Annotated in this window: 104 protein-coding genes and 1 pseudogene (1 of these 105 running past the window's edge); 30 read left to right on the forward strand and 75 right to left on the reverse strand. The window is 60.3% G+C overall.

Going from position 1 to position 115343, the window contains the following annotated elements; genetic code table 11:
- Nucleotides 1-245, forward strand: a 245-nt coding sequence (locus HMPREF2875_RS02075) for an HNH endonuclease (protein WP_141754547.1), incomplete at its 5' end; no start/stop codon positions are given.
- Between the two features lie 187 nt (nt 246-432).
- On the opposite strand, the gene HMPREF2875_RS02080 is transcribed toward HMPREF2875_RS02075, so the two are convergent.
- From HMPREF2875_RS02080 to rimM, 4 genes are read right to left on the reverse strand one after another with little or no spacing between them, the layout of a single operon-like run.
- Complete coding sequence (locus tag HMPREF2875_RS02080) at nt 433-2742, reverse strand: Tex family protein (RefSeq protein WP_070669846.1); 2310 nt, start codon at nt 2740-2742, stop codon at nt 433-435.
- A gap of 42 nt (nt 2743-2784) precedes the next feature.
- Nucleotides 2785-3153 (reverse strand): hypothetical protein, encoded by a 369-nt coding sequence (locus HMPREF2875_RS02085; RefSeq protein WP_070669847.1) that lies wholly within the window; start codon nt 3151-3153, stop codon nt 2785-2787.
- A complete protein-coding gene (gene trmD / locus HMPREF2875_RS02090; RefSeq protein WP_070669848.1) occupies nt 3144-3998 on the reverse strand; it encodes a tRNA (guanosine(37)-N1)-methyltransferase TrmD in 855 nt (284 codons plus the stop codon). The genes HMPREF2875_RS02085 and trmD overlap by 10 nt, the downstream gene beginning before the upstream one ends.
- On the reverse strand, nt 3995-4495 hold the full coding sequence (rimM, locus tag HMPREF2875_RS02095) for a ribosome maturation factor RimM (protein ID WP_070669849.1): 501 nt from the start codon (nt 4493-4495) through the stop codon (nt 3995-3997). The genes trmD and rimM overlap by 4 nt, the downstream gene beginning before the upstream one ends.
- 33 nt (nt 4496-4528) lie before the next feature.
- Between rimM and HMPREF2875_RS02100 the strand changes: the two genes are divergently transcribed.
- Complete coding sequence (locus tag HMPREF2875_RS02100; RefSeq protein WP_070669850.1) at nt 4529-4927, forward strand: cupin domain-containing protein; 399 nt, start codon at nt 4529-4531, stop codon at nt 4925-4927.
- A gap of 23 nt (nt 4928-4950) precedes the next feature.
- A complete protein-coding gene (locus HMPREF2875_RS02105; protein WP_070669851.1) occupies nt 4951-5619 on the forward strand; it encodes a TetR/AcrR family transcriptional regulator in 669 nt (222 codons plus the stop codon).
- Between the two features lie 54 nt (nt 5620-5673).
- On the opposite strand, the gene rpsP is transcribed toward HMPREF2875_RS02105, so the two are convergent.
- A complete protein-coding gene (rpsP, locus tag HMPREF2875_RS02110) occupies nt 5674-6198 on the reverse strand; it encodes a 30S ribosomal protein S16 (RefSeq protein WP_070669852.1) in 525 nt (174 codons plus the stop codon).
- 294 nt (nt 6199-6492) lie between these two features.
- Between rpsP and HMPREF2875_RS02115 the strand changes: the two genes are divergently transcribed.
- The gene (locus HMPREF2875_RS02115; protein WP_070669853.1) at nt 6493-8751 is read left to right on the forward strand and encodes an acyltransferase family protein; all 2259 of its coding nucleotides are present in this window, start codon (nt 6493-6495) and stop codon (nt 8749-8751) included.
- Between the two features lie 83 nt (nt 8752-8834).
- Here HMPREF2875_RS02115 and ffh read toward each other — a convergent pair whose 3' ends face one another.
- The 16 genes from ffh to HMPREF2875_RS02195 form a co-directional block, all read right to left on the reverse strand.
- The gene (gene ffh / locus HMPREF2875_RS02120; RefSeq protein ID WP_070669854.1) at nt 8835-10442 is read right to left on the reverse strand and encodes a signal recognition particle protein; all 1608 of its coding nucleotides are present in this window, start codon (nt 10440-10442) and stop codon (nt 8835-8837) included.
- A gap of 48 nt (nt 10443-10490) precedes the next feature.
- Nucleotides 10491-12590: a [protein-PII] uridylyltransferase gene (locus HMPREF2875_RS02125; protein ID WP_070669855.1), complete on the reverse strand. Its 2100-nt coding sequence runs from the start codon at nt 12588-12590 to the stop codon at nt 10491-10493.
- 3 nt (nt 12591-12593) lie between these two features.
- Entirely contained in the window at nt 12594-12932 is a 339-nt protein-coding gene (locus tag HMPREF2875_RS02130) for a P-II family nitrogen regulator (RefSeq protein ID WP_070669856.1), read from the reverse strand.
- 19 nt (nt 12933-12951) lie between these two features.
- Complete coding sequence (locus tag HMPREF2875_RS02135; protein WP_070669857.1) at nt 12952-13320, reverse strand: Na+/H+ antiporter subunit G; 369 nt, start codon at nt 13318-13320, stop codon at nt 12952-12954.
- Nucleotides 13321-13323: 3 nt separating this feature from the next.
- A complete protein-coding gene (locus HMPREF2875_RS02140) occupies nt 13324-13614 on the reverse strand; it encodes a cation:proton antiporter (protein WP_070669858.1) in 291 nt (96 codons plus the stop codon).
- A complete protein-coding gene (locus HMPREF2875_RS02145) occupies nt 13611-14162 on the reverse strand; it encodes a monovalent cation/H+ antiporter subunit E (RefSeq protein ID WP_070669859.1) in 552 nt (183 codons plus the stop codon). The genes HMPREF2875_RS02140 and HMPREF2875_RS02145 overlap by 4 nt, the downstream gene beginning before the upstream one ends.
- Nucleotides 14163-15704 carry a monovalent cation/H+ antiporter subunit D family protein gene (locus HMPREF2875_RS02150; protein ID WP_070669860.1) on the reverse strand — a complete coding sequence of 514 codons (1542 nt, stop codon included), beginning with the start codon at nt 15702-15704 and terminating at the stop codon, nt 14163-14165.
- Nucleotides 15705-16142, reverse strand: coding sequence for a sodium:proton antiporter (locus HMPREF2875_RS02155; RefSeq protein WP_070669861.1), 438 nt, complete (start codon nt 16140-16142; stop codon nt 15705-15707).
- Nucleotides 16139-19120, reverse strand: a complete 2982-nt coding sequence (locus HMPREF2875_RS02160) for a DUF4040 family protein (protein WP_070669862.1) — start codon at nt 19118-19120, stop codon at nt 16139-16141. Before HMPREF2875_RS02160 ends, HMPREF2875_RS02155 begins: the two co-directional genes overlap by 4 nt.
- A 200-nt stretch (nt 19121-19320) precedes the next feature.
- The gene (ftsY, locus tag HMPREF2875_RS02165) at nt 19321-21198 is read right to left on the reverse strand and encodes a signal recognition particle-docking protein FtsY (RefSeq protein WP_070669863.1); all 1878 of its coding nucleotides are present in this window, start codon (nt 21196-21198) and stop codon (nt 19321-19323) included.
- Nucleotides 21199-21297: 99 nt separating this feature from the next.
- Complete coding sequence (smc, locus tag HMPREF2875_RS02170; RefSeq protein WP_070669864.1) at nt 21298-24828, reverse strand: chromosome segregation protein SMC; 3531 nt, start codon at nt 24826-24828, stop codon at nt 21298-21300.
- 10 nt (nt 24829-24838) lie between these two features.
- Nucleotides 24839-25123, reverse strand: a complete 285-nt coding sequence (locus tag HMPREF2875_RS02175) for an acylphosphatase (protein WP_039675989.1) — start codon at nt 25121-25123, stop codon at nt 24839-24841.
- Nucleotides 25124-26650, reverse strand: coding sequence for an alanine/glycine:cation symporter family protein (locus HMPREF2875_RS02180; RefSeq protein WP_070669865.1), 1527 nt, complete (start codon nt 26648-26650; stop codon nt 25124-25126).
- Nucleotides 26651-26699: 49 nt separating this feature from the next.
- Nucleotides 26700-27530 carry a bifunctional DNA-formamidopyrimidine glycosylase/DNA-(apurinic or apyrimidinic site) lyase gene (gene mutM, locus HMPREF2875_RS02185; protein WP_070669866.1) on the reverse strand — a complete coding sequence of 277 codons (831 nt, stop codon included), beginning with the start codon at nt 27528-27530 and terminating at the stop codon, nt 26700-26702.
- Nucleotides 27531-28301 (reverse strand): ribonuclease III, encoded by a 771-nt coding sequence (gene rnc / locus HMPREF2875_RS02190; RefSeq protein WP_070669867.1) that lies wholly within the window; start codon nt 28299-28301, stop codon nt 27531-27533.
- Complete coding sequence (locus HMPREF2875_RS02195) at nt 28298-28837, reverse strand: YceD family protein (protein ID WP_070669868.1); 540 nt, start codon at nt 28835-28837, stop codon at nt 28298-28300. The genes rnc and HMPREF2875_RS02195 overlap by 4 nt, the downstream gene beginning before the upstream one ends.
- Nucleotides 28838-29009: 172 nt before the next feature.
- Between HMPREF2875_RS02195 and HMPREF2875_RS02200 the strand changes: the two genes are divergently transcribed.
- The gene (locus HMPREF2875_RS02200; RefSeq protein ID WP_070669869.1) at nt 29010-29630 is read left to right on the forward strand and encodes a hypothetical protein; all 621 of its coding nucleotides are present in this window, start codon (nt 29010-29012) and stop codon (nt 29628-29630) included.
- Between the two features lie 67 nt (nt 29631-29697).
- Here HMPREF2875_RS02200 and HMPREF2875_RS02205 read toward each other — a convergent pair whose 3' ends face one another.
- On the reverse strand, nt 29698-30489 hold the full coding sequence (locus tag HMPREF2875_RS02205) for a DivIVA domain-containing protein (RefSeq protein WP_070669870.1): 792 nt from the start codon (nt 30487-30489) through the stop codon (nt 29698-29700).
- A gap of 136 nt (nt 30490-30625) precedes the next feature.
- Entirely contained in the window at nt 30626-31972 is a 1347-nt protein-coding gene (gene gdhA, locus HMPREF2875_RS02210; RefSeq protein WP_070669871.1) for an NADP-specific glutamate dehydrogenase, read from the reverse strand.
- Nucleotides 31973-32146: 174 nt separating this feature from the next.
- Between gdhA and HMPREF2875_RS02215 the strand changes: the two genes are divergently transcribed.
- The gene (locus tag HMPREF2875_RS02215) at nt 32147-33310 is read left to right on the forward strand and encodes a glycerate kinase (RefSeq protein WP_070669872.1); all 1164 of its coding nucleotides are present in this window, start codon (nt 32147-32149) and stop codon (nt 33308-33310) included.
- Here the strand turns inward: HMPREF2875_RS02215 and HMPREF2875_RS02220 are convergent.
- A complete protein-coding gene (locus HMPREF2875_RS02220) occupies nt 33300-33698 on the reverse strand; it encodes a hypothetical protein (RefSeq protein WP_070669873.1) in 399 nt (132 codons plus the stop codon). The genes HMPREF2875_RS02215 and HMPREF2875_RS02220 overlap by 11 nt on opposite strands.
- A 36-nt stretch (nt 33699-33734) precedes the next feature.
- Between HMPREF2875_RS02220 and HMPREF2875_RS02225 the strand changes: the two genes are divergently transcribed.
- Nucleotides 33735-34934 (forward strand): amidohydrolase, encoded by a 1200-nt coding sequence (locus tag HMPREF2875_RS02225; protein WP_070669874.1) that lies wholly within the window; start codon nt 33735-33737, stop codon nt 34932-34934.
- Nucleotides 34935-35060: 126 nt separating this feature from the next.
- Nucleotides 35061-37451 (forward strand): glycogen/starch/alpha-glucan phosphorylase, encoded by a 2391-nt coding sequence (locus HMPREF2875_RS02230; protein WP_070669875.1) that lies wholly within the window; start codon nt 35061-35063, stop codon nt 37449-37451.
- A gap of 109 nt (nt 37452-37560) precedes the next feature.
- Here the strand turns inward: HMPREF2875_RS02230 and pyk are convergent, their stop codons facing one another.
- The 14 genes and pseudogenes from pyk to hisD all read right to left on the reverse strand — a co-directional run bounded on the left by pyk (nt 37561) and on the right by hisD (nt 50048).
- On the reverse strand, nt 37561-38982 hold the full coding sequence (pyk, locus tag HMPREF2875_RS02235; RefSeq protein WP_070669954.1) for a pyruvate kinase: 1422 nt from the start codon (nt 38980-38982) through the stop codon (nt 37561-37563).
- A 249-nt stretch (nt 38983-39231) separates the two neighbouring features.
- Nucleotides 39232-40200: a prolipoprotein diacylglyceryl transferase gene (lgt, locus tag HMPREF2875_RS02240; protein WP_246817013.1), complete on the reverse strand. Its 969-nt coding sequence runs from the start codon at nt 40198-40200 to the stop codon at nt 39232-39234.
- A 52-nt stretch (nt 40201-40252) separates the two neighbouring features.
- On the reverse strand, nt 40253-41080 hold the full coding sequence (locus HMPREF2875_RS02245) for an indole-3-glycerol phosphate synthase TrpC (protein ID WP_070669876.1): 828 nt from the start codon (nt 41078-41080) through the stop codon (nt 40253-40255).
- Between the two features lie 107 nt (nt 41081-41187).
- A complete protein-coding gene (locus tag HMPREF2875_RS02250; RefSeq protein WP_070669877.1) occupies nt 41188-41820 on the reverse strand; it encodes a TIGR02234 family membrane protein in 633 nt (210 codons plus the stop codon).
- Nucleotides 41821-41890: 70 nt separating this feature from the next.
- Nucleotides 41891-42292, reverse strand: a pseudogene (hisI, locus tag HMPREF2875_RS13410) (phosphoribosyl-AMP cyclohydrolase); the annotation flags it as partial.
- Nucleotides 42289-43053 (reverse strand): imidazole glycerol phosphate synthase subunit HisF, encoded by a 765-nt coding sequence (gene hisF / locus HMPREF2875_RS02260; RefSeq protein ID WP_070669878.1) that lies wholly within the window; start codon nt 43051-43053, stop codon nt 42289-42291. The gene hisF and the pseudogene hisI, both read right to left, overlap by 4 nt.
- 97 nt (nt 43054-43150) lie before the next feature.
- Entirely contained in the window at nt 43151-43954 is an 804-nt protein-coding gene (locus HMPREF2875_RS02265) for an inositol monophosphatase family protein (RefSeq protein ID WP_070669879.1), read from the reverse strand.
- 5 nt (nt 43955-43959) lie between these two features.
- The gene (gene priA / locus HMPREF2875_RS02270) at nt 43960-44742 is read right to left on the reverse strand and encodes a bifunctional 1-(5-phosphoribosyl)-5-((5-phosphoribosylamino)methylideneamino)imidazole-4-carboxamide isomerase/phosphoribosylanthranilate isomerase PriA (protein WP_070669880.1); all 783 of its coding nucleotides are present in this window, start codon (nt 44740-44742) and stop codon (nt 43960-43962) included.
- 30 nt (nt 44743-44772) lie between these two features.
- Nucleotides 44773-45408, reverse strand: coding sequence for an imidazole glycerol phosphate synthase subunit HisH (gene hisH, locus HMPREF2875_RS02275; protein ID WP_070669881.1), 636 nt, complete (start codon nt 45406-45408; stop codon nt 44773-44775).
- On the reverse strand, nt 45405-46679 hold the full coding sequence (locus HMPREF2875_RS02280; protein WP_371327548.1) for an MFS transporter: 1275 nt from the start codon (nt 46677-46679) through the stop codon (nt 45405-45407). Before HMPREF2875_RS02280 ends, hisH begins: the two co-directional genes overlap by 4 nt.
- The gene (locus tag HMPREF2875_RS02285) at nt 46676-46858 is read right to left on the reverse strand and encodes a hypothetical protein (RefSeq protein ID WP_070669882.1); all 183 of its coding nucleotides are present in this window, start codon (nt 46856-46858) and stop codon (nt 46676-46678) included. The genes HMPREF2875_RS02280 and HMPREF2875_RS02285 overlap by 4 nt, the downstream gene beginning before the upstream one ends.
- A 6-nt stretch (nt 46859-46864) precedes the next feature.
- On the reverse strand, nt 46865-47497 hold the full coding sequence (gene hisB, locus HMPREF2875_RS02290; RefSeq protein ID WP_070669959.1) for an imidazoleglycerol-phosphate dehydratase HisB: 633 nt from the start codon (nt 47495-47497) through the stop codon (nt 46865-46867).
- Nucleotides 47498-47536: 39 nt separating this feature from the next.
- The gene (locus HMPREF2875_RS02295) at nt 47537-48643 is read right to left on the reverse strand and encodes a histidinol-phosphate transaminase (RefSeq protein WP_070669883.1); all 1107 of its coding nucleotides are present in this window, start codon (nt 48641-48643) and stop codon (nt 47537-47539) included.
- A gap of 73 nt (nt 48644-48716) precedes the next feature.
- Nucleotides 48717-50048: a histidinol dehydrogenase gene (gene hisD, locus HMPREF2875_RS02300; RefSeq protein ID WP_070669884.1), complete on the reverse strand. Its 1332-nt coding sequence runs from the start codon at nt 50046-50048 to the stop codon at nt 48717-48719.
- Nucleotides 50049-50210: 162 nt separating this feature from the next.
- Between hisD and HMPREF2875_RS02305 the strand changes: the two genes are divergently transcribed.
- The gene (locus tag HMPREF2875_RS02305) at nt 50211-51134 is read left to right on the forward strand and encodes a YbjN domain-containing protein (protein WP_070669885.1); all 924 of its coding nucleotides are present in this window, start codon (nt 50211-50213) and stop codon (nt 51132-51134) included.
- On the opposite strand, the gene HMPREF2875_RS02310 is transcribed toward HMPREF2875_RS02305, so the two are convergent.
- On the reverse strand, nt 51131-51652 hold the full coding sequence (locus HMPREF2875_RS02310; protein WP_246817014.1) for a hypothetical protein: 522 nt from the start codon (nt 51650-51652) through the stop codon (nt 51131-51133). The two genes, HMPREF2875_RS02305 and HMPREF2875_RS02310, sit on opposite strands and share 4 nt — an antisense overlap.
- An 8-nt stretch (nt 51653-51660) precedes the next feature.
- On the reverse strand, nt 51661-52401 hold the full coding sequence (locus tag HMPREF2875_RS02315) for a hypothetical protein (RefSeq protein WP_083311824.1): 741 nt from the start codon (nt 52399-52401) through the stop codon (nt 51661-51663).
- Nucleotides 52402-52586: 185 nt separating this feature from the next.
- Here HMPREF2875_RS02315 and HMPREF2875_RS02320 point away from each other — a divergent pair, with 185 nt between their 5' ends.
- From HMPREF2875_RS02320 to HMPREF2875_RS02340, 5 genes are all read left to right on the forward strand, one after another.
- Complete coding sequence (locus tag HMPREF2875_RS02320; protein ID WP_070669887.1) at nt 52587-53111, forward strand: TetR family transcriptional regulator; 525 nt, start codon at nt 52587-52589, stop codon at nt 53109-53111.
- A gap of 62 nt (nt 53112-53173) precedes the next feature.
- Entirely contained in the window at nt 53174-55402 is a 2229-nt protein-coding gene (glgX, locus tag HMPREF2875_RS02325) for a glycogen debranching protein GlgX (RefSeq protein ID WP_070669888.1), read from the forward strand.
- A 46-nt stretch (nt 55403-55448) separates the two neighbouring features.
- Nucleotides 55449-56822, forward strand: coding sequence for a 3'-5' exonuclease (locus tag HMPREF2875_RS02330; protein ID WP_070669889.1), 1374 nt, complete (start codon nt 55449-55451; stop codon nt 56820-56822).
- A gap of 128 nt (nt 56823-56950) precedes the next feature.
- Nucleotides 56951-57559 (forward strand): hypothetical protein, encoded by a 609-nt coding sequence (locus tag HMPREF2875_RS02335; protein ID WP_070669890.1) that lies wholly within the window; start codon nt 56951-56953, stop codon nt 57557-57559.
- A 54-nt stretch (nt 57560-57613) separates the two neighbouring features.
- Nucleotides 57614-58618 carry a GTP pyrophosphokinase gene (locus HMPREF2875_RS02340; RefSeq protein WP_070669891.1) on the forward strand — a complete coding sequence of 335 codons (1005 nt, stop codon included), beginning with the start codon at nt 57614-57616 and terminating at the stop codon, nt 58616-58618.
- Nucleotides 58619-58642: 24 nt separating this feature from the next.
- Here HMPREF2875_RS02340 and HMPREF2875_RS02345 read toward each other — a convergent pair whose 3' ends face one another.
- Genes HMPREF2875_RS02345 through ilvA form a run of 4 tightly spaced genes read right to left on the reverse strand, consistent with a single transcriptional unit; the run spans nt 58643 to nt 61254 of the window.
- Nucleotides 58643-59032: an RNA-binding S4 domain-containing protein gene (locus tag HMPREF2875_RS02345; RefSeq protein WP_070669892.1), complete on the reverse strand. Its 390-nt coding sequence runs from the start codon at nt 59030-59032 to the stop codon at nt 58643-58645.
- An 8-nt stretch (nt 59033-59040) separates the two neighbouring features.
- Entirely contained in the window at nt 59041-59277 is a 237-nt protein-coding gene (locus HMPREF2875_RS02350) for a hypothetical protein (protein ID WP_070669893.1), read from the reverse strand.
- 49 nt (nt 59278-59326) lie between these two features.
- Entirely contained in the window at nt 59327-59971 is a 645-nt protein-coding gene (locus tag HMPREF2875_RS02355; protein ID WP_070669894.1) for a YigZ family protein, read from the reverse strand.
- Nucleotides 59971-61254, reverse strand: coding sequence for a threonine ammonia-lyase IlvA (gene ilvA / locus HMPREF2875_RS02360; RefSeq protein WP_070669895.1), 1284 nt, complete (start codon nt 61252-61254; stop codon nt 59971-59973). Before ilvA ends, HMPREF2875_RS02355 begins: the two co-directional genes overlap by 1 nt.
- Nucleotides 61255-61429: 175 nt before the next feature.
- Between ilvA and HMPREF2875_RS02365 the strand changes: the two genes are divergently transcribed.
- Both HMPREF2875_RS02365 and HMPREF2875_RS02370 read left to right on the forward strand, forming a co-directional pair.
- Nucleotides 61430-63424: a choice-of-anchor I family protein gene (locus tag HMPREF2875_RS02365; protein ID WP_141754548.1), complete on the forward strand. Its 1995-nt coding sequence runs from the start codon at nt 61430-61432 to the stop codon at nt 63422-63424.
- Nucleotides 63425-63524: 100 nt separating this feature from the next.
- Nucleotides 63525-64259, forward strand: coding sequence for a hypothetical protein (locus HMPREF2875_RS02370; protein ID WP_070669896.1), 735 nt, complete (start codon nt 63525-63527; stop codon nt 64257-64259).
- Nucleotides 64260-64353: 94 nt separating this feature from the next.
- Here HMPREF2875_RS02370 and HMPREF2875_RS02375 read toward each other — a convergent pair whose 3' ends face one another.
- Together HMPREF2875_RS02375 and dnaE are read right to left on the reverse strand one after the other, a co-directional pair.
- Nucleotides 64354-65550: a cobalamin-independent methionine synthase II family protein gene (locus HMPREF2875_RS02375; RefSeq protein ID WP_070669897.1), complete on the reverse strand. Its 1197-nt coding sequence runs from the start codon at nt 65548-65550 to the stop codon at nt 64354-64356.
- A gap of 86 nt (nt 65551-65636) precedes the next feature.
- Nucleotides 65637-69212, reverse strand: coding sequence for a DNA polymerase III subunit alpha (dnaE, locus tag HMPREF2875_RS02380; RefSeq protein WP_070669898.1), 3576 nt, complete (start codon nt 69210-69212; stop codon nt 65637-65639).
- Between the two features lie 64 nt (nt 69213-69276).
- Here dnaE and rarD point away from each other — a divergent pair, with 64 nt between their 5' ends.
- Nucleotides 69277-70182: an EamA family transporter RarD gene (gene rarD / locus HMPREF2875_RS02385; protein WP_070669899.1), complete on the forward strand. Its 906-nt coding sequence runs from the start codon at nt 69277-69279 to the stop codon at nt 70180-70182.
- 15 nt (nt 70183-70197) lie between these two features.
- Here rarD and HMPREF2875_RS02390 read toward each other — a convergent pair whose 3' ends face one another.
- The 4 genes from HMPREF2875_RS02390 to lspA are packed head-to-tail and all read right to left on the reverse strand — an operon-like array spanning nt 70198 to nt 72501.
- Nucleotides 70198-70482: a permease gene (locus tag HMPREF2875_RS02390; protein WP_246817015.1), complete on the reverse strand. Its 285-nt coding sequence runs from the start codon at nt 70480-70482 to the stop codon at nt 70198-70200.
- Between the two features lie 6 nt (nt 70483-70488).
- Entirely contained in the window at nt 70489-71085 is a 597-nt protein-coding gene (locus HMPREF2875_RS02395) for a hypothetical protein (RefSeq protein WP_070669900.1), read from the reverse strand.
- Complete coding sequence (locus tag HMPREF2875_RS02400) at nt 71082-72005, reverse strand: RluA family pseudouridine synthase (RefSeq protein ID WP_070669901.1); 924 nt, start codon at nt 72003-72005, stop codon at nt 71082-71084. Before HMPREF2875_RS02400 ends, HMPREF2875_RS02395 begins: the two co-directional genes overlap by 4 nt.
- Complete coding sequence (gene lspA / locus HMPREF2875_RS02405; RefSeq protein ID WP_070669902.1) at nt 71998-72501, reverse strand: signal peptidase II; 504 nt, start codon at nt 72499-72501, stop codon at nt 71998-72000. The genes HMPREF2875_RS02400 and lspA overlap by 8 nt, the downstream gene beginning before the upstream one ends.
- Before the next feature lie 32 nt (nt 72502-72533).
- On the opposite strand from lspA, the gene HMPREF2875_RS02410 reads away from it, so the two are divergent.
- Complete coding sequence (locus HMPREF2875_RS02410) at nt 72534-73481, forward strand: DUF6263 family protein (protein WP_070669903.1); 948 nt, start codon at nt 72534-72536, stop codon at nt 73479-73481.
- A 123-nt stretch (nt 73482-73604) separates the two neighbouring features.
- On the opposite strand, the gene HMPREF2875_RS02415 is transcribed toward HMPREF2875_RS02410, so the two are convergent.
- Entirely contained in the window at nt 73605-74234 is a 630-nt protein-coding gene (locus HMPREF2875_RS02415; protein ID WP_070669904.1) for a WKL family lipoprotein, read from the reverse strand.
- Between the two features lie 105 nt (nt 74235-74339).
- On the opposite strand from HMPREF2875_RS02415, the gene HMPREF2875_RS02420 reads away from it, so the two are divergent.
- On the forward strand, nt 74340-75260 hold the full coding sequence (locus tag HMPREF2875_RS02420; RefSeq protein WP_070669905.1) for an asparaginase: 921 nt from the start codon (nt 74340-74342) through the stop codon (nt 75258-75260).
- On the opposite strand, the gene HMPREF2875_RS02425 is transcribed toward HMPREF2875_RS02420, so the two are convergent.
- Complete coding sequence (locus tag HMPREF2875_RS02425) at nt 75257-76714, reverse strand: DNA polymerase IV (RefSeq protein WP_070669967.1); 1458 nt, start codon at nt 76712-76714, stop codon at nt 75257-75259. The genes HMPREF2875_RS02420 and HMPREF2875_RS02425 overlap by 4 nt on opposite strands.
- A 111-nt stretch (nt 76715-76825) precedes the next feature.
- On the opposite strand from HMPREF2875_RS02425, the gene HMPREF2875_RS02430 reads away from it, so the two are divergent.
- The 6 genes from HMPREF2875_RS02430 (at nt 76826) to HMPREF2875_RS02455 (ending at nt 83303) form a co-directional block, all read left to right on the forward strand.
- A complete protein-coding gene (locus tag HMPREF2875_RS02430) occupies nt 76826-77818 on the forward strand; it encodes an ABC transporter ATP-binding protein (RefSeq protein ID WP_070669969.1) in 993 nt (330 codons plus the stop codon).
- A gap of 32 nt (nt 77819-77850) precedes the next feature.
- Nucleotides 77851-78927, forward strand: a complete 1077-nt coding sequence (locus HMPREF2875_RS02435; RefSeq protein ID WP_070669906.1) for an ABC transporter substrate-binding protein — start codon at nt 77851-77853, stop codon at nt 78925-78927.
- A gap of 34 nt (nt 78928-78961) precedes the next feature.
- A complete protein-coding gene (locus HMPREF2875_RS02440; RefSeq protein WP_070669907.1) occupies nt 78962-80623 on the forward strand; it encodes an ABC transporter permease in 1662 nt (553 codons plus the stop codon).
- The gene (locus HMPREF2875_RS02445) at nt 80616-81221 is read left to right on the forward strand and encodes a metallophosphoesterase family protein (RefSeq protein ID WP_070669908.1); all 606 of its coding nucleotides are present in this window, start codon (nt 80616-80618) and stop codon (nt 81219-81221) included. Before HMPREF2875_RS02440 ends, HMPREF2875_RS02445 begins: the two co-directional genes overlap by 8 nt.
- A 127-nt stretch (nt 81222-81348) precedes the next feature.
- Complete coding sequence (locus tag HMPREF2875_RS02450) at nt 81349-81990, forward strand: GntR family transcriptional regulator (RefSeq protein WP_070669909.1); 642 nt, start codon at nt 81349-81351, stop codon at nt 81988-81990.
- 128 nt (nt 81991-82118) lie between these two features.
- On the forward strand, nt 82119-83303 hold the full coding sequence (locus HMPREF2875_RS02455) for an MFS transporter (RefSeq protein WP_210388140.1): 1185 nt from the start codon (nt 82119-82121) through the stop codon (nt 83301-83303).
- Between the two features lie 99 nt (nt 83304-83402).
- Here HMPREF2875_RS02455 and ileS read toward each other — a convergent pair whose 3' ends face one another.
- Nucleotides 83403-86600 carry an isoleucine--tRNA ligase gene (gene ileS, locus HMPREF2875_RS02460; protein ID WP_070669911.1) on the reverse strand — a complete coding sequence of 1066 codons (3198 nt, stop codon included), beginning with the start codon at nt 86598-86600 and terminating at the stop codon, nt 83403-83405.
- Nucleotides 86601-86961: 361 nt separating this feature from the next.
- On the opposite strand from ileS, the gene HMPREF2875_RS02465 reads away from it, so the two are divergent.
- Nucleotides 86962-88038: an HNH endonuclease signature motif containing protein gene (locus HMPREF2875_RS02465; protein WP_070669912.1), complete on the forward strand. Its 1077-nt coding sequence runs from the start codon at nt 86962-86964 to the stop codon at nt 88036-88038.
- Between the two features lie 123 nt (nt 88039-88161).
- On the opposite strand, the gene HMPREF2875_RS13640 is transcribed toward HMPREF2875_RS02465, so the two are convergent.
- The 21 genes from HMPREF2875_RS13640 to HMPREF2875_RS02565 form a co-directional block, all read right to left on the reverse strand.
- Complete coding sequence (locus tag HMPREF2875_RS13640) at nt 88162-88332, reverse strand: hypothetical protein (RefSeq protein WP_168165556.1); 171 nt, start codon at nt 88330-88332, stop codon at nt 88162-88164.
- Between the two features lie 114 nt (nt 88333-88446).
- Nucleotides 88447-89565 (reverse strand): DivIVA domain-containing protein, encoded by a 1119-nt coding sequence (locus HMPREF2875_RS02470; protein WP_070669913.1) that lies wholly within the window; start codon nt 89563-89565, stop codon nt 88447-88449.
- Nucleotides 89566-89733: 168 nt separating this feature from the next.
- Nucleotides 89734-90045, reverse strand: a complete 312-nt coding sequence (locus HMPREF2875_RS02475) for a YggT family protein (RefSeq protein WP_070669914.1) — start codon at nt 90043-90045, stop codon at nt 89734-89736.
- 147 nt (nt 90046-90192) lie between these two features.
- A complete protein-coding gene (locus tag HMPREF2875_RS02480; protein WP_039676080.1) occupies nt 90193-90618 on the reverse strand; it encodes a cell division protein SepF in 426 nt (141 codons plus the stop codon).
- A gap of 68 nt (nt 90619-90686) precedes the next feature.
- On the reverse strand, nt 90687-91391 hold the full coding sequence (locus tag HMPREF2875_RS02485; RefSeq protein ID WP_070669915.1) for a YggS family pyridoxal phosphate-dependent enzyme: 705 nt from the start codon (nt 91389-91391) through the stop codon (nt 90687-90689).
- 2 nt (nt 91392-91393) lie between these two features.
- A complete protein-coding gene (gene pgeF, locus HMPREF2875_RS02490; RefSeq protein WP_070669916.1) occupies nt 91394-92134 on the reverse strand; it encodes a peptidoglycan editing factor PgeF in 741 nt (246 codons plus the stop codon).
- 24 nt (nt 92135-92158) lie between these two features.
- Nucleotides 92159-93511: a cell division protein FtsZ gene (gene ftsZ / locus HMPREF2875_RS02495; RefSeq protein ID WP_070669917.1), complete on the reverse strand. Its 1353-nt coding sequence runs from the start codon at nt 93509-93511 to the stop codon at nt 92159-92161.
- Between the two features lie 207 nt (nt 93512-93718).
- A complete protein-coding gene (locus HMPREF2875_RS02500) occupies nt 93719-94378 on the reverse strand; it encodes a cell division protein FtsQ/DivIB (RefSeq protein WP_070669918.1) in 660 nt (219 codons plus the stop codon).
- Nucleotides 94371-95867, reverse strand: coding sequence for a UDP-N-acetylmuramate--L-alanine ligase (gene murC / locus HMPREF2875_RS02505; RefSeq protein ID WP_070669919.1), 1497 nt, complete (start codon nt 95865-95867; stop codon nt 94371-94373). Before murC ends, HMPREF2875_RS02500 begins: the two co-directional genes overlap by 8 nt.
- 33 nt (nt 95868-95900) lie before the next feature.
- Nucleotides 95901-96974: an undecaprenyldiphospho-muramoylpentapeptide beta-N-acetylglucosaminyltransferase gene (gene murG, locus HMPREF2875_RS02510; protein WP_070669920.1), complete on the reverse strand. Its 1074-nt coding sequence runs from the start codon at nt 96972-96974 to the stop codon at nt 95901-95903.
- Nucleotides 96975-97003: 29 nt separating this feature from the next.
- Nucleotides 97004-98458 carry an FtsW/RodA/SpoVE family cell cycle protein gene (locus tag HMPREF2875_RS02515; protein ID WP_070669921.1) on the reverse strand — a complete coding sequence of 485 codons (1455 nt, stop codon included), beginning with the start codon at nt 98456-98458 and terminating at the stop codon, nt 97004-97006.
- Nucleotides 98459-98473: 15 nt separating this feature from the next.
- Entirely contained in the window at nt 98474-99871 is a 1398-nt protein-coding gene (murD, locus tag HMPREF2875_RS02520) for a UDP-N-acetylmuramoyl-L-alanine--D-glutamate ligase (RefSeq protein ID WP_070669922.1), read from the reverse strand.
- A complete protein-coding gene (gene mraY, locus HMPREF2875_RS02525) occupies nt 99868-100980 on the reverse strand; it encodes a phospho-N-acetylmuramoyl-pentapeptide-transferase (RefSeq protein ID WP_039676097.1) in 1113 nt (370 codons plus the stop codon). Before mraY ends, murD begins: the two co-directional genes overlap by 4 nt.
- A gap of 23 nt (nt 100981-101003) precedes the next feature.
- On the reverse strand, nt 101004-102536 hold the full coding sequence (gene murF / locus HMPREF2875_RS02530; RefSeq protein WP_070669923.1) for a UDP-N-acetylmuramoyl-tripeptide--D-alanyl-D-alanine ligase: 1533 nt from the start codon (nt 102534-102536) through the stop codon (nt 101004-101006).
- A complete protein-coding gene (locus tag HMPREF2875_RS02535; protein ID WP_070669924.1) occupies nt 102533-104101 on the reverse strand; it encodes a UDP-N-acetylmuramoyl-L-alanyl-D-glutamate--2,6-diaminopimelate ligase in 1569 nt (522 codons plus the stop codon). The genes murF and HMPREF2875_RS02535 overlap by 4 nt, the downstream gene beginning before the upstream one ends.
- A gap of 57 nt (nt 104102-104158) precedes the next feature.
- Complete coding sequence (locus HMPREF2875_RS02540) at nt 104159-106027, reverse strand: peptidoglycan D,D-transpeptidase FtsI family protein (protein ID WP_070669925.1); 1869 nt, start codon at nt 106025-106027, stop codon at nt 104159-104161.
- Between the two features lie 304 nt (nt 106028-106331).
- Nucleotides 106332-107108 carry a cell division protein FtsL gene (locus HMPREF2875_RS02545; RefSeq protein ID WP_246817016.1) on the reverse strand — a complete coding sequence of 259 codons (777 nt, stop codon included), beginning with the start codon at nt 107106-107108 and terminating at the stop codon, nt 106332-106334.
- 50 nt (nt 107109-107158) lie between these two features.
- The gene (gene rsmH / locus HMPREF2875_RS02550; RefSeq protein WP_141754549.1) at nt 107159-108202 is read right to left on the reverse strand and encodes a 16S rRNA (cytosine(1402)-N(4))-methyltransferase RsmH; all 1044 of its coding nucleotides are present in this window, start codon (nt 108200-108202) and stop codon (nt 107159-107161) included.
- A gap of 168 nt (nt 108203-108370) precedes the next feature.
- Nucleotides 108371-108805, reverse strand: coding sequence for a division/cell wall cluster transcriptional repressor MraZ (gene mraZ, locus HMPREF2875_RS02555; RefSeq protein ID WP_010190539.1), 435 nt, complete (start codon nt 108803-108805; stop codon nt 108371-108373).
- A 493-nt stretch (nt 108806-109298) separates the two neighbouring features.
- Entirely contained in the window at nt 109299-109700 is a 402-nt protein-coding gene (locus HMPREF2875_RS02560; RefSeq protein ID WP_070669927.1) for a DUF3040 domain-containing protein, read from the reverse strand.
- Between the two features lie 167 nt (nt 109701-109867).
- Nucleotides 109868-110311, reverse strand: a complete 444-nt coding sequence (locus HMPREF2875_RS02565) for an SAV_6107 family HEPN domain-containing protein (RefSeq protein ID WP_070669928.1) — start codon at nt 110309-110311, stop codon at nt 109868-109870.
- A 258-nt stretch (nt 110312-110569) separates the two neighbouring features.
- Between HMPREF2875_RS02565 and HMPREF2875_RS02570 the strand changes: the two genes are divergently transcribed.
- From HMPREF2875_RS02570 to HMPREF2875_RS02580, 3 genes are read left to right on the forward strand one after another with little or no spacing between them, the layout of a single operon-like run.
- Nucleotides 110570-111154: a GNAT family N-acetyltransferase gene (locus HMPREF2875_RS02570; protein WP_070669929.1), complete on the forward strand. Its 585-nt coding sequence runs from the start codon at nt 110570-110572 to the stop codon at nt 111152-111154.
- A gap of 32 nt (nt 111155-111186) precedes the next feature.
- Nucleotides 111187-112278: a polyprenyl synthetase family protein gene (locus HMPREF2875_RS02575; RefSeq protein WP_070669931.1), complete on the forward strand. Its 1092-nt coding sequence runs from the start codon at nt 111187-111189 to the stop codon at nt 112276-112278.
- Between the two features lies 1 nt (nt 112279).
- Nucleotides 112280-113812: an alpha-(1->6)-mannopyranosyltransferase A gene (locus HMPREF2875_RS02580; protein WP_070669933.1), complete on the forward strand. Its 1533-nt coding sequence runs from the start codon at nt 112280-112282 to the stop codon at nt 113810-113812.
- Here HMPREF2875_RS02580 and HMPREF2875_RS02585 read toward each other — a convergent pair.
- The gene (locus HMPREF2875_RS02585; protein WP_371327549.1) at nt 113781-114173 is read right to left on the reverse strand and encodes an Rv2175c family DNA-binding protein; all 393 of its coding nucleotides are present in this window, start codon (nt 114171-114173) and stop codon (nt 113781-113783) included. The genes HMPREF2875_RS02580 and HMPREF2875_RS02585 overlap by 32 nt on opposite strands.
- A 56-nt stretch (nt 114174-114229) precedes the next feature.
- On the opposite strand from HMPREF2875_RS02585, the gene HMPREF2875_RS02590 reads away from it, so the two are divergent.
- Nucleotides 114230-115343 carry the 5' portion of a protein kinase domain-containing protein gene (locus tag HMPREF2875_RS02590; RefSeq protein WP_070669937.1) on the forward strand. 125 nt of this gene lie beyond the right edge of the window, so only the first 1114 of its 1239 coding nucleotides appear in the window; the start codon lies at nt 114230-114232; its stop codon lies off the right edge, out of view.

The following is a 115343-nucleotide window of genomic DNA, read 5'->3' on the forward strand; positions in this document are numbered from 1 at the left end:
AGGTGCATCACCTGGTGCCGTGGAAGGCCGGTGGTACCACCGATCCGCCGAATCTGACCATGTTGTGCGCTTATCACAACGGGGTTAATGATGATGACCCGGAGAAACCCACCGGTGCTGGCTACGTCTTCCGATTACGCGGCGACGTCACCTACGTCCCACCGTGGGCAGAACCAATCACCGCCCAGGCGGCCTACCAACAAGCACAGCAAGCTACAGCACGGGGACCAGACAAACCCGGTTAAACCGCCACGCACTACCGGACACGCATCACCGGTCGTGCAGGCGCCCAAACGGGCCGCCCGGCGGGTAAATCGCCACGCGGACGCCCACCACAGGGCCTCCGCGACATCGGCGATCCCAGCTGCCGGTTGGACGCTGAAACGGGTGAACTCCCGACCGTTTGATCGATAGGGGGGTGGTTAAGCCTGTTTAGAAGCCAGCCTTCTTCAGAGCGTCAGCCATCGAGCTGCCACCACGGTCGGCGCGGCCGCGATCGGAGCGCCCACCGCTACGAGCGAAAGTGCGGCGAGGGTTCTTTCCATCCGAGCGGCCACCACCGTTATTCCCGTTTCGGCGCTTGGGGGCGGGCTGGCCGGGTTCGTCGTCGAGCCGCAGCGACAAGCCAATGCGCTGGCGCTCCACGTCGACTTCCATGACCTTCACCTTGACCACCTGGCCCGAGCGAACCACATCGTGCGGGTCGGAGACAAACTTATGGCTCATGGCGGAGACGTGGACGAGGCCATCCTGGTGCACGCCCACATCGATAAACGCGCCAAAAGCCGCAACGTTCGTCACGGTGCCCTCCAGAATCATCCCCGGCTTCAAGTCTGAGACCTTGTCCACGCCTTCCTTGAACGTGGCGGTCTTAAACTCCGGGCGCGGGTCGCGGCCGGGCTTGTCCAGCTCCGCGATGATGTCCGTAACGGTCGGGACGCCAAAGGTCTCGTCAGCGAAGTCGGACGGGCTAAGCTTTGTCAGCACCCGTGAATTACCAATGAGCTCCGACACTCCCAGGCCGGTTTTCTCCGCAATGCGCGCCACCACCGGGTAGGCCTCCGGGTGTACGGCCGAGGCGTCGAGCGGATCCTTACCACCGCTGATGCGCAAAAAGCCTGCCGCCTGCTCGAATGCCTTCGGCCCCAAGCGCGGCACCTTCTTCAGCTCCTTGCGCGAGGCAAACGTGCCATTCTCATCGCGATACGCCACGATGTTGGCGGCAATCGTGGAGTTCACGCCGGCCACGCGCTCCAGCAACGGAGCTGAGGCTGTATTGAGGTCCACGCCAACGCCATTCACGGCATCCTCCACCACGCCGTCGAGGGTGCGGGCAAGCGCCACCTGGTTGACGTCGTGCTGGTACTGCCCCACGCCGATGGCCTTCGGGTCGATCTTCACCAGCTCCGCCAGGGGGTCCTGCAGGCGGCGTGCGATGGAGACCGCGCCGCGCAAAGAGACGTCCATATCGGGGAATTCATCGGCCGCCAACTGCGAGGCCGAGTAGACGGAGGCGCCGGCCTCGGATACCACCACCGGCGTGGGGCGAGCACCTCCTGCTTGCGCGATGAGGTCAGCAACCTCGCCGGCCAGTTTCTCCGTCTCACGCGAGGCGGTACCGTTGCCAATCGCCATGAGGTCCACCGAATGGGCAGCGCTTAGCGACGCCAACTCCCTCACCGCCTCCGCCCACTTCTGCTGTGGCTGGTGCGGGTAGACAATCGTGGTGGCAAGCACCTTGCCCGTTGGGTCGACAACCGCGCACTTGACGCCATTGCGGTAACCGGGGTCCAAGCCCAAGGTGGCGCGCTGGCCAGCTGGGGCGGCCAAGAGCACGTCGCGCAGGTTGGTGGCGAAGACCTTGAGCGCCCCTTCTTCAGCCTTTTCCTTGAGCCGCATGCGCACGTCCAGACCGGAGGAGATGGAGAGTTTGGTGCGCCAGCCCCAGTGGACGGCGTCGGCAAGCCAGCGCGAGGTGGCAACATCAAGGTCGAAGCGGTCGGCAATAAGCCCCTCGTACACGGCGTCGTCCCCGGCATCGAGGTTGAGCTGCAGCACGCCCTCGTTCTCACCGCGCAACAGCGCCAGGATGCGGTGCGAGGGCAATTTTTCAAAGGGCTCAGAGAATTCGAAGTAGTCTTTGAACTTCGCTCCCTCGGCTTCCTTACCTTCCACCACGCCGGAGTTCATGGAACCACTAGAGTACATGCGCTCACGGACCTCACCGACGAGGTCGGCATCCAGCGCGAAACGGTCGATGAGGATGGAACGTGCGCCATCGAGGGCCTTCTTAGTGTCCTCAAACCCCTCGGTGAGGTACTCCCCCGCCAGCTCCGCCGGGTCCGCAGTGGGATTGTCAATGAGCTTATCCGTGAGCGGTTCGAGGCCTGCCTCGCGCGCGATATCCGCCTTAGTCTTGCGTCGCTTCTTGTACGGCAAGTAAAGGTCTTCCAGGCGCGCCTTTGTCTCACACGCCACGATGAGCGCGCGCAGCTCCTCGGTCATCTTGCCCTGCTCCTCAATCGCGGACAAGACGGTCTCCTTGCGCTCCTCCAGCTCGCGCAGGTAGGTGGAGCGTTCCTCGATGATGCGCAGCTGGGAATCATCCAACCCGCCCGTGGCTTCCTTGCGGTAACGAGCGATGAACGGAACGGTATTACCCTCCGCCATGAGCGTGAGGGCGGCGTCGACGAACTGTTCTTTCACGCCCAGCTCGCCGGCGATGGTGGCTGCGATATTCACAAAACCTCTTTGTATGGGTCGGGGACTTAAGACCTTCCCACCCTATACCCCGCCCTGCCACGCGCAGGAAGTGCCTAACCCAAACTCGGTATGCCCAATTTCTGAGGTGCCGTACCACAAGGTATGCGGCGGCAGGCAATCCGCAACTACCGTGGTCACCTTCGTCAGTGGCAGATCGGAAGAAGCATTGACGATGACGCGCCACACGTGTTCGCTCACCGGAGGGTGGCCGTGGTTGTTCATATACTCATTGACTAGGATGTTGTCCGGCTCGCAGGTAAAAGACACGATCTCAGCATTGATGTCTCGCGGCTCGACGCCGCCCTCGCGTAGGCGCTGCGGCATGTCCGCTAGGACCTGGTTCCATTCAGCTTCAGTCATCAAGATTGACAGGTCAGTGCTCACGTCCATGACGTATCCTCCTTCAGAGCTTCAAGGTATGCGCGGTCAGCAGCATCCAATTCAGCTGTCTCGAGCAGCTCGGGACGGCGCTCCAGTGTCCGCTTTAGCGACTGCTCGCGGCGCCAGCGGTCCACCTTGGCGTGGTCACCGGATGTAAGAACGTCTGGTACGGGAAGGCCACGCCACTCGCGGGGCTTGGTGTAGCTTGGCCCTTCCAAAAGACCGTCAGAAAAAGAATCCTCCTCATGGGAACGCCGATTTCCCAGCACGCCCGGGATAAGGCGCACCACGGCCTCCGCGATGACAAGCGCCGCCACCTCACCGCCGATGAGCACGTAGTCCCCGATCGAGACTTCCCGCACGCGGTAGCGCTTAGCGGCATCCTCCACAACGCGCTGGTCAATCCCCTCATAGCGCCCACAAGCGAACACGATGTGCTCCTCAGCCGACCACGCCTGTGCATCTTCCTGTCTAAAAGGTTGTCCCGCCGGGGTCGGCACAATAAGCAGAGGTTTTTCTTCGGCGCTGGGCTCGGCGTAAGCGCGGGATTCCACGCCGTGGATATCGTCGTGCCGCGGCTTTGACAGGTGCGGAAGGGCACTGTCGAGATCGGTTGCGGAGGCGGTGCCGGAGGAGACGTCGTCAAGCGCAGGGCCCCACACCTCAGGTTTCATCACCATCCCGGGCCCACCCCCATACGGGGAATCATCGACGGACTTGTGCACGTCCGTAGCCCATTGGCGCAGGTCATGAACACCCACGGCGAGCTTTCCTTGCTCAATCGCCTTGCCCAGCAGCGCGTGACGCAACGGGTCGAGGTACTCGGGAAAAATAGTAACAACGTCGATTCTCATAGCTCGAGCAGCCCCTCTGGCGGGGTAATCGTGCAGGTGCCGGTATCAAGGTCTACGTCGGGGACAATCTCCTCCACGAAGGGAACCAGCGCTTCCTTACCGCTCGTCAGCTCGACTTCGAGCAGTGACTGCGTGGGACCATGCGTAACTCCGGTCACTTCCCCAATGTCCTGGCCGTCCAGTAATACGCGCAGCCCCTCCAACTCGTGGTCATAGAAGCCGTCGTCGTCCGGATCCTCGATGGGTTCCGCAAAGAACTGGGTTCCGCGTAGCGAGTCCGCCGCGGTACGGTCGGGTATTTCCTTAAAGCTAATAAGCAGACGCCCCTTATGTGCGCGGAGCGTGGCGATAGTGAGCTCGTGTTCCTTCTTTCCTTGTTTGCCGTGAAGGACCTCGCCCACAACGTAGCGTTCCTCGGGGGAATCCGTAGTTACCTCAACGGCAACCTCGCCTTTGATGCCGTGGGACTTCACCACGCGACCAATAAGTAGTTCCATACCCTAAAGCTTAACGGGCTAACCTGGAAAAGTATGACTGACCTTCCCATCAATGATGTCACCACGTTCGGCGATGCGACCCACGACGGTTCTGTGCTCACTACTCTGAACCTGCTCGACGAAGCTCCAACTCCCGACTCCACGCGCCCACGACCAGTGGTCAAACGTGTGCTTAGTGCCGACGGCGCGAACCTGATTCTCTTTTCATTCACGCCTGGCCAGGATCTTCCTGATCACAAGGCAGCACACCCGATTACGGTCCAGGTACTGCTGGGTGCGGTGACCTTTAGCTGCGGGGAACAAGAAGAAACCCTCACTCCTGGGTACATCGTGCACCTCCCGGCATATGTTCCCCATGCGGTATCTTGTCGCGATGAACCGGCGCTCATGCTGCTCACGATGTTGACACCGAACACTAGCACGAATGTATAGACACGTAGTAGCATCGTTTTATCGTGAACAGTTCTAAGCCTTACCACCACGGAAATTTGCATGAGGCGATCCTCCACGAGGCGATCGCCCTTGGCCGCGAAGGTGGCCCCCAAGCCGTCACGATTCGCGCAGCCACTCGCGCAGTTGGGGTCTCCCCCACTGCGGCATACCGCCACTTTAAAGACCAAGCCGAGCTTCTCGACGCCGTCTCTGACGTCGCCACCACTGAGCTCATTAATCGCCTCAGCGCTGCTTTTCAGGACACCGAGGGCACCATCGTGGACAAGATGATGGCGGCCGGGTTTGCCTACTACCACTACGCCCTCGATGAGCCAGGCTTTTTCGAATGCATGATGGCCTCACGAGGCTACGACATTCCCGGCGGCTTGGCAGCCGCGACCGACGGGCCTGGCGAGGACCCGCGTGTGCAAGCCACGTATAACTTTTATGACTACATGGAGCAATACGCTCGTGAAAGTGGGCAGACCCCGGACCGGAAGCACATGATGCGCAACTGCTTGGCGGGGTGGTCCACGGTGCATGGCTTTACCGTCCTGTGCACGAGCGGCCACTTGGCGTCGCTATCGGATGAAGAGAGAGAAGAGATGGCGAAGGCCGTCTTTGCCGCCGCAATTCGTGGCTTGGACTTTGAGAATTCCTCGGATCCTCATCGCTATCACAACAAAGCATAAAATAATCCCCGCTGGCCAACACAGGCAAGCGGGGATTAAGTATTTCGAGTGCGATTACTCTGCGGACTCTTCAGTCTCAGCAGACTCGGACTCCTCGGCCTCAGCGGCCTCTTCCTCAGCCTTAGCAGCCTCAGCAGCAGCGGCCTCCTCGGCAGCCTTCTCAGCGGCAGCCTTAGCCTCGGCCTCTTCCTTGGCCTTACGCTTCTTCTCGGTGATGGCCTCGATGGTCGGACCGTTGTTTGCCTCAGCCAGAGCAGCGTTGAAGAGATCCAGCTTGGACGGCTTCTCTTCAGCAACCTTCAGGGTGCCTTCTGCGCCCGGCAGGCCCTTGAACTTCTGCCAGTCACCGGTCACCTTAAGCAGGGCGAGAACCGGCTCGGTCGGCTGAGCGCCGACGCCCAGCCAGTACTGTGCGCGCTCGGAATCGATCTTGATGAGGGACGGCTCCTGCTTCGGCTGGTAGATACCAATGTTCTCGATAGCCTTGCCGGAACGGCGGGTGCGAGCGTCAGCAACAATGACGCGGTACTCAGCGTTGCGGATCTTGCCGATACGCTGAAGCTTGATCTTTACAGCCATGATTGGCTCCTTTTCTAGTCACCGGGCAGTGCAGTCACGCGCCTGGAATGGCGCGCCGGTTCAACCCTTGGATTTATCCTGCGCGTGACGTGCCGGCCGTCCGTAGGCGGTTGCGGCGTTACGCAGAAATGAAGTTATCAGTGTTATCCACGCACGGTACGCGGACAACCTCACTAACTTTAGCGATATAGGTGGAAAATAGGAAATCCACCCTTTCGCCGCAGTTTTATGCCCCTCCCCGTGAAAGGGGTAGTCTGTAATGCGGTCAATTCGCTGCCACACATAGATCTTTTTATGACTCAACAAGCCCCATCCAGATTCCGCTACCGCTACGACCTTGACGGCCTGCGTGGCATCGCGATCGCTTTGGTCGTGATTTACCACGTCTTCGTCGGCCGTGTCTCGGGTGGCGTGGACGTCTTCCTGTTGCTGTCCGGTTACTTCTTCCTGGGTTCCCAGCTTCGCTACGCCGCACGCCCGAATGCCTCCCTCAACCCGTGGTGGCCCATCTGGCGAACGATTCGCCGCCTCGTGCCCGCCCTAGTGCTGGTTATCGGCGCAAGCTATATTCTCGTGTGGCTGTTCGCCCCAGAGCTCATGAACACCGAGCTCACCAAGCAGATTACGGCGACGGTCTTTTACTACCAGAACTGGGAGCTAGCGCGTCAAAATGCCGACTATGCGGCGGCATCAGCGACGACATCACCGCTGCAGCACATGTGGTCCATGGCAGTACAGGGCCAGTTCTATCTCATCGGCATCCTGTTCGCCCTTGGCTTGGCGGCGTTTATGCGGCTGCGCCCGAAGCACACGGGCCTTACTCCCCAGCGCTTCCCCACCGTCAATTCGATTGCTGGCCCCATTCTAATTGTGGTCACCATCGCGTCCTTCGCCTACGCTAGCCGCGACGGCCTCTTCGGCACCCCGGAGAACTACTACTCCACGTGGTCGCGCGCGTGGGAGCTCACTTTAGGTGCTGTGCTGGTGATTTATGGCTCGCGCCTGCAGATGCCGCAGCGTCTGTCTAACATCGCCGTTGCCGTGGGTTTGGCTGCTCTGGCCTGCACGGGCCTTGTCATTTCCGATACTTTGGCATTCCCCGGCCCACTGTCGCTACTGCCGATTGGCGGCGCTGTACTCATCATCATCGGCTCCGGTGGTTCCTTCTCCCGTGTGTTGACCTCCCGTATCTCGCGCTGGCTGGGTGATATTGCTTATCCCCTCTACCTATGGCACTGGCCCCTGCTCATTATCTTTACGGTAGCTCTGGGTCTGGAGACTCCTCCATGGTGGCTGGGCGTCATCATCATCACGGTGTCGCTGGGGTTGGCGGATGTGACTCATCGATTCGTCGAGAAGCCTCTGCGTCAGCACCGCAAACGCCCGCTTGCCGACGATCTCCCAGTGCACCGCGGCCTCGCTGACTTGCGCACCCGCAAGGGCGCTGCTCGCGGAGTTGGCGGCGTCGTGGTGGCCGCCTGCACCGTGGCGCTCGTGGCTATTCAGCCACTGTGGGCACGTACTTTGGACGAAGCCAATGCTGAGGTGCTGGATCCGGCGCTCTACCCGGGCGCAACCACCTTCCCCTATGGCATCACGCCTCCCGATAACGTCGAATTTAAGCCTGACCCCATCTTGGCACGCGGTATTACTCCGCCGGTGGCGGATAACTGGTGCTTTATTCCGGAGGACCAACCCACGGACTACTTCTTCGAAACCCGCAGAGACGGCGAAACTCCCTGTGTCTTTGGCGATATGGATTCCGATGTCGAGGTGTTCTTGGTGGGAGGTTCGCACGCCGAACAATACTCCTCTGCTTTGGATTACTTGGGCCGTGAGATGGGCTTTAAGCTTGTCCCGCTCACTCGTGTGGGCTGCCCAATTGAGTTGGGCGATGAGCTCTCTGTGAAGCCCGAGTGCGCAGAATGGAGCAAACACGCCGTGCAGCGCATCATCGATGCCGACCCAGCCTTGGTGGTGTCGAACTCGACCCGTCCTGGCCAGCCCTTCGGCCACGGCCCCGACGCTGTCCCGCCAGGATACAAGGCCTTTTGGGACGAGCTGGCGAAGCACGAGATTCCCTTCGTAGGTTTCCGCGATAACCCGTGGGGTTTCGATGATGAAGGCAACGGGCTGGAGTTTGATGAATGCTACGTTGCCACCAAGGATGCTCTGGGCTGTGGCATGCGCTTCGAGGAAGTCTACGAGAGCTACGACCCTGGTGCCGCAGTCTTGTCGCAGTACCAGAACATGCTGGCGGTGGATACCTCCAAGTGGTTCTGCAACGATGCTGGCGACTGCCCCGTTGTCATCGGCAACGTGATGGTCTACCGCGATATGCACCACTTCACGAAGGCCTTCGCTGATTCCATGATCCCGCTCATCCGTGACATCATCACGCCGATTCTCAACGGTGAAACGGTCCAGCAGGAAGCTCCAGAGATTCCGGCGCAAGCAGCAGCCGCGGATTCACAGCAGTCCACTCCTGCTCCCGCCTCAACACAGAATCAGCCTGTCCCCTACCCGCTGTACCCGGCAGGCCAAGCTATCTAAGCTGCCTATCCAAGCGGCCTATCCACGATAGGCCGGAAAAATGGCCCGTGGGATGTTTCCCACGGGCCATCACTGTTGTGCGCCTACTTCTTCTTCTTGCCCTGACCGAAGTCGAGGTTGTTGAGGTCGATATTCTCCATGCCCTTCGGCATCTTCATATCGCTTAGGTCCGGCATGCCGCCGCCCATCTGCTCTTGCAGCTTCTGCAGCTCCTGCATCGACGGCATTCCGCCGCCCATTCCCGGCATGCCACCACCGCCACGGCGCTTTGGCGGCTTGCGCTTGCCGTTCTTGCCCTTGCGGCCCTTCGGCTTCTTTTTCGTCGCCGAGCGCCCGCCACCCATGCCCGGCATGCCGAAGCGGCCGGCCATCTGGTTCATCATCTTCTTCGCTTCGTTGAAGCGCTCGATGAGCTGGTTGACGTCGGAGACAGCCACGCCAGAACCGTTAGCGATGCGCTTGCGGCGCGAGGCGTTAAGGATCTTCGGATCTTCACGCTCCTGCGGGGTCATACCGCGAATGATGGCCTGGATGCGGTCGAGCTGCTTTTCATCGACCATGTCGGCGATCTGGTTCATCTTGTTGCCGCCGGGCATCATCTTGAGCAGGTTACCCATCGGGCCCAGGTTGCGGACCATAAGCATCATGTCCAAGAAGTCGTTGAGCGTCATCTCGCCCGAGCTCATCTTCTTGGCGGCTTCTTCCGCCTTGGACTGATCCAGCTTAGATTCTGCCTGCTCGATAAGTGTGAGCAGATCACCCATGCCGAGGATGCGGCTTGACATACGCTCTGGGTGGAAGACATCAAAGTCGTCGAGCTTCTCACCGGTCGAGGCAAACATGATGGGCTTGCCTGTGACCTCACGAATGGACAGCGCCGCACCACCGCGGGCGTCACCGTCCAGCTTGGTCAGCACGACGCCGGTAAAGTCCACGCCGTCGCGGAAGGCCTCGGCGGTCTGGACGGCGTCCTGACCAATCATGGAATCGATGACGAAGAGGACTTCGTCGGGGTTGACGGCGTCGCGGATGTTGCGGGCCTGCGTCATCAGTGTTTCATCAATGCCGAGGCGGCCAGCGGTATCGATGATGACAATGTCGTGCTGCGTGCGCTTAGCCTCTTCGATGCCGCGCTTGGCGACGTCCACCGGATCACCGTGAGACGTACCCATCTCATGCTCGTGGGAATCGAGGGAGGTACCTGGATCCGGAGCGTAGACGTCGACGCCTGCGCGCTCACCGACGATCTGCAGCTGCTGCACCGCGCCTGGGCGCTGAAGGTCACAGGCCACCAACATCGGAGTGTGGCCCTTCGACGCCAAATGCTTGGAGAGCTTACCCGCCAGGGTGGTCTTACCAGCGCCCTGGAGGCCGGCCAGCATGATGACTGTTGGCGGGTTCTTCGCCAAGTTCAGGCGGCGAGTTTCACCACCAAGGATCTCGATGAGCTCCTCATTGACAATCTTGACAACCTGCTGCGCCGGGTTCAGTGCCTCAGAAACCTCGGCGCCGGCGGCGCGCTCCTTGATGCGCTTGATGAAGCCGCGAACGACGGTCAGCGAGACGTCGGCCTCCAGCAGCGCGAGGCGGATCTCGCGCGCGGTGGCATTAATGTCTGCCTCGGTCAGCTTGCCCTTGCCGCGCAGGCCTGACAGGGCTGATTGCAAGCGGTCAGACAAAGACTCAAACACGTCGGAGTGCTCCCTCAACTATCGTCGATAATTTTTAACTCCCCCAGCTTAGCCGTTGACCAGTGCTTGGGTCACATTCCGGACCAGCGCCGCGCGTGGAATGCCCTCACTCGGAAGCGCATGAAGCACCATCGTGGAGCCCGGGGTGGTGGTGGACAACCACTCGCAATCAGGTAACTGCGACAGCACATGACCGAGAGTGCCGGTGTAGTCATCGATGCGAACCTCGAAGATTCCTCCAGTCCACATCGCGGTTGCCGGCCCTGGGACAAACGGCGGCAGCACAGAATGAGTACCCGATTTATAGGCCTGAATAAGGCGCTGCTCGTCCGAAACCAGGTCGATGCTGCCCTGCAGGGCACGCACATCGAACTCGCCGGCATAGCCTTCCGCGGTGCGCACAAGGCGTGACGACACGATGAACCATCCGAAGGCCGCTATGAGCGCGAGCGCTCGCACGGCTTCGCGTTGATAGCTTCCGCGCCATACCACGGTAAAGATGTCGTCTTCTGGGTTGTACCGCAACCCCATGTCCCGGTCAGCGGCAACCAAAGGCTTGGCCGGCCGCAAGGATTCAAGCTGAGCAAAGGCACGGCTACTGACCGCCTCAATGCCACGCGCCAGGCGCTGATTCCATACCCCGGGCCCCGTCGATTCCGCATCCGCCTGCGCCAGCGCCACGAGTAGTGCCAGGGTCAAGTAGTCGTAGCGCACAGCTTCTAGGAGCTCGTCACGCGCAGCGTCGGACTGCGGGTCCGTGCGCGAAACAATACGCGCAAGGGTCGTATGCTCCGCCACCACGGTTTGCACTCGCGACCGGTCCGCAAGGTCAAGGCGTAGCTTCGCGGCTGCCCGAGCCACCATTTCCGCACCGACCACCGAGTGTGGACGGCCGTAGCCCTTGCCTATGTCGTGATAAAGCCCCGCCAGCAGCAACAAGTCCGGCCGTGCGACGGAGGTGCGCGCATCGGCACAACGGGCCACGGTAAGAATCGAGTGATAGTCCACAGTGTGCGCATGTGTGCGCTCCCGCGGTAGTAGCCCACGAATGTGTGCCCACTCGGGGACGAGCCGCTCCCACAAGCCGTGGGCCTCCATCTCCTGGATAAGACGAGGTGTGTGCACGGGTGAGGACAACAAGGCGAAGAAAGAATCGGTCGCCGCGGCTGTCCACCGATCCGGAAGCTCTGGGAGCTCGCGCAGCTGCTCCCAGACTTTGTCAGCCACCGGTCGGCCCGACCGCGCTGCCGCCGCTGCCACGCGCAGCAGCAGCCACGGTTCGGTCAAGTCAGCGGTGCGGGCAAGGTGGATTTCACCGCCAGCATCAACGACGCCAATATCCAACGGTTTGCGGTAGCGGTGAGGGCTGCGCTTGGCGACGACCCCTCGTGCCGTCGCCAGCGCCCTCTCCATTGCCTTATCCACCGCCGAAGCGGCCGTCACCACAGCGGAGGACAACTCATAACGGTCGGCAAAGCCTAACTGCTGCGCGATTTCGGCGGCGAACTCGGGATCGAGCACGTCGCGGTGGCGGCGCGCGGTGACGTGGAGAAGCGTGCGGACGTCGAGAAGCAAGGCCCTTTCGGCCTCCAGAGTAGGAATGTCCGCCACGTTGCCCAGAGCCAACGCCCGAAGGAACTGGATATCACGCAATCCCCCACGGCCGTTCTTGATGTCCGGGTGAGTCATCGTAGCGAGGGTGCCGGAGCGGCGCCAGCGCTCAATGGCGATATCAACAAAAGCATCGAAATTGCGCTGCAGAAGGCGGCGCCACGTGGCATACACCTGGGCACGGGTGGAATCAACAAGCTGCTTATCCCCCGCAACGAAAGCGAGGTCAAGCTGCGCAAACCCTGCCGCGGGGTCAGAGCCGGCGATGGCGGCGAATTCACTCGGAGTACGCACCGCATAATCGAGGCGGTACTTGGCATCCCAAATGGGATACCACACCTCGGACACGACCTCTTCAGATAGCGTCGTTCCCTCCGGGTGCAGGAGGATAAGGTCGAGGTCCGAATACGGCGTCATAGCACGGCGAGCGAAAGACCCAGTGGCCGCTAAGGCACAGCCTGGAGGTAAGACAAGGGACTGCGTGAGACGGGTGGCCGCCGCGACGGCCTCCTCACGCAGTTCGGCGGCCGTAGGCAAGGTTTAGAGGGCCGACTCGCCGCGCTCGCCAGTGCGCACGCGGATGATGTCCTCGACCGGGGTGATCCAAATCTTGCCGTCACCGATCTTGCCGGTGTAGGCCGCATCAACGACAGCAGCGATGATTTCTTCTACCTGGTCGTCCGAAGTGACGATTTCCAGCTTGACCTTAGGCACGAAGTCCGTGGCGTATTCGGCGCCGCGGTAGACCTCGCTGTGGCCGCGCTGCTGGCCAAAGCCTTGGGTCTCAGTAACAGTGAGACCATGGACGTTGTGCTGTTCGAGGGCCTCGCGAATATCCGGCAGCGTGAACGGCTTGACGATGGCAGTGATGAGCTTCATGTGTTTAATCCTATCCTGTCTATACGTCCTCGTCGGTGGCCTCGACGGTGGAGGCGCTCTTCTGCATACGCTTGGCGTACTTGACGTCCGTGACCGTCACGCCGTAGATGGAGCGGCCCATGTAGTACGAACCTACCGAGCCGATGATCCACACACCAAAGCAAGCGATGAGAACGCGTACCAGTGACCACAGGGAGAAGCCGTTTTCGGAGAAGTCCACGATGAGCTTTGCCAGGAGCAACAGCGGCACAGCCAGACCCACGGTGGGGCCCAGCAGGTTGACTCGAGTGAGGGCATCCGGGGCGCGCCACAGGGCGATGACCGTGGCAATGACCAAAATGGTGGCAACTACCAACAACACGCTGGCGATGATTTCTGCAATGGTCATGGTCTACCTCCTGCCCTTCGAAATAATACGGGCCATGGACAACGTAGGCAGTACACCGGCGGCAATACCCGCAAGCATGGCGATGTCATACACGATGGATGCGTGGTTCGTCATGGCCCAGGAAAAGTACATGCACATCATCCCGTAAAAGACCATGTCACTCATCACGGTGCGGGTCAGCTCATCGCGCGAACGCAGCGCGAGGGCCAGCGCGGCACACACGCATGCGCACATGATGAAGACGCAGACGAAGACCACCCATTGAAAGGCGCTGAAAGAGGAAAAGTCGATCATTTCTTGTCATCCTTTCGAGCTTTGCTCGGCACGCTGCGGCGCCGCGGCCGAACTGGGCGCTTTTCTACCTCGTGGGCAGCTAGCGGCGTGTCATCGGTCTGCGCAATATCCGGGGAGCGCATGTGCCGGCCCAAGGTATCGAGGGGGTACTCATAGAAGGTCTCCGCCAGCTCGGTGGTCGGTCCTTGGCCGGGCACGCCATAATCAATGCCCTTAACGTGCGGGGCAAGGCGCTCCTCCATATCCGCGAGGTCTGCCATGACGCTGGCGGGGTCATCGCCCATGACTGCCTGCACAAGCACAATGCGCGGCAGGCCTTCCCGCACCGGCTCACGCAGGCCTAGCGAAAGGGTACCCGGCGTCGCCGTGATGGAGGAGGTAAACCAGAAGATTTCCCACGCGCCTGTCACACGCAACGGATAGCGCACGACGACAGGATTGTAATTATTGTGCGGCTTAAAGGACTCGAGGGCGAGCGAAAAGCCAGCAACGAAGATCTCCTTGATGAGCCACAGGGCGTAGACAACAGAGTTCATAGCGGTCTTCATTTAACGGCCCTCCTGGATGGAGTCGATATCGGGTAGGGCTACGGGGTCGTCGCCAAGCACTGCGTTGGTATATGCCTCCGTGTCGAGCAGGTCCGCAGAAGCCGCCATGGTGACGTCGATGACGAGGCCAGACAGGATGAACATGGTCAGCGAACCCAAGATAAGGGCGGCCGAGGGAGCCATGAGCTTTTTGCGGATGACCAATTCATTCGGCACCTTTTCCTTGGGCAGGTCCTTGCCCCAGAACACGCGGCGCCATACGCGCAGCATCGACAGGAAAGCGGCGAAGGACGCGATGATAATGACCGTAATAACGGTCCAGGCCCATCCCCCACCAGTGCGTGCCACCTCGGCCACGATGAGAACCTTGCCCCACATGCCGGAAAACGGTGGGAAGCCCACGACAGAGAAGGCACCGGCAGCGAAAATCCACGCGATAATGGGGTCACGCCGCGCCAAGCCGGAGAGCTTGTTGAGGCGGCCCGTGCCGTAGGTCTCCTCAATGGCGCCCGCGGCTAGGATGAGTGAACCGACCGTCAGCATATGGTGAATCGTGTACAAGATACCGGCCGCCAATGCGCGCTGGGCATCGTGCGTGGTGAAAGCCATCATGACGAGGATGAACGGCATACCGTTGAGCATCTGATAGCCCAACACACGACGGATGGAGTTCTCTGCCAAGCCACCAAAGGCACCGACAATCATGGAAATGATCATCACGACGATGATGAGCGTGCCCCAGCGCTCGTCCATATCGAAAAGCTGGACCCACAAGCGGTACAGCATGTAGACCGCAACCTTGGTGTGCAGGCCAGAGAACAAGCCCATCACCGCCGCGGAGGTTCCCGGATAGGTTCGCGGTAGCCAGTTCTGTACGGGGAAGACACCTGCCTTGGCTGCCACCGCGATGACCACAATGCCGGCAGCTACAGTGACTGGGCCATTGCCCGCCGCGGCTCCCTTGAGGGCGCCAAGATTCACGACGCCGGTAACCGAGTAGATGTAGCCCACACCAACAACCAGCAACGTGGAGGCAAACAGGTTCACCAGCACGAAGGCACGGCCGGCGGCCAAACGTGACCACGTACCCGACATGGTGATGAGGCCATAGGACGGCAAGAGCATGACCTCAATGAACACGAAGAAGTTAAAGAGGTCCGCGGTGAGTAAGGCGCCGCACACGCCGGTAATCAGAATGAGCGTGAGCGATGGGTAGTAGCGTGACTTAGTCTCACCGCCAACGATGGCGAACCAGTTAGCGCCGAAAGCAACGATCATCGTCGTCACAATCATCAGCGCCGAGAACGTATCCGCTGCGAAAGCAATACCCGCGTTGCCGAGGTAATTACCCACGCTATGGGCAACGACGCCATTGTTCATGGTGTAAAGCAGCAAAGCGAAAGCCGCAAAAATACCGATGCCCGGCACAATCAACATGATCGCATCACGCACGCGGCGCCATGGTGCCAAGAGCGCCAAGGCCGCTGACACGAGCGGTACTGCCGCAAAAAGCGGGAGGAGAGCACTTACGGTGTCAGACATTTACTTCTCCCCTTCCTGGTCGATTTCCTTCAAGCGATCCATCTTGTTCGCCGAGCGTTCCAGAATCGCACGGTTTTGTGTGTCACGACCCAGCGTGGAGAAGGCATGGTCAATGGTGTTGTCATCCACCGGCTCGGCAACATCAGTGTCATCGTTGGCACCCATGGCAGCCAAGGTCAACAGGATCGTCGAGGTGGCCATGGAAATAACCACAGCGGTCAGGACGAACGCCTGCGGGAGCGGATCTGCCATCTGCTCCATCGGAACCTGCGATGGGAAGGACTCACCGCGGTAGGAGTACACACCAGTAGCCAACAGAGTGAGGTTCGCACCATGGCCAAAGGCCATCATGCCCAGCACGATGTGCACGAGACTGCGCTGTTGGATGAGGTAGACGGCGCTGCCGATGAGCAGCGCGATAGTCAAGGCGAGAATCATGAGTTCTTCTCCTCTCCAGCCGGGGTGAAGTGAGGCGAGGACACGCGCTGGCGTGCCTGGGCATCATTCAGCAGGGCCTCCGGATCGGAGGATGGATTGATGGATTCGGGGTAAGGATCGTCGACGTCGTCAAGCACCACGCGTGGCGTGTTCGGCAACGCCGAATCGTCATCGTGAACCCACGGCAGGAAGTCACGTTCCGTACCTGGGCGCAGGTAGCCACCCAAGGCGTTGATTGCCATGGTAAGCATGCCCAGAACGGCAAGATAAATACCAAGGTCGAAGATGAGGGACGTCGTCCAGTGCTGCCCCAGCGCGTGCCCGTGGATAGCGGTGAGGAAGCCACCATCACTGTGGGAGGTTGGAATGTAGCCAATGAAACCCGCGGTCAACGCGACAATGATGCCGATGCCGGTGAGGTGAATCGGCGTCATACGGCCAAAGACAATCTCATCCGTACCGCGCGAGAGGTACGTCAAACCGATGGCTGCGCCCATAATGAGGGCAGCCGGGAAGCCACCACCGGTGGCCTGGTGGCCACGGTAGAAGACGATGACGGACAGAACCACCAGAATCGGAATAGTGAGAGCAATGCCCTTGCGCAGTGGAACAGAGTTGAGCTGCGACTGACCAAACGGTGCCGGGCGCGTACCCGAGGTGAACGGGAAGCGCGGCAGCGTCGAGGTCACCGCAGCAATAACCACGGCCGCCATACCCAACACGGAGAGCTCGCCCAGGGTATCGAGCGCACGGAACTCCACGATGATGGTGGCCACAACGTTATCGCCACCGGTGATGTCCGGCGCGTTGTTGAGATACCACATAGCCAGGTCGGAACGCTCGTGGCGGCCCATCAGTGCCCATACGCCGAGGAACGCAGCGGCACCCGCCAAGACCGCGATGATGATGGCGCCAGTCTGGCGGCCCTTGTGGGACACCGGGTGGAATTTCTCCGGAAGGTAGCGCAGCACCATCATCATGACGATGACGGACAGTGCCTCCACTGTGAACTGAGTCAACGCCACGTCCGGGGCACCCAACAGGAACATTTGCAGTGTCACACCAGTACCGGCCGTTCCGATCATGACCGCACCGGTAAGGCGGTTCTTCGTACGAACCAGGCCAATCATAGATAGCGCAACGATACTCAGCGGCAAGAGATCCCATGGGTTATCCAGACCCTCAACGCGGGGGTTGAGAGCGACGCCATCGACGCCGTCGGAAAGCAGCGCCGCACCAGCCAGAAGGATAATGAGGAAGATGATCGGCAGGATGAACAGCGACGGGTTGTGGGTATCAGACATACGGCCAACGAAGCGGCCGAACTTGGCACACATTCCCTGAATCCACTTCAGCACCTCGTTACCGGTACGCGGCAAGAGCTCTCGCTCTTCCATCGCCGACCACAGCGGCTTGCGGTACAGCACACCCACAATGCCGGCGATAAGCACGAGTGCCGAGATAGCAAACGGAACGTTGAAGCCGTGCCACAGAGCCAAATGTGAGTGGCCCTCCATGCCGATAGCAGCGACGACCTTATCGAGCGGGCCATCAAGCACGCCCATGAAAAAGACAATCGGCACGGACATAACTCCCGGCAGTGCTGCCGGCAGCCACAGGCGCACCGGAGCCTCGTGGGTCTTCGACATATCGCGCGGGCCGTCGAAGAATGCACCGAAGACAATCTTGGCCGAGTAGGTGAAGGTAAAGAAGGCACCAATACCTGCGACGATGAGCAGAACAATCTGGCCTGCCGAGCCAATCGGCGCCTCTTCGAATGCGGTGAGCATTCCTTCCTTAGATACGAAGCCAAAGAGCGGCGGTACTGCGGCCATCGACGCCGCACCGATGAGCATGGAGCCAAACGTCCACGGCATCTTGTTCCACAGCACACCAAGGCGGCGGATGTCGCGGGAACCAGCCTCATGGTCAATGACGCCGATAAGCATGAAGATGGAGGACTTGAACAGTGCATGCGCCAGAGTGTGGACCAGCGCCGCGGCGATGGCGAACGGGGTTCCAACACCGATGGTGGCCACGATCCAACCCAGGTGGGAAACGGTGGAGTACGCAGTGAGCTTCTTCAGGTCCGTCTTCTGAACAGCAAAGACGGCCGACATGACAGCCGTTCCCATACCGGCCACGATGAGCAACCAATTCCATGCCGCAACATCGTGGAAGATGGTGGAGAAGCGAATCAGCAAGTAGACGCCGGCCTTAACGACGGCCGCCGCGTGCAGGAAGGCCGACACCGGCGTGGCCGCTGCCATGGCCTCAGGAAGCCAGAAGTGGAACGGGAATTGTGCTGACTTGGTAAAGGCAGACAGCGCGATGAGGATTGCCACACCGGTGGTCAGGCCCGGTCGCTGCGCCCACACCTCAGAGGCCAAGATCCCCTCAAGGTTCGTGGTTCCCGCTGCCGTGGCGGCAATCGCCACACCAGTCAGCAGCGTCAAACCACCGACGAAGGTAAGAATCAGCGTGCGCTGCGATCCTGCCTCGCCGGACTTGCCGCTACGTGCAATGAGCATGAACGACGCCAACGACACAAGCTCCCAGGCCAGGAAGAGCACCACGACGTCATTCGCCAACACCAGCAGCAGGATGGATAGCGTAAACGCCGTCATCAGCACGTAGAAGCTGACGTTTCCTTTGCCTTTCGGCAGATACGCTGCGGAGTAACAAAACACCACCGCACCGATGACGAGTGCCAGCATGGCGAAGAAGATGCCCAGCGCATCGCCCCTAAAGGCGAGGTTCACGTCGACGCCGGGCGCGATGACATCGCGTACCCACGTCACGGAGTAGGACAATTCGTCTCCGCGGGCAAGTGCAGGAAATTCTCGCGCTAACAATGCCGCGGCGATAATAAAAATGCCGGCTAGCGGGTAGCCGGCTGCGCGATCAGCAGCTTTGACAGCTACTGGTGCAAGCGCCACTGCGACAGCTGCGAGGAGGACGACATACAAGAGTGTCACGAAAGAGTAGCCTCACGAACCGTTGAAGGGGCTGAAAATTCAGCCTCATATAGACAGGACCGTCTCAGACTATCATTGTGACCTCCCGCAAAGCACATTATTTGCGCTTTAAAAAGACCCTAACGCCTCCGTAAGAGGGCGCTACGGTCTAAGAAGAGATATAGGAATAGATCAGGCGGAATCCCGCCTGAAAAACTCTTCTATTTTTCTCCCAACAAGGCGTCGACGAAGCTCTCAATCTCGAACGGGGCGAGGTCATCTGCTCCCTCGCCGAGTCCCACGAGCTTCACCGGCACGCCCAGTTCCTCCTGAACTTGGAAGACGATGCCGCCCTTGGCAGTACCGTCCAACTTAGTGAGGACAACGCCGGTGATGTCCACAACGTCACGGAAGATGCGCGCCTGAGTCAGGCCGTTCTGACCCACGGTGGCATCCAACACCAGCAGAACCTCATCCACGTCGGTCTTCTTTTCCACCACGCGCTTGACCTTGCCCAGCTGGTCCATGAGGTCCACGGAGGTGTGCAGGCGGCCAGCGGTGTCGACGAGCACGACGTCAACACCTTGGTCTACACCAGCTGCGACGGCATCGAAGGCCACGGAAGCGGGGTCTGCGCCTTCCTTGCCGCGAACAGTGGTAGCGCCGACTCGGCGGCCCCAAGTCTCCAGCTGGTCTGCGGCCGCTGCACGGAAGGTATCGGCAGCACCGAGCAGCACGTTGTGTCCCATGGAGACGAGTACGCGGGCGAGCTTACCGGTCGTGGTGGTCTTGCCAGTGCCGTTGACACCGACCACCATGATGACAGCCGGCTTGCCCTCGTTCGGCATAGCCTTGATGGAGCGGTCCATTTCTGGGTGGCCCACCTCAATGAGAGCTTCGCGCAGCATGGCGCGTGCTTCCTCTTCGGAGCTCACGCCGCGTTCCGCAATCTTGTCACGCAGAGAATCGGTGACCTGCATGGTGGCCTTGGTGCCGAGGTCCGCCATGATGAGGGTGTCCTCGATGTCCTCCCATGCATCATCATCAAGGTCACCGGCGGACAGGATGCCCATGAGGCCCTGACCAATGGCGTTCTGGGAACGCGACAGGCGCCCACGGAGCTTGCCCAAACGGCCCGCTGCCGGCGCGATGTCCTCCTGGGGCTGCGCTGGAGCCTCAACGACCTCTGCGTCTTCGGATACCTCGAGCTCCTCCGGCTCGGTCTCGAGAGCCGCGCTTGCCGACGCCGCCTGCTCCCCCGCCGCCGCAGCAGCTTCCTCTGCCTCTGCTTCTGCAGCTGTGTCAGCCTCAGCTTCTGCTGCTGAAACAGCCTCTGTTTCAGGTGCCTCGATTGGCTGCTCTTCTACCTGCGCGTCAGCGATGGGCTCATCGGCTTCCACCTCGGCCGGAGTGTCCGCCTCAGGAGTAGAAGCCTGGGCCTCTTCGTCTGCACGCTGCTCCCCTTCAGCTGCTGCAGCACCTGTCACAGCCGCACCAGCGGCCGCTGCGGTCGCAGCACCAGCAGCGACGGCACCGCCAGTGGAATCAGCTTCCTTGGCCTTCTCGGGCGTGTCTTCTACCTTCTTGGTCGGCTCTGCCGGGGCAGCAGGCTTGCCATCAGTCTTGGCTGGCTCTGCCGGGGCGGCAGGTTTGGCCGGCTCAGTTTCTGGGGTCTTCGCGGTGCCGCTGAGCTGCTCATTGGCCAGCTGCGTGGCGTCGCGCTGCTCCGGCTGTGCCTCAGGCTGACGCTCTGGCTGGGTCTCAGCTCGCTGTACAGGTTCTGCGGCTGCGGGTTTGGCGATCGCTGCCTGCGGCTCTGCGGGCTTGTGGGACTCAGCGGGCTTCTGCGGCTCGCTAGCCTTCGGCGCGCTAGCTGGCTGCTTGGTGGCGCCACCGCCAGCTGGGGCAAAATTAAAGCCGGACTTGGCCTGGTAATTGCCCGATTTTTGCTGCTGGGTGAGCTCCTTGGGCTTCTCTTCGGGCTTTTCAAAAGAGACCTTCTTCGACTCGCCGCGCTTTTTGCCTAGGACGACCAGCCCGATCACCAGCAGGATCAGGACGATGACTGCTATCGCAATCCACAGATACGTAGTATTCATGCCCTCCATAGTGCCAGGGTTGTGCACCGCGGGCACCACGAGCCAAAGAAAAAGCCAGTGAATTAGCAGGGGACGTACTGTGTGCCTCCCCACCCACGATTACTGCGGGCGCGGCGCGTCGACGCCCAGGCGCGTGGCGTCTTCTGCAGCTTGCGCGGTACCGGGAGCTTCGCCGGCGCGGTTCATCCTCTGCGAAATGACACGCGTTACACCGTCGCCGCGCATGGTGACACCGTAGAGGACATTTGCCACATCCATCGTTGGCTTCTGGTGCGTAATGACGATGAGCTGCGAATCCTTACGCAATTCTTCGAAGAGGGCGATAAGGCGACGCAGGTTGACGTCGTCAAGCGCGGCCTCCACCTCATCCATGACATAGAACGGTGAGGGGCGCGCGCGGAAAATGGCCACGAGCATCGCCAGCGCGGTCAGGGACTTCTCACCGCCCGAAAGCAGGGTGAGACGCTTGACCTTCTTGCCCGGTGGGCGCGCCTCGACTTCGATGCCGGTCGCCAACATGTCATCAGGCTCGGTAAGGACGAGGCGGCCCTCACCGCCCGGGAAAAGAGTCTGGAAGACTTTCGGGAATTCAGCTTCCACGTCGTGCCACGCGTCCGTGAACAGTTGCAGAATCTGCGCATCGACATCTTCAATGACACCCGTTAAGTCCTTGCGGGCTTGGATGACGTCATCGAGCTGCGTCGACAGGAAGGTATAGCGCTCCTCCAAAGCCTTGTACTCCTCCAAGGCGAGGGGGTTGACCTTGCCTAACGAGTTAAGGTCCTTCTCTGCCTGCTTGAGACGCGCCGTCTCCGCCGCGCGGTCGAAGTCCTCGCCCGGAGTGTAATCCTTGAGCAAATCCAGAATCGCAATACCGAGCTGCTCTACGATTTTGGCCTCCGCCTCATCCACGCGTACCTGGGCTTGGCTGCGCGCGATTTCCGAGTTGTGCGCAGAGTCAGTGAGTCGATCCAGTTGCTGGCGGGTGGCAGACACTGCTTGCTTCGCGGTCTGGGCACGGCCCTGCAACACACCGCGCTGGGTCACGAGCTCATCGCGCTCCTCTGCGGCGCGCTCCAGTGCATGGGCAGCCCGGGCAGCTAAGTCTTGGGCATGCTTATCCACGGCCCCAGCCAACTGCGCCTGCGCGTGGCGGCGAGCCATCGCCTGGTCATGACGGGCCTTGGCTTGGCGTTCATGTTGGGCTTGACGACGCAAGGCGTCTCCCCTACCCGCGGCTTGGGCTGCCTTATCCTCGGCACTTCGAGCGGCAAGCTGAGCTTCGACCTCCATGGCCTTGACCTGCTCCAAGGCAGTCGACGCCTCATCGCGTTCAACGGAAGACGGTTCATCAGACTGTTCATCAGCATCCACGCGGGACAAGCGGTCGCGAGCTTCATCCAATTCTTCGCGCAGGCGCACGAGCTGAACCTCGATATCGGTAGCACGCGCTGCCGCTTTCTCATGCTCTGCCTTGTTGGCCTCGTACTGCTTCAGCAATCGTTGGTGGTCACGCTTCCAAGCCTCTACCTCTTGGTCGTGCTCGCGCAGGGCTGCTTTAGCGCTCGCGGCGGCAACGCGTGCATCATCGGCAGCAATCTTCGCGCCTTCAAGAGTTCCGGAAAGCTCCTCCAATTCCTGGGAAGCTTTGTCCAACTGCTTTTCAGCATCTGCAATGTGCGCGCTGACCTCTACGGTAGAGGTACTGCCTGTGCCGGCCTCGACCCAGCCTTCGCCAACGAGCAGACCCTTCGGTGTTACCGCACGCAGGCGCGGGTCATCAGCAACAACTGCACGTGCGGCAGAGAAATCCTTGACGAGGACGACATCGGACAGCAATCGCGTCAACGCCGCTGACACCTCGGGGACCACCACCATGTGGTCCAGCAGCCATTCCGCTCCGCTGGGCAGGTCTGCGTCGAGACGCCAGCCGGTAGCGGAGCTCGAAGCTCCAGAGTCCAGGTCGGCCGCGGAGACATCGACCAGCGGCGTGCGGCTAGCTTCCGCCAGGTTAGCCACGATCTCCTCGCTCACAGCACCTGCTTGCGCTTCAGCGAAAGACCCGAGTGCAGCAGCGGCGGCAGTCTCGTAACGCGTGGAGATAAAATCTGCCAGCGGCGCGAAGCCCTCGCCCAAGTCGAGCGCCTCCGGCGCAGTCTGCCCTAAAGTTTCGATGCGCGCACGCAGGGAGTACACAGCTCTCTCGCGCTCACGTTGAGCATCGCGCAGCTGCTCCAAGCGTTTGTCGGCGGCGGCAGATTCACTAGCCGCGCGCACGTGCGCCTCTTCGAGTGGTTCGCGCTCAGAGGTAAGCGCACTCAGTTTGTCAGCTACCTCATCTGCTTCCGCCTGCGCGTCCCTCGTGCGAGCCTTGGTGCTCGACAAGGTCTCTTCTTGGCGGCCTAGCTCCGACTCCGCAGCGGCAACTTGGCCCGCAAGGTTTTCCTCGGCAGCGATGAGGCGTACCACGCCTTCTCGTCGATCGGCAATCGCACGCAACTGTGCCATGTGCTCTTTATCCGCAGCCTCGAAGGCCTCGCGGCGTTCCGCTACCTCTTCGCGGATCGATTCGAGGCGCTCCGCAGCCTCCTCGGCTGCGGCGAGAAGTTCGGCATGGGAGTCGTCGGCAAGCTGGGCCTTCGCTTCCAGGTCATCCGGATCCTGACCGGCATAGGCCACCTGCGCGCCCACGTTGCTGGCGCGCTCAGCTGCAATGCGCTGCGTGGCGGAAATGCGCTCCGAGAGAGTCGACAAATCAAACCACAGCTTTTGAGCTGCCTCCGCACGCGGGGACACCTCCCCCAGTTCTGCCTCGATCTCCAACTGATTTGCGGTGGCTTCCTCAAGCTGGGCCGTTACTTCTTCAACCTGCTCAGCAAGCACCTCGGCGCGGCGCTCGGCATCCTCGAAGGTCGCACGGACACGGACTACTCGGTCACCGGCCAAGCGCAAGCGCGCATCACGGAGATCTGCTTGCACCGAGGCAGCGCGTTTCGCAGCTTCGGCCTGACGTGCCAAGGGTTTGAGCTGCTTGCCTAATTCATCAGTAAGGTCCTGCAAGCGGTCAAGGTTGGCTTGCATGCCAGTGAGCTTGCGCTGTGCCTTTTCCTTGCGGCGGCGGTGCTTGAGCACACCCGCTGCTTCCTCAATGTAGGCGCGACGATCCTCTGGCCGCGATTCCAGGATTTCTGCCAGCTTTCCCTGGCCCACAATGATGTGCATCTCGCGGCCAATGCCGGAGTCTGAGAGCAGCTCCTGGATGTCCATGAGGCGCGCCTTGGCGCCGTTAATCTCGTATTCACTCGCACCATCGCGGAACATCCGCCGCGTGACGGAGACCTCCGAATACTCAATGGGAAGCGCGCCATCAGAGTTATCAATGGTGAGAGTAACCTCGGCGCGACCTAAAGCTTTGCGCTCGCCGGCACCGGCGAAGATGACGTCTTGCATCTTGCCGCCGCGCAGCGTTTTGGCGCTTCCTTCGCCCATAACCCACGCTAGGGCGTCGACGACGTTGGACTTGCCCGAGCCATTCGGGCCCACGACAGCACAAATGCCGGGCTCGAATTTCAGGTTCGTCGCAGACGCGAAGGACTTAAATCCTTTGAGCGTGAGCGATTTGAGGTGCATTCGAACTAGTTTAGCGTTCGATGAAGCCGGACTCGCCGCGTGGCTCGGCCCACTGCTCCACCACGGCCTCAACCACGCCAGGGCGACGGGTGGTGGACGGTTCTTCACGCAGCAATTCCAGCAAACGCTCGCACTTCTCACGTGGACCTTCGGCGACGACCTGAACACGGCCGTCCTGCAGGTTGGTGGCGTGGCCAGCCAAGCCTAATTCCAAGGCGCGGGAACGGGTCCACCAGCGGAATCCCACGCCCTGCACGGAGCCGAGAACGAACGCGGTCAGGCGCTGCTGTGTCATTTAAAACTCCCTCAAATTCGTGCGATCACCCAAATCGCGCTGGTGCTGCAGTTGGCGGCGATCCTCCAGACTGCGGCGGGTTACCGGATCCGAGCCATCCCAGCATTCCACGCCCTTCAGTTCCGGCAGCATATCACGGTGGAAGACTGGGTCCACGCCTTTCCGGCGCTGCTCGTTGTAGTTCTTGAGCAGCTTAATGGCCACGCCCGACAGCGGCACGATGGCGCACACATTGAGCAGCACCATAATGGCCGCGCCGGTATCGGCAAGATCGAAGATGGTACCCAGCGGCGCGACCGCGCCATAGAAGACGAAGGCCAGCACGATGACTCGGAAAGCCCACAGCACCCACTTCTTTTCCGAGAGGTACTCCACGTTGGACTCGGCAAGGTAGTAATTGCCCAGGATGGAGGAGAACGCCAGGAAGAAGAGGATAAAGGTGACAAAGTGAATTCCCCACTCGCCTACCGTTCCGGCAAGAGCGTTCTGAGTCAGCGTAACGCCTTCAATGGCATCAGAACCGAAAGTCTCAAAATCGGTGCCCAGCAAAATGATGAAAGCAGTAATGGAGCAGACCACGAGAGTGTCAAAATACACACCGAGTGTCTGGACGAGGCCTTGCTTGACGGGGTGGGACACCGTGGCCGTTGCCGCGGCATTAGGAGCAGATCCCTCACCGGCCTCATTGGAGAACAATCCGCGCTGGATCCCCTTGAGCATGGCCATGCCCAAGGTCGCGCCAGCAGCTTCACGGAAGCCAAAGGCAGAACCGATGATTGACACAATCATGTCCGGCACCTTGTCAAAGTTCAATGCCACAACGATGAAACCAACAACCAGGTAGGCGGCTGCCATGAAAGGAACAATAAATTGCGTCATGGTGGCAATACGCTGCACACCACCAACGATGATGAGGCCCGCCACGAGAACCACGGCGACACCAACGCCCGCCTTGAACGCTAGGGAATCCTGGCCGAAGGAAGCAGCCAGGGAATCAGAAATAGCGTTGGTCTGGAAGGCGTTGTAGAACCAGCCAAAGGTGATGGCGATAGCAACGGAAAACACTGTCGCCAGCGGCGTCCACCCCAGTCCGCGGGACATGTAGTAGGCAGGGCCGCCACGGTAAGCATCGCCTTCGCGCACCTTCCACAGCTGGGCCAGTGTGGACTCCACGAATGCTGTCGCACCGCCCAAGATGGCGATGAGCCACATCCAGAACACTGCGCCCGGGCCGCCCACCGAAATGGCCACGGCGACACCCGCAACGTTGCCGGTTCCGACGCGCGACGCTGCGGAAATCGTGAAGGCTTTAAACGCCGAAATTCCGCCATAATCGGCATCCTCATCCACGCCGATGCCCTTGGGCTTTTCAACGACCGCCTTGAACATGTCCGGCACCATACGCACCTGCACCACAGCGGTACGGATGCCGAAGAAGAGGCCGGCAGCGATGAGCAGCCACGGCAAGACATAGGACCAGAGGCTGTTATTAATGGCACCGATCACAGTGCTAAAAACTTCTTGCATGGGCCATAATCTTAACGGCACCACCTACCAGAGACCTACTTGTGCGCCCCTAGGCAGCACCCCTGCGCTGACACGCGGGGCAAAAATGCGTGCCACGTCCGCCCACCACGGCTTTCACTAGCTCAGTTCCGCAGCGATCACACGGCTGGCCACCGCGCCCATAAACATGCAAGGAACGGTCGAAGTAGCCAGATTCACCATTGACATTGACGTAGAGCGCATCGAAGCTGGTGCCGCCAACGTCGAGCGCAGCACGCATGACCTCGGTAGCTGCGTGGACAATAGCCACGGCGTCTTTCTGACGTAGCGTGTTCGCCTTCTTCAGCGGGGAGATACCTGCCGCCCACAGGGCCTCATCGGCATAAATATTGCCCACTCCGCTCACGACAGTTTGGTCCAAGAGAGCCACCTTGACGGCGGTTTTCTTTGCCCGGATGCGGCGCGCGGCCGCCATGATGTCGAAATCCGGCTCCAGCGGGTCAGGCGCAATATGTGCCATCGTCAGCCACGGGGCCAGACGCCAGTACCCAAAGGTGCGCTGGTCGACGAAGCTGATGGGGGTGGCGTCGTCAAGCACAGCCCGAATGCGCACGTGCGGGGAGTTCACCGTGCCGATGCGCACTTGGCCAGACATGCCGAGATGGATAAAGAGGACATCACGGGCCGGATCGCTCAGGTCTTCATCAGCGAATTCGAGCCACATGAATTTGCCACGGCGTGCGGCCGCGGCAACGGTCCGACCTTCCAGGAGTGCTGCAAGCTGCTCCTCCTGCCCGCGGTTCGCCCGCGGGTGAAGCACCTCAACCGAGGTAAACGTACGCCCAGCGATGTAGGGCTCAAGACCGCGGCGAACGGATTCGACTTCTGGAAGCTCCGGCATCTAGCTCTCTTTGGCTGCCGTGCCTTGGACTAGAAGCGGGGTTTCGCGCAGCGCCTGGCAGGCTTCTTCCGCCGCCTTCTGCTCCGCGAGCTTCTTATTGTGGCCCTTACCTCGCCCCACGGTCAGACCAGCAACAGTGGCCACGGCGCTAAAGGTCTGGTCATGTTCCGGACCAGTAGAGGTCGCCGAATAAACCGGCATTGCTGCCTTCAGCTCCGCGCAGAGCTCCTGCAGCGTTGTCTTCCAGTCCATATGACGACCAGACACAACTGCATTCTCAATTTTGGCGGCAAAAAGGTTCAGAATGACCTGGCGTGCTACCTCGAATCCATGCTGGCGATAAATCGCCCCCAGGATCGCTTCCGTGGTATCAGCGAGAATGGAGTCCTTATCGCGACCGCCGGTGGTCTGCTCGCCTTTACCCAACAGGATGTGCTTGCCCAGTTCAATCTCGCGGGCAACATCAGACAGACCGTAGCGCGAGACGATGGAGGCACGCATCTTGGAGATATCTGATTCCGGACGCGACGGGTAGCGCTCATAAAGCTTCGCGGCAATCGACAAACCCAACACGGCATCCCCCAAGAACTCGAGGCGCTCGTTGTTGGGTAGGTGCCCGTTCTCATTAGCAAAGGATCGGTGCGTCAGTGCCAAACACAGATGCTCATCACTGATGTCTACTCCCAATGCGGTGAGCAACGGGGTGTGGTCCACCTCGGCATAGGCAGCGGCGAGGGCTTCTTCTCCTGTGAGCTTCTTTTTCTTGCTCATAGGAACTTCTCCAAACCTGACCAGCGAGGATCTACACGTTCTTCTTCACCGGAGACACCCGTGGTAACGCCCTCCGGCGCATCAGCCTCGCAGCCGCCTTCGCAGGTCGGGGCAAATGGCAAAGTTAACCCGGCTTCATCAATAACACTCTGCAGCAGATCGAGGATGCCGTCCTTGACCTCTGGTACTTCATCACCAGAGCCTTGGTCCTGCTCATCAGCGTCATCTCCACTGATGAAGGTCTCATCCGCCGCAAAGACCTGGGACACGTGGAGATCTAGTTCTGGGTGGAGTTCCGCCAAACAGCGCGCGCATTCGCCGCTGAGGGTGCCAGTGACATCAGCATCTACCAAGACACCCGAGCCCAATGGGGTCAGGGTGGCGTCTACCGTTAGCTCATCGCCTTTCGGAATAGCGATCATTTCCACGCCGATACGCTCCGGGGCGGGGCCGGTCTGAACGCGGTGCTCGGGCAGCGCTTCAGGGCCTTGACTGCGCAGCAATTCCGTCACGTCGAACTTCAAAGGTGAATTCATAACGCCATCCAGCTTACCCTGTACCGCCTAATCCCCCACTCTGGAGCCAGCTGGCGATGTCTGCCAGCCATACCCGCAGACTGGCAACAGCCTGAACGCTGGGGTACAACCGCGTAAGGACTTGCGTGCAGCACTCGCTAAGTGGTGCTTTCGCCCCCTACCGTGGAATGACATGAGCAATGCCACTACTCATTCAACCGCCATCACGGACACGGCGCACAACCTCGCGGGGCTCTACCCGCTGCAGTGCCTCGCCCCAGCCGTGGTGTTGGCCGCCGTAGGTGTGGTTGTCCGGCACGTGGTGACGCGGCATCGACCGAGCATCTTCGGCCGCGACGGACTTGTGCTGCGCCATGTAGCACCCATCGCCGCCCTCGCCGGCATCATGGTGGGCTCCGTAGCTCTGCTGCCGCTGCACTTTAGCTCCACCGTGATTATTTCTTCGGCATTGTTTTCCCTGTTTGCCGCCTTCATTGTCTGGGCTGCACGGGAATCTATTTCCGCAGCATTCCTCACCGTCGGCATGATGATGCTCAGTGTTGGGGCCGTTGACCTCATGATCGCTCTGGCTGGCGCCCCGTGGGCTCCCGTCACCGATCCCCTGACGGGTGGGCTGGGCTTTGGCAGCATGTGGGTGCTCTATGCCCTACCTGGTTTTATTGCCGCTGGCCTCGCTGCGGCGTTAAGCACCATGCCTGCAGCCGAAGCCGACCGCATTCGCCGCGCCGAGGCTGCCCACGAAGCCTCCAAAGCCCTCGATGCCTCGCGCCGCTCCTACCCCGCCGCAGCCTAACGATGAGCTCCCAGCAACGGTGTCGACTGGGAGCTCTTCGCATATGGCGCTCTAGAAGATTTGCGCTTTAGTAATCGCGCGGTGCACGGGGCGCACGGCGGGGACGGGACTCGCGTTCCCAGCCTTCACTGCGAGCATCACCTCGCGCCTCACGGCCCTCCGGGCGGCCTTCGGCACGGGAGTCACCGCGCGACTCCCCACGGGAGCGAACACCCGCACCGCGGCGCAGAGCGGAGCGGTCATTGTTCACGGTGCGCAGCAGATCAGACAGCGTAGTTTCGAATTCGCCCAGCTTTGCATCCACAAACTCATCACACTCGGTGCGCAGGCGATTGGACTCAGAATGTGCTGTTTCGACGATGCGGTGAGCCTCATCATCAGCGCGGCGCACAACCTCAGACTCAGAAACGAGACGCTCCTGCTCTGCTTGGCCGGCGGCAACGGTGCGTTGGTATTCCTCATCTGCCTGGGCGCGGGTGCGCTCAGCATCGGCGCGGGCGTTATCCACTAGGTTGGTAGCTTCGTCTTCGGCTTGGGCCACCATGGTGGTGGCGCGATGTTGGGCGTCGGCAAGCATGGCGTCCGCATCCTCACGTGCACGAGTAACCGTGTCATCTGCCTGGGCGTTGGCATCAGAAATAATCTGGTCCGCGCGCTCCTCCGCGCCCTGCAGGATCTCATCCTGTTTATCCAAGACGTCCTGAGCGTCATCCATCTCAACGGGGAGGGCATTACGGAGATCATCGAGAAGCGCCAGCATTTCGTGGCGCGGGACCATGCAATTGGAGGTCATAGGAACGGCGTAGGCCTGTTCCAGATTGCGAACAAGTTCATCGAGGGACTCAAAAACGCGGTACATGGCACCAGCCTAACCAAGCCCGCGCACAGCGCGACGTATCCCACGCGGGTGTTGACAGCGAAAACCTCCCCGTCGCGCTCACATTCACGAGCATGAGGGGGAGGTTGCGATGTGGCAGTACGCCAAGCACAGAACCTTAGATAACGCCCTGCGCCAGCATGGCGTCCGCTACCTTTTTGAAGCCAGCAATGTTGGCGCCGGCCACGTAGTCACCGTCGAGACCATATTCCTTTGACGTCTTATCGATGTTGCGGAAGATGCTCGACATGATGTCGTGCAGGCGCTGATCGGTGTACTCAAAGGTCCAAGAGTCACGGGAGGCGTTTTGCTGCATTTCCAGTGCGGAGGTAGCAACACCACCCGCGTTGGCTGCCTTGCCCGGCGCGAAGGCAATCTTCTGGTCCAAGAAGTAGTGAACTGCCTCCGGGGTACACGGCATGTTGGCACCCTCCGCCACGTAGCGCACCTTGTTGTCGACCAACAGCTTGGCATCATCACCATCGAGTTCGTTCTGGGTTGCACACGGCAAAGCGACGTCCGCCTGGACCTCCCAGACGTTGCCGCCGTCGTGGTACTCCACCCCGTTACCAGCCTCCTTGGCATAGGTGGAGATACGCTCACGACGCACTTCCTTGATGTCCTTAAGCAGCTCCAAGTCCACGCCCTGCGGGGTGGTGATGTAGCCGGAGGAGTCCGACATAGCCACAACCGTGCCACCCAGCTGCTGAACCTTTTCGGCAGCGTAGATGGCCACATTGCCCGAACCAGACACGATAACCTTGGCGCCTTCGAAGGACTCACCGTGTGCCTTCATCATCTCTGCGGTGAGGTACACCAAGCCGTAGCCGGTGGCCTCGGTACGCACCAGCGATCCGCCCCAGGTCAGGCCCTTACCAGTGAGAATGCCGGACTCGTGCTTGTTCTCAAGGCGGCGGTACTGGCCGAAGAGGTAACCAATTTCGCGGCCGCCTACGCCGATGTCACCGGCCGGGACATCGCGGTATTCCCCGATGTGGTTGTGCAGCTCAGTCATGAAGGACTGACAGAAGCGCATGACCTCAGCATCAGACTTGCCCTTAGGGTCAAAGTCCGAGCCACCCTTGCCGCCGCCAATAGGAAGGCCAGTCAGGGAGTTCTTAAAGATCTGCTCGAAGCCGAGGAACTTAATGATGCCCAGGTTCACGCTCGGGTGGAAACGTAGGCCGCCCTTGTACGGGCCCAGTGCGGAATTGAACTGCACACGGAAGCCGCGGTTGACCTGGATTTCGCCCTTGTCATCGACCCACGGGACGCGGAAGATGAGCTGGCGTTCAGGCTCGCAGAGACGCTCGACCAGACCGTAGTCCGCGTAGTGTGGATCCTTGTTAAGGACGATCTTGAGGGAATCAAGGACCTCAGCAAGCGCCTGATGGAACTCAGGTTCGCCCGCGTTCCGCTTCAGAAGCTTGCTGTAGTAATCGGAGATCTGCTGGTCGATGGACATGGCAATCCTTTCATGTGGCACTAAACCGAATGATCAGTGCTTCAACTTAATGAACAGCAGCTAGTTTTCTATCATTCGACCTAAATTGCAAGCCGCATAATCCAAAAAGTCCTTCACTCGCAGCTCAAATACCCAAAATTTAATTGCCATACGGCTCCCCATATACTCGTTATCATGCGCATCCTTGTTGCCCCCGACTCATTCAAAGGCACCGCCACCGCTAGCGAAGCTGCTGCCGCGATAGCTCTCGGTGCTCGCCGCGCCTTGAGTAGTGCCGACCTTGCCGCCACGTCCACCGTGACGACGCTCCCCATGGCCGATGGCGGTGAAGGTACCGCCGAGGTTCTTGCCAGCGCGGCGGTCGCGCGTACCGGCACAGCAGGCCAGACCATTACGCTGCCCACCACAGATGCGGTGGGCCGCCTCACCGAGGCCAGCTACCATCTCGTGGGTGAGGAGGCGTTTATCGACGTCGCCGCGGCAACCGGCCTGCCTGCTGTGTCCGATGCCCTCGACCCGCTCCATGCAGATTCCTACGGCACCGGTGTTCTCATCGCTGATGCGGAGGCGCGCGGCGCGAAGCACATTGTCTTAGGTTTGGGGGGAAGCGCCAGCATCGACGGCGGCTTAGGGATCCTCGCAGCATTGGGCGCGGCAGCCCACGATGCGCGCGGCTATGCCCTCCCCAAAGGCGGTGCCCCACTTGTCAACCTCGCCACCATCGATACCGCGCAGCTCAACATGAAAGCTGCCCTGCTGGACTACACGTTGGTAACTGATACCCGCGCGGTCCCCATCCAAGCGGCCACAATGTATGGCCCACAAAAAGGCGCCGAAGGCGAACAGGTAGCACTACTAGCTGGCGCCATGCTGCAACTGTGCGCAGTCACTGACACCGACCCGCAGGCAGAATTCATGGGCGCGGCCGGCGGCATCCCGATTGCTTTGAGCTGGCTTTCGCGCACGTTGTGGGGCACAGATGAGCACTGCACGATCATCCCCGGCGGGCGCTACGTCGCTGAAGCGCTTGAGCTCCCCACACGTGCCGCAGAGGCCGATCTCCTCATCACCGGTGAAGGCCGCTTTGACGAGCAGTCCCTCACCGGAAAAGTGGTCGGCACGTTAGCTGAACTCACAACAGAAGCAGCAGGTTCCCCCACTCTCGGCATCGTTGCCGGCTCCGCCACTGCCCCTGCCCCGGCCGGGGCACTGCTCCAGGAACTAGAAGGAGACGGAAGCAGTGCTACCAGCAACGAGGTGGCCGCCGCAATCAGCAACGCCGCCGAGCAGCTCGTCACAGAATTTATTGAGGCATTCGTTCCACACGCTAGGGATTAACCTGCACCGACCACGGGAAGATAGCCGGGCGCTCGTATGCAACTTCATCCTCGAGCAGTACATGGTCCTTCGGCAGCACCGCGTGAGGAGTAAGCAGGCGCGAGAGCACCATGGTGAGCTGGTTGATAGATCCCGTCACGCCCTCAACCTCAATGTCGTAGCGGTGGACATTCGCACCTTCAAGGTCGCGGTCTTCGTGCTCATCTCGATACGTCTGGCGCAGTTGTTCCTCAAGGCCCTCCTGGATCGCCGGCTCCTCCACGCGAGTAACCTCGGCTGAGGTCAGCGAATTGGTATCAACCAGCTTTTGCGTGGCAGTACTGAAGATTTCGGCAACGCGCTCGGCTTGTGCATCCGGCACCAGAACATCAAATTGAATCATTGGCATGTAGGCAATCCTACCCTAACTTTAAGGATGGTAACTATGGCAGATCCCACACTTGCGAATCTTCTGAACAGTGACGCCGTCGACCTCTCCTGGCAGCGTGCTTTCTACGAGGATCTGCACTCCCACCCCGAACTTTCCCACGAGGAGGAACGCACTGCAGGACGCATCCTGGAACAGCTTGAAAAGTATGAATGTGAGGTTGTCACCGGCATCGGCGGCCATGGAATCGTTGCTATCTTCCGCAATGGGGACGGCCCCACAGCGCTCATGCGCGCGGACTTCGACGCGCTACCGGTAGCCGAGGAGACCGGCGTTGACTTCGCCGCCACCAACGGCAAGATGCATGCCTGTGGCCACGACGTACACACCACCGCGCTTTTGGGAGCCTGTGCGCTTATCGACGTCCACCGCGACGCCTGGCAAGGCACCTTCCTTGCTCTCTTCCAACCAGCGGAGGAATCCTCCATGGGCGCAAAATACATGATTGCCGATGGCCTCACCGAACGTGTGCCAAAGCCCGATGTCTGCTTGGGTCAACACGTCATGCCCGGGCCGGCAGGCCAGGTTCAATCCACATCTGGTCCCATCCTCGCCGGCTGTGATTCACTGCGCATCCACATCACGGGCCGCTCCGCTCACGCCTCCATGCCACACGAATCCATCGACCCTTCTTACGTTGCCGCAATGGTGGTCACGCGCCTCCAGGCCATTGTTGGCCGCGAGGTTCCTCCCCACGACTTCTTTGTCATCTCCGTCGGCGAGCTACATGCAGGAGAGAAGAACAACATCATCCCCGGCAGCGCCGAGTTGGTACTCAATACCCGCTATTACAAGCCGGAGTTAGCCGAACGCGTCTACGCCTCCCTGGAGTGCATGGTGCGTGCGGAGTGCGTAGCCTCTGGTTGCCCGGCCGAGCCAACCTTTGAGTATTACGCGCACGGCGAAGTCACCGATAACGACCCCGATGCCCACGACGCCGTGCGTGCCTCGTTCGACGACGTCTTTGGAGAGCTTTCTGTCACCGCCACACCATCCACAGTGTCAGAGGACTTTTGCTACCTTCCGCAGGCATGGGGCGTGCCCTACTACTTCTGGTTTATCGGCTCCACCCCAGATGAGCTCATCGATAACCCTCCGGTCAACCACCAGTCCACCTTCCTTCCGGACTACGCTCCCACCATGGACTCTGCTACGCGTGCCGCCACCGCTGCGGTCCTGTCTTTCCTCAAGCGCTAGAGCTGAACGCACTCACTCCACACAGCGAAGCTCTAGCCAGCTGGCTCACTGCGTGATAAGGCGGAACTGGTTAAGCTTGAGGTCGGTATTTTCCACACATTTTGAGTGCAACGTCTAAGGAATGTTATGAGCCAGCCCCAGCACGCCGATTTTCAGACCGCAGTTCCCGGGCACGTCCGCGCCGCCTCCGGCGTGACGCCGCCCACCGCCTCCAACCGCAAGTTCTGGTCCGGCCTGTCCTCCGCAGTCATGGAACAGATTGCCGATAACTGGGAAGCAACCCGCAGCGCTTATGCCGCTGCCCGTCAGCAGCACTACTTCTCCGCAGAGTTCTTGCAGGGCCGCGCACTGCTCAACAACCTCACCAATGTCGGTCTCGTGGATGAAGCCCGCGCCGCTGCCAAGGCTGCCGGCCACGAGTTATCTGATGTCCTCGAGGCCGAGCATGATGCCGCTCTGGGTAACGGTGGTTTGGGCCGCCTCGCTGCGTGCTTCCTCGACTCCGCTGTAACCCAGGATTACCCGGTCACCGGCTATGGCCTCCTGTACCGCTATGGCTTGTTCCGCCAGTCCTTCGAGGACGGCTTCCAGCGCGAGAAGCCGGATTCCTGGATGGAGAATGGCTACGACTTCATCATTCGCCGCGCCTCCGAGCAGCGCCGCATCCACTTCGATGACATGGACGTGCGCGCCATCCCGTATGACATGCCCATTACCGGCTACGGCACCGATAACGTCGGCACCCTGCGCTTGTGGAAGTCCGAACCCATCGATGAGTTCGACTATGATGCCTTCAACTCCCAGCGCTTTACTGAGGCCATCGTTGAACGCGAGCGCGTCATGGACATCTGCCGTGTGCTCTACCCCAATGACACCACCTACGAAGGCAAGGTCCTGCGTGTTCGCCAGCAGTACTTCTTCGTCTCTGCGTCCCTGCAGCAGATGATCGATAACTTCATTGAACACCACGGTGACGATCTCACTGGCTTTGCCAAGTACAACTGCATCCAGCTCAATGACACCCACCCGGTGCTCGCTATCCCGGAACTGCTGCGCCTGCTTCTCGACGAGCACGGGATGGGCTGGGATGAAGCGTGGAAGGTTGTCACTGAGACCTTCGCTTATACCAACCACACGGTCTTGGCAGAAGCCCTGGAAAGCTGGGAAGTCTCCATCTTCCAGAAGCTCTTCTGGCGCATCTGGGAGCTCGTGGAGGAAATTGACCGTCGTTTCCGTGAGGACATGGGCCAACGCGGGCTGGATCAGGGCCGCATCGACTACATGGCCCCCGTGTCCAATGGCCAGGTCCACATGGCATGGATTGCCTGCTACGCTGCCTATTCCATCAATGGCGTGGCGGCCTTGCACACCGAGATCATCAAGGCAGATACGCTGTCCGAGTGGCACGAGCTGTGGCCGGAGAAATTCAACAACAAGACTAACGGTGTGACACCGCGCCGCTGGCTCCGCATGTGCAACCCGCGCTTGTCGAGCCTGCTCACCGAGCAGGCAGGTTCCGATGCCTGGGTTACCGATCTGACGCAACTGGCCAAGCTCGCACCGTTGGCGGAGGATGAAAAGGTTCTACGTCAGCTCATCAACGTCAAGCGCGCCAATAAGCAGGACTTCGCCACCTGGATTGCGGATCACCAAGGTTCCACCGTGGACCCCGATTCCATTTTTGATGTCCAGATCAAGCGCCTTCACGAGTACAAGCGTCAGCTCATGAATGCTCTGTACATCCTTGACCTGTACTTCCGTATCAAGGTCGACGGTGAAACAGTTCCGAAGCGCACCTTCATCTTCGGCGCGAAGGCAGCTCCGGGCTATGTCCGCGCCAAGGCCATCATCAAACTCATCAACACTATCGGTGATCTGGTGAACAACGACCCAGCTACCAAGGACGTGCTCAACGTTGTCTTCGTAGAGAACTACAACGTCTCCCCCGCCGAGCACATTATCCCCGCCGCAGATGTCTCCGAGCAGATTTCCGTCGCTGGTAAGGAGGCATCGGGTACCTCCAACATGAAGTTCATGATGAACGGCGCCCTGACGCTGGGCACCATGGATGGCGCCAACGTAGAGATCGTTGAGGCAGTGGGCGAAGAAAATGCCTACATCTTCGGTGCTCGCAACGAAGAGATCCCGCAGCTGCGCGCCGAGTACAACCCCGGTGAGCTCTACAACTCTGTTCCGGGTCTGGCCCGCGTTCTGGATGCCTTTACCGATGGAACTTTGGGATCGGAGAATAATGGCACGTTCGGTGACCTGCGCTCCTCGCTTCTGGATGGTTATGGCGAGCACGCTCAGGACACCTACTACGTCCTGGGTGACTTCGCCGACTACCGCGAGACCCGCGACCGCATGGCCGCTGACTATGACGCCGATGAGATGGAGTGGGCCAAGAAGGCCTGGCTGAACATCTGCTACTCCGGTCGCTTCTCCTCCGACCGCACCATCGCGGACTACGCCAACGAGGTATGGAAGCTGGCCCCGACCCCCATCGCAAACATCTAATCCACCACCACGCGTTAAGCGTGAAAAATAAGTAACACCGCACGCTGCCTCTCCTCGAGGGACAGTGTGCGGTGCGTTTGGCGTTGTGCCTAAATGCGGGAGAGCGTAATTACTTCTCGCGCAGGGTTTCGCCGAGTTGGTGAACCTGAATCATGTTGGTGTTACCAGAGATTCCCGGAGGGGTACCAGCGATGACGACAATCATGTCGCCTTCCTTGTACTTGTCCATACCAAGCAGAGCCTCATCGATGCTAGCCATCATGTCATCAGTGGACTTGACCTCAGAGCTCAAGAAAGTCTCTGCACCCCAGGTCAGAGCCAACTGCGAGCGAACTGCCGGGTGCGGAGTAAACGCCAACAACGGCAATGGGGAGTGCAAACGAGCCACGCGCTTCGCAGTATCACCAGACGTGGTGAATGCGACGATGGCCTTGGCGTTGAGGCGCTCTGCGATATCACGCGCGGAGTAGGACACCACGCCACGCTTGGTGCGCGGCACGTGGCTCAGCGGCGGAACCTGGCCGCCTGACTCAGCGTTAGCCACAATCTTGGACATCGTGCGCACGACGTTTTGCGGGTCGATACCGACGGACGTCTCACCCGAGAGCATGACCGCATCAGCACCGTCAAGCACGGCATTGGCCACGTCGGAGGCCTCCGCACGAGTTGGGCGCAGGTTGGAAATCATGGAATCCAGCATCTGAGTAGCCACGATGACCGGCTTGGCGTTCTCACGCGCAATCTGGATAGCGCGCTTCTGGAACAGCGGAACCTGCTCGAGCGGAACCTCCACACCCAGGTCACCACGGGCAATCATGATGGCGTCGAAAGCCAGCACGATGGACTCGAGGGCGTCGACAGCCTCCGGCTTCTCCAGCTTGGCAATAACCGGAACGCGACGGCCTTCCTCGTCCATGATTTCGTGGACCTTGTCCACATCCGCTGGGGAACGGACGAAAGACAGGGCAATCATGTCAACGCCCAGATTCAGTGCGAAACGAAGGTCAGCGATGTCCTTCTCCGACAGAGCCGGCACGGAGATATCCATGCCCGGCAAGGAAACGCCCTTGTTGTTGGAGACTGGGCCGCCTTCGGTGACCTCACAAACAACGTCGTTGCCTTCTACTTCCTTGCACACGACGGCAACCTTGCCATCGTCGATCAGCAGACGGTCTCCCGGCTTAGCGTCCTTGGCCAGGCCCTTGTAGGTGGTGGAGACACGGTCGTGGGTACCTTCGACGTCATCGACGGTGATTCGGACGATTTCCCCTTCCTTCCACATCTCCTCACCGTTGACAAAGCGACCCAGACGGATCTTCGGACCCTGAAGGTCGGCGAGAACACCGACGGCGTGGCCGGTCTCATCGGTAGCTTCGCGGACCCAGGCGTAATTTGCTTCGTGGTCTGCGTGCTCGCCGTGGGACATGTTCAGACGCGCGACGTCCATGCCCGCTTCCACCAAGCCCAGGATTCCCTCCTTGCTTGCCACTGCGGGACCCAACGTACAAACGATTTTGGTTCTTCTATCCAACATGGAGTGCCTTATTCGCATCGGGGATGTCTAACGGTTCCTAAAGTACCCCCGTTTTCTAGTCTCTGCCACCATAAATGATGTTCACATCTCCGTCCGAGTCGTGCCGTTATACCTTTCAATGCCCTGCTTTCCGCCACAAAACGCAGCATGAAATGGGCGCGAGCGGGCACGATCGGACATTTCTGGCGGGCCCCATAAGGCTCCTAGAGCGACGCCATCACCGCCAAAAATGTACTGTGATTCCGGCTACTGCACCATCCCTCCGGCAGAGGAAGAATCCGAGTGAGGGTACGGGTGAACCTGTGAACCTGCGCGCCCACCATCGCCAGCGCTATGGTCTGCCCCACCTTTGGCGCGATGTGGATCCACCTCTTCGGGAGTCTCCTGGCCGCGCGGCAGACGGACAAAGACAATGAGCGCAATGATGAAGCAAACGACGGACACGATGACGTTGACACGGAATCCGAAGATATGCGTGGCTTCATCCGCGCGCATGTTCTCGACCACGAAACGGCCCGCGGTGTAGCCCGCCACGTACAGAGCAAAGACGCGCCCGTGTCCCAGCTTCCAGGCTTTGTGCGCCCACAGAAGGAAGAGGCAAATAACCACGTTCCACACGAGCTCGTAGAGGAAGGTCGGGTGCACCGACGTCATGACCTCACCTGTAGAGCGTCCACTAATCGGCGCGTAGTCGCCGTTCTCATTGACGCGGTAGTAAATATCGAGTGCCCAGGGCACTGTGGTTTCCCGGCCGTACAGCTCTTGGTTAAACCAGTTTCCAAGGCGCCCAATGGCCTGAGCCAGGATGAGGCCGGGTGCTACGGCGTCGGCAAACGGCCCCAGCGGAATGCCCTTGATTTTAAACATGACCCACACAGCCACCACACCAAGCGCCACCGCACCCCAAATGCCTAGGCCACCGTTGGTGATCTTCAGCGCGTCGATAGGGTCGCACGTGGAACAGAAGTATTTATCGTTATCCGTAATCACGTGGTACAGGCGCCCACCGATAATGCCAGCGGGAATGACCACGATGGCTGCGTCCCACACCACGTCAGGGTTTCCGCCGCGCGCAGTGTAGCGGCGCAACGTCATCCACATAGCAACGAGGATGCCCAAAATGATGCACATGGCGTAGGCACGAATTGGGATCGGACCCAGGTACCATACGCCCTGTGGCGGGGAAGGGATATTCGCGAGGTAGTAAATCTGCACGGGAGATAGTGTGCCTGAAAAATGCGGGTACTACAACGCTTCCGCTACGGACCTAAAACTTACGGGACGGGCAAGCCGGGTGTTGTCCGGCCGCCACCAGCGAACGGGCTAGCGCCATAGGGTCCTGAGCCGCCATGATTGACTCGCCCACAAGGATGGCATCCGCGCCGTGTGAGGCATAGGACAGCACGTTACGGGGGCTGTTGACTCCACCGACTGCGATGCGGGTCATGGATTCGGGAAGACCGGGCGAAATAGTAGAAAAGGCCTCCCGATTAATAGCATCGGAGGCCAAAGACCACGCATTGATCGCCACAACAGAGCCGCCCGCCTTGATGACTCGATCTACCTCGGCGCACGTGCGCACCTCAAGAATGGCAGTCATTCCCAATGATTCCACGCGATCCAGCAGTGACTCGAGGCGGGCTTGATCCAGCAGCTCTACTTGCAGCGGAATAGCGTCCGCACCATAGCAACGCGCCTCATGAATCTGATACGGATCAACGATGATGTCGCGGCACACCATTGGTATGTCCACAGCGTCGCGGGCAACCCGCATGTCCTCTAGCGAGCCATGAAAGCGACGGCGATCCGTCTGGCAGGCCATAACATGAACGCCAGCTTGCTCAAGGTCGTGAGCCAAAGCCGCCACTGACTGCGGACTATCTAAGTGTGCAATCTCGCCGGCATACGGCACGGCGCGCTTGATTTCGGTGATGATGGAACAACCCGGACGAAGCAGAGCCGTCGCAGCATCGCGCGGGGTATCCATGTCGCGGGAACGCGCTTTTACTTCTTTGAAGGGCACACGGGCCTCACGCGCGGCGACATCGGCAAGCACACCTGCGACAAGATGATCAACTGCAATTGGGGTAGGCATCAGCACCTCCCTCCGTGAAGAGACTCAAGGACAATCCGGGGCGTTTGAGATCACAATCAGGCTAGCGCGCGGACACCTCTAACCGGAAATCCGGGGTACCCAAGGCACTAGGTGCGCGGCGGGGTATCCGTAGGATCAATGTCGGCGTCGAGCGCATCCCACATCACGCGACCGGAGTCCTGTGACGTCTCCAAATCCTCCTGCAGGCGCTCCTGGCGCACGGCCGGGGTTTCGTACTTAGCGGTTCGCGGTTTATCCACGCCCGGGTTGCTGGCCACCATGACCGCGCCAAACAGTGCGAGCGCAGCGCCCACGATTGCGAGAACCGGCCCAGCAGAAGACGCATCGGCGGCGAGCACTACCGCCCAGTCAGAAATGGTCGTCGAATCCACCGAGGTGTCATTCGTTCCACCGTGCAGCAGCTCCTGGGCGCGCTCAACTTCGGGACCTGCTGTCAGCAACGAAACAGGGCGCCACGCGGCACCTGCTGCCGCCAGTGCAGTGACGATCGCCACGATTCGTCGTGCTGTCCGGCGCAAGGCTAGCGCAGCCACGCTGCCAGCCAGAATCACGACCGTCAGGGCGATAAGTTCGAGTGACCACAGCGAACCTGATAAGTCCATCACGCTCGACCCAGCTTTATCGTCCTCAACTGCGGCCGTAACCCACGTCATACGAGAGGACAACCACAACACAATCGCGCCCACAAACATGAGGATGGGCCCCATTCGTTTAGCCATTCGTGGACTCCTTCACGCTGTCGGATGTGCTGCCGTTCGTGCAATCACCCGTGCTGTCGAACTTCGTGGATTCAGCGAAAAGGTCGTGGGCGTCGAAGCACGTACGGTCTCCCGTATGGCAGGCGCCGCCTGCTTGGCGAACGGTGAGCAAGATAGTGTCGCCATCGCAATCGAGACGGGCACCAATGACCTCTTGGGTATGGCCTGAAGTCAGGCCCTTGACCCAGTACTCCTGGCGAGAACGTGAATAGTAGGTTCCCCGGCGCGTTGCCAGCGTGTAGGCCAGAGCATGGTCATCCATCCACGCCATCATGAGGACTTCGCCACGCTCTGACTGCACAATGGCCGGCACCAGCCCAGCCTCATTGCGCTTCAGCTGCTGAGCTATCTCTGCGGCGAGTTCATAGTCTTCGACTCTAACTTCGCCGCTGCTACGCGGAGAGCTGCCAGTGGAATCCTGTGCGGCATTCATTGTCGCACCTCATAACCGGCATCTGCGAGTTCCTGCTTGACCGCAGAAATCTCGACTTCACCAAAGTGGAAAATACTGGCGGCCAAGACGGCATTAGCTCCGGCAGCAACAGCTGGAGGAAAATGCTCAGCCTTACCCGCACCGCCAGAGGCAATGACGGGAACAGAAACCGCCGCGCGGACGGCCTCGAGGAGTTCAATGTCGAAGCCTTCCTTCGTTCCGTCACCATCCATCGAGTTGAGCAAGATTTCACCCACACCGAGTTCTTCACCGCGGCGTGCCCATTCCACGGCATCCAAACCCGCTGGTTTAGTACCGCCGTGAGTTGTGACCTCAAAACCACTCGGATAGTCCGGGGCACGGCGGGCATCGACGGAGAGCACGATGCACTGTGAGCCGAAGACATCGGCAAGCTCACGCAACAACTCGGGGCGGGCAATCGCCGAGGAATTCACGGAAACCTTATCTGCGCCCGCCCGCAGTAGTTGGCGCACATCCTCCACAGAGCGCACGCCACCGCCCACGGTCAATGGGATAAAGACTTGGTCCGCGGTGCGGCGTACAACATCGAGCATGGTGCCACGCCCATCCTTGGACGCGGAAACGTCCAAGAACGTGAGTTCATCCGCGCCAAGCTGGTCATAGCGGGCAGCCAGCTCAACTGGGTCACCGGCATCACGCAGGTTGGCAAAATTGACGCCTTTGACCACGCGGCCATTGTCAACGTCAAGGCACGGGATCACGCGCACGGCAAGCGCCATGGTGAAAGTCCTCCTAGGGAGATGAGATAGTAATGGGCAATCTGGTTTAAGGTCTTAAGGCTTAGGATCTAAAAGCCCTAAGGCACTGTGCGAAGTATCAGCGCTGGCCCCGCGGGTTGCGGGCAATCGCGTCCAAAATGGTGGCATGGACCTGCGGGGTACCGCCGACAAAGCCCTTCGAGGTAGCGGTCCACTCGTTTCCATCGGGATCACTGACACGTCCACCGGCAGCCTTAATCATGAGCGCACCGGCAGCGTTATCCCACGGGTGCGGGGAAAAATTCACGGCACCATCGAACACGCCCTGTGCCACGAAGGCATTGTCCAGACCGACTGATCCTGTCATGCGTGGCCGCAAACCTGTTTCGCGGAGGTCATTGAACAAATCGATGGGAAGGTGCGAGGAGCAGCCGACGTGACCACGCGCCTCATCGAAGCCTTGGGCACCTTCTCCCCCGCCGAACCCGGTGGCCGGTCCTCCACTAGAACGCAACGGCATGCCCTCAGCAGCAACAACGCGGCGCTCTAGCAGCGGGAAATCCGCCACGGCAACTACTGGCTTTGCCTCATGCAGTAGTGACACCAGAACTCCGCAGCAGGGATTACCAGCGGAATAATTAGCGGTGCCGTCCACTGGGTCCACCACCCACACAGTGTCCTCCAAGGCACCGCCAGACTCCTCCCCGAAGACGGGAATGCCGGTGAGCTGACTCAAAGTCACACGCAAGTGCTCCTCGATACGCAGGTCAATTTCGGTAGCGAAATCGCCTTCACCTTTGAAGCGGGCTGGCTCAGCACCCAGGCCAGCGCGGAAAAGGTCAGTGACTTGATCCACCGCAGCCTCAGCAAAAGCAACGAGCTCGCGAGGATCCGAGGAAGAAAGTCCTCTCATCGGGGCCATGTACTTTAGTCCTCCTCGATAGGGTCGATGTACTCCTCTGCCGGAAGCGGGGTGACTTCAGCAACGGCTGCGAGTGCGTCGCTCAGCGTAAAACGCTCCTCATACAGAGCCTTACCGATGATGGCGGAATCGATTCCCTCGTTCTCATACAGGGCCAACTCACGCAGATCATCCAAGGTGGAGATTCCACCCGACGCGGTCACTGCCGCATCGGTGGCTGCAGCTACCTCACGCAACAATTCAATGTTCGGGCCCTTAAGCGTGCCGTCCTTGGACACATCAGTGACCACGAAACGGGTGCAGCCAGCAGCATCGAGGCGCTCGAGTACCTCCCAGAGATCTCCGCCGTCGGACACCCAGCCATGTCCGCGCGTACGCCATTCACCATCAACGAGCCGTACTGCTAAGTCAACAGCAATGCGGTCACCGTGCTCCGCAAGTACCTTGGCAATCCAATCCGGTTGCTCCAGCGCTGCAGTACCGATATTGACGCGACGTGCGCCGGTAGCCAAGGCACGGGCGAGGGATTCATCATCCCGAATACCACCGGTGAGCTCCACTTCAAGGTCCACGCTCGAGGTGATTTCCGCGAGCAATTCATGGTTGGAACCACGGCCAAAAGCAGCGTCAAGGTCCACAGCATGCAACCACTGTGCGCCTTGGGCCTGCCACTTGAGGGCGGCCTCACGCGGGGAGCCATAGGACTTTTCGGTTCCGGCTTCCCCTTGGTCCAAGCGCACAGCCTGACCATCAACAACGTCAACCGCGGGCAACAGTGTAAAGCTCATGGTGCGTAGTCTACCTTTCAGGCGAGCGCTTTAAAGCGTTCCAACCCAGTTCTTTAGCAGCTGCGAGCCGACGTCTCCGGACTTCTCTGGGTGGAACTGCGTAGCCCATAACGCGCCATTGTCCACGGCAGACACAAAACGGTCGCCGCCGTACTCCGTCCAGGCAACCTTGGGCGGCTCAGTAATTTCGGTCTCCAGCTCCCAGCTGCGAGCAGCATAGGAGTGGACGAAGTAGAAGCGATCCCCGGCATCGATGTTCTCAAACATGCGGCTACCTTGGGGCATCTCGACGGTATTCCACCCCATGTGAGGAAGCACGTCTGCCTGGAGCTTTCCGACGTCCCCCGGCCACTCACCGCAGCCTTCCGTATAGACGCCGTGCTCAGTACCGGATTCAAAAAGCACCTGCATGCCCACGCAAATACCCAGAACTGGGCGGCCACCAGCAAGACGCTGGCCGATAATGCGCGGACCCTGGGCTGCGCGCAAACCCTCCATGCAGGCAGCGAAGGCACCGACGCCGGGGACCAGTAGGCCGTCAGCCTCGACGGCGAGTGCGGGGTCCGCAGTCACAGTAACGTGAGCACCGACGCGCTCTAGGGCGCGAACAGCGGAGCGCAGGTTACCCGCACCATAATCCAAGATGGCAACGTTACGAGAGCTCATCGTGGTTCCTTTCCAGGCCTCCTCGGCCGCCTAATCATGCGAAGTCGAGTTTGAATGTCGTTGATTTCGCTCACGCGGGTCTTGCCCAAAGCACTGTCCGCCAACGTCATGAGCAGACCCACCGCAATGATGGCCGAGCCCACGGCGAAGGCACCATCGTAGCCGGACATCGCTACAACTGCTCCAAGAGCGGTGGAGCCGAGACCGGTGCCGCCGTCGTAGAAGATGTTCCACACCGCCGAACCTTCGGAGAGGCGCTCACGCGGCAGGCGATCAAACATTGACAGCAAAGCTTCGTTTTGGACGATGCCGAATCCAGCTCCGTACACCATCGTTCCGAAGACCAGCAACCAAATGGACCATTCCTGCCACAACACTGCGGCAATTAGGCCGACACCGAAGACAGAACAGATCTGCGCCGGAATCATGAGCGTGCCAGGCTTGCCCGCACGGTCAGCGACCACTCCAGCCACGTAGCGGAAGACCATCGCTGCGCCACCAATCACGGACAGCATGAAACCACCGAGCACGGCGCCGCGTTCCGGATCGAGTTCACGTACGGCCGGGGAGATAAAGTTCGACGCCACACCGTAGCTCACAGAGAAACTCGTCAGCGCCAAGGCAGGGACGAGGACGAGCTTCCACATGGGAGCGCGCGGAGTCGTATCCGAGGGATCTGGGCTTCCCACGGGTGCGGCCTTAATCTTCGGCACCAAAATACACGTGCAGAAGCCCAGCAAGCCCAACCCAGCCGCCAACAGGTAAACAAGGTTGTAGTTATATGCGGCAGCGACCGCGAGGCCCACCGGCAAGAAGGCCATTTGAGCTGCGCCGATAAAAAGGCCGAAGATACCCGTTGCCTTACCCAGCAGACGCCGCGGCGTGATCTCAGCGATGAGCGCGTTCTCCGCCACGGTCAGAGCACCGAAACCTACGCCACGCAGGGCAGAAAAGCCCAGGGCGATGAGGGCGGCGTCACCAAGCATATGGCCCAGCGCGGGAACACCCAGCAACAGCGCCGAGGAGGCCATAATGGGCCGGTATCCAAAGACGCGCAGCAACATCGGCGTGATCATCTGGGTCAGCACAGTCGCCAACATGAAGACACCGGTGGTCGCTCCAGCCAGTGTCGCCGACCCACCAGCATCAAGAACCGCCAACGGCACAACCGGCAGCAAGACCGACCACGCACCGAACGCGGAGACCACCGCGATCATGGTCTCTTTAAAGCCGGCGACCTTCCACACACTCGTCGGGGTCGCTTCAGTCACTTCGCCGCCACCCCTGCCGAAAAGATGTCCAGCAGCCACGCCAGCGCAGCGGCCACGGTGATGGCCGCCAGCACACCGGCCACGACGGTCAACAGCTTCGAGTCATTCTGGTACGCCGACCATGCGCCGCCGAGCAGCACACCAGCAACGAGGAAAAGAATAAGAACGATGATGTTCATAGTGTCTTAGAGGGCTCCCTTCGTCGATGGGATACCGCTTACGCGCGGATCACGTTCAGTGGCCTGGCGCAGCGCACGGGCCACGGCCTTGTACTCCGCTTCCGTGATGTGGTGAGGGTCGCGGCCATAGCGCACGTTGACGTGCAGCGTCGTTGCCGAATGGGTAGCGAAGGTTTCGAAGAAATGGCGGTTAATCACCGTGGCATAGTGGCCACCGATAATCTGCCACTCAAGGTTCTCGGGTTCGCCATTCATGACGAAGTACGGGCGGCCCGAAATGTCCACGACGGCCTCCACCAAAGTCTCATCCATAGGCAGCAACTGGGAGCCAAAACGGCGAATACCAGTCTTGTCCCCCAGTGCCTCCAAGAACGCACGGCCCATGACGATGGCGGTGTCTTCGACGGTGTGGTGTGCGTCGATGTCGATATCGCCCTCAGCACGGACAGTGAGGTCGAAGGAGCTATGAGTACTCACTGCGGTGAGCATATGATCAAAGAATGGCAGACCAGTGGAAATATCTGCCTGTCCTGTGCCGTCGAGATTGATTTCTACGGAGATCCTCGTCTCCCCCGTGGCGCGCTCGGCGCGGCCAATACGGTCACCGTTGTCCTGGCGCGCAGTTACGTCGGCACTCATATTCTCACGTTCCTCCTTCTTCACGTCGTGTTCATGGTGTTATTTCTTGACCATCTCTACTGTATCCGCCAGGTCCGCTGCCGCAGAAAGGAAGGCATCATTTTCCTGCGGCAGACCAATTGTGGCGCGCAGTAGTCCCGGAACTCCGTTGTCACGGATAAGAACATCGCGGCCGAGGAAGCCTTGCCACACCGCATGTTGGTCCGCAAAGCGTCCAAAGGACACAAAGTTCGATTCGCTGGGAACGACGTAGTACCCCAGCTCCTCGAGTCGATTAACCACGCGCTCACGTTCGGCCGACAGCTTCGCCACCGTGCTCAAGGTTTCTTCCTTGTGCTCGATGGCCACAATGGCCGCAATTTGAGACAGCACCGAGAGGTGATACGGCAAACGCACCAGCATGACGGCCTCAACGAAGGCGGGGTCCGCCACGAAATACCCCAAACGGCCACCGGCGAAATCGAAGGCCTTCGACATGGTGCGTGAGACCACGAGCTTGGTGGGATACTTCTCCAGCAGCGTGGTGGCTGATGGAGACGCTGAAAACTCCATGTACGCCTCATCCACGATGACGATGCCCGGCGCGGCCTGAATGATCTTCTCTACCAGCTCAATCGGGGTGACATCACCGGTGGGATTGTTCGGGGTGGTGATGAAGATGACGTCGGGCTGGTGCTTTTCGACGTCCCTCAGCGCCGCCTCTTCATCAATCCGGAAATCCTCATCACGTGGGGAGGAGATGAATTCCGTCTGCGTACCGGCGCAGAGGATGGGGTGCATGGAATAGCTTGGGGTAAAGCCCAGTGCGCTGCGCCCGGGCCCACCGAAGGCCTGTAGAAGCTGCTGCAAAACTTCGTTCGATCCATTGGCTGCCCACAGGTTATCCACGCTCACGGCCACGCCGGTCTGCTCAGAAATATAGTCAGCCAAGGCAGTGCGCAGCTCCACAGCATCGCGCTCGGGGTAACGGTTGAGCTGCGCCGCATGCTTCTCGACGGCCCTCACCATATCCTGTACCAGCGCCTCCGACAGCGGGTACGGGTTCTCGTTGGTGTTGAGCTGGTTCGTGACCGTCAGCTGTGGGGCGCCATAGGCGCTGGAACCGCGCAGTTCCTCTCGGAGAGGAAGATCCTTCAACTCAGCCATAGTGCGGCCTCCTTGGTTCTTGGTTCTCGGTTGTCGGTTGTCGGTTGTCGGTTGTCGGTTCTCGCTGCCTCTTTTATGCCTGTGGGTCCTCGAAACGAGCGGCAATCGCCTCGCCATGGGCCGGCAGAGCCTCTGCGGTAGCGAAGGCGATGACATTATCGGCTACTTCTTCCAAGGCAGCGCGGTCATACTCCACGAGATTGACTGGGCGCAAGAAGGTATGCGTCGACAGACCCGCACTGAAACGTGCCGTGCCAGAAGTCGGCAAAACGTGGTTGGAGCCCGCTGTGTAATCGCCCAACGGCACCGGCGAATAATCACCAATGAAGATGGCACCGGCATGGCGGATGCGCTCAGCCACCTCGCGGGCCCTCGCGGTGTGAATCTCTAGGTGCTCAGCGGCGTAAGCATTTGCCACTGCAATGCTGGACTCGAGGTCACTGACCAGCACGATGCCGGACTGCTCACCGCGCAGCGCCTCCGCGGCGCGTTCTGCGTTGGCCGTCGAGGTGTAGCGCTGGTCAACTTCCGCATTGACCGCCTTCGCTAGGTCCTCGGAGTCCGTGATGAGTACGGAGGCTGCCATGGGGTCGTGCTCCGCCTGGGAGATGAGGTCATAGGCCACAAATACTGGATTGGCGGTGTCATCCGCCACAATGGCAATCTCGGTTGGCCCCGCCTCGGCATCGATACCAACAACGCCGTGAACTGCGCGCTTAGCCGCCGCCACGAAGACGTTTCCGGGTCCAGTAATAATGTCAACCGGCTCGAGTGCTTCTTCGCCGGTGGAGGGTTCATCGTCGCCGTATGCCAGCAAAGCAATAGCCTGGCCACCACCGACTGCCCATACTTCCTCGATGCCAAGCATGTGGCAGGTGGCCAACACCGTCGGGTGCGGCAGCCCGCCGAATTCCTTTTGCGGCGGCGAGGCCACCACCATGGCCTGAGCACCCGCTTCCTGCGCCGGAACGGCATTCATAATGACGGAGGAAGGGTACACCGCCTTGCCACCAGGCACGTACAGGCCCACGCGTTCGATCGGCTGGAAAACTTCGGTCACCGTAGCGCCCGGCGCCAACGTCGTGGTGTGGGAGGAAGGCTTCTGGTCAGCATGGACCGCCCGTACGCGGGCAATGGATTCCTCGATCGCCGCGCGGACCTGGGGCTCGAGCTCATCTGCGGCTTTCTGGAGTGCCTCAACACCTACACGTACTACTGCTGGACGTACGCCATCAAAGCGCTCGCCAAAGTCGAGGGCTGCTGCCGCACCACCCTTGCGCACTGCCTCCACCATAGGGACAACGGTGTCCATGACTGACGATACGTCCGTCCCGCCACGTGGCAGTACTCGGCGCAAGCGGGAGGTCCTGAGTTTTTCTCCGCGCAGGTCAATGGTTCGTAGCATGGCAAGGCCCCTTTAATAATATTTATAATATGCAGCGGTTTCTATACCTTCCCATTACTATACCTGCGCCAAAAAGCCAGCGAGTCCCAAGGTGCAGGTTATAGAATGTGTCACTAATAACACATTGAGGCACCACCACCACTGGTGAAGAGAGGCGGCGAGATGAGCAACGACGCCGACGAGCACGACGGCCAAGCCCACTCCGAGCTACTCACGCGCGTAGAAAAGCTCGCGCATTGTGAAGAGCTGGACTGCATCCGCGTTCATGCCGACGAACTCCTCTTCCCCCATTCACCACTGGGTGAAACCCGCGCCTACATGGACACCGCAGGCGAGCCTATCCTGCGCCTCTACACTACCCACAACGGCGTCCTGGACTTCGGTGAGATTCCGGAGCTCAGCGAGTTTGTCAACGACTGGAACCATGACTGCCTCTCACCTCATTTGGTGCTCAACTACTCCTCCCCCACTGAGGTTGAGGTGTGGGGTCATTCCTTTCTCGTTGTTCATCAGGAACCCACCACAGCACAGCTCGCAGCATCCATCCTGCCTGCCCTGTTCAACGCCGGAGCCTGTCTCGAAGAGCTTGCCTCCCGTTTCCCAGCGCTCATGTTGCCACGTCCACCGGCACCAGACGAGCCGTCGGAACTTGATGGCGCTGTGTCCACCGTTGACATTGCCCGCTTGGAGGAGCTCTTGCCCTCGCTGGGAATCACGCGCTTCCAAGCGGATTCCTCCGACGCACTTTACGCGTGGATTAACGATGTCCTCTTTGCCTTCGCCATCGATTCCGGCCCCAGCCTCATCATCAAAGGTCATTGGGACCCCAACTTGCCAGGCAGCGAGTTTTCTAAAATTTTCCTCATCTGCAATGACTGGAACCGCACCAATCACTCCGCCTCCGCGTTCTGTCACTCCAACGTCGATGGGCTCCAAGTTCGCGTGGACTATGCGGTGATGACGGGAGCAGGGCTTTCCGACGCCCAACTGGTCACCGCCCTAGGCCGCGGCATTAAGCACGTCCTCCATGGCATCGACGACATTTCGCACGATGCCGTGGGCTCCTCCCCCGTTGTCTGGCCCTAGTCAGCGTCTTCCGGCAGTGCACCAAGACCGGGATCAGGATTGATAAAAACCGCCGACCAGTAGGCAAACATAGCCATGAATGGTGCCACCAACCATCCAATGGCCGGGGTGAATTTAGGAACAAACTCGACGAACTCGCCAGGATTTTCCGGAACCGAGGTCGCCGTGGCACCGCCACAGACATAAAAGGCCGCTGCACCAGCGAGGCAGACCACGCCGGACCACACCAGTACGCCGACTCCGCGGTAGCGCTCACCCCGCAGATAGGCCACCGTTCCCATCACCACGCCTAGTATTCCGGTGATGATAACGAAAGTAATAAAGGACAAGAACTGGACGTTGGCACCGTTGCTCAGCGCATAGCCACCACCTTCTACTCGGTGGCCTTCCAATGTTGGCCGCCATAGACCCCACAGCGCGCCCGAAGCACTGAAGATGAGGAGCGCCAACGCGAGCAACCCCGCGCCAAAGCCGATGGCGCGGGGTATGCGAAAGCTATGTGCACGTAGTGCAGTCACGAGCTGTTTTAGTTGCAGAAGGTCCAGTTACCATTCTCGCGCTTGAAGCGCATGGTGGAGCTGTCCAAGCCCTTGCTGGTGTTAACGTTCACGGTTGCGGAGGCGGAGTCGCCGTCAACAACAACGTCGTTGATGGACTCAACGCCGGTCTGGGTCCAGTCGAAGCCCTCCATCTGAGAGGTATCAGCACCGGAAGCAGCCATCATGTCCTTGAGCTGGTTCATCGGAACGTCCGGAATCTGGTTGTAGTCAAGCTCGCTCAGGCCAGAGTTCGGGTCATTACGCACGGCTTCACAGGTGTGATCCGGCAGGTACTTCACGAAGCTACGCATGGTCTGCTGGTCATACATACCGCGAACCAGGCCGTTGATGCCATCGATGTCTTCCTGGCTAGCTGCCTGCCCCTGGATGGGCTCTACCTTCGGCATGCTCTGGAAGGGATCAACACCGTTCTCGAACGGGTTGGCCAGAGTCTGGTCAGCGCCTTCCTCAGCCGGGGCTTTCTCGCCCTCCGGCTTCGGGTCCTGGCCTTCACCTTCCTTCTTGTCCTTCTCCTCGCCTTCCTTCTTCTCAGCGTCCTTATCCTCAGAGGTCTCACCCTCCTTGGCCTTGGTCGTGGTGGTGGTCTTTACAGCGGAGGATGCAGCGTCAGCAACTTCTTCGCCTTTGTCGCCACATGCAGTCAGGGTCAACGGTGCAACCAGTGCGACTGCGATGAGGGACTTCTTAGCGGGGGTCAGAAAAGACAAGGGATAACTCCTAATTTCCAATAATGAGAGCGACAGATTGCACGCTCGTGTGCAGTTCACATAACCCTAACAAGCAGTGGTTGAAGAATTCATGACCTAAACCTTGAAGGTTCCTGTGAACCTCACTACTCTTTTTTACTCACAAGAGCCACATTAAGACCACGAGATCCGTACAGTAGTCTTTTGTGCACCTTTCTCGCGACGCTATTGTTTCCACGGCCCTCGAGCTCCTCACGAGCTACGGGCTGGCTGATGTCACCATGCGGCGCGTCGCTACCACCCTCGGTGTGGCTCCCGGCGCATTGTACTGGCACGTAGCCAACAAGCAGGCTTTGATTGCCGCCATGGCTACCGAAATCATCTCGCCGGTATCCGGGGAGACCCCCGCCGAGTTGGCCAGTTCCCTCCACCGCGAGCTCAGCCGCTGGCGCGACGGCGCAGAAGTAGCCATCGCCGGTGCCGCGTTCCCCGAGTCCACAACCCGCGCAGACCTCGAGGAGCTCTTCGCTGCAGCGTTGGAGCGAGAGGTACCGGAGGGGGCGTCGGAAAGCATCGGCGTTGCCGCCCGCACCTTGATCCATTACGTCCTCGGTGCCACCTTCCTCGAACAATCCCAAGCCCAATTGGGAGGCCTGTCTGCAGAGGCACACACTGACGACGCCTCCATCCGCGCCACAGAACTCGTGGTCGCCGGATTACGTGCGCTCTAAGCTCATCTGCTCCGATAGTTTTAGCTCAGCCACATTCCCCAGAATTGGCTAAGCTGAACCCCATGACTGACACCCGTGCCGAAGCACCCCATTCCCGCCAAGTGTGGCCTGGTTCCCCGTCCCCTCTCGGTTCCACCTTCGATGGAGCCGGAACCAACTTCGCCATCTTTTCCGAAGCCGCTGAGAAAATCGAACTTTGCCTCATAGATCAAGACAACAACGAAGAGCGCATCGAACTCACCGAAGTCACTGCGCACGTGTGGCATGCCTACCTCCCCAACGTCTCCCCCGGCCAGCGCTATGGCTACCGCGTCCATGGTCCCTACGACCCCAAGCAGGGCTTGCGCTGTGACCCCTCCAAGCTGCTTGTTGATCCCTACGCCCGAGCATTCGACGGAGACTTCGACGGGGACGCCTCACTGTATTCCTATGACATCCACGCCGAAGAACCCGGCACCGGCCGCAACGAGGAAGACTCGCTGGGCCACACCATGCTCTCAGTTGTCATCAACCCGTTCTTCGAGTGGCACGGCGACAACCGCCCCCACACCCCGGATAACGAAACCATCATTTACGAAGCCCACGTTAAGGGCATGACGATGACCCACCCGGAGGTCCCCGAAGAACTCCGCGGCACCTATGCCGGCATGGCGCACCCGGCCATCATCAATTACTTCAAGGACCTTGGCGTAACGGCAGTGGAACTACTGCCGGTCCACCAGTTCCTCCAGGATGATCGCCTACGTCAGCTGGACCTGCGCAACTACTGGGGCTACAACACCTTTGGTTTCTTTGCCCCGCATGCAGATTATGCCTACGCCAAGAAGCCCGGCGAGGTCGTTGCCGAGTTCAAGGCCATGGTTCGCGCCTTCCACGAAGCCGGCATCGAGGTCATCCTCGACGTGGTGTACAACCACACCGCTGAAGGCAACCATATGGGCCCCACCATCGCTTTCCGCGGCATTGACAACCATGCGTACTACCGCTTGGTGGATGACAATCCCGAGCACTACATGGACTACACCGGCACCGGTAACTCCCTGAACGTGCGCCACCCGCATTCGCTGCAGCTCATCATGGATTCCCTGCGCTACTGGGTGACGGAAATGCGTGTCGATGGTTTCCGCTTCGACTTGGCTTCCACTCTGGCGCGTGAACTGGATGACGTCGATAAGCTCGCCACCTTCTTTGATTTGGTCCAGCAGGATCCAGTGGTCTCCAAGGTCAAGCTCATTGCCGAGCCGTGGGACGTAGGGCACAACGGTTACCAGGTCGGTAACTTCCCACCGATCTGGAGCGAATGGAACGGCAAGTACCGCGACACCGTCCGTGACTTCTGGCGCGGTGAGCCAGCCACCATGGGTGAGTTCGCCTCTCGCTTGACTGGCTCCTCTGACCTGTACGCCAACAATGGCCGCCGCCCCACCGCGTCTATCAACTTCATCACCGCGCACGATGGCTTCACGCTGCGTGACTTGGTGACGTACAACGAAAAGCACAACGACGCTAACGGTGAAGACAACCGTGATGGCGAGTCCCACAACCGTTCGTGGAACCACGGTGTGGAGGGCCCGACTGACGACGAAGAAGTTAAGAAGCTTCGCCGCCGCCAAGTCCGTAACTTCCTCACCACTCTCCTGCTGTCTCAGGGCACCCCGATGCTCTGCCATGGTGACGAGCTGGGCCGCACACAGGGCGGCAACAACAACGTCTATTGCCAGGACAACGAGATTTCCTGGATTGATTGGTCCATGCTGAATGAGGAAAAGAACGCCGCCATGCACGGCTTCACCAAGCGCCTCATCAACATCCGCCGCAACCACCCAGTATTCCGCCGGCAGCGCTTCCTGGCTGGTGGCCCCTTCGGTTCTGATGTCAAAGACCGCGATATCGCGTGGCTGGTGCCTTCTGGCAAGCTCATGACTCCAGAGGACTGGGACTTTGAATTCGGTAAGGCCCTCATGGTCTACCTCAACGGCAATGCGATTACGGAAACCACTGCCCGTGGTGAGCGTATTACGGATGATTCCTTCATCATGATCTTCAATGCCCACCACGAGGACATCGAGTTCACTCTTCCCACCAAGGACTTGGGTGCTAGCTGGCGCCTCATCGTGGATACGTCCGATTCCGGCGGTTACCCGGACGAGGAGAAGATTATTGACGCTGCCGGAACCATCGTGGTTCAGCCGCGTACGACGCTTATCCTGCGCCAGACCGAACCACCTGTGTTCGATGATGCCGACGAGGCAACAGAGGCAGCTGACGCTTCCGAATCGAACGAGAACTAGACTGGCTTCTCATCCCCAGTCTGCAACGATGCCCTGAAAGGAATCCGTGTCCTATACCGCCCACGGTGCCGTCGTCGACGTCACCGCCGATGCCCTGATTCTTCACCGCTCCCAGCTTGCAGCTTCCCTAGGCGCTCCAGCCCACGAGGAAATCCCGCTGGCTGGAGCCACGGGTGTGGAGAGCTCGGCACCGACGGCAACGAGTTTCGGACAGGTCATCGTGCGTGGCGAAGGCGATACCGAACTCACTATGATTCGTATCGCCCCCGGCCAGGACGCGGAAGCACTAGCTTCCGCAGTAGAGGCTGTTCTGCGCGGCGAGGCACCAGCCGCCAGCGCAGGTGTCAAGGGGCTGAATTTCACCGCTGTTGACGTGGAAACAGCCAACGATAACTGGGGTTCCGTGTGCCAGATTGGTGCGGTCCGTTTCCGCGATGGTGAAGAAACCGAATCCCGCACGTGGCTGTGTACCCCTCCGCCCGGTTTGGAGCACTTCGACGAGGTGAACGTCAGCATTCACGGAATTACTGCGGATGACGTTGCCGATGCTTCTCCCTTCGCGGACGCCGCTGCGGAGCTCTTCGAATTCCTCGGCACGGACACACTTGTTGCCCACAATGCACAGTTCGACTCAACTGCGCTACGCACGGGCCTGCGCACGGCCAACGCTCCTGTTCCGGATGTTCGCCTCGCGTGTTCTTTAGCCTTGGCACGCGACGCCTCCCGCGCCGGCGTTATCGATGTGGCCAACCACAAGCTCCCCACCGTGGCGTCCTTCGTCGGTGCGGACGACTTCCAGCACCACGAAGCCACCGCCGATGCCCGCGCGGCTGGCGTCATCATCACCGGTCTCGCCCGACGTTTCGGACACTCGGGATCCATCGAGGACCTTTTCACCACCCGCGAGTTTGCTTTGGGCAGCTTGAGCGAAGAATCCGTCATTCCGGTGTTGCGCGCTAACACCGCACCACTATCCGCTGCGGATCTGGGTGCCGGCACAGATTTCCGTGATAACACCCGCATGGCCGGCACCGAAACGAGCTCGAAGAAAAAGAGCTCCGGCTCCCAGGACCGTCGCGGCCCAGCGCCCTGGCAATCAGTCGCTACCCCAGACACGGTTCCGGACCCTAACCCCGACGCTGACCCTGAGGGCGCACTCTTTAACCAACACGTCACCCTCACCGGTGACTTTGAGCCTTTCGATAAAGGCCTGTTGTGGTCCAAGATTGCTGAGCGCGGCGGCCAAGTGGGCAAGAACGTGACCAAGAAAACCACCATCCTGGTCGTGGGACAGTGGGCTACGAAGACCTCCAAGGAAAAGCGCGCCGAAGAGTTACAAGCCAAGGGCCAGGACATCGCGATTTGGCCGGTGGACAAGCTTCTCTCCGAACTCCAGCTCGACGAGGCACCACCGTTCTAAAGGCACAACCGGCTCGGCGTCTTGTCTAGCTCGCGCAAATTTCCCAGAAAAGCTGGGAACCAACGGGCATGCGACACAGTCCAATAAGGGCAAGAAATTCTTAAGCTCTACTCTTACTGGAGAACGCCATGACCGTTGTAGCGCCTTCTGCCCTCGATGTTGACCGCCTTTTGCCATCTCTGTGCCCGAGCAACGAGCTCAGCGGCGTGAAACTCTGTGATGACGGATTTGGTGACTCCCCTGCCAGCATCCAGCTTTCCCGCACGCTGTCCATGACGTTGACTCATGGCGATGGTTCTTCTGTCAAACGCGTCAGTCAGCGTGCGCTCGACGATATGGGGCTCACGGTTCGCCAGGCATGGGACGCCTCATCGCTCAACCTGCAGCGCAGGGCCCTGACGGACCAGGGGTTGCGCTTCTTTACTCGCCCTGCCGAACACAGCCTGCCCGGTGCTGAGGGCAGCGTGGAGGTTCGTGCGCACCGCTGCTCTATCTCCGCATGGTTGGCGCACCCCCAAACGTTCGTCATTGTGGATAATCACCTTCGCCGTCTGACCCAAGCTCAGCGCATCACGTACCTCGTTCCCGACGCACACACGCTATTCGCTTTGACTGATACTCCTGACAGCACAGCAACCGCGTTAGCCGGCCGCGCTAGCGAACTGCGCCCACGCCATCGCCCCATACTGAGCCTGCGCCCACTAGTATTGGCTAACGGCTTTCCTTTGGAGGTATAGAACAACCTCCTTTTCCCCTCACTGCCGTGACCGAAAGGAGTCGTGTTCATAGCGATGCCCGAATCCCCAATGTCTCGCCTGAGCAATCAATACCACTCCTGGGTTCACGCACACCCCACTGCGGCACAAGACTTCCTCGATGCCATCGAGGACTTGCTAAACGACGCCGGCATTATCTTCGACCGCGTGGCTACCCGTGTCAAACAGTGGCCCTCCCTCAAGGCCAAGGCGAAGAAACGTCGTGAGAATGGCGAGCTTATGTACCCCGCACCGTGGGAAGACATCCACGATGTTCTCGGCGTGCGCATCAACGTCTTCCACTCCACCATCATCCCGGAGACTATTGAGGTTTTGGGAGAAACCTTCACGGTTGTGCGCTCGGTGGACAAAGCCGCGGAGACCCGCATTTCCGGCGGTTTCGGCTACGGCTCCCACCATCTCGTTCTCACGGTCACTGAAGATAGCGCTGCTGCCCTCGAAGAGCTAGAGCCTTATATGGGATGGACCTTCGAGGTACAGATCCGCACTGTCCTGCAGCATGCGTGGGCGGAATTTGAGCACGATATTCGCTATAAGCAGGGGCCGAACCCACCTTCCCCGCAGGTCGATCGCCTCTTTACGCTAGCCGCCGGTCTCATTGAACTGGCTGACCAGCAATTCGATGAAATCGCAGCGCTCAAGGCCCCGAGCACGGAAACCGATGAGGACATTGAGCTCACCGCGGAGACCCTACCGGGCGTGCTTGCCATCATTCTGGGTAGCCGCTTCCCACGCTCACGCTCGGAGCACTACCGCTTTTTGGCGGAGCTACTAGAGAGCAATGGCATCAACCGTTTGAGCCAGCTCAAACAGCTCTTGGATGATGATGACATCGCCCACGTGCACGACGCTATGCGCTACCGCTTCCGCCCCGGGCAGGTCAGGCTTATCGACGATTTGTTGCTCAACAAGTTCGGTTCCCAGCACATCAACGCTACCTCTGCTGCTGGTGACCGCCCGGACCGCAAGCGCCGCTTGATCGCGCGGCTCAAGGCCCTGAAGAACGTCTCCTCGAACTAGCAAACCCGAGACAACGAGGGAAAGCTAGCCGCGATTCCTCCTCAAAAACTTATCCATCTGCCGGCGCTCCTTCTTCGTGGGACGGCCGGTGCCCCGGGCGCGGACGGGGACGGAGGGGAGAAATTCCTTCGGCGGGGGCGGCGAGGCGTGGTCGATGTAGCAGGTACGTGCCACGGGAGCGCCCACACGCTTCGATACGGTGGCAAGGACCTCGAGGTCATGCTCGTGGTGGTTTCGCCACACGCGTACGCGGTCGCCGGGGACAACCTGCTGTGCGGGCTTGGTGGCGTTGCCGTTGAGTTTGACGTGCCCGGCGCGCACTGCGGTGGCGGCTTCCGAGCGGGTCTTGAACATGCGGACGGACCAGACCCAGGCATCGATACGTACTGGGCGCCCGTCGGGCTGGTTGACCATAGGGCTTTTTAAAGGTTGTGGTTTTCGTTGACGATCTTCTGGATCTTTACCCAGTTGTAGACGCCACCGACCACGGCGACGACGAGGCCAATGGCCATGAAGGTCCAGAAACCAGTAAGCGCCCAGCCCAGCAGGATGCCGCCACCGATGCCACCCACGACGGCAATAGCGCCGTTGCGAGCGTGCGTGCGTACAGCCTGCTTCCGCTTTTCAATGGGGTTATTGGGGCGTCGCTGCATAGTCATGCTGCCAATTCTACAAGGCAACCATGCCGTGCGAGGAACTACGAGCGCGCTAGTGCGAAAGCTCTACCCAGGCGGTGCCGGCTTCCTTTGGAGCAACCTCACCTTGGGTCAAGGCGGCCAGCGTGGCCGCGAGTTCTTCTTCGCCACCGGGGGCGACGGACACGGTAAAAGTCACTGCTTGGCCGTAGGCAGTATCGACAAGGTCCACGCCGCGGTTGCGCAGGTCCGCCTCCAAGCGGCCAGCATCGGCATGGGAGACCTCCAGCGTGTAGAGCTCACGCATAGCGCGGGTGGCGCGCTCGACGTGCTCCATCGTCTCACTCACAGCGCCGCCATAAGCGTGGACCAAACCGCCCGCGCCCAGCTTGATTCCACCGAAGTAGCGCACCACTACCGCGCAAATGTCCAGCATCCCGGACCCTTTGAGAACGTCCAGCATGGGTTTGCCCGCGGTGCCGGAAGGCTCACCATCGTCAGAGGAGCGTTCCACTGGGTTCGCGGCATCGACGTGGTAGATGTACGCCGAGCAGTGGTGACGAGCATCCGGGAAGCGCTCCCTGGCAGCATCAATGAATGCGCGTGCTTCCTCTTCATTAGTCACGCGGCCGATGAAGGTAATGAAGCGGGAGCGCTTAATCTCAATCTCGTGCTCGTAGAGCTCGCCGGCAACGGGGCGCTGATAACTTTCCAGCATTATGCGACGAGGAAGTCGTACTCAGGAGTGCCAGGCTTGAGCTGCTTGCATTGCAGCTTGGAGTCTGCCAATCTGCGCAACAAACCATCAATACCGGAGGCGGCTCCCAACTCAATACCCACGAGTGCCGCACCGGTTTCGCGGTTATTGCGCTTGAGGTACTCGAACAGCGTGATGTCATCCTCTGGCCCCAACACGTCTTGGAGGAAGTGGCGTAGCTGTCCCGGCTCCTGCGGGAAGTTCACCAGGAAGTAGTGCTTGAGGCCGCGATGCACGAGTGAGCGCTCCATGATTTCGGCGTAGCGCAACACATCGTTATTGCCGCCGGAAATCACACAGACGACAGTCGAGCCCGGCTGCAGCTTCAGGGAGCGTAGACCGGTCACACTCAACGCACCGGCTGGCTCCGCAATAATGCCTTCGTTCTGGTACAACGCGAGCTGCTCGGTGCACACCGCGCCTTCGGATACAATATCCCAGTGCAAACGGCCCTGGTTGGCCTCCAAAATCTTGAAGGGAACCTCACCGATTCGTTTCACCGCAGCGCCATCGACGAAGGGGTCCACGGTCTCCAGCGTCACCGGCTCACCAGCCTCGAATGCAGCGCTTAGCGACGCCGCCCCAGCCGGTTCAATCCCCACCACCGCAGTGCGGGGAGCCATGTCTGCAAGGTAGGACGTGATACCGGAGATGAGTCCTCCTCCGCCCACTGGAACCACCACGGTGTCGAGGGCCTTGCCCAACGAGGACAGCTGCGCCACAATCTCGGCGGCCACGGTGCCTTGACCGATGACAGTATCGCGGGCGTCAAAAGGCTCGATGAAGAATGCTCCACGCTCAGCGGCATCCGCATGTGCAGCAGCCGCCGCCTCATCAAAATTGGCTCCAGTGACGACGAGCTCCACGAAGTCCCCGCCGTGAACGAGGATGCGGTCACGCTTCTGCTTCGGTGTGGGCTCCGGGACATAAATCTTGCCCTGGATGCCCTTGGTCCGGCAGGCGTAGGCGACGCCTTGGGCGTGATTGCCTGCCGATGCCGTCACGATGCCCTGTGCGCGCTGCTCCTCACCCAGGTTGGACATTCCATAGATAGCGCCGCGGATTTTGTACGAGCGCACGTCCTGGAGGTCTTCGCGCTTGAGATAGACCTCGTAGCCGGTCTCCTGGGACAAGCGTGGGCAGTATTGCAGTGGGGTCGGAGCAATCTCCGAGCTAATCCGAGATTGGGCCAACTGGATGTCAGAGGCGTGGACTGGCTCGAAGTCTTCCGGGGTACGTGTCATGCTGGCTCATTCTACGCTCTGCAGGTTGCCCTGCATGCATTACCTAGCATTCGACCGATTCACCAAAGGTTTACCCAAATCTTCCCTTGCCGTTACGCTCTGTTCGCCGAATGGGGTCGGCGCTAAACGTACGGTGGTGCGGAATCTTTGTCGTCTCAACGCTAGGAGTTCTTCTATGTCTCGCTCTTTCTCTCGCCGCGCGCTTGCCCTGTGTGTAGCTACCGCCACCAGCGTAAGCTTGGCCGTTCCGGCAGCGTCCGCCAAGATTGTGGACAATGTCCACGTGCACTCTGCGGCTAACGCTAGCCTCAAGGTCAGCCCTATCGGCACCTACGAGTCCGGCGTGTATGAAGAGTCCGCTGCGGAGATCGTAGCCTTCCACCCGGCATCCAAGCGCATTCTTACCGTCAATGCCCACGCCGGCCAGATTGACGTTATCGACGCCGCCGATCCGACCAACCTGACGCACATCGGCTCTATCTCTGCTGGCGAAGGCAAGGAAATCAACTCGGTGGCCGTGCGCCCGGATGGCCTAGCTGTCGCCGCCGTCCAGCAGTCGGACAAGACTGCGAACGGTGAAGCCCTGTTCTTCAACGCCGCCGCAGAGAACCTGGATTCCGCAGAGCTTGGCCGAGTTGAGGTAGGCGCTTTGCCGGATAACGTTCACATCACCGCTGACGGTGGCTACGCGTTGGTGGCCAACGAGGGCGAGCCGTCCAACGAGCTCAACGCAGAGGGAACCGATTACGTGACCGACCCAGAGGGCTCGGTGTCCGTCATCACGCTGCCGAAGGATGTTGCTGCTCCCTCCAAGGCCGACGCCCGCATCGCGGATTTCACTGCCTTCGATGACCAGGAGCTTCCCGAAGGCGTGCGTGTCTTCGGCCCCTCCGGACATGACTCCAAGCCGTCCATCGACTTCGAGCCGGAGTACATCTCCTCTCAGGACGGCAAGGCCTTTGTGTCGCTGCAGGAGGCCAATGCCATTGCCATCGTCGATATCGAGTCCGCTACCGTCGAAAAGATTGTCCCGGCCCACGTTGCTGACCACAGCAAGACTCCGCTCGACCCGTCCAATAAGGATGATAAGGCTGAGCTGCGCACCATCCCGGTGAAGGGCCTGTCCATGCCGGACTCCGTCGGTGCCTTTACTGCCGGCGGCCAGACTTACTTCGCTACCGCTAACGAAGGCGATGCCCGCGAGTGGGGTGTGAAGGAAAAGGATGGAGGCTCCGGTGTCTACACCGATGAGGTCGAGCTTAAGGACCTCATCGAGGAGGGCAAGGTGTGCGAGGGCGCGCTTGGCGATGTCTCCGCGGACGACCTCGCCGACAAGAAGCAGGCCGGCAACCTAAAGCTCACCAACGCCTCCGGTTGGAATGAGGAGAAGGGGTGCTTCGACGAGCTGTACTCCTATGGTTCCCGCTCCTTCAGCATCTACGACGCTGAGGGCAACGTTGTTTTTGACTCCGGCGCTGAGTTTGAACAGATTACCGCTGAGCTCAACGAGCCGGGCGTGTTCCACCACAATGCCGACAATGAGGGCGCGGAGTTCGATGACCGCTCCGACAACAAGGGCCCCGAGCCGGAGGCACTCGTCGTTGGCACCGTCGGCGATCGCACTTATGCCTTCATCGGTGCGGAGCGCGTCGGCGGCATCTTTGTCTACGACGTCACCGACCCTGCCAACGCTTCCTTCGTCACCTACGTCAACAACCGTGACTTCTCCACCGATGAGTACGCTGATGCTGGCGACCTTGGCCCTGAGGGCTTTGCCTTCGTCGACAAGAAGGACTCCCCCAATGGTGAGTACCTGCTCATCGTGGGCAACGAGGTCTCCGGCACCACCACCGTGTACTCCGTTGAGGACCTCCTCGCCGCCGAGGAAGACGAAGACGCCGACCAGGGCGACGGCAAGGACAAAGACAAGGACAAGCAGGACACTCCGAAGAAGCCAGGCAACGATGCCGGTAAGGACGGCAAGGACGGCAAGGGCTCTGCAGACAAGAGCTCCAGCAGCGTCTCCGGCGGCATCATCGCCGGTTCCGTCATCGGCGTCATTGCTGCGCTGGCCGCCACCATTGGTGTGCTGCGCGTCCCGGGTATCCGCGAGACTGTCTTAAGCCTTGCACCAGCTCCACTGCGCGCTCAGTTGGAGAAGTTCCTCTAAGCCCTATCCACCCCGCAGGAAGGGCTGCTACATTGAAGTGAGCTTTGTGAGAGAAGCCCTTTCATAACTGTCCTTTCCCTTCCCAAGGAGAACCCTCGATATGCGTCTTTCCACTTCCCTCGTCGCCATCTGTGCCACGACCATGGCACTGGTCACCCCACTGGCCGCTGCTGACGATTCGTCCGCCTCTGCCAGCTCGACCGCGACAGCCACCTCTACCGTGGCTGACGAGGCCTCCCCGGAGTCCGCCACGCAGGACGCCTCCGAGGAAGCTTCCGAAGAGAAGGCTGCTGAAGACGTATCCGAGAAGAAGGCTGCCGAGGAGTCCGCGAAGGAGCCAGCAGAGGATTCTTCCAAGGCTCTGGGAAGTTCTCTGAATGTTGGCCATACCAGCACCAAAGATCTCTCTCAGGAGTGTGCCGACCAGGTCAACCAGGCGCGTAAGGACCACGAGGCTGCCGTCGCTGATGGCACCGCAGGTTCGTCATTCATGGGCCCGCAGGAGCTGGCCAACGGTGTGCTCAACGGCTACGGCTCCTCCGGTATGCCGGACACCCCGGATTGCGTTGAGGAAGAAAAGGAAGCGAAGCTGCAGAAGGACTGGGACGAGATGCCCGAGTTCGTTCAGTCTGCACGTCCAACGGAAAAGTCCAAGGAGATTTACGCCTGGGTTGGCGGTGCACTGGCATTGCTCTCCGTGGGTATTCGAGTTCTCGTCGTCGCCGCTGAGTTCGACCCATCTATCCTGAATGGCCTGCGTGCCTTCCTCAAGAGCATGGGCTTCTATTGGGATAACTCCAAGAAGAAGGAAGAAGTCGAGAAGGACGAAGACTAATCCCGCTCCAATGGGGATAGTAAAGGAGGCGCTGCGAGATTTTCTCCGCAGCGCCTCCTTCGTTTTGACCCGTCAGGACCGATGAGACGAGAACTTAAAACAGTTCCTTCGTCGCAAGCTCTGCTCCCTCAACGAGGGACTGGAGCTTGGCCCACGCAATCTGGTGGTGCAGGCGGCCGCCTAGGCCACAGTCGGTCGAGGAAATGACGTTTTCTGGGCCCACGAGATCAGCAAACTGGATGATGCGGTCAGCGACCAGACGCGGGTGCTCCACAGCGTTGGTCGAGTGCGAGACCACGCCTGGGTAGATGACAGTTCCCTCCGGCAGCGTGTGATTCTTCCACACGCGCCACTCGTGCGCATGGCGCGGCGAAGCGCCTTCGAAGGAGAAGCCACCTACCTTGGCCTGCAGAATCTCCTCAATAATATCCTCGAACGGAATGTCCGTGACGTGCGGGCCGTGCCAGGAACCCCAGCAGATGTGCAGACGGGTCTGCTCGCGCGGGATATCCTTAATGGAGTCGTTGAGAATCTCAATACGCTCGTGCAGGAAGGCTTGGAAATCCTTTACAGTTGGCTCCGGCACTACAGAATCCCATGCCTCCGCCAGGTCCGGCGCATCGAACTGCACGGTGAGACCCGCATCCGTGATGGCCTTGTATTCGACCTTCAGTGCCTCACCACAGGCGCGAACGAGCTCAGACTCGTCCTCGTAGTACTTGTTGGGAAGGCGTGCCGCAGCACCCGGGGACAGGGCGGCGACGAAACCTTCGGTGCCTTCGGGGAGGGCGTCGGCAAGCAACTTGACGTCCGCCTCAACCTGCTCCTGGCCAATGTAGGTTACCGGACCGGTGAATTCCGGGTTAGCTACCTTCTTGCGGCCGGTGAAGATGCCCGAATCCGGGTCATTGTAGGCCTCAGAAAACAGCGCACGGTCGCGGCGATCCTTCATCGAGGAAAGGCGAATCTTACCCGGCTCGGAACGAACCTTGTCACCGATTTCCCAGCGGTCCTTGTCCGTCATGGTCAGACCACCCAGGCGGGTAAAAGAGTAGTTCCACCACGCACCGTAGTCCACAGCGCCGGAAGTAATGTGTCCGTATTCGCCCTCGTTGATGATGTCGATGCCGAGATCAATCTGGCGCTTCACCACATCCGCTACGGAGCGCTCCAGGATGTCGTGAAACTTCTCGTCAGAGATGGTGCCGGCAGAGCGCTCGAGGTTAGCCTCCAACAGCTCCTTCGTGCGAGGCAGCGAGCCGACGTGGGTGGTGCGAATCTTGTTCACCATGGGAAACAGGCTTCCTTTCTTCTAGACTATGCTGTCTAGAGTAACCCAGGAGCCTGGTTCCCATGGGATCTCGATTCAACTTAAATTCACCCGAGGATGCCGGCCCCCATCGTGGCCTTGAGGTCACCCATAAGGTTGCTCGAGCGCTCCACACGCAAATGCTCACCGAGGACCATCATGGTGGACTCTTCACCGTCGACAAGCGTGAGGTACACGTCGGACTCACCCTTGTTATTGACCAGTACCTGCTTGAGCTTGGCAATGTTTTCCATCGTGCACTGGTCCGTGCGCATGGTCAAGCGCAGCGGCAGGCCCGCTCCATTGCCGGGGCCCAAGTCTGGCACCTTAATATCGGAACAGAAGAGAGACATGCGCTCATCACGAATCTTCACCTGAACCTTGGCCAAGATGATGTTGTCTTCCGCAATCTGCGGAGCCACCAGCGAGTACACCTGGTTGAACACGAGGATATCTACCTGAGCGCCGTTATGATCCTCCATGCTGACGATGGCCCATGGAGAACCATCGCGCTTGGAAAAACGCCTGTCCACGCCCGAGATGATGCCGCCAATCACCAGCTCCTGCCCGTTGCCGACTTCACCGTTAAGAATTTTGGTAATCGGCGTATCGGTCTGTGCATCGAGCGCTTCCTCGAAACCGTCGAGCGGGTGGCCGGAGACGTAGAGGCCCAGCATCTCACGCTCTAGAGCCAGCTCGTGCTTGCGATCCCAATTCTCATCGGGGACGTCAATAGCAAAGGCGGAGCCAGAATCGCCTTGCTCGTCGCCGCCACCGAAGCCGGCGAAAAGGTCGAACTGGCCCTTATCAGCTGCCTTCTTCGTGGTCTGAACGGAGTCCACTGCGTCCTCGTGAATGAGCATAAGGCCCTTGCGTGGGTGCTCCAAGGAGTCGAAAGCGCCGGCCTTGATGAGGGACTCCGTCACGCGCTTGGAGCAGGCTGCTAGCTCGATTTTGTCCAAATAGTCAGAGAAGGACGTATATGCGCCTTTCTCCCGGCGGGTCTTCACGATGGAATCGACCACTTCCCCACCGACATTGCGGATAGCGCCCATGCCAAAGCGAATATCGTCCCCCACTGCCTGGAAGGTTTCTTGGGACTCATTGACGTCTGGGGACAGCACGCGGATGCCAAGGTGGCGGCAATCGGCAAGGTAGATAGCGGACTTATCCTTCTTGTCACCCACCGACGTCAGAAGCGCTGCCATGTACTCCGGGGCATAGTAGGCCTTGAGGTAGGCCGTCCAGAAAGACACCAAGCCGTAGCCCGCGGCGTGAGACTTGTTAAACGCGTAAGAAGCGAAAGGCTCAATCGTGCCCCACAGCGCATCCATGGCCTCCTTGGAGTAGCCGTTGTCCTTCATACCGCCCCAGAACTTGTCGTACTGCTGAGCCAGGACTTCCGGCTTCTTCTTACCCATGGCCTTGCGGAAGCCGTCTGCCTCGCCGGCGGTGTAGTTCGCCACCTTCTGCGAGATACGCATGATCTGCTCCTGGTAGACGATAAGGCCGTAGGTCTCATCGAGGATTTCCTTGAGCGGCTCTTCCAGCTCTGGGTGAATCGGCGTAATTTCCTTACGCCCATTCTTGCGGTCCGCGTAATCCCAGTGAGCATTCACGCCCATCGGGCCCGGACGGTAGAGCGCCAGCGACGCGACAATATCCTTGAAACCTGTCGGCTTCATGCGCTTGAGCAGCTCCTGCATGCCGCCCGAGTCGAGCTGGAACACGCCCAGAGTATCGCCGCGTGAGAGCAGGTCATAGACCTTAGATACCTTCGGGTCATCGGCATGGAGTTCCTCCAGCCCGATTTCTTCGCCGCGGTTTTTCTTGATGTTCTCTAGGCAGTCACCAATCACGGTGAGGTTGCGAAGGCCCAGAAAGTCCATCTTCAGCAGGCCAATAGCCTCACAGGCGGGGTAGTCCCAGCCGGTGATGTAGGCGCCGTCGGCTGGGCGCTTCCACATCGGAATGTGGTCCATGAGGCGGACCGAAGCCATAATCACCGCACAGGCATGCACACCGGCCTGCCTGACGACGCCCTCAAGACCACGCGCGGTCTCATAAATCTTCTTGACGTCCGGGTCAGTCTCAATCATCTGGCGGACCTCGGTGGCCTCCGAGTAGCGCTCGTGCTCCGGATCGGTAATACCAGCCAGCGGAATATCCTTGGCCATAATGGCGGGCGGCAACGCGCCGTTGATGCGGTCGGCCATCTGGAAGCCCGGCTGGCCAAAGTGCACCTTGGCGGAGTCCTTAATGGCCTGCTTGGTCTTCACAGTGCCGAAGGTAATCACCTGGGCAACCTTGTCCTCGCCCCAGCGCTCAGCAGCGTAGGTAATCATTTCGCCGCGGCGGCGGTCATCGAAGTCGATATCGATATCCGGTGCGGAGGGGCGCTCCGGGTTCAAGAATCGCTCGAAGAGGAGGCCGTGCTCGATGGGGTCAATGTTGGTAATCGTCAGCGCATATGCCACGAGCGCACCGGCTGCCGAACCACGGCCCGGGCCCACGCGAATACCGATGGACCGCGCGTGTTTGATGAGCTCGGCCACGATGAGAAAGTAAGAAGGGTAGCCCTTCATATCGATGACGCTGATTTCATACTCAGCGCGGTCGATGTACTCCTGCGGCACATCCCCGCCGTTGAAACGATCCTTAAGGCCCTCCATGACCTCGTGGGTCAGCCACGAGGTTGGGGTGTGGCCCTCGGGGACGTCGGCAATCGGCATGCGGTCGTGGGTATGTTCTTCCCAAATGGCGCCGTAGTCTTGGACACGCTCCGCAATCCACAGCGTATTATCGCACGCTTCAGGGACCATGTGGTCCCACAGCTCACGCATCTGTTGGGCGGACTTGATGTAGTAGCCGGTGCCGTCGAATTTGAAGCGGTCCGGGTCCATAAAGGTCTTGCCCGTCTGCACGCACAGCATGGCCTCATGCGCTGGGGCTTGAGACTCCAGCACGTAGTGGCAGTCATTGGTCACCAGCGGCGGCAGGTCCAGCTTGCGACCAATCTCCAACAGACCATCACGCGTGCGCTTCTCGATATCCAGCCCATGGTCCATGAGCTCCAAGAAGAAGTTGTCCTTGCCGTAGATGTCCTGCCACATCGCAGCGGCCTCGAGGGCCTCATTGAACTGGCCTAGACGAAGCCTGGTTTGGACATCGCCGGAGGGGCAGCCGGTGGTCGCGATAATGCCCTCAGCATGCTCAGCGATAAGCTCGGCATCCATACGCGGCCACTTGCCCAGCTGGCCTTCGTAGGAGGCAAGCGAGGAGAGCTTAAACAGGTTGCGCAGACCTGTTTCATTTTCCGCCAGCATGGTCTGGTGCAGGTAGGCACCGGAGGCAGAAACATCATCGCGCTTTTGATCCGGCGTTCCCCACAGCACGCGCTTTTTATTGAAACGCGACTCCGGCGCGAGATAGGCCTCAATGCCGATGATGGGTTTGACGCCTGCGCTCGTCATCCTCTGGTAAAAGGCATTGGAGCCGTACATGTTGCCGTGATCTGTCATGCCGACGGCGGGCATGCCTTGGCGGACCACCTCATCCGCCAACATATCCACCTTTGCCATGCCGTCCAGCATGGAAAACTCGGTGTGGTTGTGCAGGTGGACGAAGGATGAGTTTTTGGCCATGCGGTCATCTTAGCGGGGCCGTCAAACTTCCCGGATTACTCAACGTCCTGTACATTTTTCTGTGATGTTCTACACTATTGCCGCTTATCTCATGTGGGGCTTTTTCCCGGCGTTCTTCCCGCTTCTGCGCCCCGCCAGTCCGTTTGAAATCCTCGCGCACCGCATTGTGTGGACTGCGGTGCTCGTCACCCTCATGCTGGTGGTGACCGGCGGCTGGCGTGAGCTCAAAGAGATGAGCCTGCGCACGTGGGGCTGGATGCTGGGCTGCGGTATTACCATCACCATCAACTGGGGTACGTACGTCATCGCGGTCAACAGCGACCACGTGGCAGACGCCGCACTGGGCTATTTCATCAACCCGCTCGTCTCAGTGGCCTTGGGCATTATTTTCCTCAAGGAGACACTGACGAAGGCACAGGTGGCGTCGGTCAGCATTGCCTTCGTGGCGGTCCTGTGGCTGACGTTTATGACCGGCCAGGCGCCCTATTATTCGCTGGCCCTCGCCTTTAGTTTCGCGCTTTATGGTCTGTTCAAGAAACAGATTTCGGTTTCTTCCATGGGCTCCGTGGCCGCGGAAACCATCGTCATGCTGCCCTTTGCACTCATGTACCTGGGATACCTACAGGTCCAGGGCGAATCCACCTTCTCTAGTGAAGGCCCTGGCCACATGGCGCTGCTCGTTACCTCCGGACTGGTGACTGCCCTGCCGCTGCTCTGCTTTGCACAGGGCGCTAAGCATCTGCGCCTATCCACCATCGGCATGCTGCAGTACATGACGCCGATTATGCAGATGCTGTGGGCGGTCTTCGTCACCCAGGAGGAGATGCCGACTGAGCGTTGGATCGGCTTCATTATTATTTGGGTAGCGGTCATCATTTACCTGGCGGATTTGGTGCGGATGGGCCGCGCTTCCCGACGCCGCGCCCGCCTCCACTCCCCGCACCCCCGCACCGAAGAGACTGCCGCCTAGAAGGCTGTAGCGCGCCTACTTCTGCTTCTTCACCCGGCGCAGCTCGTCACGGGCTTCCTTGGCTCGGGCCCGCTTGGCGGCTTCCTCTTGGCCGTTGAGCGCCCATCTCGGCATAAGCACGGCCATGGCGATGCAGTAGAGGGCCACAACAATCATGATGCCCAGCGTCAGCCCATCGCTGCCCAAGAGTGCTAGCGCGATGGCGGCGAGGACTGTGATGATGGCTCCTGCCCATACAAGGATGTAGGCGAAGCGGTAGTTGGCAGGCCAGGTTGAGGTCTTAGGGAATAGTCGCATCATCGCTCCTTACTGGTGTGCTCGTTGTTGGGCGTTGGAAGGTGGGCGCACGCCGAAGGAACCCCAGGCGGCGTCGGCAGGCGCGGCTTCCACTGTCTTTACGCGAGGGTCGGAAGCTAGGGCTCGCAATTCAGCGCCGCTGGAATAGACCACCGCGGCATCCACCTGCTTTGGAGTCTCGCCACCATCGCCGGCAGTGTGAGCCACGCGTTGAAGGACGGTAGTAATGACATCAGCGCGGTTTTTACCCGCTGTGGGTTCCGGGACTGCTACGGGGGCGGCCAGTCCGATGATGATGGCATCCATGCGCTGCGCTGGGCTCAGTACCTCAGCGGTGTCCTCCGGTGACAGCGCCGAGTGGAACCCCACGAGCGCATACGTCGGCTCATCGGCTTGGGCCAGCGACGCTTCGGCGCGCTCACGGTACTCGGCGGCAGTCTCGGAGCCGTCTGGGCCTAGCTGGTCTCCCTGGAGCGCGGTGCTTGGCTGCGTACCAAACATGCCAAAGGCGAGAACCACGAGCAGCGCTGTCGCCGCGAGCAACACATAGGCTGCGATGCGACGGCGGCGATAAATACGCTGGCGAGTGGAGCGTTTCCCCGTCATCCGCGCAAGACCTCTACTGCGTGCTCAAGATCCTCCGGGTACGGCGCGGTGCACTCAAACCATTTGCCGGTGCCCGGGTGGGTAAAGCCCAAGGACACCGCATGGAGCCATTGCCGGATAAGGCCAACGCGCTTAGCCAGGTTCGGGTCGCAGCCATACATCGGATCACCCACGCAGGGATGTCCGGTGGCGGACATGTGGACGCGGATCTGGTGTGTGCGGCCAGTCTCGAGGTGGACCTCCAACAGGCTGGCCTCGCGGAAGGCCTCCAGCAGCTTGTAGTGAGTAACCGCCGGCTTGCCGTCTTCCACCACGGCGAACTTCCAGCCCGCCGACGGATGACGCCCAATCGGGGCGTCAATGGTACCGACGATCGGATCTGGCAGGCCTTGGACCACCGCGTGGTAGGTCTTGTCCACGGTCCGCTCGCGGAAGGCGGTCTTCAGCTGGGAGTAGGCGCGCTCGCTGGCGGCGACCACCATGACACCGGAGGTACCCACGTCGAGGCGGTGCACAATGCCCTTGCGTTCGGTAGGTCCGGCGTCGGCAAGCGCATAGCCCGCCGCACGAAGCCCGCCGATCACGGTCGGCCCTTCCCACCCCAACGTTGGGTGCGCGGCTACGCCGACGGGTTTGAACACGCAGATGATGTCCTCATCCTCGTAGAGGACATCCATGCCCTCCACCAGCTCCTCTTTGGGTACCAGCGGTTCTTCCGGCGCCGGCATCATGACGTCAATCCAGCCGCCGGCGCTCAGCCGCTCGGACTTGCCCACCGCCACGCCGTCGATCTCCACGTCCCCTGCCGCGCACAGCTCCGCCACCTTGGCCCGGGAAACACCCAAGAGCTTGGCCAAAGCAGCATCGGCACGCATACCCTCAAGGCCCTCAGGTACCGGCAACCTACGACTTTCACGCATCAGACTCGTGTGCCTCCTTCCGCTCTGCCATGAACATCGCGATGATAAACACCACCACACCACACGTGATTGAGGCATCCGCGATGTTAAAGACGGCGAAGTTGCCGACGGAAATGTAATCCACCACGTGTCCAAACCAGAATCCCGGCTCGCGCACCAGGCGGTCAATAAAATTACCCAGCGCACCGCCCGCAATCATGGCCAAGCCTACCGCCTGCCACTTGTCATGAATTCTCGGTGCAGCGACAGCAACACCGACGACGAAGGCCAGCTGGATGGTGGTAAACAGCCACGTCGAGCCCTCCCCTCCCATGGAGAAAGCCGCACCGGGGTTAAAAAGGAGATAGAAGCGGAACCAGTCACCAATCACCGGCAGCGCTTCGCCTTCGGTAAGGATCGACAGCATCAGTTGCTTCACTGCTTGGTCCACGACAGCTACTCCCAGCACCACCGCGGCCATTGTTCCGATATATCTCCTTGCCTTCACCCGTTCCATTCTAAACAGCCCCATCCGGTATTTTGGAATGCGTGTTTCGTGTGAGAGTCGTTTCAGTTTTGTCCGCTGCAGCCGTGGCCTTGACCGGCACTCTTGCTGGCTGTTCCTATTCCCAACCGGCCAAGCCGGTGGAAGAACCCGTGGGCTTGCCTCTCGACGCCCCTCGCGTCACCGTCCACTCCCCTGGTGACGGCACCGGCCGCGTGCTGGCCTATCAGGACCTTGATTCCGAGCAGTCCCTGACCTACACCGTCGCCACTGGCTTTGACCAGGAGCTGCGCAAAGATGGCAGCGAGGGCACTGCGCCCGAAGCCACCGATAAAGTCACCCTCCCGCTGCAGGCCTCCGTGGAGGCGGCTACCGAAAACGTCGAAGGCCAGCTGCCGGCGAGCCGCAATGCCTTCGTCACCGTGGGTAAACCCGAAGCAGAAGGTGCTGATGTGGAGTCTGCTGAAGGTTTCCAGTTTGGTTGGCGCGGCACCGATACCGGCCAAATGAACTCGCTGCGCCTCGCCGCGCCGCAAGCAGCCACTGATGAGGCGCGCAGTGCCGTGGAGCGCGCAATTACCAGCCTGACGTCCCTGCCCATTGTCTTCCCTGAAGAAGAGATCGGTCCCGGCGCGGAGTGGACGGTGGAGTCTCGCGTCACTGGTGAGTCCACGCTGTTGCAGACCACCACGTACACCTTGGACAAGCTCGACGGCGATGTGGCAACGCTTAGTGTCTCTGTGGAACAGCGCCCGTCCTTGGGCGCGCTGTCCTTCGACGGCGCCGACGCCCCTGAAGAGCTCCAGGACAAGGAACTCAAGGTCCTCGACACCAAAACCCAGTCCGAGGGCACCGTCACCGTGGATCTGACCAAACCGCTGCCGACGGCTGGCGACGTCTCCATCACCACCGTCATCTCCTATGGCGCAGAAGGCTCGGACCTGCGTGTCCTGCAGACCAGCGCTACCGAGATGGACTTTTCCACCGACTAAACGCTCCTCCCTACGCAAAAAGCGCCCGTCGGCCCCGGTTTCCTACCAGGACTGACTGGGCGCTTGAGCTTTCGAGGCGCGCTCCTCGCAGCTACCATGCACGGACCGTGCTCCGCGAGTACCTTACTGCGCTGGAGCCTCGCCTTCGGCGGGGGCGTCGGCGGCATCGGCGGGGGCGTCGCCCTCGGCTGGCATCTCGCCTTCAGCACCGCCACCGGCAGGCGCCTCTGCTGCGGAATCGGCACACATCTCCGGAACCTCTTCCGGCGGCACAATATTGGTCACAAGGACACAGGCCCACGTCTGGGACAGCTTCCACGTACCGCCATCGTTGATGAACTCCACCTGATCGGCGGTCTGCTGCTGGCCATCTGGGGTATTGATGTGGACGGTAGCCAGCGCAGAATCCGGCACCAAGCCTGGGATGACCGGGGCAACGACCTCAAAGGTGGCGCCGGATTCGGCCTGGGACTGAGACATGACGTCGAAAAGCTCCGGCGCCGACTCACTGCCCTGGACCAGCTGAACCTTCTCTTCCTGCGGCACGTTCGGGTCAGAAGCCTTCGCCAGGATCTCGTTGAGTTGTTCCACGGACGGCATCTCGGTGGAGACTACCTGGGAAGCAGAGGTCTCACCGGTAGGCTTTGCGGCGCTGCTGGAATTCGCCGAGTCTTCGTCCGAAGACGAGCAGGCAACGAGGGCGGTGCTAGCGCCCAAGGCCAGGATGGCGGCGCTCAGCTTGATGGATTTCACAGATACTCCTCACGTAGGGGTCGTGGTTAATCTCTTTCACTCTAGCGCTCACGCACACCAGCCTGTGTTTCCCGCGCAGCGTTGCGCCTGAAGTACCCTGGTGGAATGACTTTCGCGCTCATCGCCACCGGCGGCACAATTGCCTGCACCACCATTGCTGACGGTTCCCTCGTCCCCACTGTTAGCGGCCAACAGCTGGCTGACTCCCTGGGCAACGACATCGAGGTCGTGGAATTCCGCGCACTGGATTCCAGCTCAGTTACGCTGGCTGATCTCGATGAGCTGCTGCTCTGCGTGCGCACACAGCTTGCCCGCCCGGGCATTGAGGGCGTGCTCATTACTCACGGCACGGATTCGATGGAGGAAACCGCGCTGGCTTTGTCCCTGTTTGACTTAGGCGATGGCCCCATCGTTCTCACGGGCGCGCAGCGCGCCTTCGATCATCCAGAGGGCGATGGCCCGCGCAACCTGCGTGATGCCTACGACATTCTGCGCTCTGGCAAGCCTGGTGTGTGGGTTCAGTTTGGGGGAAAGACCATCCCCGGCCGGCGTGCCCGCAAATGGCACACCTCGCATCTCAATGGCTTTGAGGAGCTGGCGGTAGGTGACTCTGCCGTGCCGCCGCTTCCCCTAGCGTCCTTGGCGGAGCACCCAGTTGAGATCATCGCCGCCTACCCGGGTGCCGGCGCCCTGCTTGTCGACGCCTCCCTCAACCACACCAAAGGCCTCGTCATCGAAGCTATGGGCTCGGGCAACATGGGCGAAGAAATGGGCGCCGGGGTGGCCCGCGCGCTGCAGGCTGGAGTGCCGGTGGTGATCAGCACCCGCACTCCCTATGGAACGACCAAGCTGGCCTATGGCGGCGCAGGTGGTGGTGCTACCTTGGGCGAGATGGGCGCGGTAGCATCCGGCGGATTCCGCGCCGGCCAAGCCCGTATTCTGCTCGCCGCAGCATTAGCTACCGGCACCCCGGTGGCCGACATGTTTAGCTCCGCGCCGCAGGCCACGACGTATACCGCGAGCTAGCTGTCTCCAGCCGGTGCTTCTTCCTCCGCATCATCGGACTCCGCGTCTGCCTCCATCGGGATGTCCTCCCACGCCAGCGAATCCAGCGGATCGGCTGGTCTCAGTTCTTCATCTTCAGCAGCAAAGGAGCGGACAAATCCCGGCCCCGTCGCCCGCGTTTCAAACCGCACACTGACCACACCGTGCCCCGTGCCTTGAATCCAGCCGTGGCCATACTCCGGATGATAGACGTCCTGAGTAGCGTGCCAGCGCTGCGTCGAGTCCGGCCCAGCGTCCCTGAGCGATTCCGCCTCTGCGCCGGTCTCTGTTTCAGTGTCAGGCACGCCGGGCAGGTGGTCGCTGACTCCGGTCTCGTAGTCCGTATCCGGAGCTGGGCGCACGACTTCGCGGTCCAGCTCTGGGAAAAGAACGTCTTGGCGGGCAGTTTCCAATCCCGAATAGCTCACGCCAACCAAGCGAATGGGCCCTAGCTCGTCGGGATAGCGCGCCAAACTCAACGCTCGCGCCTTGAGGATTTCTAGATCGTCGGTGGCATAGGGCAAGGTGGCTGAGCGCGACTCAATGTGGAAATCCGCCATCCGCAATTTCACTGTCACGGTACGAGCGCCCCGCCCATCCTTGAGCAAGCGGCGGTGCGCACCTTCTGCTGCCCGCGTCAACGCAGCATCCACCTCCGGCACCGTGCGCAAGTCCGTGGGGTAGGTAAACTCCGTGGAAATCTGCTTGGAAATCGCGCGCGGAGCTACAGGCCGCTCATCGCTGCCTTGCGCCAGCTGCCATAGCTGCACGCCCACCACTCCACCAAGGGAAATTTCCACCTCTTTGCGGCTCATGGCCGCGAGCTGCCCAATGGTGTCTACTCCGATGGCCGCGAGCTTCTGCTGCGTCACCGGTCCTGCTCCCCACAGCTTGCCCACGGGCAAGGGGTGGATAAGTTCATCGAATCGTTCCTGCGGCACGACAAAGGTGCCATCCGGCTTCGCTTCCCCAGAGGCGATCTTCGCCGCTTGTTTTCCCGCCCCCGCACCGATAGAGCTGGGTAGGCCTGTTTCCTCGCGGATAACACGGCGTAGGTTCTCGGCCCACTCGTGGACGTCGTCAGGCGCGGCGCCTACCAGTGCGGCCGGTTCCATAAATGCTTCGTCAATGGAGAGCTGTTCAATGAGCCCCGCATGGTCAGCGATGATGCCAAAGACTCGGCGTGAGGCCGCCGAATACACTGCTCGACGCGGCGTCACCACCACGGCCTGGTAGCCCACCAGCTGCTGGGCGCGGAACATGGGCATGGCGGAATGCGCACCATATTCACGGGCTTCGTAAGAAGCTCCAGCCACCACGCCGCGCCCACCCGCGCCGCCCACCAGCACTGGGCGGCCTCGCAGCGTGGGCCGGGTCAACTGTTCCACGGAGGCAAAGAAAGCATCCATGTCGATGTGAAGGACCCAGCGTTGCATGTGCTCCAGTGTAAACACCGCGCGCGGGTAACCCATTATTCATGTTTCTTTATTAACTTCGTAACTTTTATGCCCCTATCCGCTTACTTTCTCCCCCTAACCTTTTCCGCCGTGACTTCTCAGCTCTCGCCCCAACACCCTGCCTCCCAAGCCCACGTGGTCATCAACGGCATTAAGCGCGAGTTCGCGGACAACACCGGTCTCCATGCCACTGACCTCGTCATTAACTCCGGCGAGTTCATCTCTATCCTCGGCCCCTCCGGTTGTGGAAAGTCCACGCTTCTGCGCTGCATCGCAGGCCTCGAAACTCCTGATGCCGGCACCATTACCTTTTCCGGTAAAGAAATGTTCGGCCCCCACACGAACGTTCCGGTGAATAAGCGTAACTTGTCCATGGTGTTTCAAGATCTGGCGTTGTGGCCACACATGACCGTGGAAAAGAACATCGAGTTTCCCCTCACGACCGCGGGAAACAAGCTGTCGTCTGCGGAACGCGCCGAACGAGTGCGCACGTGCATGGACATGGTCGGTATTACCCCGAAAGCTCAAGCTCGCCCCAATCAGCTCTCCGGTGGCCAGCAGCAGCGCGTAGCTATCGCCCGCGCGCTTGTGTCCAACCCGCAGCTACTTCTCATGGATGAGCCACTCTCTGCGCTCGACGCTGCCCTGCGTGTTCAGATTCGTGCCGAGCTCACCGCGCTTGCTCACGATTTGGGCCTCACGGTCATCTACGTCACCCACGATCAGTCCGAGGCGCTGTCCATGTCGGACCGAGTCGTCGTCATGAAGGACGGCGTCATCGAACAGTTCGCCGATCCTGTTACCCTCTACGATTCCCCCGCCACTCCCTTCGTCGGCGGCTTCGTGGGCACCATGAACCGCCGCGCTGGGCTTCCCGACGTCCGTCCGGAAAACCTCACTGTCCTTGGCGCGGAGGAAGACATCGGGTCTTTCCCGCACCACGTGGACGGGGTCGTCCGCACTGCTCAGTACATCGGCGGGCGCTACGAGTTGCACTGCGATGTCGAGGGCGCTGACGAACCCTGGGTGGCTTACAGCCGCTCCCGAGTCGAACGTGGTTCGAAGGTACGTCTCGCGTACTAAACTCATCTGTTTTCTACTTTTAAGGATTCTCCATGCTGTATAAGAAGCTTTCTCTCGCCCTCGCTGCCACCGCTGCTTCCGCCCTAGCTCTGGCTGGCTGCGGTTCCGTTGATTCCGCTGACTCCACCGACGCATCCTCTGCCGACAACACCGGTGCCGAGACCACCGCCGAGGCCTGGGAAGCCCCGGAGGGCCTGTCCGGCGAGCTGGACTACTACTCTGCGAACCCGCAGGGCCTTACCGACGCCCTCGTCGAAGCCTTCGAGGAAAAGACCGATGTCAAGGTCAACGTCTTCGCCGACACCACCGGAAAAATCACCGCCAAGCTCAAGGCTGAAGAGGCCAACCCGCAGGCAGACGTGGTCTACCTGGCTTCCTGGTCCGCAGCATCCAAGCAGGACAAGGCCGGCGCTCTGGAGGAGTACACCCCGGAAGGTGCTGACAAGATCACTTCCAGCTGGGTATCTAAGAATGGCACCTTTACCGGCCGTGATGGCTCCGCGCTTGCGCTGGTGACCAATACCAACGTGGTGGACTCCGTCCCGCAGGACTGGGAGGACCTCGCTGACGAAAAGTACAAGGATCAGGTCATTATGCCGGATCCACGCGAATCCGGCACCGCCGCTGACCTCATTGCCGCCATGGTGGACCAGTGGGGCGAAGACAAAACCTGGGAGCTCTTTGACAAGCTCTTCGACAACGGCATGATTGTCCAGGGCGCTAACGGTCCAGCCTTGGACCAGGTCACCTCCGGCTCCCGTGGCATCGTCATGGGCGGCGTGGACTACTCTGCATACTCTGCTCAGGCCAAGGGCGAGCCGCTTGAGGTTGTTATCCCCTCCTCCGGCACTACTGTCACCCCGCGCCCGGTCATGATCCTCAAAACCACCGATAACAAGGACGCTGCCGAGGCTTTTGTTGACTTCATGTTCTCCGATGAGGCGCAGGAGATTTCTGCTTCCAAGAACATGATCCCGGCCAACACCGAGATCGCCCCGAAGAACGGTCCGAAGCTGGAGGAGATTAAGACCCTCAACGAGGATCTTGACGGCATCGCCTCCTCCTCCAAGGACGTCAAGGAAAAGTTCGCTGAGCGTTACCTTAAGTAACCTCTTCTTTCTCACCACGGAGTAACCCCACCTCATGAGCACCACTACCCGTAGCCCTCAGCGCACTTTTGGCATTTATGCAGTACTCCTTGTGCTGCTCGTGCTTGTCGCTGCGCCATTGGTATCGGTGCTCATCAGCGCTGTGGTGGGGTACCGCGATGAGCCTTCTTCTCTCCACAAGATTGTGGAGCCGGGCATGGGAGAGGTCCTGCTTAATACTGTCGTCCTCTCCCTCCTCGTGGTGGTCTTTTCTACTCTGTTCGCCGCCCCGCTAGCCTTCTTGCGCGCGTGGACGCCTTTTTCTAAAGCGAACTGGATAGAAATCGCCATCATGATTCCTTTCATGACCCCGCCTTTTGCCGCAGCAATGGCGTGGATGGATTTCACCCGCCGCGGTGGAGTCTCCGAATTGCTCTTCGGGCATACCGTCGGCAAGCTCGCGCACGACGCCATTTACTCGGTTCCTGGCATGGCCTTCATCATGGCGTGCGAGCTCTTCCCCTTCCTCTATCTCATCCTGCGCAACTGTCTGACCTCAATTCCCGCATCCTCTCTGGAAATGGCTCAAGTCGCCGGCGCCAGCCGGTGGCAACAAATTAGTCGCATCATCCTGCCCACCGTCGTGGGCCCCTATTCACTGGGCGCATTGATCATTTTCATCAAGGCCGCCGGCGAGTTTGGCACCCCGGTTACCTTGGGAAATGCGATCGGTTTTACAGTCCTCGTCTCCTCCATCTACCAAGACGTCACCATCGACCCGCTGAGTTTCTCCGATGCAGCAGCCTCCTCATCTGTGCTGTTTGCACTTGGCGTGGGTGCATGGGCCTTCCAGCAATGGGTCTCGCGGCGCGACCTTACCGGTGGTGGACGCGTATCCCGCCAGGTCTCGCTCCGCATTGGCGCTGTAGGCAAGGCCCTTGGCGGCGCCGTTACTTTCCTCATCATTGCCTGCTCGGTGCTCATCCCGTATATTTCCATCACCCTGGCAGCAATGACCATTCTGCGCTCCGCGCCGCCAACGCCTCAGAACCTCACCTTCGACTATTTCGCCATCGTCCTACAGATGCCTTCTGCCCAGGAAGCCTTGCTGCGTTCCATCGCACTCGGTGCAGTCGGTGCCACAACGGCGGTGGTCCTCGGCATTGCGGTCACCTTGCTCACCCAGCGAACCAAGCAGGTCAGCGCCCGTGTCACGGACTTCCTTGCTGTGGCACCCGATACCGTTCCCGGCATTGTGCTTGCCATTGGCTTCATTCTCCTGTGGAACGCGCCGTGGTTGCCCTGGACACCTTATGGCTCCATGATCATCCTCGTCATGGCTTTCACTGTTCTCTTCCTGCCCATGGCGGTGCAGAACATCAAGACCTCCGCCGGCGCAGTCTCCCCCACGGTTTACGAGGCCGCTGCCGTGTCTGGCGCCTCTGCCTCCCACACGTTGCGCAGCATCACCTTGCCCCTGCTCGCCCCGGGTATCTTCGCCGGCTGGCTGCTGGCGTTCTTTGTGGGCTTCCGCGAGCTCGTCATGTCCTCCCTAATCCGTCCGAGCCAGCTCAATCTCCTCGCGCCCTGGATTATGAACCAATTTGACCAAGGACATCGCGCAGAAGCCATGGCCATGACGCTCATCGGTGTAGGCACCTCCACCGTCGTGCTCGTACTTATCACCTGGTGGCAGGGACGGCGGGCGCGTGGCTAGCATTCTCATTTTCGCGGATCTTCACCTTGGCAGGCCTGGCGCGCCGGGCATAGAGTGGGCACTCGACGTCCTGGAGACCACGGACGCGGATGCCTGCATCTGTCTCGGTGACATCATTGACCGTACGGCCGACACAGATACCTACGTCCCCCAGGCCCAGCAGGTCATGGCCCGCGCAGTCGAGCTTTTCGACGACGCCCATTTCGTCTCCGGAAACCACGACGTCCACCATGACCTCAGCTTCCCTTCGTCTGTGACGGTTCATCCCACCGACGTTCATGCCTTTCAGTGCGCGGGTGCAATCGTTGTCACCGCCGCAGTGGCCACAGACCCCGATCCCCGCGCGCTCACCTTTCCAGTTCGCCAGAGCGACAAGCCGCACCTAGGCTTGCTGCATTCGTCAGCGACTGGTGAGTTCTCAAAAGGCGTGTGCTTGCCCACGACGCCCAATCAACTACAGGCGTGTGGCTTCGACGCATGGATTCTCGGCCATGTCCACACTCCGCACGTGCTTCAGGATAATCCCTTTATCGGTTGGGTTGGCATGGGCGAGGCAGTGCTTTACGACGTCCCCACCGCCTCCGTCACTCGTCTTTAACACGTCTCCCACCTAGCCACATTCGATATTCGGAGAACTAGCTCTCACTTGTCCTACGCGTGATCGATGCCTCACGAATTGGCGTTTGCGCTAGATCTTGAATGCCGCATGCATGCATCATGTATGCATGCAGAAAGACAAGGTTCCCGCTGCGGAACGCGCCTACGAACACCTCAAGCGCCGCATCATCGATGACGAGGTTGGTGACTCGGAGATGCTCTCCGAAGCTGCCCTCGCCTCAGAGCTGGGGATGAGCCGTACCCCGGTGCGTGAAGCTTTCCTCCGCCTCGAGGTAGAAGGCTTTTTGAAGCTCTACCCCAAGCGTGGCGCGCTCGTGGTACCGATTAGTCCCCGCGAGATTCGTGAAGTGTACGAGGCACGCATGCTCGTCGACGAGCACTCTGCCCGTCATATCTGCTCTTTACCAGCCGAGGAGCGCGGCCTCATCGCCGATGTCCTCGACGCCACCATTGCGGAACAACATGCCGCGCTCGACAAGGACGACTTACGCGCCTATGCCAGGCTCGACGCGAAATTCCACCAGACCATCATGGACAACGGTGGCAACCGTCTGCTGGCCAATCTGGGACACACCTTGCGCGAGCGCCAACAACGTTTCACCGCCACGGCCGTGGGGCGCAGCGTTGAGCGCGCACGTACCTTCGTTGCCCAGCACGCCTTGCTGGCCGACGCCCTCCGCGCCGGCCACCTCGACACCTACCTCACCGAACTCGAATCTCACCTCAACTCTTCAAGGAAGCAACTGTGACTGTCTCCGCACATTCGCACCCGGAGGTCGACGCATCTGCTAGCGACTCCGCTCTCTCATCCGACTCCACCGTGTCTTCTTCCCAGGGCGCGCTCTCGTCACGCGCGTGGTTCCCCGTTGCTGGCTCCATGGTCGCTGTGGCCTGGGGCGGCAATGAATTCACGCCGCTTCTCGTCATGTACCGCGAGACCTCCCACTTCTCTCAAGTGACCGTCAACGGCCTCCTCGCGGCGTATGTTGTCGGCATTATTCCGGCGTTGCTCATCGGCGGGCCGCTCTCTGATCTCATCGGCCGCCGCCCGATGCTGCTTCCGGCCGCTCCGCTCTCTCTTGCTGGTTCTTTCCTTCTTTCTATCGCTCCCGAGGAACCTCTCATCATTGCCTTGGGCCGTGTTCTATGCGGCATGGCGTTGGGCCTGGTCATGGCTGTGGGTTCAACGTGGATTACTGAGCTCATTACCCGTGCCGGTGGTGACCCGGCCTCCGGTGCACGCAAGGCATCACTGTGCTTGACTGCGGGATTCCTCGTGGGCGCGGGCATCGCTTCTGTCCTGGCGCAGTGGGGTCCGTGGCCGACTCACACTGCATATATCCTCCATATGCTGCTCACCGTTGTCACTGCTATCTGGATTCTTCGCACTCCGGAAACCCGCCAGCCCAGCCATGGCACTGTGAAGATGACCATCCTGGATCTCACCGTCCGCGAGATGCTCCAGATGCTCCACGTTCCGACGGCCGCTCACAGGCGCTTCGTGCGCGTTGTCATGCCCGTGGCCCCCTGGGTCTTTGGCTGTGCGGGTGCTGCCTATGCTCTGCTGCCGCAATTGCTGTCCGACTCCGCCGGCAACGCCCCCATCGCATTCTCCGGTCTCATGACCGTCATCACCCTTGGCTGCGGCGTTGGCGTGCAAATGCTCGGCCGTATCGTGGATACACACAAATCTGCTCGTGCTTCTGCGATCGCCATGGCCGTTATCACCGTTGGAGCAATCTTCGCAGCTTTCGCCGCTCATACCTTGTCTTTGCCTCTGGGCATCACCGCAGCAGCCACGATGGGTGCTGGCTACGGTCTCGCACTCGTCGCAGGCCTCTCTGAGGTTCAGCGGATCGCAGGAGAACGTGAACTTGCTGGCCTGACCGCCGTCTACTACTCCATCTCCTACACCGGCTTCTTCATCCCCATGGCCTTCAGCGCCTTGGCGCCTTACATTGGGTTTACCAACCTCTTCATCATTGGTAGCGTCCTCGCTCTACTGTGCCTCATCAACGTCGTCATGGCGTGGCGCGCACACTTGCCAGGTGCTCGCCGTTAGCTCTCCGAATACAAGAAAGGCTCCACTCCCCTTACCGGGACGTGGAGCCTTTCTCCTCGATATTTAGCGCATGGTCAGCTGCGCCCTGCTGTCCAAGTTCTAGGCCTTGGCCACGGTCGCGGTGACACCCTTGAGGACGTCATGCACCGTCTGGCCAGCATCGCTCGGCAGTGCCTCCGTCGTCACGGTGAAGTCGACGGCCAGCACCTCCGCCGCGATGTGATCGCGGTGGCGGTTGGCCCACTCTTCCTTTTCTGCGGGAACGCAGAGGACCACCGTGATGCGGTCAGTCACCACAAAGTCTTCGGCCTTGCGGGCATCTTGGAGTCCTCGGATGACATCCGCGGCCCAGCCTTCGGCCTCGAGCTCTTCGGTGACCTCGGTATCCAGCACAACCAGACCGTCTACGCCGTCCACGCGTGCCGTGGATTCCGGGTTCGCTGCCTGCAAGCGCTCGGTGTACTCCTCTGGGCTCAACCGGATATCGCCGTCAACGACAACCTCGTCACCCTCGCGCTCGTAGTTGCCCGCCTTGAGGTTCTTGATGGCGCGCTGCACGTCCTTGCCCAAGCGCGGGCCCGCCACCTTCGCGTTGCACACCACGTCGAAGGTGCCGACCTCATCAACGTCATCAGTGAGCACAACGTCCTTGACGTTGACCTCATCGCGGATGATGTCCTTGAAGTCCGCCAGGCGTGCCGAATCCGGCATCGCCACGGTCAACTTCGGCAACGGCAAACGGTTGCGCAGCTTGTTGGACTTGCGCACCGACGACGCCGCCGAGGCCACCGCACGGGTCGCATCCATCGCTGCCACGAGGTCGTGATCAGCCGGGTAGTCCTCAGCCTTCGGGTAGGAAGCCAAGTGCACAGAGCGCTCACCAGTCAGGCCGCGGTAGATGACCTCAGCCACGTGCGGCAGCAGCGGAGCCACCACGCGAGAAACGGTCTCCAGCACCGTGTAGAGGGTGTTGAAAGCCTCCGCGTGGGTTTCCTCGCCCTCCCAGAAACGGTCGCGGGAGCGGCGCACGTACCAGTTAGTCAAGGCATCCGCGAAGAGGCGAACCTCTTCGGTAGCCGAAGCAATGTCAGTATTCGCCAGTGCGTCATTCGTGTTCTTCACCAAGTCATGGGTCTTGGCCAAGATGTAGCGATCCAGCACGTTGGTGGAGCTGACATCGAATTTCGCTTCCTGGGAAGCATAAAGCTGCAGGAAGGTGTAAGCATTCCAGATCGGCAAGATGGCCTGGCGCACACCCTCACGGATGCCCTGCTCGGTCACGATGAGGTTGCCGCCGCGCAGGATCGGCGAGGACATAAGGAACCAGCGCATCGCATCCGAACCATCGCGGTCGAAGACCTCGTTCACGTTCGGGTAATTGCCCTTGGACTTCGACATCTTCAGGCCATCGTTGCCCAGAACGATGCCGTGGGCAACGACCTTCTTGAACGCCGGGCGGTCGAACAGCGCGGTGGACAGCACATGCAGGAGGTAGAACCAACCGCGCGTCTGGCCGGAGTACTCCACGATGAAGTCCGCCGGCGAGTGAGTCTCAAACCACTCCTTATTCTCAAACGGGTAGTGCTTCTGCGCGAACGGCATCGAGCCGGACTCAAACCAGCAATCCAGCACGTCCGGCACGCGGCGCATCGTGGACTTGCCCGTCGGATCATCCGGGTTCGGTCGGGTCAGCTCATCGATGTACGGGCGGTGCAGGCTGGTCGGGCGCACGCCGAAGTCACGCTCCAGCTCATCCAGCGAGCCATAGACATCCACGCGCGGGTACTCTGGATCATCGGAGATCCACGCCGGGATCGGCGCGCCCCAGTAGCGGGTACGGGAGATGTTCCAATCGCGAGCGCCTTCCAGCCACTTGCCGAACTGACCGTCGCGAATGTGTTCCGGCAACCACTCAATCTCGTTGTGGTTGAGCTCCACCATGCGGTCGCGGAACTCGGTCACCTTGACGAACCATGCCGGCAGCGCCATGTAGATGAGTGGTTCGCCGGAGCGCCAGGAGTGCGGGTAGGAGTGTTCAATGGTCACATGACGCACCACGCGGCCAGCTGCCTTGAGGTCCTTGATGATGGCCTTATTAGCGTCAAAGACCAGCTGGCCCTCATACGGCGGTACCTGCGAGGTGAACTTGCCATCCTCATCCACTGGGATGACCAGTCCCACGCCATACTTCTGGCAGGTGATCATATCGTCCTCACCGAAGGCCGGAGCCTGGTGGACAACACCGGTGCCATCCTCGGTGGTGACGTAATCCGCGAGCAGTAACTGATACGCGTTCTCGACATCCGGGAAGAAATCGAAGATGGGCTGGTACTTAAAGCCCTCCAACTGCGCGCCCTTGAACGTCTTGAGGACCTCCGCCTCACCCAGCTCCTTCGCCAAAGTACCGGTGAGCGCTTCGGCCATGATGAAGGTGCGGCCAGCAAAGTCGCCCTCGGTGGCCTTAAACAGCACGTAGTCGACCTCCGGGTGGACCGCCAAAGCCAGGTTGGATGGCAGGGTCCAGGGGGTGGTGGTCCAGGCGAGGAAGGAGGCGTCGGCAAGCTCGGCGTGATCTGCCAACGTCTTCTCCGCAGCGCTTCCCTCGACCGCACCAGCCACTGGGAAAGTCACCGTCAGGGTCGGGTCCTGGCGCATCTTATAAGAATCATCCAGGCGTGTTTCCTGGTTGGACAGCGAGGTGTGCTCAGCCCAGGAATACGGCAGAACCCTAAAGCCCTGGTAGATCAGGCCCTTGTCATAGAGCTCCTTAAACGCCCACATGACAGACTCCATGTACTCCAAGTCCATGGTTTTGTAGCCGTTTTCAAAGTCCACCCAGCGAGCCTGGCGGTTAACATACTCTTCCCACTCATCGGTGTACTCCAGAACGGACTTGGCGCAGTATTCGTTGAACTTCTCTAGGCCCATGTCCTCGATCTGGGCCTTATCGGTGATTCCGAGCTGCTTTTCTGCCTCCAGCTCCGCCGGCAGGCCGTGGGTATCCCAGCCGAAGACGCGCGGGACGTGGTTGCCGGCCATGGTGCGGTAGCGCGGGACGATGTCTTTGACGTAACCGGTCAACAGGTGGCCATAGTGCGGCAGGCCATTGGCAAAGGGCGGGCCATCATAAAAGACGTACTCGGGGCAACCCTCTGTCTGCTCGAGGCTGGCTTTAAAAGTATCGTCGGCCGTCCAGTACTTCTGGACTTCCTGCTCCATGTCGGGGAAGCGGGAGGACCCAGCTGTCATATCGACTTTGGGATAAACGCTGCCGACGTTCGTAGGGTTGTTGCTCATCTGAAAATTCCTTCACTCGTTCGCTGTGACGGGGACGCGCCTTGCGGCTCGCGGTACCACCCCGCTTGGACGCCGAGGCGTCCCGCTTCGTTGTGTGAAGGAGATGACGGTCCCTACCCGCCCGGTTCTAATAATGCGGCGCTCGCGCGCCTCACGTTCTTCCGGAATGCTCCCCGGTGATAGCCGGCTCACTGCATGTAGCTCCAGAGTATAACCGAGGGGTCAAGTTTTCACAGCCACAGGTTCCCCAGATCCCGAAATAGAAACCCGTGTGTGCCCACGATGCTCAGGTGAAAAGGTTATTCACAGGAACATTTTTTCTAGTGCGGGCTGATCACAGTGAGCCTTAGGCTTCAGAATCATGAACGCACTTCAGACTTTTCTTGACGCCCTAGCGCCCGGCATTGATGTCGTCGCCGGGTGCGAAGGCATGTCTGAAGCGGATCTCATTGCTGCCGGATCACCCGATAAAACGGCCAAGGAATTGGTGCGCTTGCACTCGAGCTTCTTTGGCACGACTGCAATGACTCGCATGCAACGCAACGCCGTAATTGCAGCCCGCCAGCGCGGCCATTCTCTGCCCACACTCAACGTCATTGACCGCTATGCACGCAAAGCTCGGACACTGGCCTTGGGGTGGCAGATGCGCCTTGAGCTGTGTCGCACGAGCGCTGATACGTTGGCGATGGAAGCTCTGGCCAAGAAGAAGCTCAAAGAGCTCTCGAAGCCGTCACAACCCAAGGCAGGTGTCACGGTATATCGCCGGCGAAACTCGCTGTGGACGATGGCGATTACAGCCCCTTCACATGTCATCGCTGAGCTTAACGACGCCGTCGATGAGCAACGTCCTATCGAATCCATCCAGGAAGCCTTCTTTCATGGCGCGGCCCCACGCAAAGGACTGCAGACCAATATCCTTGTCCCCTTGGATGCGTTGACGCAGATTCTCAATGGTGATGGTGAGGAAGTTACGCTGCGTATGACCAATGGCGCGACAATGACGGGTGCGGAGTATGTCAACAAGGTGATCTCCGGTGAAATAGACCTTGACGGCACATTGGCGACGCTCTTTCACCCCGTCCGCGGACCTGTGAACCTCTATCGGCAGGAGCGGAGCGCTAGCATCAAACAGCGCATCATGGCTATGGCCGAGTTTCCGGTCTGTGCATGGAATGACTGTATGAAGCCCGCCGATGAGTGCCAAGTGCACCACATCATCGCGTGGAAGAACGGCGGCTATACCAATCCCGAGAACCTCGTGATGTTGTGTCCGTACCACAACGGAGTCAATCAAGATAACCCCAATGCTCCGCCAGGGCGTGGGCGGATGGCCCGGGTTGAAGGGACGGTAAAGCGCACCTTCGGTCCTCTCCCACCGCCTTCGCCACGGCAGGCGACTAGGAGGGCAACTGGACCGCCGGACAGCGGTGGCACCTAGAGTTGGGCCACCTAGCAGCGGTGGCCACTAGGCTCGGGCCGTGTCACTATTCGACAGAAGCTCTCCGCCCAAGGCCCTCCACCGCAGGAGCCCTCTGCCTCAGGAACCCCTTGAGGCCGAGGGCTACTCGTCGTGCTTGCGGCGTATTTTCACCACTGTATCGGTGATGAAAAGAATGGTGCCGACGCCGGCAGAGATGAACAGCAGGTACAGGGACCAGTCAGCGGCGGTAAGGATGTAGTTCACGAAAGCCAAGAAAGCTACAAACGCCAGAACCAATGCGCCAATGAGCATCGTCGCTCCTCTCCAACGAAAACTGGTCTTGTGTCTACCGGAGGCCTCGGTGGCCTACCAAAAGAATAACGGCGTCCTGTGCGGGACGCCGTTGATTCAGTCATTAGCCACAGATTAGTTGTTGGCCTTGCCAGCCTCACCGTTCGGAGCCGCGGTGCCGCGGGACTCCAGCTCCTCAAGCTGGGACTCGAGAAGCGTCTTGAGGCGGGTACGGTACTCGCGTTCAAAGGTGCGCAGCTCGGAGATACGGGCCTCGAGAGCAGTCTGCTGCTGCTTGACCGTGTTCATGACCTCGGTGTGCTTCTTCTCCGCGTCAGCCTGCAGGGCTGCTGCCTTCTCCTCAGCCTGGCGGATCTGAGCCTCAGCGCGGGAGGTGGCATCAGACTCAGTCTGCTTAGCCTTGGTCTCTGCGTCAGCGACGAGCTTCTTGGAACGGTTGTCGGCATCCAGCAGCTGTGCGTCGTAACGCTTCTGGGCGTCAGCCAACTGAGCCTTGGAGTGAGAATCAGCCTCAGCAAGCTGCTTTTCTGCAGCCGTGCGGGCCTCGGCCAACATGGACTCGGAGTCTGCCTTGGCCTCGTTGGTAAGGCGGTCCGCCATTTCCTGAGCCAAGCCCAGAACACGAGCGGCCTGCATGTGGGTCTCCGGAGTAGCCAGGCTATCCGCAGTCTCGGCAGCGCCAGCGCCGGCAATGCCGGCGGCAGCGGTGGAGGCGCTGGAGTTCTTCTTGGCGGACTCCAGCTCCTTCTTGGTGTTCTCCAGCTCGCGCTTGGAGGCCTCAAGTTCACGCTTCGCGGCGGCTGCTTCCTCACGGGCGGCCTTGAGCTCTGCGGAATTGTCCTGCTGCTGAGCAGCCGGAGCCTGGGAAGACTGAGCCTGAGCCTGAGCTGCCTTGGCCTGTTCCTGGGCCTTCTTGGTCTCTTCCTTGGCCTTGGCAACCTCGTTCTTCGAGTCAGCCAGCTTTGCCTCGTACTCAGCGCGCAGCTTGGACTCCACGTCCTTGCGCACGGCGGCCTCATCGACCTTGGTTGCAGCAGCACCGGCGCCGCCCTTGGACTGTGCCTTCAGATCCTCAACCTGGGCCTGGAGGTCGTCGTTCTCATCCTGCAACTGAGCAAGAGCATCTTCGACGAGGTCGAGGAACTGATCGACCTCGTCCTCGTTGTAGCCACGCTTGCCAATAGGCGGCTTGCTGAAAGCGACGTTGTGTACATCAGCTGGTGACAGTGGCATTGACTTCTCTTCCCCTTACGAATCGGTCAAACCTCTAGTGGGTCCAGAGGCCGGGTACATATGCGATTAATAATACGGATTGTGATAACTCATTGTATCCAAATCAACACATTATCTAACGCAGGCACGAGTCTCAACGTTAACAAAAGGGTTTAATACACCCGCAATTTAGACTGCGAGCCCGCCAGCACCAAAAAATACCCACGCGATCAGTCGCGAGAGAATTGCCAAGAGCAGGAACAGTACGATAACCGAGACATCGAGAGCAATGCCTCCCAACTGCAGCGGCGGGATGATTTTACGCAGAGCCTTAACGGGCGGATCAGTGAGGACAAACAGCACTTCTGCCACCATCATGAACCACCGCGGCGGGTTGAATTGGCGTGAGAAGGACTGAATCATCTCGATGACGATGCGCGCGAGCAAAATCCACGAATAGAGGCTCACAGCAAGAATGAGAATCGAACCTAAAGCATTCACATCGCCCGAGCCTATCTGAACCACCCCCGCAGGCGGTACTTCCCCGTCCGGCGGTTCGCAAGAAAACGCATGAAGCCGCCGTCTCCAGCCTCCTCCACAAGCCAACACGGGAGGGGCAGGTTCGGGCGGCCCTGCAGCGTCAAGTTCTTAGCGCAGGTGCGCAGCGCGCTCTAGCTCAACGGTAGAGATGTCAGCGCCCTTCGGCACAATGGCGAAGACCTTGCGGCTGGTATCAACACCCTTGGTGAGGTTCTTCATACGGCCTTCCAGTGCGAAGCACAGGCCAGCTGCGAAGTCGACGAAGCGCTTGGCGGAGCCACGGTCGGCATCGGTGAGTTCGAAGACTACGGCGTCACCATCACGGAACGGGCCGCCAACCTTGGCGGCGTCATCGAAGGAGACGAGCGACAGGGCCACGATGGTCGGAACGAATTCTTCTTCCTGCTTGTCGTAGGACGGTGCTGCGTACGACGGAGCGTTGTAGGTGCGCTCGTCGGCGTAGTAGGCGTCGTCGGCGTCCATGTCCATCGGGCCCAGCCCGAAGAATTCCTTGGTCCTATCAATCAGTGACATTCTGGGTCTCCCTCTGACCTAGTTTTCTGTGAGATTAGTGTCTTTGAAATGCGCTTTTGCGATGCCATTTAAACTACTGGCCGCGGGCCCATAATTCCGGTTCCGACACGCACGATATGTGTTCCAGATTCAATGGCTGCCTGCAGGTCTGCACTCATTCCGGCAGAGAGTTTCAAGGGACGCCCCAACTGCTTAGAAGTCTCCTCCACAAGCTCTTTTACTTGTGTAAAAACCTCGACCGGTTCACTCTCCAGAGGTGGGACAACCATAAAGCCCTGCAGCTCAAGATTGTCGAGCTCTTCAACGACGTCCACTAGGTCAGAAACGAGGTCTAGCGGACAGCCGCCACGGGCAGTATCGCCATCGGCGGAGACCTGGATGAAAACTGGCAAGATACCGTCGCGTTGGCCTCGTTCTTGGGCTAAAGCCACGCCGCGGTCTAGGGCACGCGCAAGTTTCTCAGAGTCAAGAGAGTGCACGCTATGCGCCCAGCGTGCTACGTGGTTGGCCTTCTTGGTTTGAATCTGGCCGATCATGTGGAAGTGCATATGGGGCAGCGCTTCGGCCTTGGCGCGAGCTTCCTGTTCGCGGTTTTCAGCGACGTCGGTGATGCCTAGCTGCCCAAGCAGAGCGATATCTTCCGCAGGGTGAAACTTGGTCACCGGCAACAGCTCGGGTGCTTCGCGCCCAGTTTCGTCGGCGAAACGTTGGATCTCAGCGCGGGTGCGCTCGAGTCCGGCCCGCAGTTCCTCGAGACGGTTCTGGTCAGTCATTGTTATCCCTCCAACCAAATCACGCCGGCTTGGCGTCCGGTGACGCCTTCACGGCGATAGGAAAAGAAGTCTGGATCTTCAATGGTGCAGCGCGGATCAGACTCAATGGCAGTAATGCCCAGCTCCATGAGCTGACGCACCAGTCCGGCACGGACATCGACACCCCAGGTTCCCTTCGTGGTACGCGTTAACGACCCAGGAAGGTGTTTCTCAACATCCCTCGCCATCTCCTCGGGAACCTCATAGTTTCGACCTGAGGCGGCCGGCCCCATGAGAACCTGCATGGTCGACGGGGTTGCGCCGAGATCCATCATGGCGTTGACGGTGTTGCGGATGATGCCGTTGCGTGCGCCGAGGCGGCCTGCATGGACGGCGGCGATGACGCCGGCAGGGACGTCGACAAGCAATACCGGCGTGCAATCGGCCACGAGCACGCCGAGGCCCAGACGTTTTTCGGTGGTGACCAGGGCATCGGTAGCCTCAACCGGCTCGGTCATGCCGCGGCGCTCCGCACCTACCGTGGTGACGGTATTGGTATGTAACTGCTCCATCCACACGATGTCGTCGAGCCCTGTGGCGCGTAGAAGGCGGGCGCGGTTAGCGGCCACGGCGGCGGGGTCATCGCCCACGTGATCACCTAAATTGAAAGAGTCATAGGGAGACGACGACGCCCCGCCAGCACGGCTGGTAAAGACCATGCGGACGGGGCGCTTCGATGGGTGTGCTTCCTCGTTTACTGGCATGCACTCCAGAGTAGCGGGCTGCGACTAGCGCATGAAGGAGGGCACGTCGAGATCGTCGTCGCCGTCATCATCGAAGCCACGGGGGCGGCGCTCGTCTGGGCGGGACAGGCGGTACTCGTCGCGATTCTCGCGCTCCTCACGGCGGAAGCGATCGGAGCTGGTGAACAGTCCGCTGGACGGAGCTGGCTCGGACGGCTGCTCACGCTCGTAGGAGTGGCGCGGAGCGTACTCCTCGCGCTCGCGGCGCTCGGTGCCCTGCGACTCAGCACGTGTGTACTCCTCACGTGGGGCTTCCGCGCTGGACGCGGCGGGGGATTCCGGTTGTGCCTCGGCACGGTTCTCGAAGAGGGAACCCGGGCGAGCAGCCGGGGTGGCGTGCTGGCCCTGCGGTGCTGCCTGACCAGGCTGCACCGGCTGGGAGGTCATATTGGCCTGTGCATCAAAGCCGGTGGCGATGATGGTGACGCGGACTTCGTCGCCCAGGTTGTCATCGATGATGGTGCCGAAGATGATGTTGGCATCCTCGTCGGCACGCTCCTCCACCATGGAGGCAGCCGCGTTGACCTCGTGGAGGCCCAGATCGGAGCCGCCAGCGATGGAGAGTAGGACGCCCTTAGCGCCTTCCATCGTGGACTCCAGCAGCGGAGAGTTGATGGCCTGCTCGGCTGCGTTGAGCGCGCGGTTGTCGCCGCGGGCAAAGCCGATGCCCATGAGCGCGGAGCCGGCATCGGACATGACGGAGCGCACGTCTGCAAAGTCGACGTTGATCATGCCCGGGATGGTGATGAGGTTGGTAATTCCCTGAACACCGTTGTGAAGGACTTCATCGGCGGCGCGGAAGGCCTCAACGATGGACAGTTCCTCGCCGCCCAGCTGCATGAGGCGGTCATTCGGAATAACGATGAGGGTATCGCAGACCTCGCGCAGCTCCTCGATACCAGCCATGGCCTGGCGGGTACGGCGAGCGCCCTCGAACTTAAACGGGCGGGTGACGACGCCGACGGTGAGCGCGCCCATCTTCTTCGCGATGGAAGCCACGACTGGGGCGGCACCCGTACCGGTTCCGCCGCCCTCACCAGCGGTGACGAAGACCATGTCGGAGCCCTGGAGGGCGTCCTCGATTTCGGTCTTGTGGTCCTCAGCGGAAGTCTTGCCAACCTCCGGGTTAGCGCCAGCACCGAGGCCGCGGGTGGCCTCGCGGCCGATGTCGAGCTTGGTGTCCGCGTCGGAGAAGATCAGCGCCTGAGAGTCAGTGTTAATGGCGACGAACTGGACTCCCTTGAGGCCTTCTTCGATCATGCGGTTGACGGCGTTGACGCCGCCGCCGCCGACGCCGACGACCTTGATGTCCGCGAGGTTGTTGCTAGATGAGATCATACGAGGGTCTCTTGCCTTTCAACTAAGGATTTTATGTAAACGAGGAGGCGCCCCTTTTTCGCGAGAGGCGGTTACATCCATCTTTAACGAAAGGAGGGTTATTTCGGCGCACATTTTGCCGCGTGTCGGTACCCTCAACCTCTACTTTAGGGTTGCTGACGTGCGGTTTTATTAACAGGCGTCCCACCCGTACCACCGGCGACGCGCTTAGCGGCGAGTCACCAGTGAAGGGTTAGAAATATTCCAGGATTCGCCCTCCAGCTGAAGCACATCCTCGAAGGCGATGGCCTTGTTGGCGTTGTCTTCTGCGGCTCCCCAGAAGATGGTTTTATCGTCATCCGTGACGAAGGTCAGCGAATAGGTGTCTTCGATGTCGAGGGTCTTGACGCGCTTGCGTACATCGGCAGGAAGCGCGGATACCGCATCCACCGCCGCCTGCATTTCCGGGGAACCGGATTCCGTGCGCCCAGTCAGTTGAATGGCTTCTGCCGGCGGGGTGTCCTCGGCAAATTCCTTACCTTTGTCATCCACCAACACTGTGTGGCCACCGTCCTCAACATAGGCCACGGCCTCGTGTTCCACCACGCTGATATGCACAGTCGACGGGAAGGCACGCGAGACCGTTGCCGATTCCACCCACGGCAGCGAGGCCACGCCATGGGCCGCCTCACGCGCATTCAGGCGCACCAAATTGGAACCTGAAGCCACACCACTGGCCTGCTCCGCGTCTTCGGCCACCACGTGCTCGTTGCCCTCAACCTCAAAAGAGGTCACCTTAAAAATCGGGAAAAGCCATACGACGGCTGCAGCCACAAGTGCTACGAGAAAGACCGCGCCGACGGCAATCGCGCCCGTCTTCTTAGACATCCTGGCCCTCGGCCTCACCTGGCTGTGCGGATTCTGCCCGTGCCTCACCTTGCTCCAGCTTCGAAAGTATTTCGCCCGCCACATAGGTAATCGTTCCAGCACCGATGGTCAGCACGACATCACCCGGCCGGGCCAGGGAAATGACGTCGCCCGCTGCCTCGGAGAAATCCGGCTCGAAGATGACCGGCATATCCTCCGGCATCTTGTCCGTAATAATGCGGGAGGTAATGCCCTCCACCGGCTGCTCGCGGGCGCCGTAGATATCGAGGACCACGGAGGCGTCGGCAAGCGCTAGTGCCTCTGCGAACTCCGCATCGAATTTCATCGTTCGGGAGTAGAGGTGCGGCTGGAAACAGGCGATAACTCGCGCGCCTTCGCCTTCGGCATCGACCTTTGCGCGCGCAGCGGTGAGGACCGCAGACACCTCCGTCGGGTGGTGAGCATAATCGTCAAAGACGCGAATCCCTTGTGCGGAACCGCGGTACTCAAAACGGCGGCGCACGCCAGTAAAATCGGTCAAACCCGCAGCGAGTTCCGCTGGTTCACCTCCTGCCAATGCGCCGGCAAGTAGCGCCGCAGCGGAATTAAGCACCATATGGTGGCCTGGGACGTGGAGGTCGTAGGCGAGGTCCTCCGGGGGGACGTCGGGAAGCGTGAGGCGCACTCGCACATGCGCGCCCTCCGCTGACACCGTCTCCTCCAGGACTTCGACACCATAGGGCAGCGAGGACTCGTTGTGCGCGCCGTACCCCAAGACGTGGATGCCGCGTTCGGCCGCGCGCTCTCCGGTAGCCACCGCTTGTGCATCCTCGAGGCACACCACGAGATAGCCGCCGTCGATGACACAGTCAGCAAAATCGTCGAAGACCTTAAAGTAGCTTTCGGGGGTTTCGAAGTAGTCCAGGTGGTCCGGCTCGATGTTCGTAATCACCGCTACGGAGGGGCTATAGCGCAGCAGTGAGGCATCGGATTCATCAGCCTCGGCGACAAAAGCGTCACCGGTTCCTCCATGCGCGTTCGTCCCCGCACGGTTGAGCTGGCCGCCGATGGCAAAGGACGGGTCCAAACCAGCCTGCTGCATTGCGCTCACCGTCATGGACGTGGTGGACGTCTTGCCGTGGGTACCGGCCAAGAGGATTTGGCGGTGTCCCTCCATAAGCTCCGCTAGAAGGTCGGAGCGGCGAATCACCGGAATTCCAGCCTCCCGTGCAGCAGCCAGCTCGGGGTTGTCCTGTGGAATCGCCGCGAAGGAGGTCACCACCACCGTGGGCTTTTCGCCGGCGAGATCGAGGTTCTCGGCTGCGTGGCCGATGGCAATGTGAGCGCCCATCGTGCGCAGGACCTCCACCGCGGTGGACTTCTTCACGTCCGAGCCCGTCACCACCGCGCCGCGGGTCACAAGGATCCGGGCAAGGCCAGACATGCCCGAGCCGCCGATGCCCACAAGGTGAACGCGAGACAAGTCAGTAGAAGCAGGAGTAGCAGTCATGAGGGATAATCCTTCGTTCGTGGTGGAGAGGGCCTAGTTGCGAGCACTCGACGCAATGCGGTCAGCGATAGTGGCAGCCACGTCACCCGCGGTGCTGGCATCCGCAGCTGTGCGCATGGCATCCAGCGTGGCGGGGTTGCCGAGGATAGCGCGTACCTCACGGATGAGGCGCTCGGGGCTCAGTTCGGCATCGGGAATCTGGACAGCAGCGCCCGCATCTACGAGCGCACGAGAGTTCAGTGCCTGCTCGCCGTTGCCGTGCGGGAGGGGGATGTAGATGGCGGGCAGTCCTGCGGCGGAGACTTCCGCCACGGTCATGGCACCAGAGCGGCATACCATGAGATCCGCCACGGCGAGGGCGCCGGTCATGTCATCGATATAGGGCACCGGGGTGTAGTTGCTGCGTTCTTCTGGCTTGTCGTTCTTCTTTCCATACGCATGAAGAACCTGGAAGTCCTGCGTGAGGTCGGCGATAGCACCGGCAACGGCAGTATTGATGCTCACTGCGCCCTGGGAACCACCCGTCACGACGATGGTGGGGCGTTCGTCACCTAGATTCCAGTTCTTACGCGCGGCGGCTGCCTTGGAACCATCCGGGTCCTCCCCCAAACCGGGACGTACTGGGATGCCGAGGACCTCGCCCGGCATGCCGGACCCCTCCTGCGCGTTGAAACCGATTCCACCCAGACGCACGCCCAGCTTGTTAGCCATGCCCGCCAGCGCGTTGGTCTCTAGGACAAAGAAAGGAATGCCCAGCGACTTCGCCGCCAAATATGCGGGGGCAGCAACGTAGCCACCGGTACCGAAAACGGCGTCCGCAGCCACGTCTTTGAGGACTGCGCGGGTTTCCCGTACGGACTTTAAAACGCGCCACGGCAGCTTCAACGCATCTGCATTGATCTTACGGGGCACGGGAACCGGGGTAATCATGCGCAAATCCACGCCACGGGCCGGAACAATATCTCCTTCCAAACCGCGCGGGGTGCCCAGAGCGGTCACTCGCGCACCGTGGCGCTGACGCAGCTCCTCCCCCACGGCAAGCGCTGGTTCAATGTGTCCGGCAGTGCCGCCACCTGCGATGACGACGGAAATTCGCGTGGCATTCATGCCCTACAGGCTACCAGCGCAGCATTACGCTACCGACGCTCGCCGCGCCGACGGTCCCCGTGCGCTTCTTGGCGCGGGACGCGGCGGCCAGTGACCGCGCGGCCAAACCGTTCCTCACGGCTGCGCTCCGTGTGACGCTGCGCTTGCGGGCGCTGACGACGTTGAGCGCGCTCTCCTCGCCCGCCACGCTCACGATCTGCTCGGTGCGCGCCGCCGCGACGCTCATTGGGAGGAGTGGGTTCCGGAATGAGGAAAATGCGATCGAAGAGCGGGCGGCCAAAATTCTGCATGGCGGAGACCTGCATCGGCTCGTGGCGCGCAACGTTGCACAACAGACCCATGGAGCCAATCGTAATAATCGCAGCGGTACCGCCGGCAGAAATCATGGGCAGCTGAATACCCGTCACCGGCAGCACGCCGATGACATAGCCAATGTTGATGAAGGCCTGGACCACCACGCCAACGGACAACGTCGCCGCGAGTAGAGACTGGAATTGGTCCTGCGCCCGCTTGGCAGTGCGCAGCCCGAAGTAGCCCAAAATGGCAAAGAGCCCGATGACCAAAGCACCGCCCCACAGGCCGAGCTCCTCGCCAATAATGGCGAAGACGAAGTCATTCTTTGCCTCCGGCAGGTAGAACCACTTGGCGCGTGACTGGCCTAGGCCGACGCCCCAGAAGCCGCCGTCGGCAAGCGAGAGGAAGCCCTGGTACGCCTGGAAACCTGTCCCTTGCGTGTCTTCGATGTTGCCGCGCAGGGCGTCAAAATAGGTGTGGAAGCGGTGGGAACGGAAGCCGCCCGCCAGGAAAACCGTAGCCATGCCGATGACACCGAAGACACCAACGACCGTTGGCACACGCCAGTCCACGCCAGCAAAGACGAGGGTAAAGACCACCACCAAAGCAAAAGACACGCCCATGCCCAGGTCGCCCTGCGCCACGATGAGCACGAACATGATGCCGGAAATGATGGAGTACATCATGAACGGGTCTGTCAGACGCATCGAACGATGAGTCTTATCTGCTAGAGCGGACGCGCCATACATGCCCACGGCCACACGTGCAAACTCGGATGGCTGGAAGGCAACGCCGCCAGGCAGCATAATCCATGACTGCGAACCGACCTCGGCACGTCCTGTACCTACGCCGGGGATAAGAACCAGGATGAGCAGAACGATTGCCAGCCCCAGGAACCACGGCACCAGCGCTCGCAGCGTTCGCGGAGACATCCGTAAACCGATCCAAAACACGATGAGACCAGCGACGACGAGGATGCATTGGCGCAGAGCAGCCGACCAGGGGCTGTCACTCTCCGAAAGCGAAGTCGCCATCGACGAGGAAAAGGCCATGAGCACGCCGATACCAATGAGCGAGAAAATAGCGATGCGCAGCATCTGATAATCCAGCCCTGGGTAGGCGCGCAGGCGCTCGCGGATATCGCGCGCGCGGTGGCCCAGCGTGCGGGGTGGCTTCTGGGTAGTGGTCACGGCGAATGCTCCTGGTTAGCGGGCGAGGCGGCGGGCTGCGGCGGCAAACATGTCGCCGCGCTGGCTCATTCCGGTGTACATATCCAACGATGCCGCAGCCGGCGCCAAAAGTACGGTATCGCCGGCGTCGGCGTGTTGCACCGCCGCTGCGACGGCCTCGTCCATGGCGGTTTGGGGGTCGTGGCTTTCCACCAGCACGATGGGCACGTGTGGTGCGGCCTTGGTAAGGGCTTGGGCGAGCAGGTGCTTATCGACGCCCACCAGAACCGCCGCCTTTATCCTGTCCGCGTGGGTACGCAGCAGTTCACTCACGTCTGCGCCTTTGAGCTGACCGCCGGCGACCCACACCACAGAGTCGAGGCCACGCAGGGCGATTTCTGCGGCATGCGGATTGGTGGCTTTGGAATTGTCGATGTAGGTCACGCCTGCGTGTTCGTGCACTATTTCGCCGCGGTGTCCGGCAACGACATAGGACTGGAGCCCTTCCGTGATGGACTCAGGATGGGCCCCTGCACGGGCAGCGACGGCCGCAGCTGCCGCGGCATCGAGCACGCCGGCCAGGCCCGCGGGCTGGAGGGTCGTTACGTCGTCGATGACGGTGGCCGTAACCCCAGCGACGTCGTTGATGAAGAGCCCTCCGGCGCTCACGCCGACCTGCCCTGGGGAAGGTTCGGTGTGGGTAAATCCGATGCGGGGCGGCTCAGTGTGGCCGTAGTGTTCGCTAACATAAGCGTCATCCAGGCCGATCACGGCATGGTCCCCACCTAGGATTTTTGCTTTATCCGCGGCATAGGCATCGAAGGAGCCGTGCCAGTCTAGGTGATCATCTGCCAGGTTGAGCAGCGCACCGACTTCTGGGCGCAGTTGGGACGACCAGTGCAACTGGAAGGAGGACAGCTCTGCCACAAGGATGTCCACGCGGGGAGTTGCTGCGAGGGCCTCGAAGGGAGAAACACCAATGTTGCCTACTGCTTGGGAACGCAGGCCAGAGCGCTGCTCATCTGCAGCCATGATGGCCGCGAGCATGCCCGTGGTCGTGGTCTTGCCGTTGGTACCGGTAATAGCCAACCAACGGCGTGGTGCGCCGAATACTTCCGCGCGGTCCAAGCGGTAGGCCAGCTCGACATCGCCGATGACGTCGAGGCCGCGGGACGCCGCGGCGGCGAGGAGCGGGGAATCCGGGCGCCAGCCCGGGGAGGTCACCACAAGGGAATAGTCCGCCCAATCCACCTTGTCGGGGTCCACGGTAGCGACGCTCAATTCGGACTCGAGACGTGATCGAGAATCCGCATTGCCGTCCGCGACGGTGATGTCTACGCCTAGGCCAGCTAGTACTGCGGCGCACCCGCGACCAGATACACCGGCGCCGGCTATGAGGACGCGGCCGTTGAGGAAATCAGGACGGGGACTCATGCGCTTAAGCCAATGCCGCTGGCGGTGAGCCAGTCACCGTAGAAGATTGCCACGCCGGCCATGGCAGCCATTGCTGCCAGCAGCCAGAAGCGGACCACAACGGCCGTTTCCGCCCAGCCGCCGTTTTCGAAGTGGTGGTGGATGGGAGCCATGCGGAAAAAGCGCTTGCCGGTGGTGCGGAAAACAACAATTTGGATGACCACAGACACCGTCTCAATAACAAAGAGGGCACCGATGACAATCATCAGCAGTTCCGTGCGGCTGGCCACGGAGATACCGGCAACGAGGCCACCCAGAGCCAAGGATCCGGTATCACCCATGAAGATCTTGGCCGGTGCAGCGTTCCACCACAGGAAGCCCAAGCAGCCACCCAAGCCGGCAGCGGCGAGGACTGCCAAGTCAAGTGGATCACGGACCTGGTAGCAGCCGGCGGTGAACTCGGAAGCACAGGAATAGCGGAATTGCCAGAAGGTCATGAGCGAATAGGAGCCCATAACGATGGCGGTCACACCCGCTGCAAGGCCGTCGAGGCCGTCAGTCAGGTTCACCGCATTCGACCACGCCGCAATGAGGATATACATAAAGATAAGGAACACGATGGTACCTACCACCGCTCCCCCGACCGCGAGGTCAAAGGTCTTCAGGTCACGGGTAAAGGACAGCTTGGTGGATCCTGGGGTAAGCCCCTCCTCATTAGGGAAGCGCAGCACCAAGAAACCGAAGAGCAGGGACAGCGCGAGCTGGCTGACAAGCTTGGCGGTCTTGTTGAGGCCCAAGTTGCGCTTCTTAAACAACTTGATGAAGTCATCCGCAAAGCCCACGGCACCCAGGCCCAAGGTAAGACCCAGGACGAGCACACCGGACGCGGTAAATCCCACATGGCCGGTAAGCCTGCCATAAAAACCTACGACGAGGTACGCCACCAAGATGCCCGCCAGAATGGCGAGGCCACCCATGGTGGGGGTTCCGCGTTTGCGCAAGTGCGATTTAGGCCCGTCTTCACGGATCTCCTGACCGCGGCCAGCGTCAGAGAAGTACCGGATAAGTACCGGGGTGGTAAAGATCGCCACGAGGAAGCTGACCACACCAGCGATGATGATCTGAGTCACGTGCTTGAAGTCCTTTCTAGCGGCTAGCTGTGGTTCAGCTCTTCCGCGACCAACCAGAGCCGCTGGGCATTAGATGCCTTCACCAAGACCACGTCCTTGACAGTGCGGTTGGCCCAGTCATCGACCCCTCCCGGGGCCGCGCGCAAGATACCGTCGACAGCTTTCGCAGCGGATGCGGCATCGGCGCACACCATTGTATTTATACCCTGCTCGGCCGCGGCTTCCGTCATCGCCCGGCAGTTGGCGCTTTCTCCCACTCCAATGAGGTGACTAACGTGGTATTTCGACAGGACCTCACCCAGTTGGCGGTGCGCTGACTCAGCGTCATTGCCAAGCTCGCCCATCTCCCCCAAAACGGCGATGGCGCGGGCATCAGGACGCGCGGCAGCAGTGTACGCCAAGGCTGCGATGGCAGCGCGCATGGAATCTGGGTTGGCGTTGTAGGAATCATCGATGATGGTGACGCCATCCCGGCGGGTCCGCACGTCCATACGGTGTTCCGAGGCGTTGCGATGCCCAGAGAGCGCATTGGCCACAGTCTGCGCGGACAATCCCAGCTCAATCGCCGCGGCTGCTGCCGCCAGCGCATTGGAGACCTGGTGAGAGCCAAAGACTTGCAGCTTGACGTCCACTGGTTGGGCGTCGGGGCTATGCAGGGTGAAGGAGGGGCGGGCGACGTCATCAAGCACAATGTCCGTGGCATAATACTGCGCCGCCGGAGCACCACCACGGCGGGTCTCCGTGGAGTAGTACACCACCTTGGCGTCTGTGCGAGCCGCCATAGCGGCAACGAAGGGGTCATCGGCGTTGAGAACGGCAACGCCGCCCTCGTCCGCGGTGGGCAGGGCCTCAACAAGCTCGCCCTTGGCCTTCGCGATGTTCTCGCGGGAGCCGAACTCACCCAAATGGGCAGAGCCAACGTTGAGGACCACGCCGATACGCGGCGCGGTGATATCGGTGAGGTGGCGAATGTGGCCAATACCGCGGGCCGACATCTCTGCGACGAGGTACTGGGTATGCTCATCACAGCGCAATGCCGTGTATGGCAGTCCAATCTCGTTGTTGAAGGAACCCGGTGGTGCCACAGTCTCCCCTACCGAGCGGAAAATCGTGGCAATAAGGTCCTTCGTCGAGGTCTTGCCGGCAGAACCGGTCACGCCCACAATGTTGAGATTGTGCTGCGTCAAACGCTGGGTGACCGCGCGGGCCAGAGCGGACAACGCGCGGACAACCGCCGCCGCGGAGCCGTCCTCATCGTTGGCATAGATATCCGCATTGGCACCATCACCTTCGACGCGCCCACGAGGCTCAACAATGACGGCCGGAACGCCCACCGGGCGTGCGGCGAGAACAGCAACCGCGCCTTTCTCGATAGCGGTCGCGGCAAAGTCGTGGCCGTCGACGCGTGCACCAGGCAGCGCGACGAAGAGGCCACCCGGGGTAACTTTGCGGGAATCGAATTCTACGAAGCCGGTGACCTGGGCATCCGGATTCTCAACGTGGTCGAGACGGCCGCCAGTGATCTGAGCGATCTCCCTGAGGCTTAAGGCGATCATGCGTCCTCCTTGGACTGAGAATCATCGTCGCTGTCACGGTACCCCGCTGAGGCCTGATTCGCGCTGTGACGAAGAACGTCGTCGAGGGCTCGCGCCATTTCTTCGCGGTCGTCGAAGTGGTGCATCGTCTCACCAATGAGCTGGCCTACTTCATGGCCTTTGCCCACGACAATGACGGCGTCACCGGGCCGTGCCCACGCAACAACTTCGTCGATAGCTGCGGCGCGGGAGTCTGCTTCACGAATATCGCCATCGGGGTTCGCTTCACGCGCGCCTTTCATGACGGCCGCGCGGATAGTGGCGGGGTCTTCGGTGCGGGGGTTGTCATCGGTAACGACGGTTAGGTCGGCACGTTTCGCGGCCGCGGCTCCCATCAGCGGGCGTTTGGAGGAGTCGCGGTCACCGCCAGCACCGACGACGATGCCGATACGGCCGGACGTTCCCTCCAGCTGTCCACGCAGGGTATCAAGTACCGCGGCGATGGCAGCCGGCTTGTGGGCATAGTCCACGACCGCCACGAAGTCCTGGCCGCGGTCAATGCGTTCCATGCGTCCTGGCACGGCGACTTTTTCTACGCCCTCGAGGAATGTTTGCGGGTCGAGTCCAATGGCTGCGGCCATGCCAGTCGCCAAAGCGGCATTGGCGATATTGAACTTACCGGGCATCGGAAGACGGAGATCATAAGACGTGCCGTTGGCAGCCACCGTCAATGTCACCTGTTGGGCACCGGTGGCCTCAGTGCTGAGTTGGCGTGCGGTGATATCAGCGTCGTCCTGCGTGGCAACGCGCGTAAGCGGTAGTGCCGCCGCACGTTTCGCCATACACTTGCCCCAGTCATCATCGACGCAGATGACGGCACGTTTGGCGGCTTGGGGGCCGTCGAAAAGCGCGGCTTTGGCTTCGAAGTAGTCCTCCATCGTGGGATGGAAGTCCAAGTGGTCCTGGCTCAGGTTAGTAAAACCACCGACGTCGAAACGAGTGCCTCGTACGCGCCCCAGCTCCAAGGCATGGGAGGAGACCTCCATGACCACGTGGGTCACGCCCTCAGACAGCATGCGGGCGAACAGCTCTTGAAGGGTCGGGGCCTCTGGGGTGGTTAGGGACGTCGGCACCAGCTCGCGATTGATGCGGGTACCAGTCGTTCCGATGAGGCCCACCGAATACCCAGCGTGAAGGAGACCGGCTTCGAGGAGGTAACTCGTCGTGGTCTTACCTGACGTGCCCGTTACGCCAAGGACGGTGAGCTTCTCGGTGGGATGTCCATAAATCTCCGCGGCTACGAGACCGAGGATGGCACGAATATCCTCCACCACGAGGATGGGACGGGACTCCCCTGCCTCAGCAAGGAGAGCCTGCCCCTCCTCGTCAGTCAGCACGGCTGCCGCCGGGGTATCTGCGGCATAACGCGCGCCATGCACGCGAGTACCAGGCAGCGCCGCGAAGAGCCCGCCCGGTGCCAGCGTGGCGGAGTTAAGGCCGCACGAGTCTACGGTGACCGAGGCATCCCCGATCACACGGCCTCCGGCAATGTCTGCTAGCCGCTCTAGGCTGATGCTGCTTGTCACTCTGTGTCTCCTCTTCTCTGTGCTTCTATTCTGTATCGTTCTCTCACTCGTTAAGGCTTACTCCGCACGCAGTGTCAGCGGCGGGGCCGGTGGTGACGGTGGAATGTTGTCGCGGTTGAGCAGCCATGCGGCGATGTCACTGAAGACTGGTGCGGCCGACTGACCGCCAGAACCATCGTCGTTCACGCCGGACTCTGGTTCGTCGAGCATGACGGCGACGACGAAACGGGGGTCGTCGGCAGGCGCGATGCCCGCAAACGTGATCCAGTACTTGGAGTTAGAGTAAGCACCGGTCTCTTCATCCACCTTCTGCGCGGTACCGGTCTTACCGGAAAGCTGGTATCCCTCAATCTTTGCGTTACCGGCGGTGCCGTTATTGATACCTCGCTCATCGGATTGGAAGACGGCTCGGAACATATCCACCACGGTGCGTGCCGTTTCGGGGCTCACCACTTGAGTCTTTTCTGGTTCCTCAAGTTCTTCCTTTGCGCCATCTGGACCGGTGATGGAATCAATGATGCGTGGTTCAATGCGCTCACCATCATTAGCTAGGGTCTGGTAAATCGACGCGAGCTGCAGAGCAGTCCACGACTGTCCTTGGCCGATCGGCAGGTTGGCAAAAGTTCCGCCGGACCACTGCGACAGTGCAGGAACGAGACCAGGAGACTCGTTTGGCAGCTCAATACCCGAGGTTTGGCCGAGTCCGAACTTCTTGAGGTATTCGGCGTATTTTTCCTGGCCTAGGCGCTCAGCCAACATGAGTGTTCCCACGTTTGAAGACTTACCAAAGACACCCGTGGTCGTATACGGCTCGACGCCGTGCGGCCATGCATCGTTCACAGTCACACCAGCCATATCAATGGAACCTGGGACCTGGTGGACCTCATCAGGATCGGTCAAACCTTCTTCAATAGTTGCCGCTGCAGTAATGATCTTGGCTACTGATCCCGGCTCAAAAGGATGGGAGATACTAAGGTTATCGAAGGTTTTATCCTTGTCTAGCTGCTTCTCAATGTCCTTGTTCGGATCGATGGTGTCCGTGTTCGCCATGGCGAGGACTTGTCCGGTGGCGGCATCAAGCACTACTGCTTCTGCATTCTTAGCCTTTGAGTTAGCTTTGGCCTTCTCCAGCTTTTGCTGGACGTAGGTCTGAAGGTCGAGGTCCAAGGTCAAGGTGACGTTCTTGCCGTCGGTGGTCGGCACCTGGTCGCGGAGAGTACCCGGGATAACCTGGCCGCTGGCGGAGACGTCCTCGGTGGAGCTGCCGTCGATGCCGGTCAACGTGGTGTCTCCAGAAGCCTCGAATCCAAATTGGCCTTGGCCATCCATGGACACCTTGCCGATAACGTTTTCCGCGATAGAACCGTTGGGGTATTGACGAATCTGCTGTTCATCAGCGGCAAGACCATGGAACTGCTCCGAAATTTCCACTGCGACATCTGGGTCCACGTTGCGAACGAGCACCTCGTACTGCGTATCAGCGCGGAGCTTGTCCATAATCTGGTCAGCATCCACATCTCCAGCATCGATACCAGCATCTTTAAGCATCGACGGGATACTCTCCGCCATCTCGGTGAGGCGGTCGTTGAGCTTGTTATCGAGGAAAGACTCCTGGGCATCAGGGGCAAGGCCGGCGTACTCAGCGGTGTTGACGGCCTCGAGCTTTTCTTGCTGGCGCAATTCATCACGCAGACGCGTTGGCGACACCGTCAGCGAGCGAGCGCGCATGGTGTAGGCAAGGCGCTGTCCATCACGGTCAAGAATCTCACCACGGCCAGCGGTGTCGATATAGACGCGGGTTCGCTGAGCTGCGGCCTTCGCTGCGAGGTCTGGCCCCCACACGATTTGTACCCAAGCAAGACGCCCCATCCACGCCAGCATGACGACAAGCAGCAGTGAAGCGACAACATGTACACGGCGGCGCATCGTCTTCTGCTGGCTGACGGCCGGTTTTCCAGTCCGCGGATTCTTGTCGCGCGTAGCGGGGATAACCCGATCGGCCTCGTATCGCTGCCGGGGCTGGTGCGCTGTGCCACGTGGTTGGGAAGCACGGGCCGTGGAAGGGCGCCTCGGGCGCCGACCACCGCTGTGTGGTGGAGTCACACGTCACCTTTCTTTCTGCAGCGGATGTGGCTGATATCCCGCCGGGAGCGGCGGGCCTACTTACCCCCGAATTGTGCCCTATGATCACCGCGTGCCCGCGCAGGCACGCGCGGGCAGGAGCCGGAATCTAACCGCGAGCTGCGTAGGGCGCCTGTGCCGGAATATCCGGAAGCTCCACGCCGCCTTCTGCCGGAGCAGATTCCTCCCCGTGGTCCTCATGCTCCGCAGACGCATCGCGCTCTGCATTGTCTCGGTGTGGCTGGCCGGTGTGGAGGTTCGGACGGACATTAAGGTTGTCAGACATATTGGCCGTTGCGTTTGGATCACTCGACGCTCGGCCCGGGCGAACTGGCTCGCCGTTGACGTCCACGACGGATTCCATCTCAGGAGTCGCTTGACGCTTCTCTTCAGGTTTTCCCTCGCCATTTACTTCAACGATGCCCGGCTGTACTGGGATTCCCATGTTGGCTTCGTGTGCACGGCGGGCAACATCCGAGGCAGAGCGAACATTCTCAAGGTCCCGGTTGAGGGTCTCCAGCTGGTTGTTGAGCGTCGACTCATGTGCCGTGAGCTGTTGAATCTTGAATGTTTGCGAGGTCGACAGACCCGATAGCCACATCGCTCCTATCACACCAGTGATAAGCAACGTGATGGCGATGACTGACAGCCGCGCAAAGCGTCCATTGTTCTTGGGCTTCTGAACAACGCGGCGCCCGCGGTTGCTTACAACCTGCTTCGAGCCGAGACGGCCTCCACGCAGCCCCTCGCTCTTGCGGCGAGTAGGCACGGTGCCGCGGTGCGGGGAGCGGCTGGGCAGCGGAGTCGTGCGACCGCCGCGTTCCAGCAGCGCAGTTGAGTGACCAGCGTAGTCGGATCCAGTGGTGAAATCGCGGCTTGCTCCCATGGTAGGGGTCCTCTCGTAGTGGCGGGAAGGGGCTGTGCGGTCTCGAAGCGTCATGATGTTCCTCCCGAGTCATGGAACGATGGGGTTCCATCCACTCGTTCCAAGGCGCGAACGCGTACTGACGCGGCCCGCGAGTTTTCAGCAATCTCTTCCTCGCTAGCCTTTTCCGCACCACGCGTCACAATGGAATAGTGGGCGGCAGTTCCAGGAAGATCCATCGGCAAACCTGCCGGAGTGGTGGAGGTGCTGAGCTCTTTGAAGGCCTGCTTCACTATGCGATCTTCGAGAGACTGATAGCTCATGAACACCGCGCGCCCACCAACAGAGAGAGCGTCCGTAATGACGGGAATAACCTGCTCGATGGCCTCAAGTTCCCGGTTAACCTCCACGCGCAGCGCCTGAAAAGTACGTTTCGCTGGGTGCCCGCCGGTGCGGCGAGTGGCTGCCGGAATAACGTCATACAGTAACTCGACGAGACGGGCAGACGTGGTAAACGGTTCCTTGTCCCGTTCTTTGAGCACTGCGGAGGCAATCTTGCCAGCAAAGCGCTCATCGCCATAAGTTTTCAGCACGCGAGCGAGGTCCCCGTGGCTGTAGGTATTGAGTACATCTGCAGCCGTTATCCCCTGGCTCGGATCCATGCGCATATCCAGCGGCGCATCCGTTTTGTACGCAAAGCCACGGTCAACCTGGTCGAGCTGCATGGAGGACACGCCAAGATCAAACAGCGCCCCGGCAATGCCATGTTCCCGGGCGATGGCAAAGATCTCACCCTCACCGTTTGCAATGGCGCCACCAACCTCATCGAAACGGGCATTAACGCCAACAAAGCGCTCTGGGAAGGCAGAGAGACGCTGCGAAGCATTACTTAATGATTGCCCATCCCTATCCACGCCAATGATGCGCACGGAAGGGAACTTTTGGAGGAAGTACTCGCTGTGACCACCCGCCCCCAGAGTGCCATCCACGATGACGGCGTTTTCCCCTGCGGCCTCAACTGCGGGTGCCAGCAACTGCGCCATGCGCTCACGCATGACGGGTACGTGACCGTGATTATCGTTCACGTCGTAGGTGATGGTCTCATCCTGTGCCACAGCCCGCTGTCCCCCTTCCTCAAGGCGCCTGAGTTCGCTGTCTGGTTTGGTCGATAAAGATTGAGTGCGTATAGGGCCCTGTCCGAGGAAGGCTTCTGATGTCGGGGAAGTACACCAGATCATCTTCCTCGGGCAGAGTCCGTACACGCACTCTCGTTGTCCCGGCCCTTACAAGAGGCCGGCAAGCACGTCGTCGGCATCTGCTGCCGAATAAGCGTCTTCAGTTTGCGCCTGGTACTCAGCCCACGCGGCTGCGTCCCAGATTTCGAGGAAATCAACTGAGCCAACGACTACGCACTCCTTGGTGAGGTTTGCGTATTCGCGATGACCCGCGGACAACGTGATACGCCCATGCCCGTCAGGACGTTGCTCGTCCGCACTCGCAGCCAAGTTACGGATAAACGCACGCGCGTCTGGGTTGGTACGTGACACAGCCGCCGCTTTCCTAGCTCGTGCCGCGAACTCCTCCCGCGGATACACCGCGAGCGAATGATCCTGCCCCTTGGTGACCATGAGGCCACCGGCCAGTTCTTCACGAAACTTCGCCGGAAGCGTGAGCCGCCCTTTGTCGTCGAGCTTGGGAGTGTAGGTACCGAGAAACATCCCGGGTCCACCTTCCTGTCACTCGAAAACTCCGGATTCCTCTCGCGACAGGAGATCAACTCTCCTCCGCTACGCCCCACTCTACCCCACTTTCCCCCACCTTCCACACTTTGAAGGCAAATTACACGCGCGTGTCTCACGATTATCGCAGATAAATAGCCTGTTTTTCGGTGGGGGAAATTCCCCAACACCCTCTTGACACGTCCCCCAGATAACCCCACCTAGCACTTTAGAATCACATGTAACTTAAGTAGCTTTACCCACACTTCCCTCTACAGCTCTCCCTTTCCTGCAGAATCACCCGAAGGTTGACCCCCAAGCATCCAATAAACACGAGCGTCAGCACCCCCACTATCAACCCAGTGGGGCAAAGTGGGGAATGTGGGGCAAAGTGAGGCGCCCGACAAAACACAAAAGCGCCGCACCACTCTGCATGCGATGACTAACGTCATCACCGCAAAGTAGTACGGCGCTAGAAAGCTAGTGAGAGCTCTTAACGCTCCTCAAAACGACGGCGGAAGTTATCTTCCAAACGATCGCCCATACCACCATGTCGTTTCTTCGACTGCTGGGGACGGGACGAAGAGGCAGTGGAAACAGACACCAAGGAGTCTCCAGAGTTTCCACGCAGCATCCAGACACCTGCACCAAACATCACAAGGAAGCCGAGAATGGAGAGTGCGATAAACCATAGCGACTGCTGCGCGAGAGCGATACCGCCCACCATCATACACAGGCCGACGACAACGAGTGCCACTCCACGGAGGGTAATGGCACCGGATCCCCCGCCAAAGGAGGAATCACCAGTTACAGACGCACCAAAGTCGGGGTCATTGGCCAGCAGCGACTGCTCAATTTCACGCAGTGCTTGCTGTTCTTGCTCAGAAAGGGCCACAGCGTCCTCCGTAGTGAGATTCGGGTAAATGATGTCTTTTTAGGGAATGTCTACCTCTATAACGTCAAGAGTAGCGAGATAGTTCCCGCAAAGACAGTCCGTCTCCCTGCGCCCGGCTACTACGTCACCACGATCACAAAAATAACTGCCAACTGCAGCTAATCCCACTACGCAGCCAAGCCACCGAAACCGAGTTCAGATTCGGTCGCGTCGACATATCGCGCAGACAGCGCCAAATACTCATAGACAGCATCCTCATGAGGAACTGGATCCATTCCCGACGCCACACGAGAACGCACCCGCGAGTACTCCTTAAACTCTGCCGCCCACTGAGCGTCCGCCGGACCTACGAGGGCAACCTGCTCCCATGCAGAAGTAGGCAGACGGCGACGCCGAGACACCGACGATGCTGCTACCCGCGCCCCAGCTGCACGCAGCGACGCACGATAAGCCATCTCTAGAGCGTCTTCAAAGCGACCCTGCGCGGCACTTGAGCGGGCATCCGCCAGCAAATCAAGGGCCTGAGTTAGAAAGCGATCGCGCCGGACACTTTGCATTGACTCTCGCCTACGCCCCCGCGCTGCCGCTGTTGCTGAAATTACCTGTGCCATGACCACTCCTCCTTGTTTGCCATAACCGCACCTACTGGCTGTGTGCCCGAGACACTCACCTGTGACGTTTCCCTAAGCTTCTGCGACTCACTGTAGGACCGCCTCCGTACATCCACCCCTAACATTAGTCCACGTGTTCGAATCTTGCAACGGTTTAAGTAAATTATTCCTCGTTTTTCGAACGCTAACGCGACGACTCCAACCTTCATTTTTCGGTTCCACTTTCGCCGGCTGTACGGATCTGTTGTTATTAGAACTGTGAGTTATACGCTGCGCCGTTTGAGCCCCCAAGAGTTCGCGATTGCCCTTCCACAGTTGGTAGACATCTATATCGAGGCCATGGGCTACTCAGAGGCCATGCGTGACAACTCGATCGCGCGCTGGAAGTCAGACCTCATGCGGCCAGGTTTTTCCTGCGTGGTCGCCACCACCGAGTACGGAATCTCCGGCTTTGCCTACGGTTTCTTGGGCTCCCCTGATACGTGGTGGGATAGGCAGCTCCGTCGTGCATTGATGACTATTGGCGGCCCCAGCCCGGAACAGGAGGACATCCTCCATAACTATTTTGAGCTCGCAGAAATCCACGTCCGCCCAGCAGAACAGGGCCACGGTCTTGGCCGCAGCATTCTCGAAGCCCTCGCTTGGAATCTGCCGGCGCGCTACATCCTCTTATCCACGCCCGAGCATCCAGGCGAAGCCAACTCCGCCTTCCGCTTATATCGCCGCATGGGCTTTACAGATTTCCTGCGCCAGCTCTACTACCCTGCCGATTCACGGCCTTTCGCTATCCTGCAGTCCTCCGTACCGCTCACACCCGTCGACACCACCCAACCTGGCGCTTAACCTGCTCGCCCCTGCCAGGTATCGTGACAAGTGTGACTGAACCGAAGATTCCTACCCTGGACGATATCCCCGCTGCCGTGCGCGCTGAGCTTGCCTTCTTTCTCGACGGACAGCGCGACTCCATCGCCGTTATTGGCCAGCCGGTAACCCACGCCATCTCCTACTTGGAATCCTTTGTTCTTAATGGTGGAAAACGCATCCGCCCGCTCTATGCCTGGGCCGGCTTCGTGGGCGCACATGGTCTGGAGGGATCGGAATCGCCGGAGGCAATGCTGCGCGCTGCCTCCTCACTCGAGTTCATTCAAGCGTGCGCGCTTATCCACGATGACATTGTGGATGCCTCCGATACCCGGCGCGGGAACCCCACCGTTCACCGAGGAGTCGCTGCCCGCCATCGCGAATTGGAATTGAATGGAGACGCAGATTTCTTCGGCCAATCTCTCGCCATCCTCATCGGCGATATGGCACTGGTCTGGGCAGAAGACATGCTCCAGGATTCAGGTCTGAGCCCTGAGGCACTTGCTCGCGTGCGCGAGCCTTGGCGCGGTATGCGCCGCGAGGTTATCGGGGGCCAGATGCTGGATATCTCACTCGAGGCTGAGGGCTCCGAGGATGCCTCCTTGGCGGATTCCGTGAACCGATTTAAGACGGCCGCCTACACCATCGAACGCCCACTCCACCTTGGTGCGGCTGTGGCAGGGGCATCGGAGGAGCTCATCGCTGCCTTCCGCGGCTACGGCCGCGATATTGGTATCGCCTTTCAGCTTCGTGATGACCTTCTCGGCGTTTTTGGAGACCCCGCTATTACCGGTAAACCTGCCGGTGACGATCTCCGCGAGGGCAAGCGCACCGTGTTGCTCTCCCTAGCGCTGCAGCGCACGGATGCCACTGACCCCGTCGCCGCGGCAGAGCTTCGTCGTCTCATTGGCCAGACCGAAGACCCCGATGAGATTTCGCGTATGGCTGAGATTATCGCTGAGTCGGGAGCGCCGGACGTCGTCGAGCAGCGTATCACCGAGCTGACACAGTCGGGTCTGTCGCACTTGTACGACGCCCACGTCTCTCCAGATGTGACTGCAACGCTGGAGGATCTTGCCCGCAAATCCACCGCCCGCCGGATGTAACATGGCTGCCCGCACATCCACGCGTATTGCCCTACGCATCCCCAACCCGCTTCCCTTGGGCATTGTCGCCAGCATCATTCTGGCGTTGGCGTCCTTCTCCGGCGGCGCTACCCGCAACCGGGGCGGCGTCTTGGAGGCGCTCAATATTGGCTTCCTTGCTTACGGACACGGCCGCAACATCGGCATGGTCCTGTATTGGATTGGCCTCTTCGGTCTTGTCGGTGCGTGGGTCCTGGCTGGGCGCCACGTCATTGCTCCGCAGCTCACGGATCCGAAACCGGAGGGCGGTCTGCGCGACATCCAACGTATGTTGCTCAGCTGGATTGCTCCCTTGCTCATAGCCGCACCACTCGCGTCCCGGGATGTCTATTCCTATCTCATGCAGGGAGCCATGGTGCGGGACGGCTTCGATCCCTACACCGAAGGTGCCGCGGTCAACCCCGGGCCATTCCTCTTGGAAGTGTCCCACGACTGGCGCAATACCACCACGCCCTATGGGCCGCTGCATTTGTGGATGGGCAAGGGCGTCACACAGCTGGTTGGTGATCACGTTGCCGCCGGCATCATCGTCTACAAGATCGTTTCCGTCATCGGCTTCGCTGCCATCGCTTGGTCCATCCCGCGTCTAGCCCGCGCTATCGGCGGGGATCCCGCATTGGCGTTGTGGCTGGGTGTGGCCAACCCCGTCATGATTCTGCATCTGATCGGCGGCATGCACAACGAATCCGTCATGGTCGGCTTGGTCTCGCTTGGGCTTCTCGCGGCGGTCCACCACAAGTTTCATGCCAGCCTCCTGCTCGTGGGCATTGCAGTCTCGCTCAAAGCGACGGCCGTGTTCGCCGCGCCGTTCATCGTGTGGCTCATGGTTCACCACTGGGCACCGGAAGGGACGAAGGCGCTCAAACGAGTCGGTATTTTCCTTCTGTCCGGAATCATTGCCGTGGCTGAGGTCGCGTCAGCGGTTGCGGTGATCACGTGGGCGTCGGGAAGCTCGTGGGGCTGGCTCTCACAGATCAGCGGCAACTCCAAGGTGATCAACCCGTTGGCGGGGCCGACGCTGCTTGCCGACGTCCTCGTGCCCCTCATCCAATTCTTCTCACCCGACACGACCTACAACGGCGTGCTCGGAGTGTTGCGTTCTGCTGGCATGGTCCTCATGCTGCTCGGGCTCGTCTTGGTGTGGTGGTGGGGGCGCACCGGCGTGCGCCGAGCCATCGCCGCCACGGCGGCGGCCTACCAGGTGGCATTCGTCTTTAACTCCGTCACGCTGCCCTGGTACTACGCCTCAGTGTCCACGCTAATGGGCACGTTCCGCCCGCCGCTGCCCATCCTCAAGCTAGCCACGGGCGTCACCTTCTTCATTGGAGTTGCCTTTGCTGGTGACGGAAACCACCAGCTCTACAACTGGTTCTGGGTTATCGGCATGGTGGTCGTAGCGTGGAGCGCCACGCAGTGGATCTTTGCCGGTATTCCTGCCAGGTCGGCGTCTAAAACGCCGACGATTAAAAGGCCGAAGCCTGCGCGCGCCGAATAACCTCGCGCGCGAGGTGGCCATGCAATCCATCGATGGGACGTCCCGGCAACGAGTCATCCTCAGTAAAGAGGTGCGCGAGGATTTCGTTATCGTGCCATCCGTTGTCCGAAAGCACAGTAATCACGCCCGAGACGTACTTGGAAATGACGCCCTTTGAGTTAAAGAAGGACGCGGGAACTAGACGGTTGCCCTCCGGGTCACGCCAGGCAATGAACTTGCGGGCATTGAGCAAGTCAAAGACGCGGGTAATGGGAAGATCCAGCTTCTCAGCCACGTCTTTGAGCGTCAGCAGCTCCTCACCCGCAAGAAGCTCTGCCAGCTCGGGATGGGAATTCTCTTCAGGGTTCGCAGAATTAGTCACAGACACAACTGTAGCGGGATCACACTTTGAGGAGAGGATCGACCATACTGGAACCCATGACAAGGCTGAACGTGGGCGACATTCTTGAAGGACGCTATCGCATCGATCAGCCGATCGCCCGCGGCGGCATGTCCACTGTGTACCGCTGCGTGGATATGCGTTTAGGCCGCGCAGTCGCTGCCAAGGTCATGGATGAGCGCTATCACGATGACCCCGTTTTCGTCACTCGCTTCGAGCGCGAGGCCCGTGCCATGGCGCAGCTGAGCCACCCCAACCTGGTGGCTGTGCATGACTTCTCTTCCGATGGTCTGCCCATCTATCTCATTATGGAGCTCATCACCGGCGGCACCCTGCGCGAGCTTCTCGCCGAGCGCGGTCCCATGCCACCGCATGCCGCCGCTGGTGTCATGCATTCGGTCCTGGCAGGACTCAGCGAAGTCCACGACGCGGGACTCGTACACCGCGATATCAAGCCGGATAATGTGCTCATCACGAACACGCACCGCGTCAAAGTAGGTGACTTCGGTCTCGTACGCTCGGCGAGTGCGGATCACGATAGCTCCGGCCAGATTGTCGGCACCGTCAGCTACCTCTCCCCGGAGCAGGTTACCGGCGCGGACATCACACCGGCGTCTGACGTCTACTCGGCGGGAATTGTCCTCTTCGAGCTACTCACAGGCACGGTTCCCTTCAGCGGCGAGACCCCGCTGGCTCATGCCACCGCCCGCGTTCACGCGGATGTTCCCGCGCCTTCCTCACGTATCGAAGGCGTGCCGATGCTTTTCGACGCCCTCGTGGCCACCGCCACGGCACGCCACCCCGCCGAGCGTTTCGCCGATGCAGGTGAGTTCCTCGATGCCCTAGACGATGTCTCCCGCGAGCTACAGCTGCCGGCCTTTACAGTCCCCATCCCCCACAATTCGGCCGCTGCCCGCACCGCCGCGGTACCCACGGACTTTGCCGGCACAGGCAATACCCGAGTCTTCGAGGCAACCTCGGCGCTCAACACTCCGCGACCTGACGCGCCCCAGCCAGCGGCACCAGACTTCGAGACACGCGTCGAACCGCCCGTGGCTCCCCCTCCAGCTGAGCCGCCGGCCGCGGTCGAGGAGCCCTACGCTCCTGCCGGTGCCGAAGAAGAGCCCGAGGAACGCCCGCTGACCAACCGCA

The sequence above is a fragment of the Corynebacterium sp. HMSC078H07 genome (assembly GCF_001812805.1).
GTDB lineage: Bacteria > Actinomycetota > Actinomycetes > Mycobacteriales > Mycobacteriaceae > Corynebacterium.

Excerpts from the sequence above, each read along its gene's own strand:
- pgeF (WP_070669916.1), bottom strand. The coding sequence starts at position 92,134 with ATGCCAGTAAACGAGGAAGCACACCCATCGAAGCGCCCCGTCCGCATG.
- HMPREF2875_RS02200 (WP_070669869.1), top strand. The coding sequence starts at position 29,010 with ATGAGCAATGCCACTACTCATTCAACCGCCATCACGGACACGGCGCAC.
- HMPREF2875_RS02470 (WP_070669913.1), bottom strand. The coding sequence starts at position 89,565 with ATGCCACTGTCACCAGCTGATGTACACAACGTCGCTTTCAGCAAGCCG.
- HMPREF2875_RS02195 (WP_070669868.1), bottom strand. The coding sequence starts at position 28,837 with ATGAATTCACCTTTGAAGTTCGACGTGACGGAATTGCTGCGCAGTCAA.
- dnaE (WP_070669898.1), bottom strand. The coding sequence starts at position 69,212 with ATGGCCAAAAACTCATCCTTCGTCCACCTGCACAACCACACCGAGTTT.
- HMPREF2875_RS02150 (WP_070669860.1), bottom strand. The coding sequence starts at position 15,704 with ATGTCTGACACCGTAAGTGCTCTCCTCCCGCTTTTTGCGGCAGTACCG.
- HMPREF2875_RS02345 (WP_070669892.1), bottom strand. The coding sequence starts at position 59,032 with ATGGTCAACCAGCCCGACGGGCGCCCAGTACGTATCGATGCCTGGGTC.
- rnc (WP_070669867.1), bottom strand. The coding sequence starts at position 28,301 with ATGAGCAAGAAAAAGAAGCTCACAGGAGAAGAAGCCCTCGCCGCTGCC.
- gdhA (WP_070669871.1), bottom strand. The coding sequence starts at position 31,972 with ATGTCCATCGACCAGCAGATCTCCGATTACTACAGCAAGCTTCTGAAG.
- priA (WP_070669880.1), bottom strand. The coding sequence starts at position 44,742 with ATGAGCTTTACACTGTTGCCCGCGGTTGACGTTGTTGATGGTCAGGCT.
- HMPREF2875_RS02230 (WP_070669875.1), top strand. The coding sequence starts at position 35,061 with ATGAGCCAGCCCCAGCACGCCGATTTTCAGACCGCAGTTCCCGGGCAC.
- murD (WP_070669922.1), bottom strand. The coding sequence starts at position 99,871 with ATGAGTCCCCGTCCTGATTTCCTCAACGGCCGCGTCCTCATAGCCGGC.
- HMPREF2875_RS02365 (WP_141754548.1), top strand. The coding sequence starts at position 61,430 with ATGTCTCGCTCTTTCTCTCGCCGCGCGCTTGCCCTGTGTGTAGCTACC.
- HMPREF2875_RS02465 (WP_070669912.1), top strand. The coding sequence starts at position 86,962 with ATGAACGCACTTCAGACTTTTCTTGACGCCCTAGCGCCCGGCATTGAT.
- HMPREF2875_RS02455 (WP_210388140.1), top strand. The coding sequence starts at position 82,119 with ATGGTCGCTGTGGCCTGGGGCGGCAATGAATTCACGCCGCTTCTCGTC.
- murF (WP_070669923.1), bottom strand. The coding sequence starts at position 102,536 with ATGATCGCCTTAAGCCTCAGGGAGATCGCTCAGATCACTGGCGGCCGT.
- mutM (WP_070669866.1), bottom strand. The coding sequence starts at position 27,530 with ATGCCGGAGCTTCCAGAAGTCGAATCCGTTCGCCGCGGTCTTGAGCCC.
- HMPREF2875_RS02375 (WP_070669897.1), bottom strand. The coding sequence starts at position 65,550 with ATGGTGAACAAGATTCGCACCACCCACGTCGGCTCGCTGCCTCGCACG.
- hisD (WP_070669884.1), bottom strand. The coding sequence starts at position 50,048 with ATGCTACGAACCATTGACCTGCGCGGAGAAAAACTCAGGACCTCCCGC.
- HMPREF2875_RS02085 (WP_070669847.1), bottom strand. The coding sequence starts at position 3,153 with ATGGACGTGAGCACTGACCTGTCAATCTTGATGACTGAAGCTGAATGG.
- HMPREF2875_RS02400 (WP_070669901.1), bottom strand. The coding sequence starts at position 72,005 with ATGCGTGAAAGTCGTAGGTTGCCGGTACCTGAGGGCCTTGAGGGTATG.
- glgX (WP_070669888.1), top strand. The coding sequence starts at position 53,174 with ATGACTGACACCCGTGCCGAAGCACCCCATTCCCGCCAAGTGTGGCCT.
- HMPREF2875_RS02220 (WP_070669873.1), bottom strand. The coding sequence starts at position 33,698 with ATGCCAATGATTCAATTTGATGTTCTGGTGCCGGATGCACAAGCCGAG.
- ftsZ (WP_070669917.1), bottom strand. The coding sequence starts at position 93,511 with ATGATCTCATCTAGCAACAACCTCGCGGACATCAAGGTCGTCGGCGTC.
- hisF (WP_070669878.1), bottom strand. The coding sequence starts at position 43,053 with ATGGCGCTTGCCGTGCGCGTGATCCCGTGCCTTGACGTTGACAATGGC.
- HMPREF2875_RS02115 (WP_070669853.1), top strand. The coding sequence starts at position 6,493 with ATGACTCAACAAGCCCCATCCAGATTCCGCTACCGCTACGACCTTGAC.
- HMPREF2875_RS02395 (WP_070669900.1), bottom strand. The coding sequence starts at position 71,085 with ATGACGGGGAAACGCTCCACTCGCCAGCGTATTTATCGCCGCCGTCGC.
- HMPREF2875_RS02265 (WP_070669879.1), bottom strand. The coding sequence starts at position 43,954 with ATGGCCCCGATGAGAGGACTTTCTTCCTCGGATCCTCGCGAGCTCGTT.
- HMPREF2875_RS02155 (WP_070669861.1), bottom strand. The coding sequence starts at position 16,142 with ATGATTCTCGCCTTGACTATCGCGCTGCTCATCGGCAGCGCCGTCTAC.
- HMPREF2875_RS02180 (WP_070669865.1), bottom strand. The coding sequence starts at position 26,650 with ATGCAAGAAGTTTTTAGCACTGTGATCGGTGCCATTAATAACAGCCTC.
- HMPREF2875_RS02540 (WP_070669925.1), bottom strand. The coding sequence starts at position 106,027 with ATGCGCCGCCGTGTACATGTTGTCGCTTCACTGCTGCTTGTCGTCATG.
- HMPREF2875_RS02440 (WP_070669907.1), top strand. The coding sequence starts at position 78,962 with ATGAGCACCACTACCCGTAGCCCTCAGCGCACTTTTGGCATTTATGCA.
- lspA (WP_070669902.1), bottom strand. The coding sequence starts at position 72,501 with ATGGAACGGGTGAAGGCAAGGAGATATATCGGAACAATGGCCGCGGTG.
- hisH (WP_070669881.1), bottom strand. The coding sequence starts at position 45,408 with ATGAGCTCTCGTAACGTTGCCATCTTGGATTATGGTGCGGGTAACCTG.
- HMPREF2875_RS02450 (WP_070669909.1), top strand. The coding sequence starts at position 81,349 with ATGCAGAAAGACAAGGTTCCCGCTGCGGAACGCGCCTACGAACACCTC.
- HMPREF2875_RS02245 (WP_070669876.1), bottom strand. The coding sequence starts at position 41,080 with ATGCCTACCCCAATTGCAGTTGATCATCTTGTCGCAGGTGTGCTTGCC.
- hisB (WP_070669959.1), bottom strand. The coding sequence starts at position 47,497 with ATGAGTGCCGACGTAACTGCGCGCCAGGACAACGGTGACCGTATTGGC.
- HMPREF2875_RS02175 (WP_039675989.1), bottom strand. The coding sequence starts at position 25,123 with ATGACACAGCAGCGCCTGACCGCGTTCGTTCTCGGCTCCGTGCAGGGC.
- trmD (WP_070669848.1), bottom strand. The coding sequence starts at position 3,998 with ATGAGAATCGACGTTGTTACTATTTTTCCCGAGTACCTCGACCCGTTG.
- rpsP (WP_070669852.1), bottom strand. The coding sequence starts at position 6,198 with ATGGCTGTAAAGATCAAGCTTCAGCGTATCGGCAAGATCCGCAACGCT.
- HMPREF2875_RS02130 (WP_070669856.1), bottom strand. The coding sequence starts at position 12,932 with ATGAAGCTCATCACTGCCATCGTCAAGCCGTTCACGCTGCCGGATATT.
- HMPREF2875_RS02500 (WP_070669918.1), bottom strand. The coding sequence starts at position 94,378 with ATGTCTAAGAAGACGGGCGCGATTGCCGTCGGCGCGGTCTTTCTCGTA.
- HMPREF2875_RS02140 (WP_070669858.1), bottom strand. The coding sequence starts at position 13,614 with ATGATCGACTTTTCCTCTTTCAGCGCCTTTCAATGGGTGGTCTTCGTC.
- HMPREF2875_RS02425 (WP_070669967.1), bottom strand. The coding sequence starts at position 76,714 with ATGCAACGCTGGGTCCTTCACATCGACATGGATGCTTTCTTTGCCTCC.
- HMPREF2875_RS02435 (WP_070669906.1), top strand. The coding sequence starts at position 77,851 with ATGCTGTATAAGAAGCTTTCTCTCGCCCTCGCTGCCACCGCTGCTTCC.
- HMPREF2875_RS02205 (WP_070669870.1), bottom strand. The coding sequence starts at position 30,489 with ATGTACCGCGTTTTTGAGTCCCTCGATGAACTTGTTCGCAATCTGGAA.
- HMPREF2875_RS02580 (WP_070669933.1), top strand. The coding sequence starts at position 112,280 with ATGGCTGCCCGCACATCCACGCGTATTGCCCTACGCATCCCCAACCCG.
- HMPREF2875_RS02295 (WP_070669883.1), bottom strand. The coding sequence starts at position 48,643 with ATGGCTGAGTTGAAGGATCTTCCTCTCCGAGAGGAACTGCGCGGTTCC.
- HMPREF2875_RS02420 (WP_070669905.1), top strand. The coding sequence starts at position 74,340 with ATGACTTTCGCGCTCATCGCCACCGGCGGCACAATTGCCTGCACCACC.
- HMPREF2875_RS02250 (WP_070669877.1), bottom strand. The coding sequence starts at position 41,820 with ATGGCTAAACGAATGGGGCCCATCCTCATGTTTGTGGGCGCGATTGTG.
- HMPREF2875_RS02370 (WP_070669896.1), top strand. The coding sequence starts at position 63,525 with ATGCGTCTTTCCACTTCCCTCGTCGCCATCTGTGCCACGACCATGGCA.
- ftsY (WP_070669863.1), bottom strand. The coding sequence starts at position 21,198 with ATGAATACTACGTATCTGTGGATTGCGATAGCAGTCATCGTCCTGATC.
- HMPREF2875_RS02135 (WP_070669857.1), bottom strand. The coding sequence starts at position 13,320 with ATGACCATTGCAGAAATCATCGCCAGCGTGTTGTTGGTAGTTGCCACC.
- HMPREF2875_RS02215 (WP_070669872.1), top strand. The coding sequence starts at position 32,147 with ATGCGCATCCTTGTTGCCCCCGACTCATTCAAAGGCACCGCCACCGCT.
- murC (WP_070669919.1), bottom strand. The coding sequence starts at position 95,867 with ATGACTGCTACTCCTGCTTCTACTGACTTGTCTCGCGTTCACCTTGTG.
- HMPREF2875_RS02545 (WP_246817016.1), bottom strand. The coding sequence starts at position 107,108 with ATGGGAGCAAGCCGCGATTTCACCACTGGATCCGACTACGCTGGTCAC.
- HMPREF2875_RS02565 (WP_070669928.1), bottom strand. The coding sequence starts at position 110,311 with ATGGCACAGGTAATTTCAGCAACAGCGGCAGCGCGGGGGCGTAGGCGA.
- HMPREF2875_RS13640 (WP_168165556.1), bottom strand. The coding sequence starts at position 88,332 with ATGCTCATTGGCGCATTGGTTCTGGCGTTTGTAGCTTTCTTGGCTTTC.
- ilvA (WP_070669895.1), bottom strand. The coding sequence starts at position 61,254 with ATGACACGTACCCCGGAAGACTTCGAGCCAGTCCACGCCTCTGACATC.
- HMPREF2875_RS02225 (WP_070669874.1), top strand. The coding sequence starts at position 33,735 with ATGGCAGATCCCACACTTGCGAATCTTCTGAACAGTGACGCCGTCGAC.
- rimM (WP_070669849.1), bottom strand. The coding sequence starts at position 4,495 with ATGGAACTACTTATTGGTCGCGTGGTGAAGTCCCACGGCATCAAAGGC.
- HMPREF2875_RS02485 (WP_070669915.1), bottom strand. The coding sequence starts at position 91,391 with ATGACTGACCAGAACCGTCTCGAGGAACTGCGGGCCGGACTCGAGCGC.
- HMPREF2875_RS02480 (WP_039676080.1), bottom strand. The coding sequence starts at position 90,618 with ATGTCACTGATTGATAGGACCAAGGAATTCTTCGGGCTGGGCCCGATG.
- HMPREF2875_RS02285 (WP_070669882.1), bottom strand. The coding sequence starts at position 46,858 with ATGAACATCATCGTTCTTATTCTTTTCCTCGTTGCTGGTGTGCTGCTC.
- ileS (WP_070669911.1), bottom strand. The coding sequence starts at position 86,600 with ATGAGCAACAACCCTACGAACGTCGGCAGCGTTTATCCCAAAGTCGAT.
- HMPREF2875_RS02145 (WP_070669859.1), bottom strand. The coding sequence starts at position 14,162 with ATGAAGACCGCTATGAACTCTGTTGTCTACGCCCTGTGGCTCATCAAG.
- HMPREF2875_RS02340 (WP_070669891.1), top strand. The coding sequence starts at position 57,614 with ATGCCCGAATCCCCAATGTCTCGCCTGAGCAATCAATACCACTCCTGG.
- murG (WP_070669920.1), bottom strand. The coding sequence starts at position 96,974 with ATGAATGCCACGCGAATTTCCGTCGTCATCGCAGGTGGCGGCACTGCC.
- mraZ (WP_010190539.1), bottom strand. The coding sequence starts at position 108,805 with ATGTTTCTCGGTACCTACACTCCCAAGCTCGACGACAAAGGGCGGCTC.
- HMPREF2875_RS02100 (WP_070669850.1), top strand. The coding sequence starts at position 4,529 with ATGACTGACCTTCCCATCAATGATGTCACCACGTTCGGCGATGCGACC.
- rarD (WP_070669899.1), top strand. The coding sequence starts at position 69,277 with ATGTTCTACACTATTGCCGCTTATCTCATGTGGGGCTTTTTCCCGGCG.
- HMPREF2875_RS02335 (WP_070669890.1), top strand. The coding sequence starts at position 56,951 with ATGACCGTTGTAGCGCCTTCTGCCCTCGATGTTGACCGCCTTTTGCCA.
- smc (WP_070669864.1), bottom strand. The coding sequence starts at position 24,828 with ATGCACCTCAAATCGCTCACGCTCAAAGGATTTAAGTCCTTCGCGTCT.
- HMPREF2875_RS02355 (WP_070669894.1), bottom strand. The coding sequence starts at position 59,971 with ATGCTGGAAAGTTATCAGCGCCCCGTTGCCGGCGAGCTCTACGAGCAC.
- HMPREF2875_RS02390 (WP_246817015.1), bottom strand. The coding sequence starts at position 70,482 with ATGATGCGACTATTCCCTAAGACCTCAACCTGGCCTGCCAACTACCGC.
- HMPREF2875_RS02305 (WP_070669885.1), top strand. The coding sequence starts at position 50,211 with ATGAGCAACGACGCCGACGAGCACGACGGCCAAGCCCACTCCGAGCTA.
- HMPREF2875_RS02350 (WP_070669893.1), bottom strand. The coding sequence starts at position 59,277 with ATGACTATGCAGCGACGCCCCAATAACCCCATTGAAAAGCGGAAGCAG.